86 protein-coding genes, 1 tRNA gene and 1 pseudogene are annotated in these 104,408 nt (G+C 49.5%); 56 read left to right on the plus strand and 32 right to left on the minus strand.

Annotated elements, in window-relative coordinates:
* Positions 1-222: 222 nt before the first annotated feature.
* Entirely contained in the window at positions 223-498 is a 276-nt protein-coding gene (locus ACQ76X_RS23100; RefSeq protein WP_438496103.1) for a hypothetical protein, read from the plus strand.
* A gap of 186 nt (positions 499-684) precedes the next feature.
* On the opposite strand, the gene ACQ76X_RS23105 is transcribed toward ACQ76X_RS23100, so the two are convergent.
* Complete coding sequence (locus tag ACQ76X_RS23105; protein WP_438496104.1) at positions 685-3,129, minus strand: TOTE conflict system archaeo-eukaryotic primase domain-containing protein; 2,445 nt, start codon at positions 3,127-3,129, stop codon at positions 685-687.
* Positions 3,130-3,220: 91 nt separating this feature from the next.
* Between ACQ76X_RS23105 and ACQ76X_RS23110 the strand changes: the two genes are divergently transcribed.
* The 13 genes from ACQ76X_RS23110 to ACQ76X_RS23170 all read left to right on the plus strand — a co-directional run bounded on the left by ACQ76X_RS23110 (position 3,221) and on the right by ACQ76X_RS23170 (position 11,137).
* On the plus strand, positions 3,221-3,766 hold the full coding sequence (locus tag ACQ76X_RS23110; RefSeq protein WP_438496105.1) for a DUF6155 family protein: 546 nt from the start codon (positions 3,221-3,223) through the stop codon (positions 3,764-3,766).
* 83 nt (positions 3,767-3,849) lie between these two features.
* A complete protein-coding gene (locus ACQ76X_RS23115) occupies positions 3,850-4,047 on the plus strand; it encodes a hypothetical protein (RefSeq protein ID WP_076114558.1) in 198 nt (65 codons plus the stop codon).
* Positions 4,040-4,615, plus strand: coding sequence for a zeta toxin family protein (locus tag ACQ76X_RS23120; RefSeq protein ID WP_438496106.1), 576 nt, complete (start codon positions 4,040-4,042; stop codon positions 4,613-4,615). Before ACQ76X_RS23115 ends, ACQ76X_RS23120 begins: the two co-directional genes overlap by 8 nt.
* Before the next feature lie 266 nt (positions 4,616-4,881).
* On the plus strand, positions 4,882-5,139 hold the full coding sequence (locus tag ACQ76X_RS23125; protein WP_438496107.1) for a hypothetical protein: 258 nt from the start codon (positions 4,882-4,884) through the stop codon (positions 5,137-5,139).
* Complete coding sequence (locus ACQ76X_RS23130; protein WP_438496108.1) at positions 5,136-5,522, plus strand: retropepsin-like aspartic protease; 387 nt, start codon at positions 5,136-5,138, stop codon at positions 5,520-5,522. The genes ACQ76X_RS23125 and ACQ76X_RS23130 overlap by 4 nt, the downstream gene beginning before the upstream one ends.
* A gap of 228 nt (positions 5,523-5,750) precedes the next feature.
* Positions 5,751-6,170, plus strand: a complete 420-nt coding sequence (locus tag ACQ76X_RS23135; protein WP_438496109.1) for an AlbA family DNA-binding domain-containing protein — start codon at positions 5,751-5,753, stop codon at positions 6,168-6,170.
* Positions 6,171-6,206: 36 nt separating this feature from the next.
* Positions 6,207-6,938, plus strand: a complete 732-nt coding sequence (locus ACQ76X_RS23140; protein WP_438496110.1) for a hypothetical protein — start codon at positions 6,207-6,209, stop codon at positions 6,936-6,938.
* Between the two features lie 256 nt (positions 6,939-7,194).
* Complete coding sequence (locus ACQ76X_RS23145) at positions 7,195-8,493, plus strand: helix-turn-helix domain-containing protein (RefSeq protein WP_438496111.1); 1,299 nt, start codon at positions 7,195-7,197, stop codon at positions 8,491-8,493.
* A 31-nt stretch (positions 8,494-8,524) separates the two neighbouring features.
* On the plus strand, positions 8,525-8,965 hold the full coding sequence (locus ACQ76X_RS23150) for a hypothetical protein (RefSeq protein ID WP_438496112.1): 441 nt from the start codon (positions 8,525-8,527) through the stop codon (positions 8,963-8,965).
* Between the two features lie 65 nt (positions 8,966-9,030).
* Entirely contained in the window at positions 9,031-9,390 is a 360-nt protein-coding gene (locus tag ACQ76X_RS23155; protein ID WP_438496113.1) for a hypothetical protein, read from the plus strand.
* Between the two features lie 291 nt (positions 9,391-9,681).
* A complete protein-coding gene (locus ACQ76X_RS23160; protein WP_438496114.1) occupies positions 9,682-9,873 on the plus strand; it encodes a hypothetical protein in 192 nt (63 codons plus the stop codon).
* A 626-nt stretch (positions 9,874-10,499) separates the two neighbouring features.
* Positions 10,500-10,736 (plus strand): hypothetical protein, encoded by a 237-nt coding sequence (locus ACQ76X_RS23165; RefSeq protein ID WP_438496115.1) that lies wholly within the window; start codon positions 10,500-10,502, stop codon positions 10,734-10,736.
* An 86-nt stretch (positions 10,737-10,822) separates the two neighbouring features.
* On the plus strand, positions 10,823-11,137 hold the full coding sequence (locus ACQ76X_RS23170; protein ID WP_438496116.1) for a PD-(D/E)XK nuclease family transposase: 315 nt from the start codon (positions 10,823-10,825) through the stop codon (positions 11,135-11,137).
* A gap of 69 nt (positions 11,138-11,206) precedes the next feature.
* Here the strand turns inward: ACQ76X_RS23170 and ACQ76X_RS23175 are convergent, their stop codons facing one another.
* A complete protein-coding gene (locus tag ACQ76X_RS23175; protein WP_438496117.1) occupies positions 11,207-11,431 on the minus strand; it encodes a helix-turn-helix domain-containing protein in 225 nt (74 codons plus the stop codon).
* Between the two features lie 287 nt (positions 11,432-11,718).
* Between ACQ76X_RS23175 and ACQ76X_RS23180 the strand changes: the two genes are divergently transcribed.
* Positions 11,719-11,988 (plus strand): DUF6809 family protein, encoded by a 270-nt coding sequence (locus ACQ76X_RS23180; RefSeq protein WP_038584714.1) that lies wholly within the window; start codon positions 11,719-11,721, stop codon positions 11,986-11,988.
* A 508-nt stretch (positions 11,989-12,496) separates the two neighbouring features.
* Here ACQ76X_RS23180 and ACQ76X_RS23185 read toward each other — a convergent pair.
* Together ACQ76X_RS23185 and ACQ76X_RS23190 are read right to left on the minus strand one after the other, a co-directional pair.
* Positions 12,497-13,291 carry an SDR family NAD(P)-dependent oxidoreductase gene (locus ACQ76X_RS23185; protein ID WP_438496118.1) on the minus strand — a complete coding sequence of 265 codons (795 nt, stop codon included), beginning with the start codon at positions 13,289-13,291 and terminating at the stop codon, positions 12,497-12,499.
* Between the two features lie 143 nt (positions 13,292-13,434).
* Positions 13,435-14,451 (minus strand): helix-turn-helix domain-containing protein, encoded by a 1,017-nt coding sequence (locus tag ACQ76X_RS23190; RefSeq protein WP_438496119.1) that lies wholly within the window; start codon positions 14,449-14,451, stop codon positions 13,435-13,437.
* A gap of 210 nt (positions 14,452-14,661) precedes the next feature.
* Here ACQ76X_RS23190 and ACQ76X_RS23195 point away from each other — a divergent pair, with 210 nt between their 5' ends.
* The gene (locus ACQ76X_RS23195; protein WP_340895526.1) at positions 14,662-15,156 is read left to right on the plus strand and encodes a MerR family transcriptional regulator; all 495 of its coding nucleotides are present in this window, start codon (positions 14,662-14,664) and stop codon (positions 15,154-15,156) included.
* Between the two features lie 28 nt (positions 15,157-15,184).
* Positions 15,185-16,156 (plus strand): aldo/keto reductase, encoded by a 972-nt coding sequence (locus ACQ76X_RS23200; protein ID WP_438496120.1) that lies wholly within the window; start codon positions 15,185-15,187, stop codon positions 16,154-16,156.
* A gap of 117 nt (positions 16,157-16,273) precedes the next feature.
* Here ACQ76X_RS23200 and ACQ76X_RS23205 read toward each other — a convergent pair whose 3' ends face one another.
* Positions 16,274-18,655, minus strand: coding sequence for a GH36-type glycosyl hydrolase domain-containing protein (locus ACQ76X_RS23205; RefSeq protein ID WP_438496121.1), 2,382 nt, complete (start codon positions 18,653-18,655; stop codon positions 16,274-16,276).
* Between the two features lie 455 nt (positions 18,656-19,110).
* Between ACQ76X_RS23205 and ACQ76X_RS23210 the strand changes: the two genes are divergently transcribed.
* The 14 genes and pseudogenes from ACQ76X_RS23210 to ACQ76X_RS23275 all read left to right on the plus strand — a co-directional run bounded on the left by ACQ76X_RS23210 (position 19,111) and on the right by ACQ76X_RS23275 (position 33,211).
* Positions 19,111-19,440: a hypothetical protein gene (locus ACQ76X_RS23210; protein WP_438496122.1), complete on the plus strand. Its 330-nt coding sequence runs from the start codon at positions 19,111-19,113 to the stop codon at positions 19,438-19,440.
* Positions 19,441-19,464: 24 nt separating this feature from the next.
* Positions 19,465-20,646, plus strand: coding sequence for a hypothetical protein (locus ACQ76X_RS23215; protein ID WP_341377019.1), 1,182 nt, complete (start codon positions 19,465-19,467; stop codon positions 20,644-20,646).
* Between the two features lie 9 nt (positions 20,647-20,655).
* Positions 20,656-21,429 (plus strand): hypothetical protein, encoded by a 774-nt coding sequence (locus tag ACQ76X_RS23220; RefSeq protein WP_438496123.1) that lies wholly within the window; start codon positions 20,656-20,658, stop codon positions 21,427-21,429.
* Positions 21,426-21,875, plus strand: coding sequence for a DUF5085 family protein (locus ACQ76X_RS23225; protein WP_438496124.1), 450 nt, complete (start codon positions 21,426-21,428; stop codon positions 21,873-21,875). The genes ACQ76X_RS23220 and ACQ76X_RS23225 overlap by 4 nt, the downstream gene beginning before the upstream one ends.
* A gap of 1 nt (position 21,876) precedes the next feature.
* A complete protein-coding gene (locus ACQ76X_RS23230; protein ID WP_438496125.1) occupies positions 21,877-22,341 on the plus strand; it encodes a DUF5085 family protein in 465 nt (154 codons plus the stop codon).
* Positions 22,342-22,399: 58 nt separating this feature from the next.
* Positions 22,400-24,298, plus strand: a complete 1,899-nt coding sequence (locus ACQ76X_RS23235; protein WP_438496126.1) for a hypothetical protein — start codon at positions 22,400-22,402, stop codon at positions 24,296-24,298.
* A 38-nt stretch (positions 24,299-24,336) separates the two neighbouring features.
* Positions 24,337-25,083, plus strand: a complete 747-nt coding sequence (locus ACQ76X_RS23240; protein WP_438496127.1) for a hypothetical protein — start codon at positions 24,337-24,339, stop codon at positions 25,081-25,083.
* Positions 25,084-25,144: 61 nt separating this feature from the next.
* Positions 25,145-29,770 carry a type VII secretion protein EssC gene (gene essC / locus ACQ76X_RS23245; protein ID WP_438496128.1) on the plus strand — a complete coding sequence of 1,542 codons (4,626 nt, stop codon included), beginning with the start codon at positions 25,145-25,147 and terminating at the stop codon, positions 29,768-29,770.
* Positions 29,763-30,014 carry a methyltransferase gene (locus tag ACQ76X_RS23250; protein ID WP_438496129.1) on the plus strand — a complete coding sequence of 84 codons (252 nt, stop codon included), beginning with the start codon at positions 29,763-29,765 and terminating at the stop codon, positions 30,012-30,014. The genes essC and ACQ76X_RS23250 overlap by 8 nt, the downstream gene beginning before the upstream one ends.
* A gap of 36 nt (positions 30,015-30,050) precedes the next feature.
* Positions 30,051-30,350, plus strand: coding sequence for a WXG100 family type VII secretion target (locus tag ACQ76X_RS23255; RefSeq protein ID WP_038584741.1), 300 nt, complete (start codon positions 30,051-30,053; stop codon positions 30,348-30,350).
* A gap of 17 nt (positions 30,351-30,367) precedes the next feature.
* Positions 30,368-30,670 (plus strand): pore-forming ESAT-6 family protein, encoded by a 303-nt coding sequence (locus ACQ76X_RS23260; RefSeq protein WP_038584744.1) that lies wholly within the window; start codon positions 30,368-30,370, stop codon positions 30,668-30,670.
* Positions 30,671-30,744: 74 nt separating this feature from the next.
* A pseudogene (locus ACQ76X_RS23265) lies at positions 30,745-31,491 on the plus strand (serine/threonine protein kinase); the annotation flags it as partial.
* Positions 31,492-31,599: 108 nt separating this feature from the next.
* Positions 31,600-32,388: a vWA domain-containing protein gene (locus ACQ76X_RS23270; protein WP_438496169.1), complete on the plus strand. Its 789-nt coding sequence runs from the start codon at positions 31,600-31,602 to the stop codon at positions 32,386-32,388.
* Positions 32,389-32,404: 16 nt separating this feature from the next.
* Positions 32,405-33,211: a hypothetical protein gene (locus ACQ76X_RS23275; protein ID WP_438496130.1), complete on the plus strand. Its 807-nt coding sequence runs from the start codon at positions 32,405-32,407 to the stop codon at positions 33,209-33,211.
* 114 nt (positions 33,212-33,325) lie between these two features.
* Here ACQ76X_RS23275 and ACQ76X_RS23280 read toward each other — a convergent pair whose 3' ends face one another.
* The 3 genes from ACQ76X_RS23280 to ACQ76X_RS23290 all read right to left on the minus strand — a co-directional run bounded on the left by ACQ76X_RS23280 (position 33,326) and on the right by ACQ76X_RS23290 (position 36,016).
* The gene (locus ACQ76X_RS23280; protein ID WP_438496170.1) at positions 33,326-33,727 is read right to left on the minus strand and encodes a CHRD domain-containing protein; all 402 of its coding nucleotides are present in this window, start codon (positions 33,725-33,727) and stop codon (positions 33,326-33,328) included.
* Between the two features lie 148 nt (positions 33,728-33,875).
* Entirely contained in the window at positions 33,876-34,706 is an 831-nt protein-coding gene (locus ACQ76X_RS23285) for a TIGR03915 family putative DNA repair protein (RefSeq protein ID WP_438496131.1), read from the minus strand.
* Positions 34,706-36,016, minus strand: a complete 1,311-nt coding sequence (locus ACQ76X_RS23290) for a putative DNA modification/repair radical SAM protein (protein WP_438496171.1) — start codon at positions 36,014-36,016, stop codon at positions 34,706-34,708. Before ACQ76X_RS23290 ends, ACQ76X_RS23285 begins: the two co-directional genes overlap by 1 nt.
* 229 nt (positions 36,017-36,245) lie before the next feature.
* Between ACQ76X_RS23290 and ACQ76X_RS23295 the strand changes: the two genes are divergently transcribed.
* The 5 genes from ACQ76X_RS23295 (at position 36,246) to ACQ76X_RS23315 (ending at position 40,609) form a co-directional block, all read left to right on the plus strand.
* On the plus strand, positions 36,246-36,695 hold the full coding sequence (locus ACQ76X_RS23295; protein ID WP_438496132.1) for a LytTR family DNA-binding domain-containing protein: 450 nt from the start codon (positions 36,246-36,248) through the stop codon (positions 36,693-36,695).
* A complete protein-coding gene (locus ACQ76X_RS23300) occupies positions 36,688-37,098 on the plus strand; it encodes a hypothetical protein (RefSeq protein WP_379145861.1) in 411 nt (136 codons plus the stop codon). The genes ACQ76X_RS23295 and ACQ76X_RS23300 overlap by 8 nt, the downstream gene beginning before the upstream one ends.
* A 187-nt stretch (positions 37,099-37,285) precedes the next feature.
* Positions 37,286-37,477, plus strand: coding sequence for a hypothetical protein (locus ACQ76X_RS23305; protein WP_341089187.1), 192 nt, complete (start codon positions 37,286-37,288; stop codon positions 37,475-37,477).
* A 205-nt stretch (positions 37,478-37,682) separates the two neighbouring features.
* Positions 37,683-40,469 carry a glycoside hydrolase family 3 C-terminal domain-containing protein gene (locus ACQ76X_RS23310; RefSeq protein WP_438496133.1) on the plus strand — a complete coding sequence of 929 codons (2,787 nt, stop codon included), beginning with the start codon at positions 37,683-37,685 and terminating at the stop codon, positions 40,467-40,469.
* 11 nt (positions 40,470-40,480) lie between these two features.
* On the plus strand, positions 40,481-40,609 hold the full coding sequence (locus ACQ76X_RS23315; protein ID WP_438496134.1) for a hypothetical protein: 129 nt from the start codon (positions 40,481-40,483) through the stop codon (positions 40,607-40,609).
* 239 nt (positions 40,610-40,848) lie between these two features.
* Here ACQ76X_RS23315 and ACQ76X_RS23320 read toward each other — a convergent pair whose 3' ends face one another.
* From ACQ76X_RS23320 to ACQ76X_RS23335, 4 genes are all read right to left on the minus strand, one after another.
* Positions 40,849-43,530: an ABC transporter permease gene (locus ACQ76X_RS23320; RefSeq protein WP_438496135.1), complete on the minus strand. Its 2,682-nt coding sequence runs from the start codon at positions 43,528-43,530 to the stop codon at positions 40,849-40,851.
* Entirely contained in the window at positions 43,527-44,210 is a 684-nt protein-coding gene (locus ACQ76X_RS23325) for an ABC transporter ATP-binding protein (protein WP_438496136.1), read from the minus strand. The genes ACQ76X_RS23320 and ACQ76X_RS23325 overlap by 4 nt, the downstream gene beginning before the upstream one ends.
* A gap of 66 nt (positions 44,211-44,276) precedes the next feature.
* The gene (locus tag ACQ76X_RS23330; protein WP_438496137.1) at positions 44,277-45,467 is read right to left on the minus strand and encodes a sensor histidine kinase; all 1,191 of its coding nucleotides are present in this window, start codon (positions 45,465-45,467) and stop codon (positions 44,277-44,279) included.
* On the minus strand, positions 45,460-46,143 hold the full coding sequence (locus tag ACQ76X_RS23335; protein ID WP_438496138.1) for a response regulator transcription factor: 684 nt from the start codon (positions 46,141-46,143) through the stop codon (positions 45,460-45,462). Before ACQ76X_RS23335 ends, ACQ76X_RS23330 begins: the two co-directional genes overlap by 8 nt.
* A gap of 166 nt (positions 46,144-46,309) precedes the next feature.
* Here ACQ76X_RS23335 and ACQ76X_RS23340 point away from each other — a divergent pair, with 166 nt between their 5' ends.
* The gene (locus tag ACQ76X_RS23340; protein WP_438496139.1) at positions 46,310-46,906 is read left to right on the plus strand and encodes a lysozyme inhibitor LprI family protein; all 597 of its coding nucleotides are present in this window, start codon (positions 46,310-46,312) and stop codon (positions 46,904-46,906) included.
* Between the two features lie 160 nt (positions 46,907-47,066).
* Here the strand turns inward: ACQ76X_RS23340 and ACQ76X_RS23345 are convergent, their stop codons facing one another.
* Positions 47,067-47,492, minus strand: coding sequence for an LSm family protein (locus ACQ76X_RS23345; RefSeq protein ID WP_342437948.1), 426 nt, complete (start codon positions 47,490-47,492; stop codon positions 47,067-47,069).
* A gap of 189 nt (positions 47,493-47,681) precedes the next feature.
* On the opposite strand from ACQ76X_RS23345, the gene ACQ76X_RS23350 reads away from it, so the two are divergent.
* Positions 47,682-51,422 carry an alpha-L-arabinofuranosidase C-terminal domain-containing protein gene (locus tag ACQ76X_RS23350; protein ID WP_438496140.1) on the plus strand — a complete coding sequence of 1,247 codons (3,741 nt, stop codon included), beginning with the start codon at positions 47,682-47,684 and terminating at the stop codon, positions 51,420-51,422.
* Positions 51,423-51,575: 153 nt separating this feature from the next.
* On the opposite strand, the gene ACQ76X_RS23355 is transcribed toward ACQ76X_RS23350, so the two are convergent.
* The 3 genes from ACQ76X_RS23355 to ACQ76X_RS23365 form a co-directional block, all read right to left on the minus strand.
* Positions 51,576-53,375, minus strand: a complete 1,800-nt coding sequence (locus ACQ76X_RS23355) for a helix-turn-helix transcriptional regulator (protein WP_438496141.1) — start codon at positions 53,373-53,375, stop codon at positions 51,576-51,578.
* A gap of 123 nt (positions 53,376-53,498) precedes the next feature.
* Positions 53,499-54,488 (minus strand): hypothetical protein, encoded by a 990-nt coding sequence (locus ACQ76X_RS23360; protein ID WP_438496142.1) that lies wholly within the window; start codon positions 54,486-54,488, stop codon positions 53,499-53,501.
* Between the two features lie 4 nt (positions 54,489-54,492).
* A complete protein-coding gene (locus tag ACQ76X_RS23365; RefSeq protein ID WP_438496143.1) occupies positions 54,493-54,930 on the minus strand; it encodes a DUF3788 domain-containing protein in 438 nt (145 codons plus the stop codon).
* Positions 54,931-55,152: 222 nt separating this feature from the next.
* On the opposite strand from ACQ76X_RS23365, the gene ACQ76X_RS23370 reads away from it, so the two are divergent.
* Positions 55,153-55,236: transfer RNA gene (locus ACQ76X_RS23370), tRNA-Leu, on the plus strand.
* A 91-nt stretch (positions 55,237-55,327) separates the two neighbouring features.
* Here ACQ76X_RS23370 and ACQ76X_RS23375 read toward each other — a convergent pair.
* Positions 55,328-55,696: a helix-turn-helix transcriptional regulator gene (locus ACQ76X_RS23375; protein ID WP_438496172.1), complete on the minus strand. Its 369-nt coding sequence runs from the start codon at positions 55,694-55,696 to the stop codon at positions 55,328-55,330.
* Positions 55,697-55,864: 168 nt separating this feature from the next.
* Between ACQ76X_RS23375 and ACQ76X_RS23380 the strand changes: the two genes are divergently transcribed.
* Positions 55,865-57,256: an MATE family efflux transporter gene (locus tag ACQ76X_RS23380; protein ID WP_438496144.1), complete on the plus strand. Its 1,392-nt coding sequence runs from the start codon at positions 55,865-55,867 to the stop codon at positions 57,254-57,256.
* 106 nt (positions 57,257-57,362) lie between these two features.
* Here ACQ76X_RS23380 and ACQ76X_RS23385 read toward each other — a convergent pair whose 3' ends face one another.
* The 7 genes from ACQ76X_RS23385 to udk form a co-directional block, all read right to left on the minus strand.
* Positions 57,363-58,697 (minus strand): 6-phospho-beta-glucosidase, encoded by a 1,335-nt coding sequence (locus ACQ76X_RS23385; RefSeq protein WP_438496145.1) that lies wholly within the window; start codon positions 58,695-58,697, stop codon positions 57,363-57,365.
* Between the two features lie 6 nt (positions 58,698-58,703).
* A complete protein-coding gene (locus tag ACQ76X_RS23390; protein WP_438496146.1) occupies positions 58,704-59,699 on the minus strand; it encodes an N-acetylglucosamine kinase in 996 nt (331 codons plus the stop codon).
* Between the two features lie 163 nt (positions 59,700-59,862).
* Positions 59,863-60,852: a LacI family DNA-binding transcriptional regulator gene (locus tag ACQ76X_RS23395; RefSeq protein WP_438496147.1), complete on the minus strand. Its 990-nt coding sequence runs from the start codon at positions 60,850-60,852 to the stop codon at positions 59,863-59,865.
* 82 nt (positions 60,853-60,934) lie between these two features.
* Positions 60,935-62,323, minus strand: a complete 1,389-nt coding sequence (locus ACQ76X_RS23400) for an ABC transporter substrate-binding protein (RefSeq protein WP_438496148.1) — start codon at positions 62,321-62,323, stop codon at positions 60,935-60,937.
* Between the two features lie 55 nt (positions 62,324-62,378).
* On the minus strand, positions 62,379-63,257 hold the full coding sequence (locus ACQ76X_RS23405; protein ID WP_038584816.1) for a carbohydrate ABC transporter permease: 879 nt from the start codon (positions 63,255-63,257) through the stop codon (positions 62,379-62,381).
* Entirely contained in the window at positions 63,254-64,111 is an 858-nt protein-coding gene (locus ACQ76X_RS23410; protein WP_340895418.1) for a carbohydrate ABC transporter permease, read from the minus strand. The genes ACQ76X_RS23405 and ACQ76X_RS23410 overlap by 4 nt, the downstream gene beginning before the upstream one ends.
* 546 nt (positions 64,112-64,657) lie before the next feature.
* Entirely contained in the window at positions 64,658-65,299 is a 642-nt protein-coding gene (udk, locus tag ACQ76X_RS23415; RefSeq protein WP_038584819.1) for a uridine kinase, read from the minus strand.
* Positions 65,300-65,491: 192 nt separating this feature from the next.
* Here udk and ACQ76X_RS23420 point away from each other — a divergent pair, with 192 nt between their 5' ends.
* Complete coding sequence (locus ACQ76X_RS23420; RefSeq protein WP_438496149.1) at positions 65,492-66,583, plus strand: threonine aldolase family protein; 1,092 nt, start codon at positions 65,492-65,494, stop codon at positions 66,581-66,583.
* A gap of 151 nt (positions 66,584-66,734) precedes the next feature.
* Here ACQ76X_RS23420 and ACQ76X_RS23425 read toward each other — a convergent pair whose 3' ends face one another.
* The 6 genes from ACQ76X_RS23425 to ACQ76X_RS23450 form a co-directional block, all read right to left on the minus strand.
* A complete protein-coding gene (locus tag ACQ76X_RS23425; protein WP_438496150.1) occupies positions 66,735-68,051 on the minus strand; it encodes a glycosyltransferase family 2 protein in 1,317 nt (438 codons plus the stop codon).
* A gap of 424 nt (positions 68,052-68,475) precedes the next feature.
* Positions 68,476-70,011, minus strand: coding sequence for a lipopolysaccharide biosynthesis protein (locus ACQ76X_RS23430; protein ID WP_076114265.1), 1,536 nt, complete (start codon positions 70,009-70,011; stop codon positions 68,476-68,478).
* Positions 70,001-71,143, minus strand: a complete 1,143-nt coding sequence (locus tag ACQ76X_RS23435) for a polysaccharide pyruvyl transferase family protein (protein WP_438496151.1) — start codon at positions 71,141-71,143, stop codon at positions 70,001-70,003. The genes ACQ76X_RS23430 and ACQ76X_RS23435 overlap by 11 nt, the downstream gene beginning before the upstream one ends.
* Positions 71,140-72,195, minus strand: coding sequence for a glycosyltransferase family 2 protein (locus tag ACQ76X_RS23440; RefSeq protein ID WP_438496152.1), 1,056 nt, complete (start codon positions 72,193-72,195; stop codon positions 71,140-71,142). Before ACQ76X_RS23440 ends, ACQ76X_RS23435 begins: the two co-directional genes overlap by 4 nt.
* Before the next feature lie 30 nt (positions 72,196-72,225).
* Entirely contained in the window at positions 72,226-73,131 is a 906-nt protein-coding gene (locus ACQ76X_RS23445; RefSeq protein WP_038584833.1) for a glycosyltransferase family A protein, read from the minus strand.
* Between the two features lie 549 nt (positions 73,132-73,680).
* Complete coding sequence (locus ACQ76X_RS23450; protein WP_438496153.1) at positions 73,681-74,556, minus strand: aldose 1-epimerase family protein; 876 nt, start codon at positions 74,554-74,556, stop codon at positions 73,681-73,683.
* A gap of 215 nt (positions 74,557-74,771) precedes the next feature.
* Here ACQ76X_RS23450 and ACQ76X_RS23455 point away from each other — a divergent pair, with 215 nt between their 5' ends.
* The 4 genes from ACQ76X_RS23455 (at position 74,772) to ACQ76X_RS23470 (ending at position 79,794) form a co-directional block, all read left to right on the plus strand.
* Positions 74,772-75,998 (plus strand): Zn-dependent hydrolase, encoded by a 1,227-nt coding sequence (locus tag ACQ76X_RS23455; RefSeq protein WP_438496154.1) that lies wholly within the window; start codon positions 74,772-74,774, stop codon positions 75,996-75,998.
* Between the two features lie 315 nt (positions 75,999-76,313).
* Positions 76,314-77,447, plus strand: coding sequence for an alanine dehydrogenase (gene ald / locus ACQ76X_RS23460; protein WP_438496155.1), 1,134 nt, complete (start codon positions 76,314-76,316; stop codon positions 77,445-77,447).
* Between the two features lie 246 nt (positions 77,448-77,693).
* Positions 77,694-78,962 carry a PucR family transcriptional regulator gene (locus ACQ76X_RS23465; protein ID WP_438496156.1) on the plus strand — a complete coding sequence of 423 codons (1,269 nt, stop codon included), beginning with the start codon at positions 77,694-77,696 and terminating at the stop codon, positions 78,960-78,962.
* Positions 78,963-79,071: 109 nt separating this feature from the next.
* Positions 79,072-79,794 (plus strand): protein-glutamine gamma-glutamyltransferase, encoded by a 723-nt coding sequence (locus ACQ76X_RS23470; protein ID WP_438496157.1) that lies wholly within the window; start codon positions 79,072-79,074, stop codon positions 79,792-79,794.
* A 5-nt stretch (positions 79,795-79,799) separates the two neighbouring features.
* Here the strand turns inward: ACQ76X_RS23470 and ACQ76X_RS23475 are convergent, their stop codons facing one another.
* Positions 79,800-81,425 (minus strand): response regulator, encoded by a 1,626-nt coding sequence (locus ACQ76X_RS23475; protein ID WP_438496158.1) that lies wholly within the window; start codon positions 81,423-81,425, stop codon positions 79,800-79,802.
* Entirely contained in the window at positions 81,400-83,253 is a 1,854-nt protein-coding gene (locus tag ACQ76X_RS23480) for a cache domain-containing sensor histidine kinase (RefSeq protein WP_438496159.1), read from the minus strand. Before ACQ76X_RS23480 ends, ACQ76X_RS23475 begins: the two co-directional genes overlap by 26 nt.
* A gap of 148 nt (positions 83,254-83,401) precedes the next feature.
* Here ACQ76X_RS23480 and ACQ76X_RS23485 point away from each other — a divergent pair, with 148 nt between their 5' ends.
* From ACQ76X_RS23485 to ACQ76X_RS23535, 11 genes are all read left to right on the plus strand, one after another.
* Positions 83,402-84,868, plus strand: a complete 1,467-nt coding sequence (locus ACQ76X_RS23485; protein ID WP_438496160.1) for an ABC transporter substrate-binding protein — start codon at positions 83,402-83,404, stop codon at positions 84,866-84,868.
* A 401-nt stretch (positions 84,869-85,269) separates the two neighbouring features.
* Positions 85,270-88,125, plus strand: a complete 2,856-nt coding sequence (locus ACQ76X_RS23490) for a beta strand repeat-containing protein (protein ID WP_438496161.1) — start codon at positions 85,270-85,272, stop codon at positions 88,123-88,125.
* Between the two features lie 222 nt (positions 88,126-88,347).
* Complete coding sequence (locus ACQ76X_RS23495; RefSeq protein WP_342480942.1) at positions 88,348-89,334, plus strand: ABC transporter permease; 987 nt, start codon at positions 88,348-88,350, stop codon at positions 89,332-89,334.
* A gap of 23 nt (positions 89,335-89,357) precedes the next feature.
* Positions 89,358-90,251, plus strand: a complete 894-nt coding sequence (locus ACQ76X_RS23500; protein WP_038584856.1) for a carbohydrate ABC transporter permease — start codon at positions 89,358-89,360, stop codon at positions 90,249-90,251.
* 55 nt (positions 90,252-90,306) lie between these two features.
* Entirely contained in the window at positions 90,307-91,857 is a 1,551-nt protein-coding gene (locus tag ACQ76X_RS23505) for an ABC transporter substrate-binding protein (protein WP_438496162.1), read from the plus strand.
* Positions 91,858-91,997: 140 nt separating this feature from the next.
* Positions 91,998-95,528: a carbohydrate-binding domain-containing protein gene (locus ACQ76X_RS23510; RefSeq protein WP_438496163.1), complete on the plus strand. Its 3,531-nt coding sequence runs from the start codon at positions 91,998-92,000 to the stop codon at positions 95,526-95,528.
* A 186-nt stretch (positions 95,529-95,714) separates the two neighbouring features.
* On the plus strand, positions 95,715-97,442 hold the full coding sequence (locus tag ACQ76X_RS23515) for a glycoside hydrolase family 3 protein (protein WP_438496164.1): 1,728 nt from the start codon (positions 95,715-95,717) through the stop codon (positions 97,440-97,442).
* Positions 97,429-98,499 carry a glycoside hydrolase family 88/105 protein gene (locus tag ACQ76X_RS23520; RefSeq protein ID WP_438496165.1) on the plus strand — a complete coding sequence of 357 codons (1,071 nt, stop codon included), beginning with the start codon at positions 97,429-97,431 and terminating at the stop codon, positions 98,497-98,499. Before ACQ76X_RS23515 ends, ACQ76X_RS23520 begins: the two co-directional genes overlap by 14 nt.
* A gap of 60 nt (positions 98,500-98,559) precedes the next feature.
* On the plus strand, positions 98,560-100,275 hold the full coding sequence (locus tag ACQ76X_RS23525; protein WP_438496166.1) for a hypothetical protein: 1,716 nt from the start codon (positions 98,560-98,562) through the stop codon (positions 100,273-100,275).
* A gap of 40 nt (positions 100,276-100,315) precedes the next feature.
* Positions 100,316-103,108 carry a glycoside hydrolase family 38 C-terminal domain-containing protein gene (locus tag ACQ76X_RS23530; protein WP_438496167.1) on the plus strand — a complete coding sequence of 931 codons (2,793 nt, stop codon included), beginning with the start codon at positions 100,316-100,318 and terminating at the stop codon, positions 103,106-103,108.
* Entirely contained in the window at positions 103,105-104,121 is a 1,017-nt protein-coding gene (locus ACQ76X_RS23535) for an HAD family hydrolase (RefSeq protein WP_438496168.1), read from the plus strand. Before ACQ76X_RS23530 ends, ACQ76X_RS23535 begins: the two co-directional genes overlap by 4 nt.
* The last annotated feature ends 287 nt before the right edge of the window (positions 104,122-104,408 follow it).

Raw genomic sequence — 104,408 nt, forward strand, 5'->3', positions numbered from 1 at the left:
TCAAGTGGAACGACACTATTCCACTCACTATGTAAAGCTGCCAAATCCCGAGCAGCCCAATTAAAAGTCGCTTTTAGTGGGGCTTAATCAGCCGCAAAGATGTGATGAAGAGGGGGCGTAATTATGTGTCGGGTGGATTCTTGTGAAGGAGCAAGAATGTTTGCGGCTCTTGGCATATGTCAAGAAGCAGCCTTCTCGAATGGAACTGGGGGGGTGTCCAAGGTGCGATGGGATGAAGTTCAGGAGCGTTTTCCTAATGAATGGGTCGTTTTTGAGGCGAATAAGGCCTATTCCAAGGAAGGCCAGTGTTTTATTGAAGAGATGTCGGTGATTGACTCCTATGTGGACTCTACCAAAGCATTGAAACGGTACAGTGAGTTACACCAGGAAGCTCCACATCGCGAGTATTGTTTTTTCACACTTCCCGTCCTGAGGTTGTGGCGCGAGAACGATATGTGGGGATCAGAGGGCCAAGATGAATATAACAGAAATCTTTGATACTGGAGAAATGCAACTGAAACTAATATTCGCTAAACGGCTATCTTCATACAGTTTCAGCAACAATCCCCGCCGAATTGAGGCTCTGCACGTCCACCCCTCAGTTTATAGAACCCCTTTCCCAGCAAGGCTTTAAGGCCTCTTTGGTGAAAGGGGTTCTACACGTCATTCCATTGTATTAAAACGTTACAGCTCCGCCCCCTTATATCCCATCTTCCGATACCCTTTCACTCTTTTCTTGAACATCGCCATTAACATAGGGACCTGAAGGTCGATATAATCATATATTTTTACTTCTTCTTTATTCACATGACTTCGGTGCAAGCGGCCCGCATATTGCTGCAAGGTGCCTGACCAAGAGATAGGATGGACAAGGAACAAGGTATCCAGTCTGGCATCATCGAAGCCTTCGCCTATCAGCTTTCCGGTAGCGATAACCAGACGTTCTTGATCATCTGGAATAGAGGAGATTTGGGCGCGTAAAGCCTCTCTCTGTTTTTTCCCCATTCTGCCTCTAAGCACAATTACGTTTTTGGCAAAAGACTGCAATCTCTCTGCAAAATATTCAGCATGAGCGGTTCGTTCAACCAGCAGCAGCGGAGAGCGGCCTTCATCCAGGCAGGTAAGCAAATCGTCAAAAATAAGAGTATTACGTTCTTCGTTGTCTACAAGCTGCTGATAGATGTCCTGAATACCGGAAACTTTTTCTCCTGGCTTGATCTGAAAATGGGTATACCGAGGAACAACTCTTAAAGAAAATCCTCTGGAGCTGCTTAAGGCTATCGCATCCACCTTTAATAGTACTGGTCCAAGCTGGAATCGTACGATTGCTTCTTGTCCGTCTTGGCGTTTAGGTGTGGCAGTTAAGCCGAATACATACTTAGCTTTGACTTCACGAAGAACCTGTTCGAAGCTGTAGGCTGATACGTGATGGCATTCATCCACAATGACTTGGCCGTATTCACTTACAAAAGGTTTAACAATCCCTTTATAGTTGAGGCTCTGAATGACAGCAATATCGATGATGCCGGTTCGTTTGTTTTTGCCGCCGCCGATCATACCGATCGCTTGTTTTGGAACTTCGAGAAAAGTTTGCAATCGCTCCTGCCATTGTTCCATGAGCTCCCGGCGATGCACCATAATAAGGGTGTTTGTCTTTCTTGAAGCGATGATGCTGGCCGCTACGACAGTTTTACCGAATGCGGTTGCCGCCGAGAGGACGCCTATATCTCTGTTTAGAATCGCTCTCGCCGCTGTATCCTGAAGAATGGTCAACGTACCGGTGAACTCTGCTTCTATTGAAGTTCCAGACGAACGTTGATCGTCAAGTGATACTTTGACCTGATTTTGCTCAAAAAAGGATAACAGATCCTGCAAGCATCCCCGTGGAAGAACTACGTAACTCTCCAAATCCTCTGCACATGAGATAACCCGGGGTTTACCGTAGGTGGAGAGTCGCATAGCTTGTGATTTATAAAAATCGGGATTGGAGAACGACGCCAATTTAATCAGAGCATGAACGGCACTTGAAGGGAGTCCAGACTTAGGAATATAAAGACGATCTGAATGTAGGACCTTTATTTCAGCAGGTAAAGGTTCCATCAGAACCTCTTCTATCTGAGTCTGGTTCTCTTGTAACAAGGTCAATCCGTCCGTTTCATGGTCTGATACCGCTGTAAGAGTGTCATTGTTAAAAAGCCCACGCTTCCCATGCTTATATATAAACTGCTTTACCTCGTCTTCGGTCATCTTGCCAAGTCCGGATAAAACACTCCATTGGTCAGCATAGGGCTCGAAGTGTTCATCAATAAAGCTGCTGTTTCCCTGTTTACGTGGTCCACCCTGAAGCGGCAGAGCAATTAGGTTGCCAAATCCGCCTTTGGGCAGTGTATCCTGATTGGGAAACAGGCGGTCGTAGGATTCCATGCCGATCTGATATCTCTTGTTCATGGTTAGACTCAGTACAGTCATTCCAAATCTTCTGGCAATAGCAGCTTCAATATTTTGACTGAAGAAAATCCAGATGTGACCCCCATTACCGGAGCGTGAGCGCTCTAACAGTGCAGGTATTTCATGGCTTCTACATAGCTGCATTACGGCAGTAACGTCCTGCTTCCAATCATGTTTGTCGAAATCCATTGCCAAAAACCAGCAGGTTTCATCCGGCAGCATTGGATATATGCCAATCGTTCTGTCTTGCCTTGCATCTAAATGGGATGACAGTACTTCGTTTGTAAGGGGCATGAAGCTCTGGTGTTTGCAAACGGAGCATTTTACTCTGGGTTTCTCGCACACCGAAGTCCACTCATTGGCGCAGACGGGTGAGTAACCGGACTTACCTTGCTTGTTGCTCCAGCGAATCGGGTATACATCGTCTCTGCCGCGAAAATAACTTTGATATAGGGCGAGCTTGTCTTCTACCGTTGAGTACTGGTGAACATTCGATTCTACAACAGTTGTTTCTTTGCTTACTTTTGCCGGAGAGGTGGAATTAGGCACTATTTGTTTATCCGTACTTGATCTATTCTCGTCATCCGCAAGCCCCAGGAGACTTCTTAATCGAGCGATCTCTAGCTTAAGTTTTTCAATATGCGCTAGAGCTGCGTTATATTTATCCTCCATATTGTCCATTGATTGGTCCTCACGTTTTATTTATATTATACCTTGTAAGCAGCAGAGTAATAATGCTGGGAATTATAACCTGATTAAGGAGATCATCATAATGCTGAAATTAAGAAACTCAACCATTAAAAAGCATTTGAACAATCTTACGAGGGAAGAACTTGAAGCTGAAGTCTTAAATTTGACCAAGAAATATCCGATCATTCAGGAGCATTATTTCTCAGTCTTATTTCCTGACAACGGGGAGATCTTAAGCAAGTATAAGAATATTATTGAGAAGGAATTCAGCCATCATAAGGGGGAGATCTTGCGATACCCGATTATGAAGAAAGCAATAAAGGACTTTAGTAATGTTTCAAACAACAAGGAGCAAATTGCTGAAATCATGGTTTTTACAGTGGAATGTGGAGTGGACTTCACGCTTTCATTTGGAGACATTGATCAAAAATTTTACCATACTATAGCAAGCATATATGAACAAGCCTTAAAGCACATTGTAGACAATCAATTAGAAGACAAGTTTGTAGGTCGATGCAACCGATTAATGCTGAGCAGTCAGGATATTGGCTGGGGTTTTGGATTTGATATGATGGATTTGTATAATGACTATTTAGGACAAATGGATGAAGAAGAAGACCTTGAGTAGCTTATACGGACGAATTATTAATCGTAAGGATTGTGTTATAATATTATAAATAAAAATCGAAATCCGAGCGAGGTGCTATCCTAATGCTGCCCCAAAGGGAAGAATTACAACGGTTATTGAAAAAGGCCAATCAGCATGCAATCGCAGAGGCCAAAAAGGCTGGAGCCTCCATTTATTATATAAAGGACGGTAAGCGGATACGTGAAGATGCCAAAGGGCAGAAATTCGAGATTACTTACGATGTAGCCGGAAATCGCACTGAGCTTGTTAGTCATGACTGAACCAGAGTTTGTAATGACGGTTTTTGCTGGCACTAATGGGGCCGGAAAAAGCACAATTAGCTTTCAAATGAGGGATTATGTTGGAACCATTATTGATCCTGACCAGATTGCTAAAAGGATTAACCCGGAGGATCCCAGAAGTGCAGACCTGTCTGCCGGACGAGAGGCTGTAAAGCAAATAAGGGAATTAATCGGGCGAAAAGAAAATTTTGCTATAGAGACTACTCTGTCGGGAAGTTTTGTTTTACGTCATATGATGACAGCCAAGAAACAAGGTTATAAAGTCGTCATGTATTATATTGGTTTGCAGGATGTGCAAATGCATATTGATCGGGTAGCTTCAAGAGTGGAACAAGGAGGGCATTGGATTGCGGAAGAAGACATCCGGTGGCGATATGGTCAATCTTTAAGTAACCTGAAGCCGGCTTTGGAGATTTCGGACGAAGTCACCATTATCGACAACACCAGTGAACCTGAGGTTGTGGCGGAGATTAAACGTTCACAGATCAGCTTTTGCAGAGAGGAGATTCCTACGTGGGCTAGGGGAGCTTTGGAATTGTACTTGTAACAAGTTGCTCCAGGTTAGGCTTATTAAGCCAGAGCAAGGGACATGGAGCGTCTTTGCTAAACGGCTATCTCGTACAATTCCAGCAGCAACCCCCGCCGTGAGCATAGAACAGGGTCTTGAAGAAGAGGAAGCTTTTGTAGTTGGATTTCTGGAGGGATACCGCTTTATAAAAGAGCTCCAAAGATCGGGTGGAGGTCTGACTCTGGTTTAGAAGATATCACCGATATGCTATAATAATAGTAATTATTTAACCGGGGGTGTCCAAGATGCGATGGGATGAAGTTCAGGAGCGTTTTCCTAATGAATGGGTCGTTCTTGAGGCGACTAAGGCCTATTCTAAGGAAGGCCAGCGTTTTATTGAAGAGATGTCCGTGATCGACTCCTATGAGGACTCTACCAAAGCATTGAAGCGGTATAGTGAACTGCACCAGGATGACCCTCACAGAGAGTATTGTTTCTTTCACACCTCCCGTTCTGAAGTTGTGGCACGAGAACGATATGTGGGGATCAGAGGACCAAGATGAATATAACAGAAATTTATGGGCTTCCCTTCGTAAGCATGACAGTTATGTTTAGGGGGAGAGAGTTAAAGCTTGAGAAGGTGCTGCTTGATACAGGTTCTTCCAGCACACTTTTGAACGCGGACATCGTACAGGAGATTGGTATGGTTCCTGAAGGAAATGATATCGTTGATATTATACGGGGTGTAGGTGGTGTGGAGTATGTGTACACCAAATACCTGGACTCGATTATAGTCGATGAAGCAATACTTAAGGATTTTCAAGTGGAAATCGGGAACATGGATTATGGCATGGAGATCGACGGAATCCTTGGTTTTAACTTCTTGAAACAAGCAGGGGCTGTGATTGACACAGGAGAGATGCAACTGAAAACTAACGTTCGCTAAACGGCTATCTCGTACAATTCCAGCAGCAACCCCCGCCGAATTGTGGCTCTGCATGTCCACGCCTCAGTTACTTGAACCCTTATCCATGCAAAACCACAACGGTTAATGCAGGACAAGGGTTTATTTTTTATCAGAACTCTTTCTTTATATTCCCTGTATTTGACAAGCCTGCTGCTAGTGATTTAGAATAAGGTCAACTAAGGTCAAAGATGGATTGGAGTGATTCTTATGTCATTGATGCAAATTCCGATTTCGCAGATTACCGAAGCTGATCTCCAAAATCTAATCACTAATTCGGTTTCGGAGAGTAGATTTCTCGATTATAAAGAGCAGTTACATATCCAGCAACAATCTGAAAAGAAGGAGTTTTTATCAGACATATCGGCATTTGCAAATTCTGGTGGCGGTGAATTGGTTTTTGGGGTGTCAGAAACTGGAGGGCAAGCTGTTTCCATTAATGGAATTCCCTTCACTGATCCAGATGGCCTAAAGCTACAAGTTGAGGGTATTATTCGTACAGGAATCGACCCACGCATCTATGGCTTGCAGACTGAGGTTATAAGATTAGCTAATGGAAATAATGCAGTGGTCATACGTGTTCCACAAAGTCTTAATGGCCCTCATATGGTAACCTTAAGTGGATCGTAAATATTTACAATTAGAAATTCTGCAGGCAAACATCCAATGAGTGTTTCGGAAATAAGGTCTGCATTCATCGCAAACAATGCTGTCCGTGAGCAGATTAGAAACTTCCGCATAGAACGTCTTGCAGCCATTAAGCTTAATGAGGGCGCAATACCCCTTTTGGATTCAGGAGTTCAACTAGTTTTACACGTGATCCCAGTAAGTTCATTTGGAGACCACATATTGAGTACAGATGTCCTAGATAGCCAAAAGTTTAATCTCCGGAATTTTAATGCTACTAATGGTGATTGCCGTTTCAATTTAGACGGAGTGTATAGATTTGCACAATGGCAGACATTTGAGCTTCCTATTGCGTATACCCAGTTGTTTCGTAATGGACGGATCGAATCTGTGAATGCAGCTATGATGCGTCTTAATACTGATTCTGACATTGCGATATCTGTAGTGGAGTCAGAACTATGTAAACGAGCGTTCAATTTCATTGCTGTCTTGCGTAACTGTGGAATTGCACCACCCATAATTTTAGCCCCTGCATTATTGGGGGTGAAAGGAAGGGTTGTGATCGAAGCTGCACATGGTATGAGATTTGGACCAATCCAGAAAAACGATTTAGTCCTTCCCGAAACCCTACTTGAGACCTATCCTACCAATGTCGCGGATGTTGCTAAGATCATGCGTTCGGCGCTTGATGCAATGTGGAATGCAGCTGGACATATTGGATCTAAACATTTTAATACAACTGGTGATTGGATAGATCCAGTTCCACGATAAGATCAATTAAAGTTGGACTAGGCCACCTCGCCAGCATCCTGATCATCAGGCGGCGGCGAATTGTGGTTTTGAACACCCACGGTTCGATTTCCAGAACCCTTGCTCGTGTAAACACACAACTTGAAGGAGTTAGGAAAAAGACGTACCCATTCATGGATACGTCTTTTTTCTGTTACTATCAGTTTATGATTTTTTAGAAATTATTTAATGGATATTTGTGTAATGGTATAATTAACTAAATATAGATGATTACGAAATGCTGGTTTCAGTAAATGTTGCGGGAGGAGTTGGAGTAGTGATCGGTTACGTAATTCGAGGGGAAGTCGAAGCGAAAAGATGGTATAACGGCTCCATGTCTATGAAAGAAGCAGCCACATATTTAAAAAAATCGACGTCGACTCTACGGAAGATGGTCAAAGAAAATAAGATACCGTACACCCGGCAGGGGCACAGGAATAGTGGGACCCTTTTTCATCAGACCATCTTAGAGGCATGGGTGAAGGGGGATTTTCCACCTGGGTGCGTTAAGTTGATTCTGGATGGGGAACATATTGATTTAGAGCATGAAGAAGCGCTCCGAGAACACAACGAACGGCTTCTCGGATTAGCGCCAAAGTTGATGACCGTAAAGGAAACAGCGGCTGATAACTATAAGAAATCTATAAGACTTAGTTTGATTCCAATGCAAAGGAAGTTGGAGATTGAAGGATATTGCTTTGGGTTATCTGTGTCTGAAAAGTTAACAAGTCCACATCCATTAGTTCTTGATACAATGCAATATAAAAAAGCGAGAAAGGAAACTACACGATCTGCTTCGACAAATTATCTCAATGTAAACACTTCAAATGAACAGTTTGAAAGAGCTCTAAATATTCTGGATTCCGTACTCAAGGCTTTTGAAAGATTAGGTGGAGTTATTAAAAATAAGCATATGGAAACGAGAGTCTGTGTAGGAAGTGAAGAAGTTAAGATAGGTATAAAAGAGAAAAGAAAGCAAATACGGCATGAGAAGACTAAAGATGAATTAAATAGTGAAGCAAGGACGGGTTATTCATGGGCCCCGTCATTCGACTATGTTCAGACCGGTAATTTGCATTTTTTTATTGACGAGTGGCATGCGCCTCGGAAAAACTGGAATGATACTGCAAATAAGAAAATTGAAGATAGTATCAGTGATATTATAATGGCCATCTTTGAGACTGCCGAGTGTTTAAGGCTTATTCGGAAAGAGCGAGAAGAAGATGAATATAGAAGACGTGAGGTGGAGCTAGAGAGAAGAAAACTTCAAAAGCTTAGAGAAGATGAGCATCTCAGAATTATTGATTTAGAGGATCAAGCGAAGGATTATCAAATGGCAAAATCTATAAGGGAGTATGTTGACGCTTTAATCATAAGAAAAGAGAGTACAATTTATTCACGCGAGAGTGAAGAATTAGAATGTTATATTAACTGGGCTCAGCAGAAAGCGGATTGGTTTGATCCTTTAGTCAATAGAGAAGATCCACTATTAGGTAGAAGGCGTGATAATAGGGAAAGAAAGATGGAACTTAATTAAGCTGTCTCTCCATACAAGTAGGAGGAATGTTATGGATAAATCAGTGTTTGACCGATTTAAATATTTTATGGAGCGTGAAACACCTGTTTTCAGATCCTATGTAATGAGGAAGGTAAACGGCGAGATATTGGACATCGAAACTCTACCTCCAGATGATTTGCAAGAAATGTTTATAGAAGAAGTAATAACTGATGGTGTGATTGCTGATCTCTTTGATGTAGAACAGAAAGTTGTAACAAGGAAGAGGTATAAGCATGGGATTAAACTCGGACAAACTATATCTCGCAAGTCAATTGAACTAATTGAAAATATATCAAAATTAGTTGAGACTAGAGATTTATCTGAAGATATTGAACTTGTGCTGATTCCTATTAAGATAATTATTCATCCGGACGAAGATCTTATTTTCGCACCTTATCGTGTTTTTAAAATGATGGAAGGCAGTATCCATCTTACGACTATGAAGGTTTGAAAGAAGTTGATACTGAAGCCTTTTGTGTAAGGATTAGTCGGGTAAAGCGAGAGATCGAAAGCCTATTGGATGAGATTATTGAATTTTTATGGGAATATGAATGGGAAAACGAAGTGTATTTTGAACGAGAAAATGATAACAAGGTAAGCGTATCAGCAATCCTTTACGCGGATGAGGATTCCACTGCTGCTAAAATTAGTTTGGCAGTATCACTTCAGATTTCTGGTCAGCATAAGTCTGGAGATCTTATTTTTGATACGGAGTACGATTTGAGTACAGGCAGTCTTAGCTTTCAGACGGAAGGATGCGATTTTAATTTAGATGTTGCTGATATTGAAGATTTATTCTTGGAATGCTGGAGCAGTGCTGACCATTACGTTCAAATCCAAGATGAAATTGAATCGGAATTAGAAAATGAGAATTAGGTTAAGCCACAACTCCAAACATCCTCAGCATCACACTCCGCCGAATTGTGGCTCTGCATGTCCACACCTCGGCTCCATTGCTAAAAACCCTGTATGTGATTTCAGCGTCAAAGCGATTGATATCTTTGGACGGCTGAATAACTACTCGGTCAACGTATTCTTGAAGAACTTGTCTTTTTTCACCTTCATCGGCGGAGAGAAGCAGGTTCTTTTTCGTTTTCAATACTTTTTTTAAAATGGCCCTTACTAGTAAAGGGGATTAATAAATGAACAGTAAATGGAGTAATTATAGTGGTGGGTATCTTTGACGGCAGCCGTGCTGCTGGGCGTACAGACTGTTGGTGCGATATTCGGGTTCAATTGACCCCAGAAAAATCCGATGAGGGTACAGCGGCCGTGAATGCGGTTCTGGGTATCTTGGTAGTGCTGGGGATTGTAAGTAATCCGGAAGCAGGTAAAGGATATTTCAACAAAAATAATTAATTACAGATGATAAGTAAAGCCCCGCCATTAAAGGAGGAGCTTTACTTACAAGGTAGTATAGTTTTGATTAATACTTAATATCTTCGTCTTGGTAATCGTTCTGTACTGACTTTAAATAGCCTCCTATCGCAAATGTAGTTATAAGTCCACCGCTGATACCCATAAAGTTGAAAAGAGCGTAAACCCAAAAATCGCGCCAACTCCAAGCGTAGATAGAAGCACAAGAATGATACCAAACCATTTCATAGCAAGTAACTCCTTTAATATATGTATTAAAATGGCAATTTGGTAGTAATACGTATTATTTACCTATCAGTTTCACTTGTATTTCAAGTACATACAGCCGAAGCTATCACGGACGCAAGCAACTCTGATAAGCAGTAAATTCCCAAGTGTTTTTGCGGACAATCTCTTTCAAACAAGGATGGAGATCTTCTACTATTGGCTTCCTGTTATGTACATTGGGCCTTACTATGCATCTCGACAAGTGAAGGAAAATTATGGTATGTTTTTCATGTAATTACTGTAGTAATGAGTTATATGTTAAAGAAATCCTTTCTCGGAAAATTATAAATAATAATTATGATCATTGTTTTGTATTAATAATAAAAAGGGGGGGAGTCTTAATGGGGAAAAATGTGAAGTTAGTTTATTGCATTTTGGGTAGTCTTGTACTTACTTTATTAAATCATCCACTACTTAGTTACGCAAAACTTGGTATGTTTAAAAGTGGTTATGGTGAAAATATATTTGGTGTGTTGTTAGTTTCAATTACTGACATATTGTCATTAGTTGGATTTTCTTTATTGATTTTATTTTCTGTTATATTAATAATAAAAAACATGGATTTTAAGGATAAGTAGATTTCTTACATTATAATATTAAGATAAAAGGATACGATTAATGAATATCCGAAATAGCATGAAGTCAGATTCGAGCTATAAATTAAGTGCAGCTACTTTTTCACTTGGAAAATACAATAAAACAAGCCTTTTCACCTGAGAGGGAGGTACTGAAGATGAATGAGCCGGGTTTGGAGAAGGCGATGGACACCCTGCAATATTTGAGTCAGGATTCAGACGCCAGACGGTTGTATGAGGCCAGACAGAAGTATCTGCATGATGAGGCATCTATGCTCGGAAGTGCAAAAATGGCAGGTATAAAGAAGGTAGCAAAGAACATGCTGACCTTGAATCTGGACATAGCGACCATTGCAAAAGCTACTGGATTAACGGAGCAGGAAATTAATAGTTTGAGGAAGTAAATAATTAGGGAGCATCCAATTGAGCGGATGCTCCTTTCTTATTGAAGAAATATCAAGCGTTGCTATGTCTCAATCTATTTCAGTATCAACCAAGTCAATAATCTCACGAATATCCTCGATATTTAAAGCCTCTGCAATTTTAACTATATGACTGAAGCTAATACTTTCTCTCTTCCCGTTAGCTAACTCACTCAATGCTGCATGTCGAACATCGGATATTCTGGACAATTGCCGCAGCGAAATCTTATGCTTATTGGTCAATTCAGATATTTTTATTACAACTCTTTTCCCCACCTTAATCCCCTCACTTGTTCCGAGTTTTACCTTGACTATACGTATAAGCGTACCGTATAATGATTTTGTGCTTGGTACGTATATGCGTACCGAATTGAAGTTTATTATTCTTTTTTTCACAACATGGAGTAGAGAATGCCTCTAAATTTGCACTAAAATGAGCAGGTAAATCTATTTCTCCAAAAATGTATTATATTCATTGGGTAAGTTGTCTTAAATATCAAAACGTAACTGTTGACAGTAATGTATAAATGAAACTGATTAAGTGCCCCAAAAAGGAGGCCCCCATGCCAAGCATTCTCGAATCCCTATACCACGGTAGTTTGTTCCCTAACGAACACGTTATCCCCAAAGATTCTAATTATCGCCCGTTAAACAAACAAATCATCGAGTCTATAGAAACTTGGAAAAGCAAGCTGTCCGAAGGAGATTTTGAGGAACTGGAGTCTTTATTGGAGCTGTATTCGCAAGTGCAGGGGATGGATATGACGGCTGCGTTTGTGTGCGGACTCAAGACCGGAGCGGCGATGATGATTGAAATTCTAGTCGATGATTAAGAATGGCGAAAGCCCTGTTCTTTAGGGAGTTCCGCACCAATCAAGGTGTCTTTTTCAGCGTTTTCCTAATGAATGGGTCGTTCTTGACGCGACTAAGGCTTATTCTAAAGAAGGCCAGCGTTTTATTGAAGAGATGTCCGTGATCGATTCCTACGAGGACTCAACCAAAGCATTGAAGCGGTACAGTGAGTTGCACCTGGAAGACCCTCACAGAGAGTATTGTTTTTTTCACACCTCCCGTCCTGAGGTTGTGGCACTGGAACGATATGTGGGGATTAGAGAACCAAGATGAATATAACGGAAACTTATGGGCTTGCCATCGTAAGCATGACAGTTGTGTTTAGGGGGAGAGAGCTAAAGCTAGAGAAGGTGCTGATTGATACAGTTTCTGCCAACATACTTTTGAACACGGATATCGTACGACTATGAACTCTTATATCAATTCTGTTTAATTTACAGCGAGCAGCAGATCGATTTGGCCAGCTGCCCGTTGTAACACAGTGATCCTTTAATAAATCGTCGGCACCATTCCCCCGTCCATACGGATTGGAGAACCTTTAAATGCTGAAGCATAAGGGCTGCATATAAAAGCTGCTAGTCTTCCGATTTCGACCGGTCTGATAAATCGTTGAATCTCAGACTGAGGCAGGTTTGCAGCCATAAATTTTTTCTCTTTTTCGGGGAACGTTATATTGTCATCGGCGTAGACTCCCTCAATGATCTGATGCACATTTTCAGAAAGTGTTGGCCCAGGCATTATCGTATTGACGGTCACTTCCGTTCCTATAGTTAATTTTGATAAGCTTTTTGAAAGTGAGAGCAGCATTGATTTGGTTATGCAGTATTGCGGCATTTGACCTGAAGGCATTACGGCTTCTTCGCTGGCGATAAAAATCATGCGTCCATAATTGTTTTCCAGCATTTTAGGCAGATAAAATTTACATAATCCGTTTGCAGCAAGCACATTCGTACGGAAGTATTTATCCCATATTTCATCGGTTACGTCATCGTAACTCATAATTTCATATATGCCCATATTGTTAACCAAAATGTCCACATGAGGATATTTTTCAAACAAGGCTTCTCTCTGCATAACATCCACAATATCTGCAGTGGCATTTTGAGGAGAAGTAGCCGGAAATTTCGAACGAATTTCGTTTACCGTTTGTTCTACCTCTTCGTAATTTCTTCCATTAATCAGTACATTCACGCCTTCTTTGGCCAGTTCAATAGCAATGGCTTTACCGATACCCTTCGTTGAACCTGTAACTAAAGCTGTTTTATTGTGTAATCCCATATCCATGATACATTTCCCCTAAATGAAGTTATATAGAACCTCAAGAATAATCTTGCGTTCCGATAGGGATTATAATACCTTGTTTGGGCGGCTCAGTAACTAGCTCACAGCGCCAATCTTCTTGCATCACGCGCCAATTTATTTAAATTTTACTTATTGTGAGAGCCTACATTCTCCGAACGCCAATGAGAGGGCGTATCGCCTTCCCATATACGGAATGCGCGGTAAAACGAATTCTGGTTCTCGTATCCCACTAGGCAAGCTACTTCTTTAATATCCAGTGACGGGTCGGCCAAATATGCCCTTGCCTGCTCATGCCTGGCCTGCGTTAACAGATGCTTGAAGCTCGTGGCTTCTTCAGTTAGCCGGCGCTGCAGCGTCCGATCGCTCATATTAAGCTCCTTTGCGACAGACTGTATGTCAAGAAGCCCTCCCATAAGGCTCCGCTTGATGATCCATTTTACTGTCTCAGTAATAGAAGTAGTGTTTTGCTTTTCATTCAGCGTCCGGTCTAAGACAGGTGTCAAAATTTCCAGCAGTTCTTCGTTATACGTTGCAAAAGGAATGTCCAAGTCTTGGCGCCGCAGTGTGAGCCGGTTCCCGCTGGTACCGATTTGGATTGGACAGCCGAAATAAACCTCCAGCGTCTGCATATCGCCCATGGGACGTGAAAATTCGACCCTTCGTGCATTCAATACTTTGCCTGTTCCCCGGCGCCCAAGTTCCAGAAGATACGCCAGTGTGATCCCGAGCAATACCTCCGGACCGGACTCTTCCGTATGCTGCCACTCCAGCTCGATGGTGCATTCCTCACCCTCCTCCATGATAAGCAGCCTTTCAGGGGGACACATTTGTTTATACCTGGCCATGCGGCAAAGAGCATCCCGATAATCACGGGCGTGGTAAGTGGCCAAGACGTCAGGCGGGAATTGTGCCGTTTCAAAGACAGATACAAGTCCAATGATCGCTTTGGCAATATCCCCTATGAGATCCGAAAAAGCCTGCCAGACCGCAAAATACTCTGCGGCAGTGACTTTAGGTTCAGTAATTACGGTAAGCGGCAGCCCGGCTTGCCGAGCTACATCCCTTGGAGCAATCCCTAACTGCTGTAATCCGGACCAAAAGCCAGAAGGAAATTTAATATATTTCGTGGTATGTAACTTCATATACAGGTCTCCTTTGCTGATTACACGGATGTGCCGCTGAATAAAAAATAAATAAAAACGCAATAGCCTTATGCTAACATATGAACACCAAGCATACTCTCTAGTCTGTTCAAAAGTCTACTCTGCCGATTCCTTGTGTATTGCTGTCATTACGTCCGGATCATGGGATTAAAATTTTATCGGTTCTCTATAAATTGGGGGGTTGCCTTAATGTACACATTAACCCTTAAGCTGAAAAAGACCCGGTCGATTACATCCAAATACGAGCATGAAAGGAGTGTCACCATCATGTCTTTTTCCATAAAAGAGGCTTCGGAGCGGCTAGGTTGCCCTGCACATAAAATTCGTTATTACGAGAAGGAGGGGCTGCTCCCTTATATTCAAAGAGATGAGCATGGGAACCGTCAGTTTGAGCAAGAACACCTGGATTGGATGAGGCTGATGTCCTGCTTCCGGGCAACAGGAATGAAGATATCTACATTGAAGCATATGGTCCGCCTTGCTTTAGACGGCGATTCAACCATTCCGCAGAGAAAAGCGATTCTGAGCGAATATAAAGAGGATTTGCAGCGGCGTCAGTACGAGCTTGCTGAAGCACTTGAAGCAGTGGACAACAAGCTTGTCATCTACGAGGAGATAGAAAAAGGGAGACTTCCTTCTGAAAGTAAACTGCTGAGCCAAATGGATAGTGCCAGCAAACAATAATATTGAATAGATGGAGAGGTATCAAGATATGAAGCAAAGAACACTAGGAAACAGCGATATAGTCGTTTCTATGATTGGACTGGGAGTTATGGGCATGTCTCCTGGCATGTATGGAGAAACCAATGATGAGGAGTCCATCAAGACGATTCACCGCTCGCTAGAAATCGGAGTTAATCTGCTTGATACGGCCGATGTGTACGGAAATGGGCACAACGAGGAGCTTCTTGGGAAAGCTATCAAAGGCCGCCGGGATCAGGCAATTATTGCAACCAAATTCGCATATACCCCTAACTATGAAAGTTTGAACGGTCATCCCGCTTACGTAAAAAAGGCCGTAGAAGAAAGTCTCCGCCGGTTAGGCACAGACTATATTGATCTCTACTACCAGCACAGGGTAGACCCCAATATTCCCATCGAGGAAACCGTTGGCGCTATGGCTGACTTGGTTAAAGAAGGCAAGGTACGCAGTCTCGGCCTGTCTGAAGCATCTGCTTCTACGCTTCGCCGTGCGCATGCAGTGCATCCCATTTCTGCACTGCAAAGTGAATATTCTCTATGGAGCCGGGACATTGAAGATGACGTTCTCCCCACTGCCAGAGAGCTCGGCATTACGCATATCGCTTACAGTCCGTTAAGCAGAGGTTTTATATCCGGTGAAATTCGGAAATTCGAGGATTTGGATGCAAATGATCTGCGCAGATATATGCCCCGATTCCAAGGCGATAATTTCCAGAAGAATATAGAAATTGTAGATAAAATCAAGGAAATCGCCATCGAGAAAAATTGCACGCCTTCACAACTGGCTATCGCATGGACGATCGCTAATCACGCACTGCCGATCCCGGGAACGAAACGAATCAAATATTTGGAGGAGAATGCAAATTCCGCAACTATTGAGCTGACCCCTGAGGACTTAGCGCGGATTGAAAATGTAAACCCCAAAAACGAAGTCCATGGAACCCGTTATATGAAAGAACTGATGTCGCAACTGAATGGCTAACAATCATCTCATATTTCACTAGGGGCCAAAGAAAGCAACCTCTGTCCGAAGCGGATAGAGGTTGCTGCTGGTGTATATGATGAGCAAAAAGCTGGCTGATCAAATGGAAGGAGGGCCTTACCCCATAATGACTAGCACGTTGTTTTCGGCTTTCATTTTGGCGATCGGGATCAGGTCGCCTTGAATTTCTTCACCGTTAATGACGATATGGGTAACCCCTTTTTGGACGCCGTTCTTGTTCTCCACCTGAATGTTCAGCTTCTTACCGCGGAATTCCCGTACCATGGAGAAATCATTCCAGCTGGAAGGAACACATGGGTTGATGCGAAGGCCATCCATCTGCGGTTGAATCCCCATGATGCCCTCCACCAGAGAGACCATCACGGTCGAGGCGGTGCCTGTGAGCCAGTGGACATGCGCCCGGCCTTGATACGGGCTGTCTTTGGACTCGACGAATTGACCATGCACGTAAGGCTCAAGTTTACGGATTTCGGCCTTATCGTTCATGCTTGCCGGACTACAATTCAGGAAGTATTCGAACGCGCGTTCACCGTTGCCAATCATGGTTTCCGCTAAGATGAGCCATCCCTGCGGCTGGCTGAAGATGCCGGCGTTTTCCTTGGTGGAGGCGTTGAAAAGGGCCATCAGAGCCACAGGCAGGCCGTATTCCCGGAACGGCGGGTAGAATAACATAGTGCCGTAATCGGTCCGTAGATTGTCGTACACTTTATCCATGGAGACCTTTGCCTGTTCCGGGCGAGCGGCGCCGCTTAATACGGCCCAGCTTTGCGGATTCAGCCAGATTTTTGCTTCATCATTCTCCCAGGAGCCAATTGTATAGTTATCTTCGGTGAATCCGCGGACGAACTGATCGTTCTCCCAAGCATGCTTCTGAATGTTCCTGTCGAGCTCATCGAGCAGGCCCTGTGCCCACTTTACGTCGTCCGGCTTGTTCTTGTTTTGCGCGATTTCCATGAACACTTTGAAGGCCATGTACAGCTGGAAGGCGACGAATAGCGACTCACCTTTGGCTCCGAGACGCAGACAATCGTTCCAGTCCGCATGAAGCCCGACTGGCATGCCATGTGCACCCATACGATCCAGGCTGAATTGAAGGGCCTGGCGCAGATGCTCGTACACCGTGCCCTCGCCTTTATCCGAATAAGGTATCACTTCATCTGTAAAGCCCCAGTTGCCACTTTCATTTAAGTATTTAATGACGGTTGGGAACAGCCACAAGGCGTCATCGGCGCGATAGTGGGGATGACCGGTTTCCCGCACGTATTCCGGGTCGTCTGGTGTGCCCTCATGACCAGGGTTATGATCAAACTTCACGAGTGGAAGTCCACCGCCGTTGGAGACCTGGGCGGAAATCATCAATCTCAGACGTTCGAGGGCCATCTCATGATCCAGATGAATGATACCTTGAATATCCTGTACGGTATCCCGATAGCCGAGTCCGTTACGAAGACCGGAGTATTGGAAGGAGGCTGCACGAGACCAGATGAAAGTGATGAAGCATTGATATGCGTTCCAGGTGTTGATCATGTTGTTCAGATTATCGCTTGGTGTCTGGACTTGGAAGCGGTTAAGTTTGCTGTGCCAGAATGCCTTCAGTTCTTCGAGTTCCTTGTCCACGACAGACAAATCTTTGTAGTGGCTAAGAATTTCGGACGCGCCTTTCTCGTCATATTGTCCCAGAAGGAATGCGATTTCTTTCTCTTCTCCCGGCTGCAGCTCCACGTTGATCTGCAGAGCGCCGCAGGAGTTGGTGTTGTAGTTTAATGAATTGCTACATTGGCCGTTTGCAACGGAGGCCGGATTGCCGTAGCTGCGGTAATCGCCGAGGAACGTATCCCGGTCGCCGTCGTAAGCGGTTACCTCTGCGCCTGCAGCACCGAAGAATCTCCAGCTCCGATCTTCGGGAACGTTTTCATTGATGGATTGAAGGATCATATTATTTTTGTAGTAGGTCCGTGAGATAAACAGCGTGTACTGAAGGTTGACAGTATCCTGCTCGTAATTGTTATTGTTGGTTAATTCGACAAATCCGAAGAGAGCCAGCTTCCGCGCTTTGGAGTCATTATTGCGGACCTTCATGCGCCATACCTCGTAGGTTTTGTTCAGCGGTACATAATACAATGATTCTGTATGGATATTGTCGTAGTCCGAGACGATGTTCGTGTATCCGGTTCCATGATGGCATACCGACTTGTACTGATCCAGATCTTTACCCACGGGCTGCCAAGAACCGGACCAATAATCCCCGTTCTCCAAATCTCTCACGTAAATGTAGCGCCCAGGCTCGTCCTTTGAATTAAAATGGTAGCGGACATGCCGCCCGTTGGCTCCAGACTTTACAAAACTGTAGCCCCCTGCGTTTCCTGAGATAATGGCGCCGTATTCCGGCGAGCCCAGGTAGTTCGCCCAAGGGGCAGGCGTATTCGGTTTCGTAATGAGATACTCTTTGTTTTTTTCGTCAAAGTGACCGTATTGCATAACCATTCCTCCTATAAAGTGGATGATGGGCAGGGCAATAAACGCGCGTTCACAAACGGGTGAAGTTTCCCGGCCCAATTTCATTATAAGATAGTTTTAATCAACCTATAACCCCATATTTGTGAAAAATCAACAAAGAATATCAAACTAAGTATTTTTCAAGTTCTTCTAATAAAGGCGGGAAAACGGAAGGGCTTTATCGGCCTTATTGTTGCGTCTAAGGACTTTTTTTTCGTAATATGCAAAATTCAGTTTAACAAGTCGTTTTTGATGGTAATGTAAGTAATGTATGTATTGTGTGGGTATATAATGAACCAACCAAGTTTTTTTATGTACTCAGTTTACTTGAGAAATTTGATACAGCATATGCATTAGGACCACGGAAGCTTGTACATAGATCACATTTAGTGTTTATTTGGGTTGGGAGTTAATCTACCCTGCGAAAGGATGATTTTATGAAAATTGATGTCCAAAGGGAGAGCGGAATTGCCCGGGAGATCGGCCAGCATGAAGTTTCTCTGGGCGCAATCAAAGAAAATCTCGAGTTGTACAAGGAAAGTTTGAGAAAAAGCTGGGATGCAGATGAAACTATACATATGACACATGCTATGGAACTGATTCAAACGAGTATTGGAAGGGTCGCATCAAGTCTTAGAGCGATTGAGTCGGATATTATATCTACGGCAAATGCGATAAGACAAGAAGAAGATGCGAAGGAGGCAGCAGAAATCGCAGCTAGAGAGGCAGCATTGAAGCAGCTCAAGAATAGTCCGCATATTAAATAAAGTCTGTGCCGGGAGGACACTGTATTGAATACCATTTTCCTAGATGAGAATCTTATTCAAATTGCATCAACCCATCTTTCTAAGTACACCTCTGATTTATCTGACGCAGTGAGCAGACTTTCCCGGTTGCTTGGTCAAATTGACAATAGAGTTCTGTCGCGAAGTGATGTAGGCAGCCGGTTAGGGAACCTGTGTAAAGAGCTGGGGGATTTACAGGAAAAGCTGGGGAATTTCAAGAAGTTTGTGGAGAATGAAAGTGGAAAATATTTTGATATTGAAGATTATTTGGTTAAAGTTGGATTGTCATTCAGCTCAAACCCCATAGACCAGTATGAATCTCAATTGGCTGGCGATCCTTTCTTTCTGCTGGCCTTCCGCAATGCCGTGAATGATGTATTCTCTGGCATTACGAACTCGGATACATTACTCCGGTATAAAGATTTGCAGTTTAAAACCGTTAAAAAAGACGGGAAGATTCTCATTCAGCTCGTCAATGCGGAAATGGTTACGGGCAGACACTATATGGAGTATCGAGACGGGTTGGTCCGGCTCTTAGGCGGAGAAAGTGGAACCTTCAAGAAGCGATACGTGAACCGGTTAATTAACGGGGATGGAATACCTCTGTATGTTGATGGCCATGGAGTTATCCAAGATAATATGGACCGTTTTAATAGACTGGCTCCTGTAGAACAATTCATCAATGGAAGAAGCAACAGATTACAAAATATGAAGGATGTATTCAAATCTTCTTATAAAGACGGGATGACGCTCTGGGATGATTTTAACTGGAAAAATACGACGGTCTTGTCTAAGGGCGGGAAGTTTCTAGGTGCGGCCGGGACGGTTCTGGCGGTAGGAGATAACTTTGTGGAGACCTTCAGAGACGGCGGGAAGTGGGATTTTAACTTGAAGAACACCGGTACTTTTGCTGTGAACACCACGGTGGATGTTGCCGCCGGAGCGGGTGCAGCAGCAACTGGTGCCGTTATCGGCTCGTTTGTGGTGCCACCCTTGGGAACTGTAGTGGGGCTCGCCACAGGCGTAGCTATAAACTTTGCCCTCAATGCCAAGTTCGGAGGTCCGCCGCCAAAAAGTGTAGTCGATCATACGAAAGATGTGGTTAACGATGCAGTGGATGCTACTTGCGACGCTATCAGTGGTGCTGTATCAAACATCGGAAAGGGCTTGAACAAATTGATATGGTAGGAGGCTCACATGTTAAAGCAATATAACGAGGAGTACTTCGCTAAAATAAAGGAAGCCGCGCGTGAACGCTTGCGTCCTGATGGTGTATCTGTATTTATTATAGCTACCTTAGTGTTCAGTGCTGTAATGATCGCGGTTTCGCTTAATGCGGTCCTCTATGGTGATAACACCGATTCGAGATGGATGATTTATTTAATTGTAGACATAGTCCTCTGGGCATTCCATTTGCTGGCTGCGCTTTTATTTTATAATGAGAAATTGGCCTACAAATATCAAAAAATTCAGGCCTATATACTATGTTTCATTTCCCTGAAATTTTCGCTTGAGATCTATTTGGTTTATTTTCTTATGTGTGAAGACAGGGGAGCGGAGCCGTTCATGACATCACTCGGTCTGCTGATGTTGTTAGGCGGAATTCTTTTTCTGATCCTCTCCACCTGGCGGGCAGTACATCGGGTAAAACAGGGTCATTTACGAAGAGGCGAAAAAGGATTATATAATTTTGGAGGGTCCAAGTCGTACATAAGTTTCCCTGTTATTTATCTCGGAGCCGTTATTGCCGGATTTGTGCCTAGGATGTTCGCGGATAACAGCAGTTATACATCCTTTGAGCCTGTAATTGCCTTGGTGCTTTGTGTAGTTCTTCAGTATGCCATTGCCATGGCCTGGCCTGAATTCATCCTGCTGGCATACTGCAAAGGGCGGTTCCAATCTTTTCATATCCAACCACCCAAGCAGCGTAAATCGAAGCAGCAGAAGCCACGGGGGGGACACAAGGCATGAAAATAAAGCGGACTCCGATTATATTCCATAACGTCATCAGTTGTACCAAAACCTGCAAAATAGAGGAATGGCATCAGCTGGCCAGAGAGCTTCGTAATTCCGTTGTAAGTAGCGGCTTATATGGTACAGGTCCGATAATTTATCAAGTTTCCAATCTGAATTTGGACGTAGGGGAGGCTGACTATTCCTTCTACATTCCTGTTAATGCACCTGTAGAGATGGAGGGGAATGAGGATTATCACTTTACGGAAACTTTGAACTTTACAGACGGGCTGCTGCTCAGACACGCTGATCTCGACGAGGATATCGAAGAGTCATACGCTGTTCTGCGGTCATGCGCCGAATCCTACCAGTTAAAGCTTAAGGAACCCTTTTACAATATCTATCTGGATGTCTACGGGGATGGAATTATTGATATCTTTGCTCCGGTCATTAAGGAGGGATAGTGTGGTAAATCCAAAGGATTCGATAAAGTACACCAGTGTTATCTCCAGAAAGTATCATTTCTACTATAAGGATCTGGAGCAGCATCTATCCGATTTTATGAGTGATGTATTCAAGCTTAAGGCTACGATTAAAGGTCCCTTATTCTATTCTATAAACAATATTCCACTGGATGAATTGATGCATGCTGAATTTTTTATTCCTATCCAAGAGGATTATCTGGACGTGACAGAAGATATGCATTTCCACAGTTATTTCTGCATCGACCGGATGATTTCTACTTGTGATCTTGCCGATTATGAAGCAAGTACGGAGACCGCTTATGGAGAGCTGCTCCACTATATGGAGAGCAATTATTTGCGCCAGACGACTCCCATTTTTCATATCGTTTCCGGGGACCGGACATTACCCTATGTATTTATCAAAATCGGAGTTAGCGCTCAAAGTGCTGAGGAAATTTGGCTGTGAACGGCGGTACAGGACGGTTATCAGCGAATTGAACCGCATGTAGAAAGGATGCAAGGAGATGGCATTCAATCCAGAAACCAATGAAGAATTAGTGATTGATGGGAAGGTTTATGTTATTCAGGGGCATCCGCTCATGAGTGAGATCCCATATGGCCAAGAGGGCAGGCAAGGTACGGTGTATAAACTCACCAGCATTCAAGACGGCATTTCCAAAGCGCTGAAAGTATTCAAACCCGTCTTCCGGCAGCCTTCTAATGTATATTTGTCAGAGCAGCTTGCGGCCTTTTCAAAGATTGATGGACTTCAGGTCTGTGAACGGGATGTATTGATTCCTCAGCGGGACGTACAACTGTTGGGAAGTCACCCGGAGCTGCTGTATGCTGTTCTTATGCCATGGATCAATGGTCCGACCTGGATGGATCTCATACTGGAAAAGAAAGATATTTCCCAAGAAACGGCGCTTCATACCGCCAGGTCCTTGGCTGAAGTGTTATCTTTCATGGAGCAGCGCGGGCTGGCGCATGGGGATTTATCAGGCTCTAACGTTATGATTCCCGGACTCCTGCATGAGATTATCCCCTTAGTCAAATCATGCATTCAGCTGATCGACATAGAGCACATGTATGCAGTCCATCTCGACAGACCCGAATATATGACGATGGGATCACCCGGATACTCTTCCGGGAGAAGTGATTATCAGCATCTTTGGAACAAGTATGCAGATCGTTATTCCGGCAGCATCCTGCTCGCGGAGATGCTGGCATGGTTCCATCCGGAGATTCGGGAAGCGGCATGGGGTGAAAGTTATTTTGACCCCGGGTTGATGGAGAATGATCAGGATAGAGTAGCTTTAATTAATAGAGTGTTGACTGAAAATTACGGCGGCGAGGTTGCGGGTCTTTTCCGTAAAGCATGGGAAAGTGACGCGCTATATCAATGTCCAGCATTCGGAGAATGGTATATTGCCTTATCATCGGTCAGCCTTGGCTACACGGACTCCTCCGAAGAGGTCCGGGCGGAAGGAACAATGACTTCAACGGCCCTCCCATCCGTTCTTCGTCCGACTCCAATGGAAGAGTTGTCAGAATGGGATGAAGCGCCGCTGCGTAGAGCAAGAATGCTGGAAAGTTCAGGGGATTTACAAGGAGCCTTGGCGGCTTACACAGCATTGCTTGCCGGTCCCGTTGCTGATTCCTCTGTCCGCCATGAAATCGAAGTTTCCATACAGGTGATTCAGTCTCTGCTGGCTGAACAGCATTCGAAAGAAACTGCGCCGGAACAGGAAGAACTGCGCCCGCCGGCAGGCAAGAAATGGCGGCTCGGAATGCTGATTGCATTGGCGGCAGCTATTGTGCTCGGCGGCAGTCTGACTGTAAGGGGAATGATGGGCGAATCGGAGCCCTCTAATGAGGCTGCTGACGTTGCCGCTCAAGTAACGGTGCAGCCAACGGCAACAGCCCAGCCAACGGTTGCCGCCAGTCCGTCGGCGGCTGCTCTGGCGCCCGTAACCACGGAAAAGCCGACGCCAAAGCCGACAGCTAAGCCGACGGTTGAACCAACGCCGAAGCCGACAGCTAAGCCAACGGTTAAACCAACGCCAAAGCCGACAGCCCAGCCGACGGCTAAACCAACGCCGAAGCCGACAGCCCAGCCGACGGTTAAACCAACACCGAAGCCGACAGCTAAACCAACGCCAAAGCCGACAGCTAAACCATCGCCAAAGCCGACAGCTAAACCAACAGCCAAACCAACACCGAAGCCGACAACTAAACCGGCGGCAACCGCCAAATCAGTAGCGAAGAAGCAAAAAATCAAAGCGCTGGAGGATAACATTCTTTATGCCTACAACGTTGAAGATGATACGGAAAAGGTTATCCGTCTAGCTAAACAACTAAAAGCACTGGATAGCAATAACAAGCTGGCACGAAGCATGCTAAAAGAGCTTACAGGAGAGTAGTTATACAAAAGTACATATAACATTTAGGAGGAATAGATATGAAGAAGTTTATCTCAGGCTTTATCTGCGGTGGATTATTATTCGGAGGTGTTACCGTATTTGCGGCAGATTTAAAGGGAGCCCTATTCAATATTAATAGTGTTGAGGTGGATGGCGCGAAGATTACGGTGAATAGTAAAAATAAACCTTTTACATTCCAAGGCTACGCTTATTTTCCCAGCTATATGCTGCCTGAGCTGGGTTATGAACCTTCGCGTTCCCGTGACGGGAAGACTGTAATCTTAAATTCAACGGGCAAGAAGGTTTACGCAACCACCGGCACGATTGAGGCAGGCAACGATTTCCTGATCGGAGCTCCTGAAGTGGTTAATACGAACGCAGAGAGCAGTATTATGTACGACGGCAGCACTGTGATTAAAGAGCAGAACGGGACCACCCATTTGAATTATATCTATACGATGCTTGGAGACTATACTCCGGATAGCAAGGGACAAGCAAAGATTACCTATCAACTGGATGAAAAGTACAGACAGTTTAATGCGAAAGCGGCTCTAATTCAGCATAAGCTAGGAAGCGTCAGCACGCAGCCGGTCACGGTAGATGTTTATCTTACAGATAAAGGCGGGCAAACGACCTTATACGGATCGTATACATACTCGTCCACTCAAGAACCGCAAAATTTAATTGTGCCGCTTCGTTATGTGGATAAGATTACATTTGCAATAAGCAGTCTCGGCGCTTCTAAAGTGGAATTTGCCATGTTTGATCCAGTGTTCATTAAATAGTATTCCTGCAGGAAGTTAGTGCCGGCTATTTGGTGGGTTTGAATAGGGGGTGAAGATACGTATGCAGCTATCACTGCTTAAAGACACGGTCATCTATACTTGTGTTCTTCCCGAGAAACAGAAGGGACAATACTGGATCACCCAGAGAAATGAACAGAATTATGAGGAGAACGTTATCAGCATTGAAGGCATTGAGGGGAAATGGATTCTAAAGTCCAATAAACAGGCCGTTATTCTGGACAGCAACAAGTCCACCATTAAGGAAATTGCCATAGAACCCATGAACATGTACTCTATTCATCTCATCCGAACGAATGAGTATGTAGTGCTCTTCTCCGAGCCTGTCTCCCGTGACAGGAACACCTTTAAGAAGCTGAAGTTTCAGGCAAACAGCAGAATAACGATTGGACGGGCAGAGAATTGTAATCTGCATTATGCCAATAAGTATACCTCATCCCTTCATGCTGAACTATTGATCAACGGCTCTACCCTGACGATTCAAGACCAGAGCAGCGCAAACGGAACGTTTGTGAACGGGAAACGGGTCACTAACAAGGTGCTGAAGCTAGGAGATGTCGTCTATATTATCGGTCTCAAAATTATTATTGGCCCCGATTTTATCGCCGTGAACAATCCGGACGGTCAGCTTAAAATCAAAGGAGCTGCGTTTCAGCCGTATGTTAAGCAGGTAGCAGCTGTGGTTGAGGAGGAGGAGCTGGAGGAGATCGCTGTCTCCCCTGAATTCTTCTACCGTTCTCCACGGTTTAAGCGGGATATTCAGCAGGCGGAATTTGTAATTGATCCTCCACCTTCACTCGGCAATATGGAACAATTGCCACTTATGCTGATGCTGGGTCCGTCCATCACCATGGGGATGGCCTCACTTTTCACAGGGTTGTTTGCCCTCCAGAATGCACTGAGTTCCGGGGGCAATGTCAGAACCGCAATGCCTACTCTTGTAATGTCTATGAGCATGCTGCTGGGTACAATATTATGGCCTATCTTGGCCAGAAGACATGAGAGCAAGCGGAGAAGCCGGCGCAATCAGGAGAGAAATGTGAAATACAAGGCATATTTGGAAGAGCTCCGGCAAAAAATTGCGGATGAGTGTGCCTATCAAAGCGATATTTTACATGAGAATCTAGTGACTGTAGAAGATTGTGTTGGCCGCATAGAACAAAAGAAGCGTAATTTATGGGAGCGAACCCGCAGACATAATGACTTTTTATCGCTTAGACTGGGACTGGGAACCGTTAACCTGCAGGCAGAAATTAAGCATCCTGAAATAAGATTCAGCTTGGATGAAGATGAATTGCGGAAGGAATTAGAAGAGTTCATCAAAGAACCGAAGCTCCTGAAAAATGTGCCGTTGCCGCTGTTATTGACAGAGGATTGGATAGCGGGAATTATCGGCACCAGGGAAGCCGCCGTTATGCTTACGAAACAGCTGATCCTGCAGCTTACCGCACTTCACAGCTATGATGAACTAAAGCTCGTCTTTCTCTATGATACAAAAGAACAAGATACTTGGGGATTTGTGAAATGGCTGCCGCATGTATGGAATGAAGAGGGCAGTTTGCGATTTGTCGCAACGGAGCTAAATGAAGTGAAGGAACTGTCTACCTATTTGGAAAAAGAGCTGTCCGCCCGGGAAATGCTCTCATCTGATGAAGAAATACGGGAGTTGTCGCCGTATTACGTCATTATAGCTGCGGACAAGCAACTGGCGGGCAAAGCTGAAATAATCAACGGAATATTAAAGCAGAAAAAGAACCTTGGATTCAGTATTTTGCATCTTTATGATCAGCTCATGCATCTTCCCAAAGAGTGCTCCATGGTGATTGAGTGCGATGGTGAAGATTCTAATATTTTTGACAAAGATAATCTTTCCGGCAAAGCTGTATCTTTCCGCCCTGATCCTTATGAGATCCGTAACGAGCTTGCGCTTGCTGTCCGTCTGGCTAACATCAAGCTAGACACATCAGGATCTAAATATAATTTGCCTGATATGTTAACCTTCCTTGATATGTTTGGCGTCGGAAAGATAGAGCATCTTAACGCCTTAACCCGTTGGAAGGATAACGATCCGGTATTGTCACTGGGAACTCCCATTGGTGTGGATACCACAGGAGCCTTATTTCAACTGGATCTGCATGAAAAATTCCATGGTCCACATGGATTGATTGCCGGAATGACAGGCTCGGGTAAAAGTGAATTCATCATGACCTTTATATTATCACTGGCAGTGAATTATCATCCTCATGAAGTAGCCTTTATCCTTATCGATTATAAGGGTGGCGGGATGGCAAGCGCATTCTCTAGCCTTCCTCATCTTGCAGGAACGATTACCAATTTGGACGGTGCTGCGGTAAAGCGTTCGCTGATTTCAATCCAAAGCGAGCTGAAACGGCGCCAGTCCATATTTCAGGATATTCATAGCCGGCTTGGTCTTAGCAACATTGATATCTATAAATACCAAAGGCTTTACCGGGAAGGGCAGGTATCCGAACCGCTTCAGCATTTGTTTATCATTTCTGACGAATTTGCCGAACTTAAAACCCAGCAGCCGGAGTTTATGGACCAGCTGGTAAGTGCTGCGCGGATCGGGCGAAGTCTGGGCATCCATTTGATTCTAGCCACACAGAAGCCTGCGGGAGTCGTAGACGACCAAATTTGGAGCAATAGCAAATTCCGAATTTCATTGAAGGTCCAGGAGCGGGCCGACAGTATGGATGTAATCAAAAGACCGGATGCCGCCGAATTGTCCGTTACTGGCAGATTTTATGTGCAGGTAGGCTTTAACGAGCTGTTTGAACTAGGGCAATCTGCATGGGCCGGCGCACCGTATGAGCCATCGGACCGGATGGAACGTACACCGGATCAGAACCTCACGATAATTGATACGCTGGGCCGTATTGTAAAGCAAACAGCTGTGAATAAACGAAAAATCAGACAGGCCAATCCGGAGAAGCAGATTAGCAAGATTAATGAGTATCTCTCCAACATTGCTATTGAAGAAGGCATCAAGATCCGGCCGCTGTGGCTGGAGCCGATTCCTGCTGTGATTTATCTGCATGAATTGAAGAAGAAGTACCCTAACTCTCCTTCATTTTATGGTGAGATTAATCCTGTAATCGGCGAGGTCGATGATCCGGTGAACCAGAGGCAGCTGCCCATGACCTTTCCGCTCTCCCGGGACGGCAATGCAATCGTGTATGGTACGGCCGGAAGTGGCAAAACAGTCTTTCTGACGACACTCATCTTCTCCTTGATAGAGCAGTATACACCCGAAGAAATCAATATATATATTCTGGACTTCGGTTCGGAAACGCTGGGAGCCTTCTCAGAAGCACCGCATGTGGGTGATGTAGTCTTCTCTCACGACAGTGAAAGGGTTAATAAACTCTTCCAGATGCTTCAGCAAAAAATAGAACAAAGAAAGAAAATATTCTCACCGTATGGGGGTGACTTCGGTTCTTATAATCGCGTATCTGCGGAACAGGAGCCTTCTATATTAGTCATCATTCATAACTATTCTGTATTTACTGAGCTTTTTGAAGGCAAGGAAGAGATGATCTCGCTGCTTAGCAGAGAAGGCCTGAAGTATGGGATTTATTTTATGCTGACTGCACTTAATACGGGAGCTGTACGGTACAAAACCTTGCAGAATTTCAAGCAGCTCTACGTGCTCCAGCTGAATGATCCATCCGATTATTCCGGTGTGCTCGGCAATGTGGGGGGCGTGTACCCTTCCAAATTGAAGGGCAGGGGCATCTTCAAGAAAGATAACGTCTATGAATTTCAGCTGGCCCATATTCAGGCAAATGGCAATAATCTGCTGAATGAATTGCGAAGCAGCTGCAGCAGCTATGCGAAGCAATGGACGGGAACTCCTGCTGAACAGATCCCGATATTGCCGGACAAGGTGGATCTTGCCTTCCTCAAGAAAGATATTCATCGCTGGAAGGACGGATTGATTCCTGTAGGGGTGGAGAAAGACAGCCTAAAGGTCTCCTATATGGAACTCAGCCAAAGCTATATTCAGTTGGTAGCTTCCCGCGATCATGATATGACTACTTTCATGCAGGGCCTGGTCGAGGTGCTCTCCGAGCAAGGCTCTTCTGATTCGGAGCTGTTGGTGCTAGATGCCAATAGACAGTTTACGGAAGACTTTCAGAGGAAGTACCGCTATATCAATGACCATAGCGATGCTGCCGAGGGGGCAGTTATTGAATTGTTCAATATGCTGGTGCTGCGGAATAACGCCTTTAAGGATGCACTTGCTGCAGGCCAGCCGGTTCCTGTATTCAATAAACTGACGGTAATTGTGCTGTCGGTATCGGCCTTGCTGTCCAGGCTCTCCGTAGATGCCAAGGATAAGTGGAAAGTTCTGCTTGAGAAAGGGAGCGCCGCCTATCAGGTTCATTTTATATTGGCTGAACGGGCTGCTAATATCGCGACATTCTCCTATGAAGCTTGGTTTAAAGAGCATGTGGCTGGAGGTGAGGGTATATGGATTGGAGACGGTTTTACCGATCAGTACCACATGAAGCCGGCCAGATTCAGCCAAGAGATGTACCGCGAGATTGGGGACGACTTCGGGTACGTGGTACATCGCGGGAAGGCTGTTCTGGTGAAACTTCTGTCTGCCAGTGCGCTCGTGGAGGAGGAGGTCCCCGTTGGATAAGATCATTATTGAGCTCTATATTCCGGCAATCAGCCAGATACACGATGTAATCATTCCTTTGGATCTTCGTCTGCACGAGATCGAAGGCTTGCTGGCAGCTGCAATCATGGAGCTGTCGGGAGGGGTCTATATCAGATCAGAAGATACCGTCATTTGCGATAAAGAGACCGCTACAGTGCTTGATATTAACCTATCGGCAAGGGAGCTGGGATTAAGTAACGGCTCCATGCTGATGTTAATATAAATTTTATGTTTTTTTAATCAGAAAGGAGTAGAAATAATGTCGAAAATTACTGTGGATCCTGCACGGCTGGAATCAGCAGCACAGAAGATGGATGGTCAAGCGTCTGAGTACGCCACGCAATACAAGAAGTTATTCACAGAGGTAAACGCGATGGGTGCCGCTTGGAAAGGGGCCGACAATACGGCATATGTTACCCAGATTCAAGGCTTTGAGGAGGATTTTAAGAACATGTATGATCTGCTCCTTAAATACTCCGAATTTCTAAAACTGAGCGCCAAGATGTACCGGGATACACAAAGTGAAATTATCAATTCTGCTAAGAAATTAACCAATTAAAGAAGGGGGCTGCATGTATGTCAACGGAAGGAATTCAAATTTCTCTACCTGAGGTAGCGAATACTGCCGGAACGATCCGATCCATTAATGAAAATCTCAGCGCCAGACTGGACGAAATTAAAATGGAGATGAACGCACTTGCCTCCACCTGGCAAAGTGATGCAAGCAATACCATTCGTGAGAAATTTAAAGGAATGGAACCCCGCTTTGAGGAGTATAAGAACGTCATTATTTCCTATGCTACTTTCTTGGATACAACAGTAAAAGGATATGAAGATACGGAAAACGCGATAAAAAACAATGCGAGCCAATTCAAATAACAGCTTCTGAAGGAAGGGTAATGGACTATGTCCGTTGCCCTTATTAGCACTGAACCAGGGATAGGAGAAGGAATATGTTGACATACGGAGAGATTCTTGGTGGGAGATATCTGGTAGAAGAGCTTATTGCCAGAGGTGGCATGGGTGCTGTATACCGGGTACGGGATACCAGATTGAATCGTAAGGTTTGGGCGGTTAAGGAAATCAATATCGATTCTGAAACCGATGGCAGCAGCTTTTTGGAAGAAATACGGATTCTCAGCAATCTGTCCCACCCGTACATTCTGAAGATAGCGGATTATTTTGAGCCGGATGCTGAAGGAAGAAGTTATCTGGTGATGGAATATGTGAACGGGCACACGATTGAAGAGATGTATGGGGATAACAAGACGCCGATAACAGTGCAGCGCGCGCTTAAATATGCCGTGCAGCTGTGCGAGATTCTGAATTACTTACATGAACAGCCTAAACCGGTGATTTTTCGTGACCTAAAGCCTTCAAATATTATGGTGGATGAATACGACAATTTGAAGCTGATCGACTTCGGAATTGCAAGGACCTTCAAGAAGGGGCAGTTAAAGGATACGGTAGCATTAGGTACAATGGTGTTTGCAGCCCCGGAGCAATTGGAAAATGGGCAGACGGATTTCCGGACCGACTTGTATTCACTGGGTGCCACGCTTTACTTCCTGCTCACGGGTGGAAAATATTATTCTTCCGTTCACGCTACCTTTGCACTCATTTCTCCTGAGGTTCCATTGGAATATGTGAAGCTGATTAAAAAATTACTTGTAACGCACCCGGATCAAAGGATTCAAAGTGCGCGCGAAGTGAAAAAACAATTAGAAAACATCTCTAAATTAATGATCGATAAAACACCGATCGTTGAACCGACGGTTATGATCAATAATCAGGATGGAGCTTCACCAATGACTGGAGATTTAACCGGGGGATTAGCCCCCAGGGAAAAATATTCAGTTCAGGCTACGCAAAGCACTCCGGCATTGATTATTTATCTAATTGATGTTAGTGCTTCAATGGGGTTGGAAATGAATAATGTCAGAAGAATAGATTTAGTGAAAAAAGCATTGGTTTCTACCATAAAGCAAATGGTCTACCGCTCCACTAAGGGGAGCCGGATTGCAGCACGTTATCGGATCGCTATTCTTCCTTACAGTGACGAGGTGGACGACTTGCTGGGAGGCATCAAGGCGATCGATCAAATTGCCAGGACGGCGACGCTGCCAGAGCTTACACCCATGCGATTTACGGATACAGCACTTGCGTTTCAAAGAGCTGAGGAATTGCTTCTGGAACAGTTGCCCCTTATGCAGAAGTGTCCGGCTCCATTGATTTGCCACATGACTGACGGCGTGCATACCGGAGAGGATCCCGAACCGGTGGCCAAACGGATCATGGAGATGAGTGTGCCTGATGGGAATGTGCTTATTGAGAACATTTTTATAAATGATCATTTTCTCGAAGAGCCTGTTAACGACCCACGGAACTGGAAGGGGATTCTGCCCGGAATGAATCTGAAGGATGACTATGCGCTTAAACTCAGAAACATGTCTTCTGCACTTCCGGAAAGCTACCGTAAGATGATGACTGAATTCTCTTATACTCTGCAGAGCGGAGCTCTGATGATGCTGCCTGGCAGCAGTCCCGAAATGGTGTCTTTAGGCTTCCAGATATCTGCGTCTACTCCGATACGATAGGACAGTGATGCTAGAGATGAGATTATTTCAGATTGACCAACGATTGGAATATCCTCTGTCGTCACTGCAAGAAGGACCGTTTTCCATACGCTGCACCTATGCCCGTTCCAGAGAGACACGGCAGGGAGATGATATGGGACAGGACTATATAACCTATAAAATAACGGATGACAGCATCCTGTTCTGTGTATGTGATGGGGTCAGCCAGTCCTTTTACGGAAATTTAGCGGCAAAATACCTAGGGGATTCTCTGCTGCAATTCATGTCTGAATCCGATTGTTTTAATTCTGCGGATAGCGAAGTTGTAAAGTACAAGTTATCTTCAGGCTTGCAGCAGATGACCGCCCCGGCTACAAATATGATCAACCATTATGAACTCCCTTCGCATATTGGCGGCCTCTTCCGTGAAGTACTGGAGGAGAAACGCTTGAAGGGCAGCGAGACTACATTTGTATGCGGGAAGATTAGCTACACGGCTGACAGCAACAAGGGTCAGATCACCGCAGCCTGGCTGGGAGATACAGCTATTCGTCTTTTCGATCATGGCACTGAGATTCCAGGCTTAGTAAGCGGGTTTTCCCAATGGAACCGTTGGTCGACTTGTCATGGTGTTATGGGAGAGGGACCTTCTATTCTGACTATGGATCTTGCAAAAGGTTCCGTTGGACCGAATTGTATACAAATATTCACGGACGGACTAATAGGGTACAGGAATTGGAAAAGGTATCCGGAAAACGCGGAACTTCGACAGATGATTGAAACGTCGTATAACCATGTTGCCAGTGATGATGTTTCTTTTTTGGAAATTCGCTGGGATGGATAATTCGTTATCTTAACCATGCTCTCTATACATACAGCAAAAGGGGATGCCTTAAGCAGCCATTTTATGGCTTTTAGGACATCCCCTGTTTGCATGTGGAAAGCGAGCCGGTTCGATTTACGAAATAACTTGGCCGCGGATTTCCCCATTTGGATTTTGTATCGTGTGTACATTGACATAAGCATTGCCTCTTTCAAATTCACGGACTAGATCGCGGATCTTCTTTCCATTAAGAGGACCGACTAAATCATTGGGAGTCAGAGTCCCTCGAATAACTCCCCGCTGTACTGAAATTCCAAATTTCGAAGGGCCGAATAGAAAGGCCACTACAGGACCGTTTTCACCTCTTCGCCCAAGATGAATATGAGCTTGTGTTACCCGGTTTATATTTCGGATGACAAGTCTAAATAATAATTTATCGCCGGCACGGTTAAGCCGAAAAACAGCATTTCCTGTAGAGATTGTCCTTACAGGAGGCACCTCGTTTCTTCCTTTTAAGATAGCCCTAAACGTTTGGATATTCCTCACCCCTCTTCAGTTGATACGGTATTTTATTCCTTGTGGAAGAAGGGGATTGTTCATCCGTCCAGGGTTGGATGGATATTCCGGCATTAAATAGGGGTTTTCTAGGGGTACATCAAAATGTCTGCTCAATTACCAATCCAGATCATGGGTTCAGTAGCTCTCCATTCTTTATTCGCTGTGGAGCCTTCTCCCGTAACGCTCGGGTGGCCGGTACAGCCGCATTGCCCCCGTCCATTTCCGTAAGATGCTTCCAGTAGCGCTTGGGCATCAGGGAGGAACGCAGCCGGTCGTTGCGGCGCTCCTGAATACCGATGGCAGTATAGAATTTCTTCCACAGGCGGCGATAGGCTTCTTCAGCCGTATCCGGCTCCGGGGGTATCCATTCCTGCAGTGGAATAATGGCTTCTTGCCCGGGCTGATGGATCAGCGCCATCCTATGGGTCTTGTCATAGATCATGAAGCTTTCGCCCTGAAACCGGTCGCAGAAATGCTCCTGAATGACAGGGAGCACGTAGTTGCGGGGTTCAATCACCGCCGCCATGACCGGACCGTAAACAGAAAACCGTACAAAACCGAGAAAAAGATGCCCTTCCCGCCGCAGATGCTGTACCGCCTTCTGCAAGGCGTTCACGGTATCATCGGCAAGCATGTCCATAACCTTGCGGCCATGCGTGAAGCCGAGATACAGAAAATTCAGCAGCAGCAGTTCCTTGTCTGGCGTACATGTCCAGAATCCTAAACGGACAAGTTCTTCGGCCTCAGGACAGATGCGCAGAGGTATGGAGCGCAGCACGCGGTCTGCTTTGGCGTTGTCGGTCTCAATCCATTTGGATTCCAGCAGCAGGCCTTGCCCTTCACCCTCCGAATGTATGGTAAGCGGGGTTTCTTTCCATTGGTAGCTCTCGAACACGCAGCATAGCAGGCCCTCAAAGCTGCCGTCATAGGTATAGGCCAGAGCGGCCGTCTTGAACATCAGGAGGATTCTCCTTTCCTCAGTCCTGCCGCTCCCGCTGCAGGCAAGGCTGCCAAATACGTGTCATCGAACAGGGAAAGCTGCTCGTACTGCGGCTGTAGAAACGGGGACAGCTCTTGGCCGGACATGAGTGAACGAAGCAGGGTATGCTCGCCGACTTTTAACCCCTCCAGCATTTTCCCCCTACAGGTAATGAAAAATTGAGCGCGCTTCAGCACGACACCGAGCTTCTTCAGCGCGTAAAAGTCCAATGTTCCCACCCGGCGGGCTTTTACAATCCGCTGAGCACTTCTTACGCCGATGCCCGGTACACGCAACAGCGTTTCGTACGGCACACGGTTGATTTCGACCGGGAACTGCTCACGGTGATTGATGGCCCAGCTGCATTTAGGATCAAGCAGCGGATTGAAATTGGGCGACGCTTCATCCAGCAGCTCCTTGGCCTGAAAGCCATAGAAGCGCAGCAGCCAGTCAGCCTGATAGAGCCGGTGTTCCCGCAGCAGCGGCGGTTTGGTGTCCAGGGAAGGCAGCAGCGAATGCTCTACCACGGGGGTGTAGGCAGAGTAAAAGATACGCTTCAGTCCATACTTCCGGTACAATCCTTCCGTGAGGTTCAGAATCTGGTAATCGGTATCCGGCGTTGCGCCCACAATCATCTGCGTACTCTGCCCGGCAGGCGAGAAGCGGGGAGCATGATTATATTTGACAATATCCGAGCTGTTCTCGGTAATCTTCTCTTTAATGAGACCCATCGGCTTCAGAATGGACTGTTTACTCTTATCCGGAGCAAGCCGGCCGAGACTTTCCTTGGAGGGCAGCTCAATATTGACGCTCATCCGGTCGGCAAGCAGGCCAAGCCTGGACAGCAGCACCTCATCTGTACCGGGAATCGCCTTCACATGAATATAGCCCCCGAATTTATGGACGTTCCGCAGCAGGTGGAGGGCTGCAATCAGTTGTTCGGTAGTATAATCGGGGTTACGCATAATACCGGAGCTGAGAAACAGGCCTTCAATGTAATTGCGGCGGTAGAACTGCATGGTGAGGTCCGCAATTTCCTCCGGCGTAAATGCAGCCCGGCGCGTCTGATTCGATTTGCGGTTGACACAATACGCGCAATCATAAACACAGCTGTTCGTCATGAGCACCTTTAGCAGCGAAATGCAGCGGCCGTCCGCCGCAAAGCTGTGGCAGATGCCCATACTGACGGCATTGCCCATGCCTCCGGCCTGACTTTTGCGGTCCGATCCACTTGAGGTACAGGCCACATCGTATTTGGCCGAAGCCGTTAAAATTTCGAGTTTCTCCATGATATCCACGGTCATATCCCCCTCACTTGGAAAAGTATAACCCGAACAAATGTTCTTGTCAAAATCAAATAATACATAAAAATACATACATAAGGGTGTCCTTACGTATCGGTGCATATGCGCCGCAGCGCGCCGTGCAACAAAGCCGCAGGATTTTGCAAGAAAACGCAATACTATAGTTTTAGCAAGGTTTTGCTTATAAGATTAGTTGTGAAAGGAGGGCGCAGCATTGAACATTATATTTGAAGCTGATTCAGCATTAGACCGGGGTGTCGCCAAAGTAAGTACCCATCCTGCGGAAAAGGAACATTGGGGGAATATCAAAGAGGCTATTCATAACGCAGAGAAAAAGCTTGTAGTGATCAACGCGAAAAATGACCGCCATGTTCAAATCGGGTGGAGTACGGTTGCTGTAATTGAAGCGGAAGACCGCATGTGCAGCGTACGTGTAATTACCGGAGAAAGGTATTTGCTCAATAAACGGTTGAAGGTTGTCGACGAAAGTCTGGATTCAGCCCTTTTTATGAAAATCAATAATCAAACCATCATCAATACGGGCTATATTAAAGAGTTTTCATCCACAGACAACGCAAGGATTCAAGTGGTGCTCACGGATCATTCCAGTTATTTTGTCAGCCGCTATTACATTAAACAATTCAGGGGGAGATATCATGATTAGCCAGTTCAAGCATTCTTTTTTTCAAGTATTTACGGTGACATCCTTATGGGTAACGTTACTGTTAACGTTGTTTTATAGGGATCAACCGATCAGTATGGTATACCTGTGGCATGTTGCGGGGATTGCTGCAATATCGGCCGTATTATTTGGAATTATGTACGATGCCCTATGGAATCATTTCACCTTAAAGCCGTTCTGGAATATTCTGATTTCCTCCATTATTACGATAGCCGGCGGAATGCTGATTGTCTGGTTATTTTCACAAGATATGTTTCACGTTATTCTGCCCTGGTGGCCCGGAATGCTGTTATTGTCGGTTGTAATGCACACCATAGCTTTTTATTTCTACGCTAGAATAGACAGCCGAAAAAGAGTGGAAGAGCTGAACAAGATACTTAAGTAGGCTGCAGCGGGGCGAGGGGCTAAAAGTGTTATTCCCAAGGAATCAGTTACTCCTGGCTCTGCAATCTGGCCAAAATGTATGCGCATTCCTACTTATGCTATAATAGCATCTAATAGTAGATTAGATTGTTGGTTTAGGCTGCGTGGGTTTGCCGATTTGTGAAAATTAGGTCAGGGGTGTTGCAGGGATGAGAGGATATAACATTTGGCGTCCGTTGATGCTGATATTGGTTGCGCTGCTTACGAGAAGTGTGGTTACGAACCTATGCCTTTTGTTTGGCATGGACAATGATTCAGCAACTAGCGTCGGCATGATCGGCGCGATTATAGCTGCGTTTGTGATGTATAACCGGATGACGAAACAACGGCGTAAAAAATAAAAATCAGGCCGCCAGGGACTGCGTCCCTTCGTGCTTTTCCTAAACACCCGCTCCAGGAGTGGGTGTTTAGGAATGTCTGGGTGGATGAACAAGCCGAATATTCACAATATTAACAGATGAAACTTTGCTTTTATAGAAGCTGAGCTTGTATATTAATATTAAGTTGTTGAAATAAGTATAGAGATGATAATAGGGAGAGAATACATTGAGCACACAAAGTTTTGGAGTTCCATTAGAAGGGTTTGCTGAATTCAGCAGAGTCGTCGCCGCAGAAGGTGCAGTGCTGTTAAAGAATGAAGGACAAGTTCTTCCGCTTCAGGCAAGTGACAACGTTGCCATTTTCGGCAGAACCCAGGTGAATTATTATCGCAGCGGAACCGGTTCAGGTGGCAGTGTCCATGTTTCGCATACAACCAATCTGCTGGATGGTCTTCGAAGTAAACAGAACATTTCCATTAACCAGCCATTGGCAGCTGCATATGAAACGTGGATTGAGAGCAACCCGTTTGATAATGGCGGCGGGGGCTGGGCTGCAGAGCCGTGGCACCAGAAAGAAATGCCTTTAACCGATGAACTGGTGTCAGAGGCAAGAGCTAAGTCCAATAAAGCAATCGTAGTGATCGGACGTACGGCCGGTGAAGACCAGGATAATGCCGACGAACCGGGAAGCTACAAGTTAAATGATGAAGAAAAAGCGATGTTGAAGCAGGTGACGGCCTATTTTGAGCAAACCGTCGTTGTGCTGAATGTCTCCAATATTATCGATATGAGCTGGTTGAACGATGAAGGTTATGCGCACCCCATCCCTTGTGTGATTTATGCTTGGCAGGGCGGTATGGAGGGCGGCAATGCGATTGCCGACGTGCTGGCCGGAGAAGTGACACCCAGCGGTAAATTAACCGATACGATTGCTTATTCCATCGAGGATTATCCCTCGACCCGCAATTACGGCAATGAATTCAAGAACTTTTATCAGGAAGATATTTATGTGGGCTATCGTTATTTTGAGACGTTTTGCCCGGAGCGGGTTCAATTTGAATTTGGATACGGTCTATCGTATACCCAGTTTGAAGTGAAGCCGGAAGAAGCCAAAGTGATCACCAAGGATGGAGAAGCCTACATTGCTATTGAACTAACTGTATCCAATACGGGAACTGCCTTTGCGGGAAAAGAGGTCGTTCAGGTCTATTATGAAGCGCCGCAAGGCAAGCTGGGCCAGCCGGCCAAAGCTTTGGCTGCCTTCGAGAAGACCCAACTTCTCCAGCCGGGTGAATCGCAGCGTCTGACTGTAAGCTTTCCTGTTCATTTGATGGCTTCCTATGATGACGCCGGAGTGACCGGCCATGCTTCTGCTTATGTGCTGGAAGCCGGGACATACCGCCTTTACGTGGGAACCAGTGTTAAAGCGCTGGCCGAAGTGGGCGTGGAAGGACAGAACGGTTACAGCGTGGAAGCTCTTCAGGTTGTGGAGCAGCTGCAAGAGGCGCTGGCGCCGACGGAGAGCTTTACAAGAATACACCCGGGAGTCCGCAAAGCAGATGGCTCTTATGAACTTACCTATGTAGAGGTGCCGAAACAAAAGGTTTCGATGGCCGATCGCATTCAGAGCAATCTCCCTGAAACCTTGGCGCAAACCGGCAATCAAGGATATAAATTAAGAGATGTCCATGAAGGCAAAGTCAGCATGGAGGCTTTCATCGCCCAGCTTAGCGACCAGGATCTGGCGGCGATTGTCAGAGGCGAAGGCATGAGCAGTCCGCTCGTTACACCGGGTACGGCTTCGGCTTTCGGTGGGGTAAGCGATCAGCTGTTCAGTTATGGAATTCCGGTTGGCTGTACCGCAGACGGCCCGTCGGGCATTCGCATGGACAGCGGGCAGAAGGCGACACAGGTTGCCATTGGAACCTTGCTGGCTGCAACCTGGAATGCTGAATTGGTTGAAGAGCTGTATGTCATGGAAGGCCGGGAGCTGTTAAGCAACAGTGTAGATGCCTTGCTGGGACCGGGCCTGAATATCCGCCGCAGTCCATTGAACGGACGCAATTTTGAGTATTTTTCGGAAGATCCGCTGATTTCGGGGATTTTTGCAGCAGCCTGCACCCGCGGGATTATGAAAGGCGGCTCCAACGCCACACTGAAGCACTTCGCCTGCAACAATCAGGAGAAATACCGCAGTAAGGTGGATGCGATTGTGTCCGAACGGGCGCTCCGCGAGATTTATCTGAAAGGTTTTGAAATCGCGGTAAAACAGGGTGGAGCCAATTCGATTATGACCTCCTATAATCCGGTGAACGGGCATTGGGCGGCATCCAACTATGATTTGAATACTACGGTTCTTCGCGGAGAATGGGGCTTCAAGGGCATCGTGATGACCGACTGGTGGGCGATCATGAACGATGTCGTGGATGGAGGTCCTGCGGACCGGAGGAACACGAACTGGATGGTCCGTGCACAAAATGACTTGTATATGGTTGTCAGCAACTATGGTGCAGAAACCAATGTATGGGGAGACAACACGATTGAATCCCTGAACAATGGCACCCTGACCCGTGGAGAGCTGCAGCGCAGCGCTATCAATATTTGTGAATTCCTGATGCAGGCACCGGTGTTCTCCAGAGAACAAGTGATTGCAGAAACGGTTGATGCCTTCAAGGCGAATCCGGCTCTTGCCGCTGGGCAAGCCCAAACCGTAGCTGACAATGCAGTGGTCCAAACGGCTGCAACCGGATCGACCTTCATAAAAGTTGATCAAGCAGGCGTATACCGGATCTTTGCAAGCGTCATGTCTCCGGATACAGAGCTGGCCCAGAGTGCAACCAATATGACTCTAAACGATCAAGTGGTGACGACTATTCAAACCAATGGAACGGACGGCAGATGGATCACGCTGAAGCTCGTGAAGATTGAGCTGGAAGCAGGCCTCTATGAAATGAAGTTTGATTTTGTCAAACCAGGTATGCAGATTAACGCGATCGAATTCAAACAAGTGTAATGAAGACGGCCTTGGAGTTTGGCAACACCTGGAAGCGGATCGATCATGCTAAATCTGTCGGTGACTGGAGCGCCTATTCCAGTGACAAAGATATCTACGTTGTGAAGAAGGATGGCGCCGGACTTAAGAAGCTAAATTAGAAGCACTCTATGAACTGAATAACCGCAAACTAGTAAAAGACACCTCCAGGGGTGTCTTTTTACTTACTCCATATTCTCGGCAAGGCTTTTAGGCAGACTGACACCAAGGCTATTCCCCATCCGGCCTATCTTTCGGGAGTAACGTTTTGTTGCATCTTTCTCCTGATTTATCTTGATCGCCCCATTCATTCAGATAAAGAACACAACATAAAAGGTCTCAAATAGGGTGTGTTTTCCGATTACAAGTTCTCATCTTTGATGGCATCAATCACATTCTCCTGCCGTATCTTTGCGCCGGTGATTTGGTAGGCCAGTCCTACACTGCCTGCGGCAAGGATAAAGCAGCCTGCTAATTGAAGCCAAGGGATCCCTGCCAGAAAGTCCTTCCACGTAGCGGCAATTGCGTTATGAAGCATAATACCGCAGACGCCTGCCAATATCGGTATAGACAGCAGGGAGGGTAACAATCCAAAGTATAGTCCTTCCAGTCGCAGCATACGTTTCATACCCCGGGGAGACAAACCCATACTGCGAAGGATCGCGAACTCGCGTCTTCGGGCTGAAAGGTTGCCGGATACGGTGGAAAAAGCGCCTGTGATGCCTATACAGCCGAGCAGGATGGCAAAGCCGCCGACCAGCAGCTCGATGGAACGGATGGCGTCCCGGTTGCTTTCCTCCCGGCTGAGCAGGGTGGTAATGCTCCAATCCTCCGGTGGCAGGTACTGGTTCAGGATCTCACCGGCCTGCTGCCGGGCTACAGCCAGCTGTTCCCGGGGAATGTTCATTTTGTAGGTAATGCTCTGGTAATCCAGCGCCCGCTCCATGCTGAGTTTCTGAACAATAGCCTCATAAGTGTCCATCGGCACGATCACCACCAGATCCAAGGGATAGTAATGCTGGTCGAGCGCCGGATATTGGCCGGTGACGGCACCGATTGCAAGCTTATACTGCCCACCCGTATGCGGCTGGTCAGAGAAATGATCTTCTTCTATAATCATTGAATCGCCGGCGGCAAGCTGAAGATACTCCGTTTCCGGGATGTTGTACTTTTCGATAAAAGAGGGAATATTGCCACTGGTCCGGTTAACTACGATAGCCTTGGACTGAGCCTGATCAGCAAACAGGGCTGCGTCTACCCCAATCTGGGCGCAGTAAGCGGCAAAGGAGGCGCTATCCAGTCCTTTCAGCTCCAGAAAAATTTGCGGCTGCCCATCCTCTTGCAGCAGATCGGTAGGGAAGCTGCCGCCGGAATCACCGAGATAGTAGCTGTCCTGAAATCCACCGGCAGTAGCAAAGGCCGGATGGATTCGCTGCTTATCCCATTTAAGGGAGTGTTCAGCCTCCCGGTACACCACCTGCTGCTGAACACCGGACAAGCCGGACAGCTGCTTCATCATAGCCGGATCGGGCTGCTCCACGGTGGTCATGGACAGTTCCAAAGTGTATTGTTTCTGGGCCAGCGCCAGCTTCTGGTCGGCCATCCAGATGACCGCGAAGCTTTGAAAGCCTACGAGCAGCGTAATGAACAGCGTGAGCGAGATTATCGTCGTGCGATAGGCTTTTTTGTTGGCTGCAAATGCGCTGAATGCAAGCCCTCCCTCAGCACTTAGTCTGTTATGTATCCAGCGGTATTCCCGTAGCTTCCCCGCCTTCCTTGTAGCCGGGACATTTCGGATGGCTTCTATCGGCAGCAGCTTGGCCAGCTTCCGGGCAGGCGTCCATGCGGACAATAATACGGTGGCAAAGCTTGCTGCCCCTGCTATGCATACGATGGGCCAAGAGAATGCAATGCGCAAATGGTTGTTTGCAGAATCGGCTAACAGGGCGTCGATCGCTTTGATAATAACGGCCATTCCGGCATAACCAAGCAGCAGTCCCAGGGGGATGGCGATGAAGGCCGGTCCCAAGGCTTCATATAATACAATGCGGCGAATTTGCTTCGGTGTTGCACCAACGCTTTTGAGAATACCCAGTTGCCTGATTTGGCTTGCTGTTGTAGCTGTAAAGGCATTGTAGATCAATATGGTGAAGAGGAGCATCACCAGCCCCATCGTTAGGAGGGCGGAGAGTGCATAGCCGGAAGAAAGAGTGATTCCGCTATGCCCGCCTGGTCCCTTGAGTCCGTATAAGGCGAGAAGTGGTGTATTGTAAGTAATGGCGTAGTTTCCGGAAGCATTCGGCTTCTGGCCAATGTTCCCGGCCAGCTGCGGAGCCGTTTTATAAGCATCAGAGATGTTACGTAGCCGCACGGAGACGTTAAACAGCTCTTTCGGTGAAGCCGTCTGCATATCCGCGAAGCCATAGGCAGAGTAGCAGGGATAAGAAGATACGGAGGATTCATTGATCGTTCCCGTAATGATGAAGGCTTGTTCACCAGCAGGCTGAAAGGTTTCACCTTGGAGCCGTGGGGCATAGTCCGCCACCTGCCTTCCATCCAGCATACGTTGCCCTATGGGAAGCTGAAGGCTGTCTCCTATTTGGTATTGGGGATTCTCGGCAAAAAATAATTTGGATACGATGATCTCGCCCTTATTCTTTGGGATCCTGCCTTCCAGTAGTCTTCCTGTACGCGGGCTGTTCTCCCAAGCGGCATCGCTCAGCTGTACCAGATTCAGATAAGGCCGCTTTGTCCCCTCCAGCTGTAGCGACTGGTGCTGCGATTCCAGATAGACCTCATCCACCTGCGGATGGAGCTGAATATATTTCAGCTGTTCTGCCGGAACCGGTTCTCCTAAACGGGCATGCCAATTACCGCGGTCCTTGACGGTCGTATCCACCTCGTTAAGCCACTGGGAATAAAGTAGAAAACCAGAGGCGCAGAGTAAGGTGGCAGCGATCAGAATGGCCGTGAAGATGAACATTGTGCTGCGCTTGTTCGCCTTGAGATGGGAGCGGACGTAGTCTCCGATGATAGTATTCATTGCCGGATCACCTCGTCGGAAACAATGCGGCCGTCTTCCAGGGTGATAATGCGGTCTGCTTCCAGCGCAATCTTCTCGTTATGGGTAATGAGCAGAACGGTCTGATTGAATTGCCGATGGGACAATTTCAGCAGCCCGACCGTTTCCTCTGTATTTTTCCTGTCGAGATTCCCGGTCGGTTCGTCCGCCAGTAGAAGAGCAGGTCTGTAAATCAAGGAACGGGCGATAGCCACACGCTGCTGCTGCCCGCCGGACAGCTGGCCCGGCAGGTGGTCGAGCCGTGATTCCAATCCCAGGCTGCGGATAATGTCCTGCAACCGCTGTTCATCCGGCGGTCTTCCATCCAGAAGCATCGGCAGTACAATATTTTTCCGGACACTTAAGGCAGGGATAAGATTATAGAACTGGTAGATCAGCCCGACCTTCCTTCTGCGGAATACCGCTAATTCTTCTTCGTTAAGCTGTGCAATGTTACGGTCCTCAATCATGATCGTACCGCTGGTCGGGCGGTCTACGCCGCCCAGCAGATGCAGCAGAGTGGACTTGCCGGAACCGGAAGCGCCGATAATGGCGACGAATTCGCCTTTTTGTACCGACAGCTGAACCGAGTCAAGGGCCGTAACGAGCGATTGTCCTGAACCGTAGGCTTTCGTCAAGTTCTCACAACGTAATATTTCCATAGGTGGAGCCTCCTTTGTACGGTCCACTCTACCAGCCCACGGTGACATTCCGGTGACGGTGGAAGATTAATGAGTATACCACTTGATGACAAAACGGGCCCCGCCCTCCGGCCGGTTCTCCGCATGGATGCTGCCGTTCTGCCGCTGAATGATGGAATGGGCCAGCGCAAGTCCGATGCCAACGCTATCCTTGCGGGCATTGCTCCCTCTGTAAAAACGTTGGAAGATATGCGGAAGTTCCGCTGCAGGAAATCCCGTCCCGGAATCCTCCACTATAATTTGTGTGTACACGGGATTCTGTGCGTAAGATACAGTGATGCCCCCGCCAGTGGGGGTATGCTCCGAACAGTTCATCAGTACATTAAGTAGTGCCTCCGAGCTCCAATGGTAATCTCCGCAGTAGCTGATGGCGGGGCTGGATTGAAGGGTCAAGGTTTGCCGTCTGCCGTAGAGGATATTCTCCAGAGGTTCAGCGGCGCTCGTCAGCATCGTGTACACATCTACCGGAAGCTGCTGCAGCTCCAGCGTTCCCGCATCCAGCCTGGACAACGTCAGCAAGGAGGATACCAGACGCTCCAGGCGGGTTAGCTGGCTTTGGATTTTCTCCACATACAGGGCGTCTGCGCTGTTCTGCCTGCTGTCAGCCAGTAATTCAGCCATCAAAGAGACAGAAGTCAGCGGTGTCTTGATCTGATGGGCAATATCGGATAGATTGTCGGCGAGCGATTGCCTTTCCAGCACAGCTGTCTCACGGGTATGCCGCAGCTCTACAACAGTCTTATATAATTCGTCTTCCAGGAAAGAGTATTCATCCTCACCAGTCCGGGGCAGAATTTGGTGCTGTCCCTGATTAATGGAGTAGAGATAGGCTGTCAATCCGGCGATTCTTTCCTTTCTTTTGATTTGTAATCGATACTGAACTGCTGCAAACAGCAGAAACAGGAGCATCCACAGGCCCACACTTCCCGCGATGATCAGCAGGCGGTTCTTGTTATTAAAAGTGTGGAGGGTATACCCATAGCGGTGCAGAAGTTCAGTGCCGGTCTGCAAATCGGCGGCATTCCCGTCATGCAGTCCCTGTACTAACGTCTGTTCCAGCTCCGGGTGACGGCTGTAGGATGTCCCGGTGAGCCGCGCCGTTTGGGTGTATTCAGCCTGCGAGACGAGCCGGGATATGCCAATCCCCATAACCAGTCCGGCAAACAAGGTAGCGGCGAAGGCCAGAAGGAGAAACCGGCTGTACCTGCGTCTATTCATCATCCGGCTCCAGGCGGTAGCCGATGCCGCGAATCGTCTTGATGCTGGAGGAAGGGCCTAATTTCTCCCGCAGCCGTTTTATCATCACGGTCAAAGTGTTGTCGTTGACAAAATCCCCGTCCGCATCCCATAATTTCTCAAGCAGCACTCTGCGGGTCAGCGTCTGATTCTTGTTCTGCAGTAGAAGCAGTAGCAGGCGGTATTCACCGGCGGTCACCGGCACCTCTGTTCCGCCGCAGAATACCTGCGTTTTGACCGGATCGAGCAGAAGTGCTCCGCAGGTGAGACGGGCTGAAGCAGGGGCGGCGCTTCCTGTCCGGCGCAGTACGGCCTGGATGCGGGAAAGTACCACACTAAGCTGAAACGGCTTAACGATATAATCATCAGCCCCTATATCCAGACCCTGCACGATATCATGCTCGTCATCCCGTACAGTCAGGAAGATAACCGGAATATCAGACATCTGTTTGACGTAAGAGCAGAACTCATAGCCGTTGCCGTCAGGAAGATTCCAGTCCAGCAGGATCAGATCATGGGGGCTGGCGGTCAGCATAGCTTTGGCGGTACTGACCCGATCGGCATGTTGAATACCAAAACCCTTTTGCAGCAGGAACACTTTAAGTCCAAAGGCAATAGTCTCGTCATCTTCAACGATCAGAATTTGTTGTTGTCTCATGTTTCTAGTATATCTATTTTAGTTTTTGGAAGGAAAGTATATCTTTAACTATACCTGCGATGATTACAATGCTGCCGATGCAGTTAATATATAGAAAGAAGCTCCTGTTAAAAGGTAAGCCAAACCACACGATATATACTATAAACCGATGATAGGGTGAGGACGAATGAGAAAAACAATGATATTGACTCTATTGACCTGCAGTTTAGTATTTGCCGGTTGCAGCAATAATGCAGACAGCAAGGTGAATTCGGCAGAGCCGGATCAGACTGCGCAGCAAACAGCAACAGCGTCAGCACCGACAACAACGCCAGAAGCAACCCCGGCAACAACCCCGGAAGCCACACCGGAGGAAACGTCGCCGGAAACGTCGCCTGCAATCGGGCAGGAGCCTGCCGCCGGATCGATGAAGCAGGACTACTTGCAGAAGCTGGATAAGATTGAAGAGGGGCTTACGGATTTGCAGGCTTTATCTGATGAAGGGACAACGGCGTCGATGATCGAGGCTGCGGACAAGGAGTACGGACGGTGGGATGCGGCTCTAAATGAGATTTACCAGGTGCTCAAGCAGCAGCTCCCGAAAGATGAAATGGCCAAATTAAAAGAAAAACAATTAAACTGGATCACAGAAAGAGATGAAACGGCAGCAAAGGCAGCGGCAGAATTTGAAGGCGGAACGATGGAGCCGCTGGAATATGCGGCGACCCAGTCAGAGGTCACGAAGGAAAGATGCTATGAGCTGGTTGAGCTATATATGAAGTGAACAGGATACATCGCAAAAAAGACACCTTCGAGGTGTCTTTTTAAAATATAGAATTTATATGCTTCACGCTATAAATCATCCTTCTATTTCTCGCAGAAACGGATGTCGTTCTTTGTTGAAGAAGGCAAAGCTGGTTCTTCTTTGTTCAGCCCCTAAGCTGCTAAACCCCACTGCCGCCCCCCATTAATCCCTTAAGCCCACTCATAAACGGTCTGATTGTCTTAATCATGCCGTAGCCCATCTTCATCACCGGCATAGCTTTCTGAATCATTCCGAAGAAGCGGAGTCCGCCGCCCATCAGTCCGCCCAGTCCCCCAAGCCCCCCGCCCAGTCCGGCAGCGCCGGCACCCGAGCCTCCGAGCAAGGATCCGAGCATCGGCAGAAATGCTGAGGTTGTGGCCTTTTGCGAACGGGAGGTGGAAGCTCTACGTGGTTTATGGTTGCTGCGCTGTTTGGAGAGGATCAGCGCCCCCTGATCGAGTCCGGTTATCCATCCTACATAGGTACGCCCGTCATGCAGCGTAATGCAGACCTTTCGGCCTTTCAATCGTTTTGCCTGCTTGCGCACTCTTGCTGAATTGCCCATTTGCAGATCACCTCATTGTTCTATTTACTCCTATAGTACACAGAGGATTGGATACGGCTTGTGCTAGTTCCACGAGTATGGCAAAAAAAGTTGAGAAATAACCGCCTAATGAGGTAGTATAGCTATATGATATTTATTTTTATAAACTGATTCATATTTATATTAAATAAAAGGTTGGGAGAGACCCTAATGACTAATTTCCGCGATCAAATCATTGCACATTACAAATTCGAGGATGCAGGCCATATCGCTAAAGACAGCTCTGGACAAGGGCGGAACGGAGAGGCCTTCGGCAAGGTAGCACCGGTAATCTCCGAGGTGAGCGGCAGAGTGGCTGCAACATTTGCGGGTGGCGATGCAGGAACCTCGTATGTCCGGCTTCCGGCGGACTTGCTTCAAGATGTAAGCGACAACACGGGGATAACCGTTGCTGCATGGGTGAACTTTGCCAAGGGCTCTAACGTATGGGAGCGGATCTTTGACTTCGGCAAAGGAGAGAAAGGGCCTTATCTGTTCCTGACACGTAATTTGCGCGGTACCCTGTCTGCCCACGGTGATTTGGCCGTTGATCCTGGCAGAGGATTTGCCGTGGGCGAATGGATGCATATTGCCATGTCCGTAGCAGGTACACAAGGCGGAACTTTAAGCAGTGCGGGTCCGGTGGTGTATGTGAACGGTGAAGCCGTGGCCGACGGCTCGATCAGCCAGACCTCCAGCGGCAACTATGCCCAGCTGCGCAGATGGTTCGCGACCTTTACGGATTCGGACAACTACAGCAGCAACTTTATCGGCCGTTCGCAGTTTGCTGCAGATGCAGATTTTGCCGGCTCGCTCTCGGATATGCGGATTTATAAAGCGGGCTTGTCGATGGACGAGGTCATTGAGGTGATGTGCGATTCTTTGAGTGATGAAGAGATCGTAAGGCTGGCCAGAGACAAGTATCTTGCCTTCCCCACGACCATAATCACTAAGGACTTGTCACTGCCGGCTTCGCTGATGGGCGGAAAAGTTGAAGTGAGCTGGAAATCTAGCCAGCCTGCGGCGCTTCTGGATAATGGACAGGTTCAGGAAATAAGATCTGCTCAAGCGGCAACCCTTACCGCAGTTCTGACCCGGGGGCCTGTCTCTATGGAAAAAAGCTTCGACGTCTCAGTGCTGCCGCAGGACCTGCCTCCATATACACTGACCATCCATGGGAATAAGGAAATCCTCGATGTCAGCGAGGTGATGTACGGCTTGTTCTATGAAGACATTAACAACGCAGCGGACGGCGGAATTTATGCTGAGCTGGTGCAGAACCGCTCGTTCGAATCTTTTGCTTTTGATACCTATTCCCATACTTCCGGGGAATGCGGCTGCTCCACCGGCCGGAACCGCGAGCCCTTATTCGCGTGGTCCGGAGATACCGGCAAGATGCTCCCGCAGCACAGCGGCGGACTAAATGAACATTTTGGCGTAAAGGACCCGGAAGTAAATGCTTATTATGTGACGGTGGCGGATGGCGCCGTGATTCAAAACAAAGGGTTTGCCGATTCCAACGGAAATTGTGCCATGTCCATAATAGCGGGCGCCAAGTACGATTTCACAATCTGGGCGAAGGCAGAGTCAGCCGGTATAATTACGCTGCAGCTTCAGGGAGCGGACGGGTCAGCGATCAGTGATTCCGTAATCGTGAAAGTGGAGGGCGGTAACACCTGGAAGAAGTATGGAGTGGATGCCAAGCTTGTGCTGACGGGTTCGGCTACGGCTCTTGGCCAGCTGGCGCTTGCTTTTGCGGGTGAAATTTCGATCGACATGGTGTCCCTGGTTCCGCAGGATGTATGGGGGGCAGGCGAGGAAGAGCACTCCCGGTCGGCTCACGCCAACTATACGGGCAACCCGAACTACCGGCTGAGAAAAGATCTGGTGAACGCGCTTGTTGGCATGCATCCGAAATTCCTGCGTTTCCCCGGCGGCTGCATCTCTGAAGGCTCCTTTATTTGGGAGAATGTGTATGACTGGAAGGATTCCATCGGAGCGGTTGAGCTGCGCAAAGAAAATTACAACGTATGGGGCTACATGATGACTATGGGCCTTGGCTATATGGAATATTTCCAGCTGGCAGAAGACCTTAATGCAACTCCGCTTCCGGTGATGGCTTGCGGCGTGCTGTGCCAGGCGCGTTCGGACTACGCCCATCCGGCCGGAGGCGAATTACGGGAGTATTACATCAAGAACTTTACCGACCTGATCGACTTCGCCATCAGCATGGACTTCGAGAATAACGAATGGGCGGCCATGCGCAGCAAGATGGGCCATGAAGCTCCGTTTGATCTGCGCTATCTGGGCGTAGGCAACGAGAACTGGGGTACAGAGTTCTTCGCCAACTTTGAAGTGTTCAAGACTTCGATTGATGCCTATATGGAGCAGAACTATCCGGGGCATGAGTTGCATATTATCTCCACGGTTGGCGCGCAAGCGGACGATGATGCGTATCAACAGGGCTGGAAGTTCCTGAGCGGCAATCTCAGCGGATCGGCTGAGGTGGCTTTTGCCGACGGGCATAAAGTAATTGAAGAAACGGTAACCTGGTACGGGCAGCAGAGCAACTACATGGACACGATTGCCGATGAGCATTACTACCGTTCCAATGACTATCTGCTTGCGAATGCCGACCGGTATAATTACTACTATAGAGCATATAACGCAGACGGCAGCATCGACTGGAAGGAAACCTCCAAGGTATTTGTCGGGGAATATGCTTCTACGGACAAAAATACACTGGCTGGTGCAGTAGCAGAGGCAGCGGTTATGACCGGATTCGAAAACAATGCGGATGTCGTTCTGCTCGCCGCCTATGCGCCGCTGTTCAACAAGGTGCTGACGGACGGGACCTACCGCTGGACACCGGACTGCATCTGGTTCGACGATGAGACGGTCTGGTTCACCCCGAACTATTATGTGCAGCAGCTGTATGCCAAATATTTGGGCAATAAAGTACTGGCAACCTCCTTCTCTACGTATAGAAACGGCAAACCGGCAGCGCTCCTCCCTCATGGCGGAATTGAAGTGGCGGCAGGCAATGCTGATATTCTGGTGAAGCGCGTGACCGTAACGTCGAATAAGGATGGCTGTGTGCTGCTTGATCAGGACTTTACACAGGCGCTGGATCCGGCTTGGCAGACCATCCCCGGCTCCGCAGGGTATACCGTTCAGGCGGATAAAGGGCTTGTACTTAAAGCTCAGACCAGCGGGCTGAACGGCCTTTACATCCTGAATGACAGCTGGACCGATTACAAGGTGGAGGTTGTTGCTTCACGAATCGCGGGGGAGGACGGTTTCTACGTGGGCGCAGGGCTGACTGACATTTCACCGGAGAACAAGGATGTCCTCGAATATGCCATCAGCTATGGCGGCAACGCTACCGGTGTGAAGGTGTACAAGCAAGGCGTGGAAGCCTATACCTTGGGCGACTACTCTTCCAGCACGGCGGCCGGCAATCTTAGAGCAGCCAGCTATGAAGAGATTTCCGACAACACGGAATACACGATTACAGTGAATTACGGCGGTGAAACCGGAGAGAGCCTGATCTGTTCGTATACGGATGGCAGAGCAGCCAGCAAGGTGCTGGACTACAAGTTGGAGGCCTACAACAGAGAGATCTTCAACTCGGTTACAAAAGACGCGAAGCATGTGTATGTAAAGCTTGTGAATGCCGATGATGTAGACAAAATAACGCAGCTGCAGCTTGAAGATTTGAAGGTCGAGGCAGCCGCGAAGCTGATCACCTTGACTGGCGAAGCCCAGCTTGTACATGTGCCTAATGTAAACCAGAAAAACAATGAGCAAATCGTGCCTGACGAGCGGGAGATTACACTGAACAGCAGCAATATTGTTCTTAATCTGCCTGCTAACTCGGTGAATGTGCTGGTGCTGAATCTTAAGGCATAAAGAAGCGTCTGCTCTGTACTATGCAGGCCTTCGCCAGGAATTGCCCGCGTGATCCCTCCAAATAAGCTGAACAAAAGAACCTGTCACCCAGTTCAAGGGCCACAGGTTCTTTTATCATTTGTTCCTGTACTTCTATCTATGAAGAAAAAGTCTTTAAGCCTCTGCATGGCGCTGGCTGTTCTCCAGTATCTCTTTAGCCAGCTCATCTCCACGGTGTTCAAGCATGCTTACGGTTTGCAGTAGCTCCGCCTGCCGGCTTCGGTGCTCATTCGTCCAGAATGGGTGGGGGGAAACGCCCGGCTCTATAGAAGCTGGATCGGTCATTCCCTTGTAAAAACCTTCAAGTAAGGCGTCGATCTGTTCATACACCCCGGCCATCTCAGCCAGCGCGCCGGCTTCGGCAGGATGCTGCAGCAGCGGCAGCGATGCTTTTAAGTAAGCTGCGGCGCTTCTACGGGCATCGGTTAGTGCCATCATGCAAAAGTGGTTTACGCTGAACCTGCGTTCAAAATCAGAGGTTTCTGCATCTTGGTACCACCGGCTGCTGAGCAGACCTTCGCACCAGGTATCCAAAGCCTTATAGCCGAGCCGGTAGCCTCTATTGTCATCGGCCCTCATGGAGTCCAGCTTGACCCTGAGTGAAGCATAGAAGTTGTCCAGAGCTGACGGTACATGAGCCTGGCTGTCAAAGCGCATTAGCATATAGGGCCAGTGGTCCACATATAAATAGCCCTTGCTGACCTTCATATCGCTCTGGAATTCTGGGTCGTCGTGCAGACTCTCGAAGGTTTCCCCGTCAAAATAGCTGCGGCACAGCAGGGTATCCCCATTGTCCAAGTACCCTGTAATTACGCCCCACTCGGGGGCAATTCTGAGGTTGATCGCTATCGGCAGCTGATGCTTCCGGATGCTGTCCATTAGTTTTTGCTTCTCCTGTTTGCGTTCTTCCGGTGTAAGCCGGTTCGCCCGGCTGGCTGTAAGACCATAGGCTTTATGGGCAGCAGCTGAATAATCGTAGGCTACGAGCGCATCGGCTGAGCTATAATCCCACACAGGTGTAAAAGAAATTCTCCAGCATGCCCCGGACACCCCCATTACCTGCTCATAGGTAGTCTCAATCCCCCTTGTGCTCAAAGATAGATAGAAGGCTCCTGCCCATGAGCAGTCCATTCCTTGGCCGAAGCCAAGTCGGCCTACATTCTCAACAATATAATGCTGCCGGGACGGTTGGATGGCGAAGAGGCGGGTCCGGTCCGGGCTGTAGTGAATCTGCTCACCTTCGGCACAGCTTACCGCATGAATACCCTCGGCATTCAAGTAGAGGAGCAGCAGATAATCGTTGCCATCATTGTCGATAAGGCTTGGGAAAAGCTCGTGGCTGACCGTAAAATGCTCCCACTGAAAGAACTCATAATGCTGCATCTTCTTTAAAACATTCCGGTGGATCAGCTCATTGCCATAGGAGGCGTACACAAATTCCAGTCCGCTTTTGCCGGAGAGATACCCTTTGGAATGGACATCAATCGTCAGAAGCTGTTCTTTCAGCGCATAGGCTGAATAGATTCCCGCAGGTGTCTCATATCTGACAATCAGCACCTTGGAGCGGTCGCCGGACAGACAGCCGGGGAAGGTATGGTCGCTTACGGTGAAGGACAGTCTGTTACCGGCCACGAACTGGTTCACAAAATGGGTGACATCATGGGAATCCCGTCCATCTGTGTATACGGCGGAAAGTACGACTAATTCCTGGGGCAGCAAAATGCCGTCAATGGGGTGGTCCAGTACACTGGACAGCAAAGGCAGGGTGGCGGTTTCGGGCAGGGACTTCCCCGTTTCCCATTTGGAGACGGCTTGAGCCGTGACATTGAGCTGTTCGGCCAATTGTTCTTGAGACAGCTGTTTTTCTTTACGGAGCATGGCGATGCGTTTGCCGACTTTTTCGCTACTGATCATAGTTACCTCTCCCGAAATTGAATTCGACGTCGTAATTTCATTATAATCCCGGACTATGGAATAACCATGGATTCAAGGAGGGGAGAGGGGCGGTGTTTTCCAACCGGCAGTTGAGCCGGACCGTCATGGACATTTTTCCAGAACAATCAGCTCCCCGTCCCATTCAGGAACAAACAGCTGGCCGTCATAATAATCGAGGCTGCATATTCTCGGCAGCTGAAGGCTGAAGGGATCGGACGTATCCAGAGCATGCTCCGCTGGAGAAGCGATGTGCGGGGTTCCGGCAATAGTGGTGATGATCCCGGAGCTATGGTCAACTCTGCGGACGACATGATTTTGTGTGTCCCCGATATACAGATTGGAGGCTTCGTCGAGAGATAGTGACCATGGCCCGTCAAAATGTTCTCCGCTGCTTGAACCGAAGGTAGCCTGGAGCGCAGATCCCCCATCTCCGGTGTAACCGCCGCTGCCCGTTCCCGCAATCACCGTGACTTCTTCATTAACGGGGTCAATTTTGCGTACACAGTAGTTTTTACTGTCCAGCACATACAGGTTTCCATCCGCCCCTCGTCTTAAGTCATAAATCCAGTTAAACTGCACCTGTTCAAAAGATACCTTATCCGCTTGAAACCCCGCTTCTCCATTACCGAGCGTAGCGATTAAGGTTCCATGCAGATCGAATTTACGGACCCGGCAGCCAGTGACTTCGTTAATCCACAAGAACCCGGAAGGATCGTACTCACAATTCCCCAAGTCTTTTAGACCCCACGCCGCTCCGTCAATCAACAGTTGAACCTGTCCCGAAGTAGGGGTAATTGCGAACACTTTGTTATTTCCGCTGCTGGCGACGATAACGGTCTCCTTATCCGGAAAGGTAATATAAGTAGGGTTGAGGATATCCGCATAGATATGCCTAACATGCTCTCTGACGATCTGATTACCGGCCGTCCAGTTCAGAGTATTCGTATCCGTCGCGATTTCCCCAACCCAGTGTGTATCATGGTCTAGAATATACCGGGTACCCTGTGGATTATGAAAGCCAAAGTGGCAGTAGCCGTCGATAAGCTTCCGTTCTTTTCCGAATTGCAGCCGCTCTTTAATTCTCCAGTTCATCCAATCACCCCCGCTTCTTGGGTTTTTTCTTGATCAGGATCATTTGCTCAATATCCTTAAGTTCATCTATAGAATGCACTTTAATCCATAGCCATCGGCCATCGTGGAATTGAGCAGCAGCTTCATACACCGACTTGAAATATGCCCCGAACTCTTCCATCTTGCCCGTATACGCTTCGATCTCCTTTTTCCCGAGTACAAGCAGAACGGTAAAGCCCTCTTTCTCCGGAAACATAGTAAAAAGTGTCTTCCCGCTCCTGCGGTATCTCACATTCCAGCCATAATTTTTTCCGCCAAAATTGAGTTCTGGCTGGTGATCGTAATTTTGTTCGGCAAAGCGGCTGAGTTCGATCCATGCTTGCTTGGCCTCTGCGCCAATAAACGAATAGATCTGTTCTTCCGTAGGAACAACCTCTTTATCACATAATCGCTGGCTATTCACTTGGACACCTCCTTCATTCTGCTATCCAGTCCGCGAGGAATAAATGAAGACCGGATGGGAAACCGTTAGTAATAATATATAGCTATGAAAGCGGTATACCTATGATATTAGTCTTAAACGGCAGGCCTTTCATTGGAGAATTTAAATGCTAAATAAAAATTAACTTGCCCTCCTGTTAAATTCATGATATATTAATTCCTGCACTGCAATAAACATTACTTTGCGGTCATGGCGGAATTGGCAGACGCGCTGGCTTCAGGTGCCAGTGGTAGCAATATCGTGGAGGTTCGAGTCCTCTTGACCGCATACCGAGAAAGAAAGCTTCTGAATTGTCCCTACGGACAGCTCAGGAGCTTTTTTTCATTGAGTTCAGCGGCTAAAATGAGCTTCACTCATCTTAGTAGGACAACAGGGTTGAGCTTGGACTGGACGAGGCCTGATGCTTACGGAACGCAGACGGAGACATGCCGCTAAGCTTATTGAATACACGGTTGAACTGGGAAAAGCTATTGAATCCGCACTGCTCGGCGATGTCGGAAATCTTCTGCCGGGTGATGATCAGCAATTGCTGGGCATTGCGGACCCGGGTCATCTGGATATATTCGGTCAGTGTAAAACCGGTGACCAATTTGAACTGGTGCGATAAATAATAGGGACTGATATAGAACTCCCTGGAGATGAACTCCAGAGACAGCTCGCTATTGTAGTGACTGTGGACATACGCGGTGATTGAATATATTTTTTGCTGTCCTTCATTTTTGGACAGGAAGGAAAATTCACTTCAGGATGACCCCGTTCGATAAGACGTTCACCCTTACTCTCTCTCCTTCTATGATAAGAGGATAACAGTTGCAAGAATCGACAGCTTTCTTGACTTCTGCCCTTCATATGTTAGAATTACGAGGCCCAAATTCTAATATAAAGAAGTGAAGTTATGCTAGAGCCAAAGGTAAAGGTGAAACAGGGCCGCCTGTTTCTCGACAAGCATTTTTCCGGAGAATCCATTGACTATCGCCAGATAATCTCGCTATTTATTCCTCTTCTGGTCGATCAGGCATTTGTAGTTGGTCTGAATCTAGTGAATACAGCGATGATCAGCTCGTCCGGTGTGGCGGCGATCAGCGCTGTGAATATGATAGACTCGCTTAATATTTTTCTGATCAGTGTATTTATCGCAGTCTCAACAGGGGGGACGGTTGTTGTCGCCCAGTATAAGGGGAGCGGTAACGAGCTTATGGTCTCCAAGGCCACTGCAGGTGCGGTATCCTCCGTATCTATGATGGCCTTTTTCATCGGTCTGTTCGGGATTGTATTTCACGGTCCGCTGCTGAATGTACTGTTCGGTGCAGCTTCGCCGGAGGTTATGGACAATGCGAGAACGTACCTGATCGGGAGCAGCTTGTCCTATTTGGGCATTGCTGTTGTAGAAGCCGTATGCGGCGCCCTGCGCGGAATCGGAAGGACGAGGGCGTCGCTGGTACTTTCACTGATTATGAACCTGGTCTATGTGCTGCTGAACTTTGTATTTATCAACGGACTGCATATGGGTGTATTCGGCATGACCGTTGCGATTAATATATCCAGATATTTGGCGGCCGTCTGCGCGCTGGTCTATCTGTTCCGGCTGGACAGCAGCCTGCATGTGAAGATCCGCGATCTGCTGGCCTTGAACTGGACGATGCTCAAAAGAATCCTGTCGATCGGCCTGCCGTTTGCCGCAGAGCAGATGTTTTTTAACGGGGGTAAGATTCTGACCCAGATTTTCATTGTCAGCCTGGGCACCTATGCGATTGCTACGAATGCCATCTCATCTACCCTGGCCGGGGTCATGCAGATTCCCGCCAATGCCTTGTCTCTGACGCTCATTACGGTGGTAGGTCAATGTATGGGCAGCAGGAATGTAAAAGACGCCCGGAAATTCGTCAAATCGTTTCTCTGGTTGTCTTCGGCATCCTTTGTCCTGATGGCCTTGCTTATTTTTCCGTTTTTCCATCCGCTGGTGTCGCTGTTTCATCCACCCGCCGAGATTGTCGGGGATATCTTCCTTGTCTTTCTGATTAATTCGCTGGCTCAGATCCCGCTGTGGTCGGTCAGCTTCATTACGCCTTCGGCGCTTAGAGCGGCAGGAGACTCGAAATTCACCTCCATGGTGTCGATGCTGTCCATGTGGCTGTTCCGCGTAGTGTTGGGATATGTTCTGGGTATCGTACTTAATATGGGCATAGTCGGGGTATGGCTGGCGATGAACTGTGAGTGGGGCGTGCGGGGCTTCATCTTCCTGCGGCGTTTCCTTGGAGAGAAGTGGGTGAAGCACCGGGTCATCTAGATAGACATTGAAACCCTGCTTCCATCCTGAAAAAAATGAGAGACTGCCTCATCCGCTGCATCATACGCGGGCGGAGCAGTCTCTTCTGAGTTAGGGGAGTAGTTGCTTATTGCGCCGGAGCGGGAACCGCTGCGGATGGGAAGAAGTTGGGCAGATACTCCTTATTCGCTTCCAGCATTTCATCAAGCATAGCGATAGCTACCTCGACCGAAGGGACCAGCGGATGGTGAGCCATCGCTTGAATAGCCAGGCTGCGGTCACCGCTTACGGCGGCATCAATTGCAAGCTGCTCGTAGGTTTTGACGGCATGGATGAGCCCTTTGGCCATCTGCGGAATTCTGGTCAGCGGCAGCGGCAGCGGTCCGGTCTTGGTCACGACACAGTTGACCTCGATACTGGCATCCTCCGGAAGAAAGTCAAAGATACCGCGGTTAGCGACATTAAGGGTCTGGATGTCATTGGTGCCGTTGTGCAGCGAACGCATCAGGTTCACCGCCGCCTCGGAATAAAAGGATCCGCCGCGCTGCTCCAGCTGCTTCGGCTTCTCCTTCAGCTCCAGATTGCTGTAGATCTCAAACAGCTCTTCTTCCACACGCTTTACCACTTCGGCGCGGTTTCCGCCTTCCTTGAACGATTTCTGCTGCTCTTCAAGCATCGCATCGGTCATATAGAAATATTTCAGATAATATGAGGGCACGGCGCGCAGCGATTGCAGGAACTCGGGATTCCACTCCCGTGCGGGCACATTCTTTGCACTGTAGCCGGCAGTGTCGGCCAGCATGTCATCCAGCTTGTCTTCGCCTTCGACATCAATGCGGGTGATCCAGTGCAGATGATTCAGGCCGACAAATTCGGCATAGATCCGGTCAGGTGCGGCGTTATATTTGGCCGATACCTCCTTGATCAGCCCGATGGGGGCATTGCAGAGGCCGATGCTCTTCACGTTCGAATATCTCAGTACGGCTTCGGTCACCATTCCTGCCGGGTTGGTAAAATTCAGCAGCCAGGCGTCAGGCGCTAGCTCTTCGATATCCCGGCAGATGTCCAGGATGACGGGGATCGTGCGCAGCGCTTTCAGCATTCCGCCGGGGCCGGTCGTTTCCTGGCCGATGACGCCGTATTTCAGCGGGATGGATTCGTCGCGTCCCCGGGCATCCAGCATACCGACGCGGATTTGTGTACTGACGAAGTCCGCGCCTTCTATGGCTTTGCGACGGTCGGTGGTGAGGTGGACTTCAATCGGCAGGCCGGACTTTTCGACCATGCGTTTAGCCAGACTGCCGACAATGTTCAGCTTGCGTTGTCCTTGTTCAATATCCACGAGCCAGAGCTCGCGGACCGGGAGCTCCTTGTAATGCAGAATGAATCCTTCTACCAGTTCCGGCGTATACGAAGAGCCTCCGCCGATAACGGCAATTTTCAGTCCTTGCTTAGCTGTCAAGATAAATCACTCCTGTCCTGTTGTGATGGGGATAAGTTCGAAATCCTGAAACACACGCATCTTCTCATAAATATCGCTGGTAATGGTGAGGCCGTCCCTTTCCAGGGCTGACCAGACAGCACCGACCACAGGCTCGGTGGATAAGGTGACCACAGCGGCAAGTGGAGCCGCTTCTTGTACGGCCTGGCTGATAGGTCCACGGATCCAGCCGCGGTCGCCCCGGGTGAGCAGGCTTCCGACAAGCACTACGTCGAAGATGTCATTCTCCATGCCCAGCTTGTGAATGACTGCTGCGGCAGCTTTGCCCAGCTCCATGCCTTGGTGCTGCAGAATCGCTAGCGCCGCAGCATCTCCTTCGGCAGCCGCCGGGAACAACAGGCGGGCAGCGTCAAGTGGCACATGCTTGCCGTGATCAAGAAAGTCATTGTACATATCATCCACCCGCTGATAGCCGAGCAGCTTCAGCAGCGGCGCAGTCAGAAGGGTGGGGGATTCCCGGCCGTCCCAGGCGCGGATAACGGTGCGGAACACTTCGATATTCAGCGAGCCGCCGCCGCCGAAGTCGCCGTACATGTAATCGAAGCCGCCGCATTGATAATGCTGGCCCTGCGGATTGCGTCCGGCGGCGTTGGTGCCTGTGCCGCAGATCAGGGCGACCCCGTAAGGCCGGCCTGTACCCGCCCTTAGTCCAATCATCGGGTCGCCGCTGAGTGTATAATTTGTAAATCCGATCCCGCGTATCATCGGGTGGAGGATATCATAATCCGTCTTCCGGTCGGCGCCGGCAAGCCCGAGATAAGCATGCTTGATATCGCCTAACTGCAGCCCGGCTTCCGCCAGTGCGGCGAAGGAGGCTTCGCGAATGCTCGCAGCGGCTTCCGTAGCGCTAATCTGGTGATTGCCGTTGCCGCTCCTGCCCTTGCCAAGCACATTGCCGTGCTCATCGCAGAGCAGGGCATAGGTTTTGCTTCCTCCCCCATCGATCCCCAAGTAGTAAGTCAATGGTCGTCACTCCTAAAGTTTTGTGAGCATCACTTCTCTGAATCTCTTCATACAAAACTGGCTTCGAAAGCATTTGCTTAGTTTCGTGAGCATCACTTCTCTGAATCTCTTCGTACAAAACTGGCTTCGAAAGTCCGCAGGTGGAAAGATTGCAGGTGCGGTTCTACCTGGAAGTGGTGGAGTCACGTACAATCAGCTCCGGATCAATCCGGATGTTAGCACCGCGTTTCATATTTCCGTTGATGCGTCTGAGCAGCATATCGGCGGCGGCAAGCCCGATTTTATCTGCCGGCTGGCGCAAAGTTGTCAGATGCGGGCGCAGCTGTGAGGCGATATAGTGGTCGTCATATCCGACGATGGCCACCTCTTCCGGCACAGAGATGCCGGCCTCCATCAGCGCGTTGATCAACCCCAGCGCGATATTGTCATCCCCGGCAAATACAGCCGTGGGCAGCTTGCCCGCCTGCAGCCAGCGTTTGCCGGTGTCATAGCCCATGCCGATATCGAAATCGCCATGGACAATCTCAAACGGCTCCAGCCCTTTCTCCTGCAGGGCCTGCAGGAAGCCGCCGCGCCGCTCCCGTGTGCTGCGGAACATCTCATGGCCGCAGAGATGGGCGATGGAGGTATGGCCAAGCCCGAGCAGATGGCTGCCCGCCGCATAGCCGCCCTTGAAGTTATCAATGGTGATGGAATAGGCGTCATTCCCCTCCTGCTGATTATCAATCAGCACATAGGGGATTCCCCGCCGTTTCAATTCCACAATATAATTGTCTTCTTCCATCGGGGAGAGCAGAATCAGGCCATCTACCCGGTCCTCCTGAATCAGATAGTGGTTTTCATTGAAGTCGATGCCTGTCGAGATGGAGATGGCCAGGTAGTAGCCGTGCAGGGCAAGCACGTCATTCAGCTCCTTGACCACGGCATCAAAGAAGGAATCCTGCAGTGTCGTTACGATAAGGCCGATAATCCCGGTCTTGCCGCTGGCAAGGCTGCGCGCAGCCGCATTGGGCCGATAATCCAGCTCCTTGATTGCATCCAGCACCTTCTGGCGGTTATTCTCCCGCACCGTCCCGGCGCCATTCAGCACCCGGGAGACGGTGACAACGGACAATCCCGATTTTTTGGCTACATCAAAAATACTTACTTTCATCGCTAGCGCTCCTTGCGGCGGATTTTCCGAAGCTATATTCTATCTCCAGTATACAAGGCTTACGGACTATCCGCTAAACGTCTTATCTCTTAATAATTTCGGTAACTTTCTTCTGAATGACCGGCATCACCTCTTCAAGGGTTTTGTGTCCGGTCTCGACAGGCTGCAGCTCATTGATGAACATATCATTGATCTGCGAATATTTAGTGATGAGGTGGTTGTAGGATTCATAGCCATATTTAACAGCGCCTTCGTATACCTTCTTCACATCCGCGGGATCAATGCCGTCAAAATGTTTGTAGTAGGCTTCTGCTGCTTCGGTGTTCACAGGCGGGTTGCCGCCGCTCAGCTCAATCGATTTCTCCTGAACTTCAGTCGTCAGCAGGAATTTAATCCATTCAAAAGCTTCCTTCGGATGTTTGGAGTCCTTCAGAATCATCAGCGGGTCGACGAACAGGGTGCTGCGCACCTTGTCATTGCCGCCCCATGGCACTGCGGCCACGCCGATGTTGAACGGGAAATCATTGGCTCCCGCGAGGTTCCACGAGCCGCCGATCGACATGCCGATTTTGCCTGCGACGAATGGATCGCCGTTCTGGCCGGCTACGCTTTTGCTCCACTCGGAGTTCGGCGAGACTTTATCCTTGAAGATCAGATCGAACAGCTTTTGGTATGCGGCAATAACCTCCGGAGAATCGAAATGAGTTTCGGAAGGAACGCCGCCATTGGTCCAGGTGTCCTCGGAGTAAGGCTCCGCCCCAAAATACAGCGGCCGCATATCCCGCTCGGCCCAGGTAAAGTCGACACCGTATTGTGTTTTAGCGATATCGTCGGAGACGAGCGTCATTTTTTTTGCTTCCTCAACCATCTTTTCAAACGTCCAGCTCTTATCTTCATAGTCGCTTGGCGGATAGGACAGCTTCGCAGCATCGAACATATCTTTGTTATAGAGCATCAGGGTGACATACATATTGACCGGGATGCCGTAGGTACGGTTGTTTACGGTGTAGATCTTCATCAGGTTATCCGGTATGTGGTAATCTCCGGCTTTGAAGCCTTCCTCCGCGATCAGGTCGGTCAGATCAAGCAGCATGTCTTTGTTGTAATATTCCGCGAACCCGCCGTAGCCGTAGTGGCTGGTGACATCGGGAGATTTGCCTCCGGCAATCAGCGTCTGGAGCTTGCTGTCAAACTGCTCATACGGCGCTTTCTCTACCTTGACCTTGATGTTCGGGTGCTCCTTCTCGAAATCGGGAATCAGCTTCTCGATAAAGGTGCGGTCTTCCGAATCAATCGTGTAATGGGTAATGGTCACTTGTTTCTCTGAACCGCCGGAGTCTCCGGTGTTTTTGTTTCCCGGGGCCACATTGCCTGCCGACTTGCCTCCTCCGCAGCCTGACAGCATCACCATCAAGGCCATGGACGCTGCAAGCAGCAGGGCGAATGACTTCCTTGTACTGTTCCTTTTCATGAGCGAATCCCTCCATCATTTCAAGTATATTTGGCCGCCAAGAGTACAGCGGAGATTACTTGATGCCTGTCAGTACTATGCCTTCCACGAACTGCTTCTGGGCCACCGCGAACAGGGTGACGATTGGAACCATAGCCAGCACGGAGGCGACCATCAGCAGATGCCAAGGCGGGATGCGGAACCGCGACGAGGTGAGCGAGGCCATGCCGACCGGCAGTGTGAATTTGTCCGAGGAGCTTAAGTAGAGTACCGGTGTGAGCAGATCATTCCAGCTGTAAATAAAAGCGAAGATGGCGACGGTCGCCAGTGCCGGTGCGGACAGCGGCAGCGCAATGGTACGCCACATCTTCAGTTCGCCGCAGCCGTCGATCCGTCCGGCGTCGAACAGCTCCTCGGGCAGCGTAGAGAAGAATTGCCGCAAGAGGAAGATGTTGTAGGCGGAACCGAAGAATGCAGGCACGACCAGCGGCAGGAAGGTGTCGATCCAGTTCATTTTGGAGAAGAGCACGAACTGCGGGATCATGATCGCCGGGTAGGGCAGCATCATCGTGCTCAGCAGCAGGGCGAACCAGAGCTGGTTGCCCCGGCCTCTGTATCTGGCGAAGCCGTAGGCCACCAGTGCCGAGGAGAGCAGGGTGCCAATGACGGTGAGTCCGGCGATGATCAAGCTGTTCTTATACAGTGTGCCGAACTGCAGCGTATCAAAAATCTCCGTGTAATTGCTCCAGGCCCAGCTCTCCGGGAGAAAGGTCGGCGGAAATTTCAGCATTTCCCGCTTCGATTTCAGGGAGGTCGAGACCATGAAGAAGAGCGGAAGCAGCATAAGGAAGGTTGTAATCAGCAAGGTAATGAAGCTGGCGATCTTTACGGGATCCGCCTTCCGCCGGGAATGGGAAGTTGGCACCCGGGGGCTGGTAGCCTTGACGGTACTCATCGGCGTTCCCCTCCTTCGTAATGAACATAACGGTTTGACAGCTTCATAATGATGGCCGTGAACACCAGAACGACGATCAGTAGCACCCAAGCCAGAGCTGACGAGTACCCTGCCCGGTATTCCTTAAAGGCGGTGTTGTACAGATTGTAAACATAGAACCACGTGGAATAATTGGGACCGCCTTGCGTCATGACGAACGCTTGGGTAAAGACCTGGAAGGAGTCGATCAGGCCCATAATCAGCTGGAAAAGCAGTACGGGAGAGATCATCGGCAGCGTAATGTTCTTGAAAATTCTAAAGCGTCCCGCACCGTCCAGTCTGGCGGCTTCAATTAGGCTGGACGGCACGCCCTGCAGCCCCGCAAGGAAGAGAATCATACCGGATCCGGCTGTCCAGAAGGACATGATGATCAGGGCATACAGTGCGGTGTCCGGACTCATCAGCCAGGCCGGGCCGTGAATGCCAAACCAGGAGAGCATGTAGTTGAAGAGGCCGATCTGTGGATTGAAGATCCAGTACCAGAGTAGAGACATCGCGACGCCTGATACCATGCTGGGAAAATACATTGCTGTCCGGAAGAAGCCCCGCAGGGGAATCGTCTGGTGCAGCAGCAGCGCAAAGCCGAGAGCCAGCAGCATCTGTACCGGAACACTGATAAAGGTGTATCTAAGCGTGACCGTTACCGACTTCCAGAACAGATCATTGTGAAACATTTCAGTGTAGTTGGCCAGGCCGATGAACCTGGGAGGGTGAATAATGTCGTAATCGGTGAAGCTGTAGTAAAGCGATGACATGATGGGGTACAGCGCGAAGACCAGGAAACCGATAAGCCAGGGCGAAATAAACAGATACATGTAGAACGTCCGACGCCTGCTCTCACTCTTAATCACGGACACACCAACCTTTCGATCCTAAAAGTATAAGCGCTTTAACTTTTGCCGTAAATAAATGTCGTAAAAAGGCAATATAACTGTATTTATTATTTATAAAGTTTAACCGCTTTAACTTTTAAATCCACCTGATGACATTATCATAGTGGATGAACCGGAAATAATCAACCCTTATTTTATTGAATAAAGCGCTACCAGTTAAATAAAATAACATTCGGTATAGTTTTTTATATTTTATTGCTGAAAAAAACATGAATATTTCATACAAGTGTAAGGTTATATAACTCAGTAGTGTGAATTGGGCGGGGTTTGTTTGATGCCGATTTGCTTTCCTGACTAGAATCCACTGCCAAAGTGGAGCTTTTATTCCATGGATTACTGATATTACTTCAAAAAAACAGGTACCCTCCTTATAAAAAGGACGGTACCTGTTACGTATCATTTCAAAATTCTATTTCTCGCCGAAACGGATACCGTCCTGTTGAGGACGGCGAAGCCGTTTCCACTTGTTTACCGCGTGTTTCCGTTCCACTGCTCATCGCCCGAAAGATATTTCTCGGTCAATACGGACAACAACTCGATGCCAACCTGATTCTGTCCACCTTCAGGGATGATGAGGTCGGCGTATTTCTTGGAGGGCTCGATAAACGCCTCATGCATTGGCTTTACCGTCGTCAGATATTGCGTGTGGATGGAACGGATGGTCCGGCCGCGTTCTTCAATATCCCGCAGCACCCGGCGGAGAATACGCACATCCGGGTCTGTATCCACAAATACCTTGATGTTCAGCTGTTCCCGCAGCTTCTCATCGGAAAGCACATGCAGCCCTTCGAGAATAACAATGTTGTTGGGCGCAAGCTCAACCGTCTTGTCAGTGGAGCGGGCATGAACTGTGAAGTCATACACAGGAGCGTACGCAGCTTGTCCGGCTTTCAGACAATCCAGATGCTCAATCAGCAGTTCCGTATCGAAGGCCAGCGGATGATCGTAATTGATTGCTCCGCGCTCAGCCATGCTGAGGTAAGAATGGTCTTTATAGTAGTTATCCTGAGATATGAACGTCACTTTGTCTGTTCCCAGACGGTCAATGACGGAGCGAGCTACTGTCGTTTTGCCGGAACCGGTCCCGCCGGCGATACCAATAATAAGCATGGTGTTTTAATAAACCTCCCTAAGCGATTGCCTTTGCAATTTCAATATTGTAGCACAGCGGTCAATTTATTTCACCTCGGTACGGGGAATAAAACGTGAACATTCAAAAAATTCAGGAGTTTTGGCCTGAAATGATATAATTTAAGATATTTGATGCAGATGCTGGCATAAATGAAGGGAGAATTTACCGGGATGAGTGAGACAAAATCACTGCTTGAAGCCTTTAACGCCACGGCTGTGAAGTTGGCCGGACACGGGAAACGCGACATTGAAGTATTGAAAGAGGCCTTTGCCGGAGTGGATGGACAGACGGACAGCGATATTTACGGAGGGGGCAGGCTGATCGAGGATTTCCAGGCCGAAATGGCGGAAGTTCTCGGGAAGGAGACGGCGGTCTTTTTCCCCAGCGGAACCATGGCCCAGCAAATTGCGCTTAGAATCTGGTGCGACCGCAAAGGGATGAAGACGGTAGCGTATCATCCTTTATGCCATCTGGAGATTCATGAGCAGGACGGGCTTAAAGAGCTGCATCATATCGAGCCGCTGCTTCTTGCGGATAAGGACAGCTTAATTACACTGGATGATGTGAAGAACATCGGAAGAGATATTGCTTGTCTGCTGCTGGAGCTGCCGCAGCGCGAAATCGGCGGCCAGCTGCCCGAGTATGCCGAGCTTGAAGCCATTTCCGCCTATTGCCGCGGGCAGGGCATTATCCTGCATCTCGATGGCGCGAGATTGTTTGAGGTGCTGCCGTATTACGGGAAGACGGCGGCTGAGGTATGCAGTCTGTTTGACAGCGTATATATCTCCTTCTATAAAGGGATTGGCGGCATCGCCGGTGCCATTCTCGCGGGCAGCAGGGAGTTTACAGAGGAATCGAAGATCTGGAAACGGCGGCATGGCGGCGACTTGGTCAGCCTCTACCCGTACATTGTCCCGGCCCGCTATTATTACCGGCAGAGAGCCGGCAAGATGGGACAATACTATGAGGAGGCCAAGGAGCTTGCTGCTTTGTTGGGCGGCTGCCATAAGGTGTCCACGCTTCCGCAGCAGCCGGTCTCGAACATGTTCCATGTCCATTTTGCCATGGCCAAGGAGCAGCTTGAGCCGATACTGGTTACAGTGTATGAGCAAACCGGAGTGGGGCTGACTGCATCGCTGAGGGAAACAGGGGAAACCTCCTGTTTTTTTGAGATGCATATCGGTGACCGCTATGGCAGTATCCCCAAAACAGAGCTTGGCGCAGCGGTTAAGCTGCTAGATCAACTGATAAAGCAAGCGTAACAAGGTTCAAATGGCATCCTCCCGATGAAGGAGGGTGCTGTTTTTTGTCTTGCAATAGTTTGCTTTTGTCATTATACAGGGTATTGGTTACACGAAAAAAAGACACCCTGTGAGGTGTCTGGTTACTACATTAGTATGGGCGCAGTCGAAGTTACCGGTTGAGCAGCGAGCGAACGAAGGATACCCGCAACAGCTGCTTTTTCATCAGCTTGGTGCGGAACTGGCGCTTCAGCTGGCTGTAAGCCTTTGGGGAATGGCTGCTGGCCCAGCTATACATGAACTTAAAGTCGGTATGACTTTTGGCCGAATTCATCAGGTAGTAAGAGATCGTGTCATACACATTGTGGTTGAACCACTCGTTCATTTCCTGCTTGTTGTAGCCGTAGCGTTCAATCGCCATATTGCGGATAAGCCGCTTCTCCTCCAGGTTCTCGATCAGGAACGACTGGCTGAGATGAAAGGTGATGTTATTGCCATGAATCCGGTACACCCCGGCCAAACAATCGATGAACCCGGCATCGCCGATCAGCAGGGCACGCAGGTAAATCGAGGCATCGTTGACCATGTTCATGTTCAGGATGTCCATGCTCATCAGCGCTTCGCGTTTGAAGACTGTGGTTAGTGTAGAGGCAGGTTTGGGATAACCCTTCTGCTCGAAATTCATGAAATAATCTTTTTTGCCGGTAATGCTGGCCAGCTGCAGGCTGGAGATCGTGAGCTTCCGGCTTTTGGAGTATTCCAGAAATACGTTTGCGGCCACAAATGATACCTCAGGATGCGTCAGGTGAAAATTCACAGCTCTGCTTAAATAACTGGAATCAATCAGATAGTCGTCATCATCGAGGAACAGAATATATTCACCGTCTCCATGAGCGGCAAAAGCCTTACGCCGGTTATTCCCCGGCCCGCTGTTGGTTTCATTCTGCATGAGGATGACACGCGGGTCACCGCCAAAATTCGTGTGCATCATCTCGCCCGTGCCATCGCTGGAACAGTCGTCAATGACGGTAATTTCTTTATGGGGATAATCCTGCCGCAGAATGCTCTGAATCGCCTGATGCAGGAAGTCTTTTCTATTATAAGTAGTGATAATGACGCTGACCTTCGGATAAACAGCAGGATCGGCGGATTCAGGCAGCAGGTTCTCTGTTTCCCCGGTTCCGCTGCTGAGTCTGGCAAGCTGCGTAAGCAGTCCCTCAATCGTATTCAATTCAATATGAAATTGGCGCAATAAATAGTACTCCAGCGCATCCTCAGCCGCTCTCCCCGCCAAATAAGCCTCGATCACTTCAGTCAAGGTTGCCAGATGTTCCTGGATCGCGGGTGCGCTTTCCTTGCTGCTAATCTCCCGACCCCGGCGTACAATGGCTTCGCGTGACAGCTCTTCGGCGGAGAAATGCTGAATATCGTCATGGAGCTGATGGAGTAATCGGTAGCCGGCCTGTTGCAATTCCTCGCTGTGATCCATATTCAGCCCTCCTCAAAGTTTTGTTAGCACTCTGCTTCATTGATGTACTTCGTGCAAAACTTGCTACGGAAGCATATGCTTATGTTTTGTCATAAATATCGAACCGGAAGATAATCCTGCAGCGCCGCCGCCGTCTGTATAAGTGTATTTAGTGCAACTATAGGGTGCTCACACAGGGACTTTTGAGTAATAACTGCATTTTGTGCAGTTAAAACTAGCGATGCGGTTCGTTTTACCCGAAGTCAGTCTATTTAAGTGTACGGAATACAACTACTTCTCTTTTCGCCCCAAAATACCCGATTTTAGTTGTATAAAGTGCAATTAAAGCGTGGCATTCAGTAAATTAGCGCTCATCTTACGCAACTCCCGCATCCTGCGCGCCCCCACACATCAAACATCACACATCTCATACATTCCACTCCGCTTAAGCCTGCCCAGCCGTAACTTTACGCTTCAGCTTGAGCTTCGTACGGAAGCCTTTGAGATAACCCCAAGTATAGAGGAATACCTCGCGTTCCATCAGCGATCCGACCAGGAAATAGATGGGCAGGATGATGATGCCGAGCAGCACAGCCCACAGAATCACGCCGGTGTATGAGGTGATGCTGAGGTCGAGCTTGGTGGTGACAAAAACGATGGCAGCGAAGACCGCAACATTGGTCAGCCATCTGCGGAAAGTGATCCATGGACTGCGCTCCAGCAATACCCGGCTGGCATACACGACAATATCAATGGAACGGTACAGCAGCGCGGCGATGGTGCCCATCAGCACGCCATAAATTCCGAAGAAGATGACGAAAATGATTGAAGCCCCCAGATTGATCGCCGACTCCATAATGGAGCGGAACTGGGTGTTTCTGAAATGTCCGGCAATCGTAATGATATTGTTGGAGGTGGTGCGGGCATTGGTCAACAATTTAATCACCACGAATAGAACCGGCAGCCAGGCATTAATATAGTTCACATCGTTGACGCCGGCCGTGTACAGTTTCATGAACGGCAGGATGATGATATAGACAACGGTCAGAATGGCAAAGATGAGACCCATGAAATAGACCTCGTAAGCATCATAGAACTTCACGAAAGCCTCTTTGCCCTCATGGTAGCTCTGGCCCAAGGCGGCCTTTATGCTTCCGTTGACCGTCTGAACGATGTTGTCGACAATGGTGAAGATCATGTTGTACATCACGTAGATGCTGACGATCTTCAGGTTCGTAAATATAGTCAGAATCAACACGTCTGTATTGCGGAAGATGAGATAGGAAATCTCATGCACCATAACCGAATTCTTCTGGCCAATGGCTGCAAAATCCGGCTTGTGGCTGAGGTCGATCCACTTATAATATTTCTTCGAATAGAAATAGAAAGCGACGATCTGCAGCAGGGTGAGCACGAAGAACGAAGCCTGCACGGCAATGATATTCACACCCTGCAGCAGCAGGATGATCCGCACGACATTGTTCAGAATATTTGCGATGGTGACGATGGACGTCTCCACATAGCTTTTGCCCTCGGCGATCAGCAAAATTCTGAATTTGCCCTGAAAGTAATAGTTGATGGCTCCGCCCAGACCCGAGAATAAAATAATCGCCATGATGCTCACTTTGTTGATCTCCGAGTGGATGACCAGCGGATAAATGACTGCAAGCAATACGACGGAGATAAAATAGTACATTCCCGTTTTTTTATAATAGCTGGAGGTTGCCGCGAGAATCGAATTGATATGACCCCGGTCATTGTTGGCTATCGGCTTATACAGAGCCTGCAGCGAAGCTGCACCGACCCCGGCTTCAAGCAGGGCGAAGTAACTGATGATCTGCACGATGGATGCAATGAGACCATTGGCTTCCGAGCCGTAGTTGACCATAATCAGTCTTGGAATGAAGAAGCCGAGAATAATTGTGATCACCTGGCTGGTAAGGCCAAAGCCGAGGTTCAGCAGGCTCCGTTTAGCTTTCATAGCTTCTTCTCCCTTCCATAAACGGTGCCGGTGACAGATAAGCGTCCAATTGTTCAAAATGCTTCTCTGCCTGATTTGCCTGCAACGTCACGTCAAGCCGGTTAGTGGCCATGCTGTCATACACCTCTTCCGGCGTAAGCTCGGCCAAATGGGCGAAATCGGTGTATTTTCCGGTAAAATAGGCATCCTGCATGACATTGACCATCTTGCTGCTGTAGGCCACCGGGAAGACAGGCTTGTCAAACACCCAGCCGAGAATCATCGCATGGAACCTGGAAGCGACAATACAGCTGGCACCTGCCAGCGCGGCGAGGATGTCATCTATGTTTGTTTTATAGAGGTGAACATGGGTCTGCTCCTGAAATTCTGCCGGAATCAGACCGAGAATTTGCCCAATGGCTTCCTGGTCGCCTTCATGCTGGCAAAATGACATGAAATGCACGGCATAACCCTGCTTGATGAAATAGATTGCAACATCTTTCATTTTTTCATAATAGAGGTTGTCAAAACCGCTTAAGTTCTTGGACGACGGCTTAATCACCGAAATCGCAATCGTTTGGCCCGCTGGAGGTTTTTGTCCGGATGAGGTTTTGTTTGCGTTATATTTCAGCTGGAAGATAATATCCGGAGCCATTCGGACATTGCCCAAATCCTTAAATAAATCATAGGAGTATTGCTCTCTGAAAGAGACGTCGGTATATTCCGGGAAAATCCGCCGGTGCACCTGGTAATACTCATCATCCGTAAAGGGACCAAAATTGGCGCCCATCAAATAATACGGCTTGCTCTTGTTGCGCATGGCTTCCGCGTTCGCCACATATTCCGCCCAGTGTTCTCCCTGCATAAAAATAGACCCGCCGATATGTACGGTTCCATCTGACTGATCACCCAGAAATCTCTGCAGAAAGTTGTTATGCAGCTTTAATTTTCTGAAGACATAATTAATTCCCCGGAACAGGACGGAGTCCGAAGCATAGACCTTGAGGTTCTTGATATCCTTGAATACCAGCTTATATAAACGGGGAGCAATGATCATAAACCGGGTATCCGGATACCTTTCGCAGAGTACCTTGATAAACAAATCATCGCCCAAATTGAATTCTGTATATGCGCTTACCATCATCTTCTTCATATCTTAATTTCCTTTCTGGTGATCATGGTTTTGAGCTTATGTTTGAACTGGAGCCAGCTTCTGTCCATGTGGATCAACCGCGCATATAAAGGCGGGGAAATTAAGAAGGCTTTGATTCTAAAAGCGAGCTGTCTGTCATCCCCGCTGTAGCGTTTCATAATGAGCAGCATCTCGTGGTTCAAATGAGGGTAGGTCTTCTCAATGTCATGAAGCAGGTCACGCATGCGGATTCCCGAAGTGCCGTTCAGGCAGGTCTTGAGATTGTAAAAGTAGTTCTCCGTCATCTCCCGGGTCAGGAGGAGCTCCGAGATGGTGCCGGCCTCATTGAAGGGATGGGCTTTGAAGTATTCATCCACCCGCTTGAAGGCATCGACGACATCGAATTTGTTCACATTATACGTGCCTGTAATGGATGACGTCCTTTGCACATAATAGGATAATACGTCGGGGATCGAGATCACCCGTGACGCTCTGGATAAGGCTTTATAGATAAATTCCTGATCCTCTCCGTTCACACAGCGCTCCGTGTAGCGGATGCCGTTCTTCAGGAGAAAGCTCCGCTTGAAGGCAATGCTTCCGGTCCAGATTCTCAGGCTTTTGTGTACAAAAATATTTTGCAGCGCCTCGCTTCCCGTAGTGTCGGACTGACCGGAAGTGAAGCTTACAATTGTCGACTGATCCTCCCGGACGAGGTTATAGCCCCAGCAGACCACATCCGGATCCGTGGTCCGCGTGGCGCCCTCGATACTCAGCACCAGGCTGCCGTCGGCGTAATCGTCTCCGTCCAGGAACAGCACATAATCTCCTGTAGCTGAAGCCAAACCGGTGTTTCTTGCGGCGCTCACTCCGGAATTGGGAGTGCGGATCAGCTTCGAGCGCAGATCAGGATGCTTCTCCAGGAAGTCGGCGGCCACCTCATACGTCCGGTCTATTGAGCCGTCATCGACCATAATCAGCTCGAACCTCTTTCCGCTCTGTTCCAGGAGTGAGAGCAGCAGAGGTGTTAAATAACGTTCTAAATTGTACATGGGCACTACAATACTCACACTCATGCGGCCACTCCCTTCCTGAGGTTTGATGGATTAACCGGCGGTTTGCCTGGAAAATATTTCTCTCAGCCCTTTTTTGTAGCCGCTGATGGCAGCTGTATTCTTCTTAGGCTGTTCCCGCAAAATCAGATAGAGCGTCGTCCAGACCAGGGCGAGATAACCGACAGGTCCCGAACGTTTATCCTTGAGCAAATGCACATGGTTCAGCACTCTCATATAAGCTACATTCTCAAGATTGTCTCTGGAGGCCGGGGACTCATGATGCAGGAGTTTAAGTTCGGGATTGATATAAAGGGGGCCGGAACCTTGCGCGATACGGGACATAAGAATGTCTTCACCGACGCTGTAGCTTTGGAGCCAGGGGACGGGTTTGAGGTCTTGAATGGCCTCTTTCTTGAAGGACATGTTGCAGCCGTGCTGGAACTCTGTCTTGAAGATCTTCCGTGCCTTATGCCAATTGTACATGGAGCCGGCCTGGCCGCTTAAGGAAAGCTTGCCGCTCGATAGAGATTGCTGGAAGGAGAGCAGACAGCGGATCGTGCCGAGGAAGCTGTTGCGCATCCCGATGGCGACCCCGCCGACACCTGCGCAGTTCGGATGGTCGAGGTAGGTTTGGATTAAAGTGGCCAGGTAATGATCGGGGATTTCGACGTCGTCATCAAGGAAGAGGATCTTGTCCATGGTAGACAGCTCCACCGCCTTGATTCGGGACAGCCATAATCCCCGTTCAGTTTTGCTGTGGTACAAAAGGGGGTAACCGCAACCGGCCAATAAGGCTTCGAACCCCTTGAGGGTTCCTTCGGGAATCTCTCCGTCATCAATGATAATGACCTCTATAGGATACGTCCGGCCTATGCTTTGTTTAGTTATAGAATGAATGCACCGTGTCAGGTCCTGTACCCGGTTCCTCGTGCAGATAGCCACTGACAATCCTTGCATATACTCCACTCCCTTATCCGATTCTCCCATCTATATTAATCATAATAATCTTGGGATTATAAGCTAACTTAAGCTTACTATTGGCAGAGAAAGGTTGTATATACTACTTTAGTTTACTTATTGACCACCATGGAGCAGTTTGTCGAAGGCGTAAAATGTCCTGACTAAATGGTTTGGGGACCTGGCGGAAGTTTCTCCGATATATTAGATTATAACTGGCATCCTCAACGGCTATGAAGGACGGGTACGTACCGTCCAACCGGTAGCCTGACACGCGCTGAAGCCGTAAAGGTTGTCAATCGTCTGTTCGGACGCGGACCGTTATACGGTGTCACCACACCAAGCTGGCCTGACGTATCAACGACACACTGGGCTTATACTGAAATTGAGGAAGCTTCCAATAACCACACGTTCACTGTGCGGATTGAAGGTGGAGAAACGCTTAGTCAATAAAATCATATAAGTACGAAGAAGGCCGTAGCCCATCAGTGGGCTAACGGCCTTCTTTTTTACTGAAAATACGGAAAGGTGTTATGAAGCATGCAGCTATTAATTAATTTCTATCGTCAGGGAGCTGGCGAAATGTTCTCCTGGCGGCAGGGTGACAATGCCTTCTTTTTCCGAAAGCTCGCCTTCGAAGACATCACTGTCTGCGAATCCCTGCCAAGGTTCGATGCAGACAAAAGGTGCATTCAGCGGCTGCCAGATGCCGAGATCCGGGAAGCCTTCGAAGGATACGGCAACGCTTTTTCCGGTAAGTCTGCTTTTCAGCGTGATCTGCCGGGAGGTTACATTCTGGAAAATGAGCGCGCCGTCCTTGAACATTTCATGGGATAATGGAAGGCTGCGCTCTTCCCTCAGCACAGGCTCCGATTTACGGCTGATCCGAAGTCCGGCGTCATTCAGGAACTCCCGGTCGAGGTTTTCGGTCTCGGAGAACTCGAGCGCATAGTCGCTGAAGCTTCCGTTCTCATCCAGCGGGCAGTTAAATGCAGGATGTGTGCCGAGCTGGAAGGAGATGTTCCCTCCATCAATGTTCTCCACCCGGTAATCCAGCTTAAGAGTGCTATCGTTCAGCGTGTATGTAATATACAGGTTGAACTGAAACGGATAGCTGGACAGGGTATGCTCGCTGCTGGTGAGAAGGAAGACCGCACGGGACTCGTCCGCTTCAACGACTCTAAATTCGCTGCGTCTGGCAAAGCCGTGATTGGCAAGCTTATACGCATGTCCACCAACCTTGATCTCTCCGTTCCGGACAGCCCCGATAATCGGGAACAGCACCGGAGAACGGCCTGTCCAATAGGCGGCATCGCCGCTCCATATATATTCAGTGCCTGTGTCTTTTCTGGTGAAGCTGACAAGCTCCGCTCCGAGGGTACTGATCTCAGCCTGTGCTGAGCCGCTGCGCAAAATGGTGTTCATAAGATTACTCCCCTTTCACAATGGTTGGCCAGCCCGTCTTCCTTGCTGACAGCTCATATTCTAACAGACTTCCTTAGCGGCGTTGTAACACATCGTGAACAATTCAGAAAAATAATTATTACAGTGTGTAAAATGACAATCTGACGCAATGGTATAACATATATAGAAAGCAATGAATCTGTATAAGTATGCGTTCAAAATGGAGGGATAGGCCCATGCAGCTTAAGCAAATATTCGTGAACGGTGAGAGATTGAAGGATACGATTGAGGCCTTTGCCGATTTTGGACGTACGGACAATAACGGAGTTACCCGGTTGTCGTTGTCGGAGCAGGATGTGAAGGTGCGGAATTACTTCGTTGCGTGTTGTGAAGAGCTGGGTATGTCGGTCAAAGTGGATGATATGGGCAACATGTACGCCACGCTCGCAGGAACGGAAGCAGGGCCGCCTGTGGTGATTGGCTCGCATCTGGACACGGTCAAGAAGGGCGGCCGCTTCGATGGTGTACTTGGCGTCATAGCTGGCCTGGAAGTAGTACGCACTCTGGTTGACCATGGCATCAAGCCCCGGCTACCGGTGACGGTGATGAATTTCACCAATGAGGAGGGTGCACGCTTCGAGCCTTCGATGATGGCCTCCGGCGTATTGTCCGGGAAGTTCGGCAAGGCGGAAATGCTGAAGAAAAAGGACCCGGCAGGGGTGACCTTCGGAGAGGCATTGGAAGCGAGCGGCTATGCAGGAGAGGCTGCGAACCGGATCAAGCAAGCTGCTGCATATCTGGAGCTGCATATCGAGCAGGGACCTGTGCTGGAGAGAGAAAATCTCGCCATTGGCCTGGTCGACTGTGTCGTAGGCATGGCCTGCTATGAGATTGAAGTGACGGGTGAATCGGATCACGCCGGAACTACGCCGATGGATATGCGCAAGGATGCCTTGTTTGCCGCCACCGACCTGATTGCGGAGCTGCGGAGCAAGCTGGGTGTGCTGGATTCGGAGCTGGTTTATACAATGGGCAGAATGAACGTGTTGCCTAATATTCATACGGTCATTCCTAATAAGGTGATTTTTACCGTCGAGGCTAGACATAAGGATATGGATATTGTTCGTGAGGTTGAGCATATTATAGGCGGCCTACCCGAAGGGCTGCTGGAGTGTTCGGTGTCCAAGACCAAGCTATGGGGACGCGATACCGTGTGGTTCGATCCGGAGATCTGCGCTTTGACTCAGCAGGCAGCATCGAGGCTGGGTTACAGCAGTAAAAAGATGGCCAGCGGAGCAGGGCATGACGCGCAGTTTGTGGCCGGATTTCTGCCATCGGCAATGATTTTTGTGCCCAGCGTGAACGGGAAAAGCCACTGTGAAGAAGAACTTACCTCCTATGAAGAATGCGAAAAAGGGGTAAATGTTGTACTGGAAACGGTACTGGCTGTATTATCTAAGTAACTCATGTTATTAAACATAACATTAAATTTGAATTTCTCTTAAATCCTTCCTATGACCGGCACGTTGCCCAACTTCTTAACAAAATAATTCAGTACGAAAGACACCTGGGCTGGTGTCTTTTTTTGTGACCGGGATTCACCGGTTTGCTATATACACCAATGCTTTGGTAAAATGATCAACGGGTGTCCATCACCTCCATTGTGTAAAAACACAATCATGGCAGATAAAGTTTTTATTTTTCACCAAATTGTCTTGAGAAATCACATGTTATAATTCTTTACATAAGAGAAACACATAAGACGGGAGCGATTAACGATGATTATTGGTGTACCCAAAGAGATTAAAAACAATGAGAACCGCGTAGCCATTACCCCTGCCGGAGTAGTCAGCCTGGTAGCCGAAGGACATAAAGTGCTGGTAGAAGCCGGAGCTGGAGCAGGCAGCGGATTTCTGAATGAAGAATATGCTTCCGCCGGAGCGGAGCTAATCACCGAAGCTTCTGCCGTATGGGCAGCCGCCGAAATGGTGATGAAGGTGAAAGAACCGCTGGAAAGCGAATATGGCTACTTCCGCCCGGGCCTCATCCTTTTCACTTATTTGCACCTTGCCCCGGAACCGTCCCTCGCCGCCGCATTGAAAGATAGAGGCGTCTTCGCCATCGGCTATGAAACAGTAGTCCATGAGCGTACCCTGCCGCTACTTACGCCAATGAGCGAAGTGGCCGGACGGATGTCCGTGCAGCTCGGGGCACAATTTCTGCAAAAGAACTACGGCGGACAAGGCATTCTGCTCTCTGGTGTTCCCGGCGTCAGCAGAGGCAAGGTCAGCATTATCGGCGGTGGGGTAGTCGGCACAAACGCAGCCAAAATGGCGATTGGCCTGGGCGCGGAAGTGACGATTGTTGACCTCAGCGCGGACAGACTCCGCCAGCTGGACGATATCTTCGGCGCACAGATTAATACGCTAATCTCCAACCCGTACAACATTGCCAAAGCGGTTGCTGAAGCGGATCTGCTGGTCGGCGCAGTGCTGATCCCGGGTGCGAAAGCTCCGAAGCTGGTCACTGAAGAAATGGTTAAGTCGATGAAGCCGGGCTCGGTCATTGTTGACGTGGCGATTGACCAAGGCGGTATCGTTGAAACCATCGACCGGGTCACCACACATGATAATCCGGTATTTGAGAAATATGGCGTACTGCACTATTCGGTAGCAAATATGCCGGGCGCTGTAGCCAAAACCTCAACGATTGCATTAACCAATGTTACAGTTCCTTATGCGCTGCAAATTGCCAATAAAGGGGTATTCCAGGCGATTGAGGACGATGCCGGCTTGAAGAGCGGTGTCAACGTGGCCAATGGAAAGATCACCTGCCAGGCCGTAGCGGAAGCTCTCGGGGAAGAGTACTTCACGGTAGAGAAAGCGTTAGAACAAAAGTTCACTCTGATCTAATTTATAGAACCGAAAAAAGAGCAGAAGGTTAATCTTAAGCAGTCCGGTGAAATTGCCGGGCTGTTTTTGTTGCCGGGTTTGGGTAGGAAATCGAAAATTTGAGGGGAGTTAGCGATACACTCATCATTTACTTCAGGACATGTTAGGTTTTCTTTCATCACCCTATAGTCAGCCGCTGCTCGGAGTACTATAATGTAATCACTCTATAGCGCAAGATTCGGCTATTCTTCAGGTTGGGGTGGGAATATGACAAATTCAGAGCCAATATTTGACCGTTTTTTTGACAGCATGGAATCCTTGGCGGATACCCTCAGCGAATCCCTTCAGTCCCAGGTAACGATTGAAGACAGCAACCACCATGTCATCGGCTACAGCTCCCATGAGTTTGAAAGCGACCCGGCCCGCATCTCCACCATTATCGGCAAACGTGTTCCGAACACAGTCATTATTGGCCTCCGAAAAAAAGGTGTGATGCATCAGCTGGAGAACGCCGCACATCCGATCCGTATTCCGGCGGTTATGGAGGTTGGGCTGGGGCCCCGGCTTGCCATGTGCATCAAACACCAGCAGGAAATCCTCGGCTATATCTGGGTTGTGGACCGGGGAAATCTGGCCTCAGGTCATGCGGAGAGCATTGTGGAGAAGGCCGCCGGCATCGCCGGGCGTTATCTGCTGAAGCAGCGCGGGTGGAAGATAAAGCAGGACAAGACACATGAAGATTTCTTCTGGAAGCTGCTGACCTCGCACTATGAAAATGAGCCGCGCATCCGTCAGGAAGCGGAGAGCGGGTCGATCCTGTTACCGGAAAGCTACTATATCGGTGTGCTGGAGAGCAACCGGGTGATCGACGAGCGTTTTCTGCTGAGGTTTCGCCAGATGATGGACACCTATGCCGGGCAGCGCCTGCTGTTTTTGACGGCGGAGCAGAACCGGCTGATTATTTTGTTTTCGTTTCTTTTTCCGGTAGAAGGGACAGAGAGGCTGGCTTCATTCGTGCACAAGCTGATCCGCGATATGGGCAAAAGTGAAAGCTGTACGCTAGCGGCAGGCTGCAGCCCGGGATACCGGGAATATACCTCGGCAGCTGTCGCCTACCGGGAGGCCCTGTCCATTCTGGAGCTTAAAAAGCTGCTGCCCTATCATGCCCGCGAGCTGCTGCTGTATGAGGAAGTCGGCTTCTGGGCGTATATTCCGGCCATTATGGAGCAGAAACGCAGCATGACCCGCCGAAGCGCACTGCTGTATCCGCTGAAGGAGCATGACCGTGAACACAAAAGCGATTTACTGAAAACGATCGCCGTCTACTTGTCGTTGAACGGCAATCTGAAGGCGTCCGCCGCATTTCTGCATATCCATACCAACACATTAATGTACCGGCTGAACCGGATCGCCGAGATTACGGGCAAAAGCCTCAAAGAGACCGACTACCGGACCTCCATCTATTTGGACATCCTGACCGAAGAGACCGCACGGGTGAACCGCTGGTTTCTGGAGGAAGCCGGCAGCTCCGAATAAAGTGCCTGAAGTTTATCTCGATAAATTTCAGCTCCCCCGCACCAACCGAAGTCCCGACACGTACAATAACCTATATTTTGTGAACTTAAGATGAAAGGGGCAGTGCAGAATGGGGATTGGATATGGACCCGGAGATCCGTCGTTTGAACGGAGCATGCGGGCGGGAATTATCGCGGCGGCGGAATCCATGAATGCCGGCGGAACTGACTTTTCCAACTTTAAGAACTCCCGCTGCAATCCAAGGTATTGGACCCGTACGGACAACGGCGGATTTCAGTTGAAGGAAGGTGTCGCACCCTCGGCGGCAATCAATGATATTTTTGAGAACGGATCTCTCTATGCATTCGAATGCGCGATGGCTATGGTGATGATTCTTTATAAAGCGACGATCGGGGCGATCGGGGACGCCGCCTTTGACCGGCATTTCGGAGACATCTTCCTGTGGGACTGGAATTATGACAGCAATCTGCAGATGATTACTACCTTCGAGAAGTCTGATATGCTGCCAGGAGATGTGGTCTATTTCAAGAATCCCGACCATAACCCGGATAAGCCGGAATGGCAGGGGGAGAATGCGATCATGCTTGGGGATGACCGCTACTATGGGCATGGGCTGGGCATCAAAAGCTCGGCGCAAATGATTGCCGCACTCAACCGGCACAGAGTGCCGGGAAGCCGGATTTCTGCTTATTTTACCGACGAGGCGCTGCATCCCAACTTTGCCTATATTAGTGGATTAGCGATGAGGGCGGCTGTCCCTACGCCGGAGAACAAGGGTGCCAGAAACACCATTTTCTCCAGGATAGGTGTGAAATCCTATATTTATAAATAGCAGGCTTACGGCGTCTCTTCCTGGTCGGACCGGTATTTGAGCGGGTGGACGCCCACGGTTTTCTTGAACACGGTGCTGAAATAATGGGGGTTCTCATAGCCCACCCTTTCGGAAATTTCCATCACTTTCAGATCTGTAGTCTGCAGCAGCTCTTTGGCTTTGCCCATGCGGATTTTGGTGATATAGTCCGTGATCGTTTCACCAGTTTCTTTTTTGAAGATCAGGCTGATATAGTTGGGGGTCAGAAAGACCTCCTCTGCAATCCTGGAGATGGACAGCTCCTGGGCATACCCTTCCTGCACGATACTCCTGATTTTGTTGATGGCTCTGCTGTTCTTTGAGGTGTTTTTGCCTGCCACATACGCGCTTAAATCATGAAAAAGAGAGAGTATGTAGCTTTTGAGTCCGGAAATATTTTTCTGGATATAGAGTGTATCCATGATGGTAATCCGGTCATTCAGCACCCGTTCGATTTCCTCATCAATTTCATACAGGGCTCTTGCAGAAGTGAAGATGATCTCCGCACAGATGCTCTGTACATAACCGATTTGCAGCTTGGGCCCTTCAAGCATGGTGAACAGGGCTTCCAGCAGCTCCATTACTTTGTCCGTATGGCCTGCCTTGAGCTCATTCATCAGCTGGGCATGGAATTTATAAAAAAAAGTGCTCTGCAGCGTTTCCGTATCCGGCTGAATATCCTTGATATGGAGAATGGAAGCATGGCCGGTATAAAATTTGTAAGCCAGCGCGGCCAGCGCATCCTTATAGGAGTTCTCGATTTGTCCGGCGAGCATACAGGTTCTGCCGATGCCAATCGAGGCGTCAAGACGCAGATACTCTTTGATACTGGCGATAATCTGCTCGCAAAGGCTTGAGATGGAGTCTGATGCAGGCTCCTCCCCCGGACAAAAGATCATAATAAACTCATTTTCGCTGGCTACAAAGCCGATTCCGCAGGGGTGGCTGTTCAGACACTCGCTCATAATATTCTGGATGGAGAAATAGAGCAGCTGCTTATACTCCTCCGTGAATTTGTCTACTGCCGCCCCGTAATCGTCAAGCTGAAATACGCCTACCGTCAGTGGGTCATTTCGTTTAAAAGGAAGGGCGAAATAGTCGATCTTCTCCCAAATCTCCCCTTCATTGCGGTATAGTCCGGCGATCAGGTTCTGCAGGAATTTCTCGCGGATCAGCGGCATATTGTCGTGCAGCTGCTTCTTCAACTGATTCAAATTCAGCTGGTTATCTCTTTCGTGGTGAATCCGGGCAATGACTTTATGAAAGATGTCTTTGACTTCACCCAGTTTAACCGGCTTTAGAATATAGCCTTCGGCATTAACCTTCATCGCACTTTGGGCATAGGAGAAATCCTGCGCGCCGCTGATGATGATGATTTTGGTTGGACAACCGGCGGCCTTCAGCTTCTCGGCGACCTGAAGGCCGTTCAGAAAGGGCATCATAATATCGGTGAACAGAATATCCGGTGTATGCTTTATACATAATTCATAGGCCTCCTCGCCGTCTGCCGCCTCACCGATGACCTCAAGGCCGAACTCCTCCTGCCACTTGAACCCGTGGATCAGACTACGGCGGATAAACGGCTCATCATCCGCTATGATCATCGTCAACATCTTCAATCACCTCATCCCAAGTAGTAACGACCGGAAACCGGATCATAGCCAGTAGGCCTGCCTGATCTTCGGTGTTGGCATAATAACGGATGCCGTAGGACTCGCCAAAAAACTGCTGGATTCTCATATGCACATTGCGGATGCCATAAGACTGGTTACCTTGCTGATCGGTAAGCAGCTGGTTCAGCCTCTCCGGGTCTGCCCCTACCCCGTCGTCAAAAACCGATATGCAAAGGACATCATAAGAAGAGGTCACCCTTATGCGGATTGTACCTTTCCCCCGCCGCTGCTGGATCCCGTGAATAATCGCATTTTCCACGAGCGGCTGGATACTCAGCTTCACTACGAGGCATTCCTCCAGCAGCCGGGGGTCGGCTTCCTCCAGCTCATAGGCGAGCTTATCCTGAAAGCGGAATTGCTGGATTTCCAGATAGCTCTCCACCTGCTTCAGTTCATCCCGCAGCGGGATGATGTTCCTCCCCTTGCTGAGGCTGTACCTGAAGAAGTCGGATAAGGAGGTCACCATATGGCTGATCTCGGGGACATCATGATTGATGGCCAGCCAGTTGATCGAATCCAGGGTGTTATAGAGAAAATGGGGATTGATCTGGGCCTGCAATGTTTTTAGTTCGGCTTCTTTCTTGCGCAGCTCAGTGACATAGAGCTTGTCGATCAGTGCTTTGATCTGCTGCAGCAGCTTGTTATAACGGTTGAACAGATAGGAAAATTCGTCCTTGCGCCGGTAGCGGATAATGATGTTGAAATTCCCGCTTTCGGCATGTGACATCGACTGGATGAATTTGCGTATAGGAGCAGAGATGTTCTCCGACAGCAGCAGGGCCATCATGAGGGATACCAGCATGCATATGCCGATAACGACATACATCACCCGCCGGAACGAGGCTAATTCTCCATTCAGTTCGCTTATGGGCGAGATGGAAAGAATGGTCCAGCCGGTGGCTTTTATTTTTTTGTAGCTCACGAGCATATTTTCGCCCTGTATCACATGATGGAAGGAATGAAAGATGCCGGGGTCTGCGGGTTCGGCAGCCATTTTGCCGTAATAATCCTGTGTGCTGATGTTCTGCCCGATCAGGGTCTCCTCGGGGCTGATGGCAATGGTTCCAGTCTGGTCTGCAATATAAATCCTGCTGCCCGTCGTTGGCTTATAGTGCTCCAGCAGCGTACCGAATTCCGTCACGGGAATATCGATGGTGAGCAGCCCGACATAAGGCAGCTGGGCATGCCGTATGCCAAACAGACGCTTGGCGAATTTAAGCGTAAACCGGGAGTCCAGCGAGCTTAGACCGACGACGGTGAAATCGGATCTGGCCGGTATGCCGAGATACCATGGCTTCAGTGAGATCTGGTCGATATTAAAGACCCGTCTGGAGAAGTTGTATTGGGTATATTCCGGGCGGTTCAGCATATACAGCATAGGGACAAAGCTGCTTCCCGGGGTCCCGTTTGCAGGGAAGTTCTCCAGCATTTTGTTCAGGGCAGCCAACTCATTGATAATGCCGGTGCTGTCGGTAGGCCGGTTGGAAGAGATCAAATCTGCGAATTCGGTATTGAGGTAAAGGGAGACCATGGAATTGTTGGCGCTCTCGAAGCGCTGTGCCAGATTATCCTGTACAAGATTAAGATTGTTCTCAATTGATGTATTGACATTACGGGTGATGATATCCGTCGATTTATTGTAAACGGTAATGGAGATGATCGTGGTCGGGAGAAGGACAAGGAAGAGAAAGTAGAGGATGAGCCGGCTGCGGATGCTGAAATTGTACAGGAAGAGGGTTTTGGAAAGAGTATCAAATAGTTTTTTCATTTGAATCCTCCTCTGGCCCTGTGAATATTCTTCGCTTGCCATTTAACGGATATTATTGGAATATATTAAATACTGAACGAGTTTAACCCAATAGTTGGTATCCATTGTAAAACGCGATAAGTCTTGATGTCAACGCAGGAGGTGCACGGTGAAACGAATCCTCTTCCTTGGAATTGCCTTGGTCCTTTGCGGGCTTGTGGCCTATGCCATCGCTTATGACCGTCCGCTGCTGGTTGATTTCGCTTCCGAGCCTGCGCCTGAGGCAGTCCCGGTTACCCAGATCAGAATTGCACTATATGACTGGACGGAGAACCTGGAAGTGAAGAATGCGATCCATCAATACAATAAGAGTAATCCGGACCATATTGAGATTATAATCATGAATCTTTCAACGGATGTCTATGGGGATACACTGAACATGCTGATGACATCAGGTCAAGGGCCGGATGTGTTCAGCGTCGATAATGGCTGGCTGGCAACGTATGTGGAGAAGGGGTATCTGGCCGAATTATCTTCTTTTCTGAATCCCGGCGATTTAGACAGGTTCCCGGTTTGGGCGAGAGACTTTGCGGACAGTTCGCTGTATAAGGGCGGTATTTATTTTATGCCCTCCAGTATTGAGACGGTACGGTTGATTTACAATAAGCAGCTGTTCCGCAATGCCGGTCTTGATCCGGAGCAGCCACCCGTTACGTTTGCGGATATGGAGCGGTTCGCCGGGAAGATCAGCCAGGCCGGGGTCGGTGTAAATAAATACGGATTTGGCCTCCCGGCGGGAGACAGCCAGTATAGTCTGCAGACGGGACTTGAGATGTCGAGTACCTACAGCGGGACTTATCTTTATAATTACCGCACCGGCCGCTATGATCTGAGCGGTTATGCCCCATGGCTGCAGATGCTGCTGGATATGAAGGCACAGGGCAGCCTGTATCCGGGAGAAACCCTGCTGAAGCGCAACAGCGCCTTGCGGCAGTTCGCCGATGGCAATATCGGGATGATGTATGTAACGAGCAAAGATTATGTGAAATTGCAGGAATATATGCCAAAAGATGACTGGGCAGTGGCTTTGCCGCCGGTAACATCAGCAGCCCAAAAGGGGGCCGGAGCTTTGATGATGATTCCACATTCTCCGCTCGTTGTGAACAGTGCCGCTTCTAACCGTGAGGCGGCGGTGAAGGTCTGGGGATTTTTGCAATCGAAGGAGTTTTTGACGATTTTGTTCAAGCAGGCACTGGCGCTGCCGGTGGTTGACGGCATTCTGGAGCTCCCCAACATGGCTCCGGGGCTGGGGCATTTCTCGGAATTTTATCCTACCGCAGAAGATTCAATATATCCGCTCTCCCCGCAAATCATGGACCAATATGATCCCAATACGGTTTCGATCGAGCCGCGCGACTCGGGCGACCGTCCGCGGATGCAGTTGTACCTGCAGATCCTCTCCGGGGAGAAGGATCTGAAAGAGGCGCTGCGCAGCGAGACGCAGCGGCTGAACCGGATGCTGGATATCGCGGCTACCGGGTATTCTTTTAAGCATGAGGAGTATATTTATCCCCAGTTCAACCCTAAAGATCCGCTGAAGGGTAACAGTCTGGAGAATCTGTTAAGTGAGGATTAGGATGGATAGAGTAAGCTGCTGACGGGAGGACGCAGCAGGCCGGGATGTATGTGAACTGAAAATGTGCTGTATTGCGATAAGAGACTGTGCTGAAGCCGAATGGGGCTGCGGAACAGTCTCTTTGTGGTTTCAACCGGCAGCGCCGGAAGTCCTTGTGGGCGGCTTTGGACGGACACCTGTTTCGGCGGAATGCCAAGCCCTGTTTATGAAGAGTGCAGCTTACGTCTACACCGTCAGGAGAGAGCCGGAATATTAGTATATAAATCACTCAGTATGCGCTGGATTGAATAGTCCAAGCCATAAAATTATTGGGCTGCGAGACCGGCGCATGTCTGGGAGAAGGGGGAAACAGCAGCAGGTAGTCAGGGTGGGAAACTTATTTTAAAAGGAGTGGTAGAGTAATGGTTTTATTGTCAACAGGACCGATAGAAAATAACTTGGTTGGCGGTGTGAGACCGACTCAGCGGCTTACCGTCAGAATTGATAACCGCAGCGATGTCCAGGCTTCCACAGTGTCTGTTCAAGGTTATTACATGCTTGGCGGAGTGCGGAATCTGTATGTTAGCGAATCTATCAACGTTGCTGCAAACCAAGTGATAACTACTAGCTACTATGCTGATTTGGATGCTTTTGAATTCATTTTCATTACCCCAAGTGAAAACCCGGCGGATGATCCGATCCAGGTTTCGTTGTGGGGGAAAAACAGTGCCGGCCAATTAGTAACCGCGCACCGGCTGGTATTCGCTGAGCTGTCAGGAGGATTTGCAGGTATAACCGGAGCGACCGGACCTGCCGGTGCGACAGGAGCTACTGGTGCCCCTGGTGCAACAGGAGCAACGGGCGCTGGCGATACCGGGGCGACTGGAGCAACGGGTGCGACAGGACTACCAGGAGCAACCGGAGCTACCGGTCTAACGGGAGCAACGGGTGCTGGCGAGACTGGGGCGGCTGGAGCAACGGGTGCGACAGGACTACCAGGAGCAACTGGAGCTACCGGTCTAACGGGAGCAACGGGTGCGGGTGAGACTGGAGCGACTGGTGCAACGGGTGAGGCTGGAGCTACTGGCGTAACAGGACCGACAGGGGTAACTGGTGCCACAGGTGCTGGTGAGACCGGGGCGACTGGAGCAACGGGAGCGACAGGACTACCAGGAGCAACCGGAGCTACCGGCGCAACGGGAGCCACGGGCGCGGGTGAGACTGGAGCGACTGGTGCAACGGGTGAGGCTGGAGCTACTGGCGTAACAGGACCGACAGGGGTAACTGGTGCCACAGGTGCTGGTGAGACCGGGGCGACTGGAGCAACGGGAGCAACCGGAGTAACAGGAGCAACTGGTGAGGCTGGAGCTACTGGGGTAACGGGAGCTGCCGGAGTTACAGGAGCAACGGGAGAGGCTGGAGCTGCTGGGGTAACGGGAGCTACCGGAGTTACAGGAGCAACTGGTGAGGCTGGAGCTACTGGGGTAACGGGAGCTACTGGAGTAACAGGAGCAACTGGTGAGGCTGGAGCTACTGGGGTAACGGGAGCTACTGGAGTTACAGGAGCAACTGGTGAGGCTGGAGCTACTGGGGTAACGGGAGCTACTGGAGTTACAGGAGCAACTGGTGAAGCTGGAGCTACTGGAGTAACGGGAGCAACCGGAGTAACAGGAGCAACGGGTGAAGCTGGAGCTACTGGAGTAACGGGAGCTACCGGAGTAACAGGAGCAACGGGTGAAGCTGGAGCTACCGGAGTAACAGGAGCAACTGGTGAGGCTGGAGCTACTGGGGTAACGGGAGCTACCGGAGTTACAGGAGCAACGGGAGAGGCTGGAGCTGCTGGGGTAACGGGAGCTACCGGAGTTACAGGAGCAACTGGTGAGGCTGGAGCTGCTGGGGTAACGGGAGCTACCGGAGTTACAGGAGCAACTGGTGAGGCTGGAGCTACTGGGGTAACGGGAGCTACTGGAGTAACAGGAGCAACTGGTGAGGCTGGAGCTACTGGGGTAACGGGAGCTACTGGAGTTACAGGAGCAACTGGTGAGGCTGGAGCTACTGGGGTAACGGGAGCTACTGGAGTTACAGGAGCAACTGGTGAAGCTGGAGCTACTGGAGTAACGGGAGCAACCGGAGTAACAGGAGCAACGGGTGAAGCTGGAGCTACCGGAGTAACGGGAGCAACCGGAGTAACAGGAGCAACTGGTGAGGCTGGAGCTGCTGGGGTAACGGGAGCAACCGGAGTCACAGGAGCAACTGGTGAAGCTGGAGCTGCTGGGGTAACGGGAGCAACTGGAGTCACAGGAGCAACTGGTGAAGCTGGAGCTACTGGAGTAACGGGAGCTACCGGAGTAACGGGAGCTACCGGAGTTACAGGAGCAACTGGTGAGGCTGGAGCTGCTGGGGTAACGGGAGCAACCGGAGTCACAGGAGCAACGGGTGAGGCTGGAGCTACTGGAGTAACGGGAGCTACCGGAGTTACAGGAGCAACTGGTGAGGCTGGAGCAACCGGAGCAACGGGAGCAACCGGAGTCACAGGAGCAACGGGTGAGGCTGGAGCTACTGGAGTAACGGGGGCGACCGGAGTCACAGGATCAACGGGAGCAACTGGAGCAACCGGAGTAACAGGAGCAACTGGAGTCACAGGTGAGTCTGGAGCGACAGGGGTAACGGGAGCAACTGGAGCAACTGGAGCAACTGGGGTAACGGGAGCCACTGGAGTAACCGGAGCGACAGGAGCAACTGGGGTCACAGGGGAGACCGGAGCCACAGGTGTAACAGGAGCAACGGGAGCGGGTGTTGCAACTGAAGGCTTCTCGGCGTTTCTGTCAGCACTTTCAGTTACGACAAGTACCCAGCTCACAGGCTGGACTGTGGCGTCGCCATATTATGATAGTCCAACGTTCAATGAAACTACAGGGAACTACACCGTACCGGCAACAGGCAGATATTCCATTGAAGCGACTGTCAATTATTCTACAACTGCCGCGATTTCGGTAGCTTTGGGCGCAGGAGTCGATCCGGCCTTTGTGGTACGGAGAACCACACCTGTAGCAACAGATTTGGTAAGCGGGTTATTTCCGCTGCTGAATGTAAACATTGCACTTGTGTTGTCGCTCCGCACGATATTAGGTAACGGTACAGTAACCTTGGCAGGAGAATTCGAGTTGACGGCAGGCGATGTGATCGGCCTGTTCTATGAATCCGATGGGTTGACAGTTCCTTTGGATCTGGGCAGCACATCTTCAGGTATTGTGTGGTCTGTTCACAGACTCACTTAAGAATATCTATTTTGCAGTATTCACAAAAGAGTGGCCCACAGCAGGATTGTGGGCTGCTTTTTTTTGCACGCGTGTTTTTTTCAAGCCCTCTCTTTTTCTACACAAAAGACTGTAGGATTTCGAACTTTTATTATAGATCACCTTATTTAGAAGCCGCCGCTCTCCGGATAAACTTAAGTCATGGAAGAGAGAGACTGCTTAAGGAATCAGGAGGCGGAAGTGATGATTACTCATGAGAAGAGGAGCGCGATCAACACTGGACAAAGCTCACCGGTCCGGCCGGGAGCCAAAAAAGGGTCCATATTTAAGCATTTGCTGAAACATAAGGTGCTGCTGCTGATGCTGCTGCCCGGTTTGATTTTTCTGCTCATCAACAATTATTTGCCGATGTTCGGAATCATCATTGCATTCAAAAATATCAACTATGTTGATGGGATCCTGAGAAGCCCGTGGGTGGGGATGGATAATTTCAAATTTCTGTTCGCGACCTCGGACGCATGGATTATTACCCGAAACACGGTGCTGTACAATTTCGTGTTTATTATTCTCAATCTGGTCATTGCGGTTTCGATTGCGATTGCCCTGAACGAGCTGAGAAATAAGCTGGCCGCGAAATTTTATCAGAGTATAATGTTTTTTCCTTATTTTTTATCTATGGTCGTTGTAAGTTATCTGGTGTTCGCCTTTCTGAATGTTGAATACGGTTTCATTAATAAAGGTGTCTTGTCCCTGTTTGGATTGAATGAAATCAACTGGTATTCGGAGCCGAAATACTGGCCGTTTATTCTGCCATTGATTAACCTCTGGAAGGGTGTGGGCTACGGCTGTGTCATTTATCTTGCGGCCATCATCGGCATTGATTCCGAATACTATGAGGCGGCTCTGATCGATGGCGCCAGCAAGTGGAAGCAGATTCTTCATATCACAATTCCGCTCATCCGGCCGGTCATTATCATCACGACCATCCTGGCGATCGGCGGCATCTTCCGCTCTGACTTCGGGCTGTTCTACCAGACCACGCTAAACTCCGGGGCGCTGTATCCGACAACGCTGGTCATTGATACCTATGTATACAACGCGCTTATCAATATGGGCAATCTGGGCATGTCCGCAGCGGCAGGCTTATACCAATCGGTGGTCGGCTTCTTCCTGGTCCTGGGCTCGAACTGGATCGTGCGCAAGGTCGACAAAGACCAGGCCGTTTTCTAAATTTGTGAGAGGAGGGAGAAGCTGTGACCAATAACGAAATATCCAAAGTAACGAATATGATACTCCATATTATTTTTATCATCCTGACGATAGCCTGTCTCTTGCCGATTGTGCTGGTCTTTATGATCTCGATTACCGACTATGATTATATTGTGCTCAACGGTTATCAATTTTTCCCGGAGAAGCTTAGTCTGGAGGCTTATGCCTATATCTTTAAGGATTACACCATCATTGCAAAAGCCTACGGCGTATCCATCTTTGTGACGGTAGTCGGTACACTGCTCAGCGTATTTATCTCTTCACTCTATGCGTACCCGATCTCACGGACGGATTTCAAATATCGCGGCTTCTTCGCCTTTCTGATCTTCTTCACGATGCTGTTTGGCGGGGGGCTGGTGCCGTGGTACATGGTGTACACCCAGGTACTGGATCTGAAAAACTCCATATGGTCCTTGATCATCCCGATGCTGCTGTCTCCTTTTAACGTGCTGATTATGAAAACCTACTTCCAGATGTCTGTGCCGCCTGCGCTGATTGAAGCCTCCAAAATTGACGGTGCCGGGGAACTAAGAACCTTCTTTCGGATTGTGTTCCCGCTATCCCTGCCGGTCTTTGCCACCATTGGATTGTTCAACACCCTGCATTACTGGAATGACTGGTTTAACAGCATGATTTTTATTACCGACACCAAGCTCTATTCCCTGCAATACCTGATGTATAAAATGATCTCGCAGGCGGATTATCTGAGCCGCAACAGCGCCTTGATTCAAGGCTCGGCCACAGAACTGGCCAAATTGCCGGGAGAAACCATCCGCATGGCGATGGCGCTGATCGGAATCGGTCCGATTGTGCTGGCGTATCCGTTTTTCCAGCGCTATTTCATCAAGGGCTTAACGCTCGGGTCCATTAAAGGCTAACCTCGGAATCCACCGATTTAGCATATATTTTCAAGTCAAAGGGAGGAAAAGAGTAATGACAGGTAAAAGAGGCACGGGTCTACTGCTTTCGCTTGTACTTATGATTGGAATGACACTCAGCGGGTGCTCGGGGAATAATAATAACAATAAAACCGCCGCCCCCGAGAAAACCGCGGAAAGCACAGCAGCCCCAGCCGCCACTGAAACTGCCAAAGCAACAGAAGCAACCGAAACAACAAATGAGCTGGAGCAGGTGGAGCTGTCCCTGTATCTCCCGGGCGGTCCGGATAAGGATGTAGCGTCTGTTGAGCAGGCCATCAATGCTTATTTGAAGGATAAAATTAATGCCACGATCAAGATTAACCAGCTGAGCTGGGATAAACCGGCGGATAAAGTGAATCTGATGATCCAATCCGGTGAAGTGTTCGACATGGTCTTTACCTGGAACTTCATGACCAATGCTGCCAAAGGCGCGTATCTGCCGCTGGAAGAGCTGCTGGATACCTACGCCAAAGAAACCAAGGCACAAATCAACCCCGCTTATCTGCAAGCGGCTACTGTAAACGGACATTTGTATGCGGTTCCAACGGAAAAAGAGCTGGGCCAATCCGTAGGGTTCGCCTTTGACAAAGCGATTGTCGACAAGTACGGCTTCGATGTGAACAGCATCACCAAGCTGGAGGATATCGAGCCGATGCTGAAGACCATTAAAGAGAAGGAGCCGACCATGTCGCCGCTGTTCATGAACCATACAGACAGCCTGAACTGGTTCACAGTGTATCCGGAAAGTGAAGATCTGGACGGAAGCAATGAAATTCCAACGCTGCTCGATTATAAAACCATGAAGGTGTTCAACGAATACGACACTCCCGAAATCGTGGAAAGACTTAAGCTGATCCGCAAGTGGTACCAGGCCGGATACATCAACAAGAACGGGGCCACTGACAAGACTGAGCTTAAGGATGCGGTGAAAAGCGGCAAAGCCTGGTTCGTGTACGGCAATATGAATCCTACATCCACCAACGACTGGACCCGGCTCGCGGAGAGACCGATGATCATCAAAACGCTGCTTCCGGTTCAAGTAAGCACCAAAAGCTTGCAGGGCTCGATGCTCGCCATTTCCAGAACATCAAAGAATCCGGAACGCGCTATGATGTTTATAAACCTGATTCATACAGATCCTGTCCTCTACAACTTGCTTACCTTCGGTATTGAAGGCAAACACTACAATAAGGTGGGCGAGAATACTGTCGATTTCATTCCGGACAGCGGCTACAACTCCGTATCCTCTTGGATGATCGGGAACGTGCTGCTTAACTATTTGAACAAGAATGAAGACCCGAAACGCGTACAGCTCTACACGGACTGGAACAAGAACTCCAAAGTTTCGCCGGTTATCGGATTTGTATTTGATTCGACGAAGGTGCAATCGCAGATTGGGGCACTGATCAATATTACGAAGCAGTATAAGAATACCTTGTACTCCGGGGAGCAGGATCCGGAACCTATCCTCAAGGAAATGAACAGCAAGCTGAAGGCTGCAGGACTGGAAGCAGTGATTAACGAGATTCAATCGCAAATGGATGCATTTTTGGCCACCAAATAAGGAGCCGCAGCAGTAGCAGACCCGATATCCGGCAAGCAGCCTGGCCATAATGGTTGCTTGCCCGGACTTCGGGTATTCATATTCGCCTAGCCAGCACTTGGGGTGCCCCGAATCTACCTTATTAGAAGAGGGTGTTTATTGTGCGAATTCAAAAAAACATTGCTTTACTGCTTATTCTGGCGTTGATGCTGATGACCTTTTGGATACCGGATGGATCCATGGGTGAGGCATCGGCCGCTGCTGAAGATGCAATTGTTACAAGTCCAAGGATCGAACATCAGGCCGATTCACAAGAAGCAGCGGCCACGGATTCCGTACACAATAGCACGGTTACTGCATCAACCTATGAACCTCCGGTGACCTTGTTATGGCAGGTGGGCAATTCGGATAATAGTTCTGCTGAATTTACCGTCTCTAACAATGTCTACAGCAAGACTCTCCAAGTTCCAGTACCTCCGGGCCACTGGGACAACATCCCCAAGGGTATGAAGACCGACGCCAACGGATTCATGAATCTTTCCTTCCATTTGAGCCGGGTTCCTGAATATGGAGTCCAGTTTAGCCTCAAAGTTATCGATGCAAGCACAGCTATTCCCCAGCTTGCTGTATTTACAAACGGTCTGATGAGCGGGCTTATTCAGATCACCGGCCTGAATGACGGTGAGAAGACGCTGGAGAATACCTGGAAACAAACCTACAGGCTATACATTCCCAAGGAACAGCTGAAGACCGGGCGAAATGCAGTCCGGCTAACCGTGGATCGCGGGTTGTACGCGGATCCGCAGGCTCCCGGTTATAACGGAGACAAATATTTATGGTTCGAGTGGGATTACTTCAAGCTGGAGTCGCTGAATGCACCGGCTGTCGAGCCGATCCATGGACGGTATGTCCATCTGGGAAGTACAATTGCCGCGGAAACCTTCAAATACGACGAGAATGCGATCCGCCATTTGGGGCCTATGGCCAAGTGGCTGGGCATTGCCTACAGCGGCAACTGGATGCGGGCCTCTTTCTGGTCCGATACGAGCGCAGGCTGGGATCCGCAGGGGCGAAACTACCTGGCAACGCTACGTGATCTGAACCTCGAGCCGATGGTCAACATCATCGGAGGCAACTGGAGGAATAACAGCGAGCTAAGCGGCGGCACAGTCCCGGCAGCACTCCGGAGTTACTACGCTAACTTTGTCAGCAAGTTCGGTGATTTGTACCAGTATGCCGAAACCGGAAATGAACCGGGGCTGTTCGGCTGGGCCCAGAAAGCCGTAGTAGCCACGCATGAGCTGATGGATGAAGAACGGGCAACGAACAGCCAGCCCTATCTCAAGATTGTTGCCCCGGGTTGGGCGTATTGGCCTTATAACGGCACCCCTGACGGCTGGGAGCGGGACGCGGAGCAGCGCAGGGAGATCGAGGAGCTGTCCGATGTGACGAATGGGCACAGCTATGGCGGAACGGGAGTGCAGCCGCTGCCGGGCGGCAGCCTGTATGAGAATCTGCGGGTCTATGGCGACGCGGATGACGGCTTCGGCAAAAAGATGGCGATGAGCGAAACGGGCACCAATGACAACCATTCCGACAACACGAAGTATGGGACCTATGCCTACAGGTTCGCCGCTGCTTTTGACCGGGAGATGCGCGGAAACATTGGATATGTGGACCATATTATGCAGCATGCGGCGTTCTTTAACGACGGCACTGAGTTTGGGTTGTTTGCTTCCGGCATCAATTGGAATACGCACCGTTATGAAGATACTGTTGCGGTACCGGCCAACAGCAGTGAGGCGGGAGAGACCCGGCTGAAGACATTCCGCAGGCTGGCTGCCGCGTACGCTACCCATGGCCGTCCGCTGAGCTACGAAGTGCTGAATACATGCGGATGCACCTCGAACTTGAACATGAAAAAGGTATACTTCCGCGCGGTGGATACATCGGCACTGGGTACCACGGCTATCGGGGCGGAATCGGATAAAATCCTGCTGAACTTCGTCAATTTCGAGAAAAAGCCGATGACGATGAAGGTTCGGGTAAAGATGCCCAGCAGCGGGCTATATGCCGGAGAAGTGTTCGGAGCGGGCAATTCCTACGCTGCTGCTCATTCGACCGTGCAGCTAACGGCAACGCCGGATATTACGCTTACGGTTACCCTGGGAGCCGGCGAAACGGTTCAGTATATTCTGGATAAGCTGGAGACAGAAGCACCGACTGTACCCGGCAGTCCTGCAGCGGTGGCGGTCAGCCATGAGCAGATCAAGGTGACCTGGAATGGCTCGACCGACAATGACGCGGTGGTCCGCTACAACGTGTACCGTGATGGCGGGGTTACTCCGGTAATGACGGTTCCAGGCCGGATAACCTTTTTCAGCGACTATAGTGTGGCCCCGGAAACGGAGTACAGCTACAGGGTTCAAGCCGTGGATGACTTCGGCAATATTTCGGCATTAAGCCCAGCCGTATCGGCAACTACACCGGCCATGCCGATCACGCCGCATGTCCCGGGAGATCCCACCAAGTTTGAAGCGGAAGCTGCCTCATTTGCCCTGCCTCTGCGAATCGGCAATAACAGCAGAGCATCCGGAGGAAAGGTTGTGGAGCAGACCCATGGCGGCGGCATTTCCATCCAGGGGCTGTATTCGGAATTGGGCGGAAGCTATACCTTGACTATTGCATACGCTTCCAATCAGGACTCGAAGAAAAATATCGTCGTGAACGGGCAAAGGCTGTCCACGGTTAGCTTACCTTCAACGGGCAGCTGGAACAGCAACATTACTGCCAGACAGTTCGGTGTTACGCTTCAGCCGGGCTATAACACGATCAGCTTCACTTCCGCAGGCAACGGTGCCAATCTCGATTATTTCAAGCTGGAGGAAGGCCTTTATGTTCCGGTGTCCGCCTGGTACACGGTAGAGCATGACCATGCCTATATTGACTATACCGGGTTTGAAACGGCGCCGAACGGGGTATCCCATGTAACCTACTCGCCGGATTCGTCGGCGGTGTTTAACTTTAACGGAATCGGTGTCCGCTGGAGATCGGATATTAAGAGCAATATGGGCAGCGCGGATGTGTATGTTGATGGGCAATATAAGGAGACCGTTGTCATTCCCCAGGCCGGGCTGGAGGGCGACAACAAGATCGTCTATGAGCTGACGGGTCTGGATTATGGGCTGCACCGGATCGAGGTCGTCCATAACACCGGAACGATAATGGTCCACGGCTTCGAGTTCGAGGGCTATGAGTCTACACTCCCGGCTCCGATGGCGGATCTAACCGTCACGGAGGTCGGCTGGAATATCGTAAACAGCGACGGCACACCTTCCAGTCATGTGACCCCCGAGTTGGGTGATTCCTTAATCTTCTGGGCCAAGGTTAAAAATATCGGCGTGCGTCCTACCCCGCTGAACACTTCCACCGGGCTGGGGCAGATTACAGGCGGTGCCTTCTCCGTCAATGGCGGGGTCGTATCCTGGTCGGACACGAATAACACGGTCATCCAGCCGGGCGAGGAGATTACCCTTACGGCCAACAGTAGTGCCCAGGGAACGCCAAGGTGGACAGTGCCGACCATCGGAGACTTCACTATCAGCTTTTTTGTCAACGATATCTGGCGATATGAGGAGATGAACAAGGAGAATAACAAGTTAAACAAGACCCTTCAAATCAGCCTGAATTGATCGAAGGATCGGCCAGCCTCCCCCCCGCAGCTTTGGATCACGAAGCTGCGGGGTTTTTCAGTTTGCTAATTGTAGAAGATTCTAGATGTTTATAGAATTTTGAACTTATTTTGTAGTTGCCTTTATTTAGAGTGGCGCCGGGTTTCGTTACACTGGGGTTAGAAACTACCGGGAGGAATCGTGACCATGCGAAAGGCATTAGCTAAGGAAGAGCAGGACTGGGTAGAGCGCACCTTACGATCCATGAGCTTGCGTGAAAAGATCGGGCAGACGATGCAGGATCATGCGGGCAGGCTGCCATTCCAAGGGATGGACGAAGGGACTATAAGGGCGTATTTGGAGAAATATCCGGTGGGCAGCTTCTTTATCGGCGGAGAGGTGATTCAGAAGGCTGCCGGAAAAGCGGAGGAATACCGCGAGTGGGTGGAGCTGCTTCAGAAGGTCAGCAAAACTCCGCTGCTGTTCTCGGGCGACCTGGAGTTCGGGGCTGGCTCTGCAGTCAAAAGCTTAACCGCTTTTCCTCCGCTGCTTGCGCTTGCCGCAGCAGATGATGAAGCGCTGGCCTACGAGTACGGCAAGTATACAGCAATCGAAGGACGTGCGGCCGGGTTTACCTGGGCGCTGGCGCCGGGTACGGATCTTTTGCTGAACTGGATGAATCCGGTGATTACGACCCGCTGTTTGGGTGATGATGCGGAGCGGGCACTGCGCCTGTCCAGCGCCGTGATGCGGGGAATGCAGGATTACGGTATTGCCGCTTGTGCCAAACATTTTCCGGGAGACGGGGTGGATTACAGGGATCAGCATATCATTACCACCATCAACGGTTTGTCCGAAGAGGAGTGGTTCGCCACTTATGGCCGGGTGTCCCAGCAGATGATTGATCAGGGCGTGATGTCGTATATGACAGGACATATCGCCCTTCCCTGGCTGGAGGCGAATGCGCAGGGGAATAAGCCTGTTCCCGCTACGGTCTCGGCACGCATTACAACGGAGCTTCTGCGGAACCGCATGGGGTTTGAGGGAGTTGTCCTGTCGGATGCGCTGGATATGGGCGGATTTCTGGCCTGGGGCGATTATGAGACGCGGATTGTAGATTGTTTCAACTGCGGGACCGATGTGCTGCTGTGGCCGGGTGTGAACTATTTTGAATTCATGGAACGGGCAGTCGCCAGCGGCAAGGTAACGATGGAACGGCTGGACGCGAGTGTCCGGCGGGTTCTGGAGATGAAGGCAGAGCTGGGTATGCAGCATCTGGATGCCGAGGGCCGGGATCACTCCGCTGCTCCGCTGCTGAATGACAAATTGCATCCTGAGCTGGACCGGGAGGCCAGAAAACTAAGCACGACACTTGCCGGGCGGTGTATTACGCTGGTCCGCAACCGGAGAAATCTCCTGCCCCTGAATCCGCAGACGACCCGCAGAGTTCTCGTCATTATGCTGAACAAAGTGACAGAGGGACGCAAATATGACCGCATGGAGCTGTTTGTCGGGCACTTGAAGGCCAGAGGGCTGCAGGTGGATATTCTGGATGAATTCGAACCGCTGAATACGCTGCAGAAGTGGGAACAATCCGGGATTCACTGGGATGCTGCGTTTACGCCTTATTTTATGCCGCTCCATGGCATGATGAACACGGCCCGTCCGGTGGGGGAAGCCGCCAAGGCGATCTGGGCGATGCAGCATGCGGAGACGGTCCACCCGATCGGGATCTCTTTTGCCACACCGTACCTGCTCCGGGATATGCCTTTTCTCGACACGCTGGTAAATGCGTATTCACTGCATGAAGATACGGTGGCATTGACGGTTAAGGCGCTGTTCGGGGAGATTCCGTTTCAAGGGGTATCACCGGTGCAGGCAGATCCTGAGGGAATGAACACCATTCCAAGGGGGCTTCAGCATGCCCGATACTAAGCAGTTATTGGAGGAAAAGCTGGACCTGCTGTTCGAATGTATGATTTCCCCCCGGCATCAAGGGAATTGGGGAATGGACATGGATCACTGGGACTGGGTCCCCGGGGTCGGGCTGATTTCCATACTGGATTATGGAACGGCTGGCGGACAGGACAAGGTTATGAATTACCTGCTGCAGTGGGTTGAGCGGAATAAGCAGAAGGCAGAAGGTGTGAAAGTCATTAATTCCATGGCTCCTTATGCCGTGTTCCCTGAATTGTTCCGGCGGACAGGGGATAAATGGTTTCTGCACAAAGCGCAGGAAACCGCCGCCTGGATGCTGGAAGATGCACCGAGGACCCGGGAAGGCGCGCTGGAGCATACCGTCACTGAAGCGGCCCTGTTCCCTGAGCAGGTATGGGCAGATACGGTATACATGGCTGTGCTGTTTCTGGCGCGGCTCGCCAACCTGACCGGAGACCGCGGCATGGCCGAGGCTGCGCTGCAGCAGACTCTGCTTCATCTGCGGCTGCTGCAGGACCCGAAGACGGGCCTGCTGTTCCACGGCTGGAACTGCCTGGAGGGCAGCCATATGTCGGCTGTCCGCTGGGCGCGGGCCAACGCCTGGATTACCCTTGCCATTCCGCAAATTGTGGCCGGGATCAAGGGGCTTGTACCGGTCCCCGAAGAGCTGTACAGCCGCTATTCGGAGCTTGCTTCAGCGCTGAGGTCCTGCCAGGGCACAGGCGGACTCTGGCATACGGTGCTCGACAGGCCGGACTATTACCAGGAAACATCGGGAAGTGCGGGCATCGCCTGCGGCTTCATTCAGGGAGTCAGGCACGGTATGCTCGAACCTTCTTATCTCGGCATCGCCCGGGTCACCCTTGAAGGCATCCTCCCGCTTATCCAGGATAACGGTGAAGTCCAGGGTGTGTCGGGAGGCACCCCCGTCATGCCGTCGGAGGAGGCGTATAACGAAATTTCGCTGTATCCGTCGCTGTACGGGCAGGGGCTGGTCATGCAATTGCTGGCACAGGCACTGAATTTGGATCTGAATTTGGATCTGGATCGGTGATCCGGCCTTGACCCAGTAGGATCAGCCAAACCGTCTTACCAGAGAAAGGCAGGGAGATAGATGAACAAGATGACCGGCAATACCAATCCAGTGATAGACCAGCAGCAAATGCTGATCCGTAAAATGCGCATGCTGGAGTCCCGTTATGATCCGGAAATTTGCATGCTGCGCTCGCCGTTCAGCAGCCCGGGTTATCATACAACTCTGAAGCAGGCGGAGTTTATCCATTCCACCAGAGATTCGCTTTCGTATGCACTCGGGCTGCTGGATACCGAACTGGCTGAGATGGAGCAGCGGGCCTTTGATATTATCAGGCAGGTGATTTCCCTGCAGGATACGGACCGAAGCCATGCTACCTTCGGAATCTGGTCATGGTTCTATGAAGAGCCGCTTGCGCAAATGTCGCCTCCGGACTGGAACTGGGCCGATTTCTGCGGCAGCCGGCTGATTCAGGCGTTGTCGCGCCATGGCTGGCGCTTTCCGGAGGCTCTGCGTGAAGACGTCATACGCTCCATTGATTATGCCTGCGAGGCGATTATGAAGCGGAATGTCGGTCCGGATTACACCAATATTGCCATTATTGGAGCCTTCGTTACGAGAATTGCCGGGGAGCAATTGGGCCGTGAGGATTATGCCGAGTACGGCCTGAAGCGCCTGGAAAAATTGTATGCGTATACACAGCAGCGCGGGGCCTTTCAGGAGTACAACAGCCCGGTCTATACCTATATCGCTATTCTGGAGCTGTCCAAGCTGCGTTCCGAGACTACAGACAGCACGGTAAAAAGGCTCAGCGATGAGCTGATCGAGCTGACCTGGCAGACGGTCGCCGGGTATTATCATCCTGCGACCGCCCAGTGGTCCGGGCCGCATTCGCGCTCCTATCAGACGCTTCTGAATGATCAGAGCAAGGCTTTTCTGCAGGTCGCAACCCAAGGGGAGGTTATGTTTTTTCCTTGGGAGGAGCTGCCTTATGAAGAGGAGTGGTACAAGAGCGGATTCTATTGCCCGGCCGCTTATCTGGATGCATTTACGGTTAGGGGGACAAAAGAAGTGCGGCAGATCTACGAAGGGAATGCGGGCGATGGCAGCGGCAAATGGGCAGTCACCTTTATGACCCCGCAGGTTAGCATCGGTTCCTTTACAGATAGTGACCTATGGAATCAGAGAAGACCGCTGGTGGCTTATGTGGATAATAACGGTTCACCCTCCTATATTCAGCTCCGCTGTCTGCATGACGGCTATGATTATTGTTCCGCCCGTTTCAAAGCCAGACAGGATCAGGGGCATCTCCTGTTTGGTGTGGATTTTCTGACCAATGGCGGAGATACCCACCCCAATCTGGACCGCATCGACGGTGAGATTGAGGCCGGAGATTTCCGGCTGAGACTGGAGATCGGGGGTAGCCTGAACGGCATCTCCACCGAAACTGTGGAAGACGGGGCTGTGATCAGGATAGGAGAGACCGTCTTGCGCCTAACCACATGGTTCGCGGCATTCACGGGACATTCAGGAGCCAAGCGGAGCTGGGGCTGGGAGATTCACACAGACGAGGATGCCATCCTGGTGGATATGGTGCTGTACTCCGGCCTGCGTAAAAGCATTAATTTCACCCATCTGCGGCAAGCGGCGTTTGTATTCTCTCTGGATATTCAGGAGGGCGGGGACATTCCAAGGCCGCTGGTGGAGATGACCAGCAGCGGCAGGCTGCGGATCAGCGGGAGCACAGAGGAGCCTGAAGCTTTCTCTCTGACCCTGCGCCCGGGTCCCGCAGAATGAAGTTTCCCGAGACTGGAATGACAAAGGAGATAGGAAGCTCATGAAACCAGACACCTCCCATATCAAACAAATCAAGGTTGTCTCTAATACACACTGGGACCGGGAGTTCCGGCGGTCGTTTGAGCGGACCCGCCGGAATCTGCTGACCATGCTGGATACGACACTGGACATTCTCGCTGCTGATCCGGGCTATGCGTCCTTTACGCTGGACGGCCATTCCATCCTGCTGGAGGATTATGTGGAAATGCGGCCGGAGCGCAAGGGACAGATTGAACAGCTGATGCAGGAAGGGCGGCTGATCGCCGGCCCGTACTATACGCTGGCCGAGGAGTTCAGCATCTCGCATGAGGCGCTGGTCCGTAATCTGATCCTGGGCCGGAGCGTGGTGGAGAAATTCGGCGGTAAGACAGGAACGGTCGCCTACACCCCGTCCTCCTGGGGGCAGACCGGGCAGCTGCCGCAGATTCTCCAGGACTTCGGACTTGATAAAATGATGTTCTACCGCGGCATCTCCCATCACGAGGCCGATGCAGAATGGATCTGGAGCGCGCCTGACGGAACGCAGGTGCTTGCCAGCCGTTTTGGCCTGTATGCTCGTTATAACTGGTATTACCAGGTTCACCGCGCAGTGACCCGCGGTATGGTTTTTGACAAGACCTATCAGTGGGGCAAGGAGAATGACCTGCCTTTCCGGCTGTCGGATGCCTTGTCCGGAGAAGATCAGGCTTACGAGATTAAATCTCCGGTTGTCCAATACAACAAGGAGAAGTTGAAGCAGGCGGTTGAGGACATGATTGAGCGTGAAGGCCGCCACTTCACGACCGAAGTGTTCCTGGCGATGCATGGGCACGATATTTCGGTAGCCCATCCTCTGGAATCGCAGATTATTGCCGATGCCCAGGAACTGCTGGGGGATAAATATAACATCGAGCAGACAGATCTGGAGGGCTTCTGGAAGGAGGCACAAAAACATCTGGACCGGGAGCAGCTTCCCGTCCTCACGGGGGAGCGCCGGTCTTACCTTAAGGAAGGCATGTGGACATTCCTGTTCCCGGGAACGATCAGTGCGAGAACCTACCTGAAGCAAATGGACTTCTCGGCCAGCAATGCGCTGGTGTATTATGCAGAGCCGCTCGCCTCTTTGGCCTCGGCGCTGGGGTCTGCCTATCCGGCTGGATACATGGAGCGGGGATGGCGGTATTTACTGTCCAACCACACCCATGATGCCAACGGCGGCTGTGCGCCGGACAACGTCTGCGCCGATATGGAGTACAGATACCGGAAAGCCGGTGACATCGGGGATATCGTAACGGAGGATGCGATGGCGTACATCGCCTCACAGCTGTCACCCGAAGGAATGGAGCAGGATGAGATGCAGCTGGTAGTCTATAATCCATTGCCGATGGAACGGAATGCAGTCGTGCTGCTCGATTTAGAGGTACCGAGAGTCGACGGGGCCCTTTCCGTCAGCCTAAGCTCGGCGCTGGATCCGCTGGTAGAACGCCAGGCCATAGCCAGTGCCAATTCCAGCGTGTTCGTGGACAGTATCTGGGATGTGCCCACGATCCTGGAGAGCCGCCGCATCCGGTTATTGGCCCGCTTAACCCGCCTGCCCGGACTCGGCTACCGGACGTACCGGATTGTGCCGGAGGCGCGCGAGCTGCGCAGCAGCGGCACACTGATTACAGGACCCGACACAATGGAGAATGAATTTCTGAAAGTGAAGGTGAATCCTGACGGGACGCTGGGTCTGCACAATAAAACGACCGGCAGAAGCTACAACAGCCTCAACTATTTGAGCGATCAGGGAGAGAACGGAAACGCCTGGAAGCATGTGTCTCCTCTGCATGACCGCAAATACAGCAGCCTTGGTGTGCCGAGCCAGGTAGCGGTAACGGTAAGCGGTACCCTGAGCAGTACGATCGAAGCGGAGTATGAATTTGCGGCTCCGGCAGATTACGGGGACGGAGAGTCGCGCAGCGGGGTAATGGCAAAGCTTCCGGTGAAGGTAGCCTATACGCTGGAAAAAGGCGCCAAGCATGTACTTGTGAAGCTGACGGTAGATAATAGTGCCAAGGATCACTGGCTGCGCGCCAATTTCCCTACAGGGCTGCGTACCGGGGTCACTTGGGCCGACAGCCATTATGATGTGTTGTCACGGCCCATCCCGCTGCCGGATTCCACGGATTGGGCGGAACGGGCCGAAGGTACACATCCGCTGCGCACCTTTGTCGACATGACGGATGGAAGAGATGGACTCGCGGTTCTGCCCAAAGGGATCTACGAGTATGAAGCCTTTGAGGATGAGCATAGCACCTTGGCGCTAACCTTAATCCGGGCCTGCCGGATCAAGCTGGCAGTGAGCGAAGAGAAGCTGACGGAGCTGCCCGATCAGGGCATTCAGTGCCCTGGCCTGCAAAGCTTTGAATATGCCATTCACATTCATGAAGGAGATTGGCAGGCGGCGGATCTGCTTGCACAGGCGGCGCAGCTGTACACTCCTGTGCGGATCGCAACCTCCGGCCGTGGGCAGGGCGCGCTTCCGGCAGAGGCCAGCTTCTTTACGCTGAATAACCCTGCCCTTCATGTCAGCTGTGTGAAGCAGGCGGAGGATGGCAGCGGAACTATTCTCCGGTTCTTCAACGGTTCGGATACGGAACAGAAGGCGGACATCACCTTCGGCATCGCCCCGGAGCATGTGCAGTGCTGCCGGATGGACGAAACGCTTCTGGATGAGCCGGAGTTGCAGCTGGCTGCCAATCTTTTGGAAGTGACGATACCGGCCAAAAAGATCGCCAGCTATAAGATTTCTATGGGGGCGTGGGCGAGATGACGGAGAAGAAATTGCCCGGATTTGGTCTTGGAATGTCACAGCTGGCCGCCGGCTTCTTTGAGCAGGAGAGCGGAGGAGATGGGTTATTCCGCAGGGGAGTTGGCGGCGTTGCCGCTATTCTGACACCGAAGGACCGTAAGACTGAGTTTATCGTATACGAAGACAAAACACTTTGTTATGTAAAATCTTCGATGGGTTCCCCAGCACTGTATCCTTTTCACGATGCAGCTTTCGAGGGTCCGGCAGAAGCGGTGCTGATGGATCTGGACGGAACCAGTGTCCACAGCGAAGGCTTCTGGATGTGGATTATTGAGCAGGCGGTAGCCCGGCTGCTGGGAAATCCCCGCTTCGCGCTGCGCCCCGAAGATGAGCCGCATGTCTCCGGGCATTCCGTGTCGGAGCATCTGCAGTACTGCATAGCCAAATATTGTCCGCAGCGCAGTGTAGAGGAGGCCCGGCAGCTTTACTTTGACATTACCCATTATGAAATGAATGAGATTATGCAGGGCCGGGGAAAGCCGGGGGCGTTTGTTCCTGCGCCAGGTCTGGGAGAGTTCCTCCAGACCCTGAAATCTAAGGGCGTAAAGATTGGACTTGTAACCTCGGGACTGTACGAGAAGGCTTGGCCGGAAATTCTGTCAGCCTTCCGGACGCTGGATCTAGGTGATCCGTTCGGCATGTACGACGCGGTCATTACGGCCGGGCAGACATTTCATCCCGGCCAGGCGGGCACGCTGGGTGAATTGTCGCCGAAGCCGCATCCCTGGCTGTATGCCGAGGCGGCAAGGATCGGCCTGGGCCTGGGTACGGAGAAGCGTCGCCGGGTGGTCGGCATTGAGGACTCGGCGGCGGGTGTCATCTCAATCCGTCTGGCCGGATTTGCGGCGTTCGGCGTGACCGGCGGCAATATCCGCAGCAGCGGTGTTCTGCCCTTGCTGCAGCAGGAATTTGGCAGCCTGATGGAGATGCTTCCGCTGCTGCTTGGCGAGGCCGGTCCGGCAGCGGCCTTTTGAGGATAGGGAGTGCATGCTGCGGGCGAAGAAGAGGGAGAGGAGGAAGAGGAAGAAGAACAAGTAGAAGAATAAGTAGAAGTAGAAGTAGAAGTAGAAGAAGAGGAAGAGGAAGAGGAAGAAGCAGCAGAAGAAGGAGAGGGTGAGGGAGAGTACATCTGATCTCCAGGGAAGGCAGCCTCAACGAAGATACTGGCATCTATGAGGAAAGCGGCAAATGATGATTGCACCGGGAAAAATGCCCGCTATATTTGTGCAGACAGCCCTTTTGAGGGATATACAGGGCATAC

The organism is Paenibacillus sp. IHBB 3054 (genome assembly GCF_051594305.1).
Taxonomy (GTDB): Bacteria; Bacillota; Bacilli; order Paenibacillales; family Paenibacillaceae; genus Paenibacillus_AQ.

Coding starts and splice junctions, on each gene's coding strand:
- ACQ76X_RS23105 (WP_438496104.1), bottom strand. CDS start 3,129: ATGGACAATATGGAGGATAAATATAACGCAGCTCTAGCGCATATTGAA.
- ACQ76X_RS23110 (WP_438496105.1), top strand. CDS start 3,221: ATGCTGAAATTAAGAAACTCAACCATTAAAAAGCATTTGAACAATCTT.
- ACQ76X_RS23115 (WP_076114558.1), top strand. CDS start 3,850: ATGCTGCCCCAAAGGGAAGAATTACAACGGTTATTGAAAAAGGCCAAT.
- ACQ76X_RS23120 (WP_438496106.1), top strand. CDS start 4,040: ATGACTGAACCAGAGTTTGTAATGACGGTTTTTGCTGGCACTAATGGG.
- ACQ76X_RS23125 (WP_438496107.1), top strand. CDS start 4,882: ATGCGATGGGATGAAGTTCAGGAGCGTTTTCCTAATGAATGGGTCGTT.
- ACQ76X_RS23130 (WP_438496108.1), top strand. CDS start 5,136: ATGAATATAACAGAAATTTATGGGCTTCCCTTCGTAAGCATGACAGTT.
- ACQ76X_RS23135 (WP_438496109.1), top strand. CDS start 5,751: ATGTCATTGATGCAAATTCCGATTTCGCAGATTACCGAAGCTGATCTC.
- ACQ76X_RS23140 (WP_438496110.1), top strand. CDS start 6,207: ATGAGTGTTTCGGAAATAAGGTCTGCATTCATCGCAAACAATGCTGTC.
- ACQ76X_RS23145 (WP_438496111.1), top strand. CDS start 7,195: ATGCTGGTTTCAGTAAATGTTGCGGGAGGAGTTGGAGTAGTGATCGGT.
- ACQ76X_RS23150 (WP_438496112.1), top strand. CDS start 8,525: ATGGATAAATCAGTGTTTGACCGATTTAAATATTTTATGGAGCGTGAA.
- ACQ76X_RS23165 (WP_438496115.1), top strand. CDS start 10,500: ATGGGGAAAAATGTGAAGTTAGTTTATTGCATTTTGGGTAGTCTTGTA.
- ACQ76X_RS23180 (WP_038584714.1), top strand. CDS start 11,719: ATGCCAAGCATTCTCGAATCCCTATACCACGGTAGTTTGTTCCCTAAC.
- ACQ76X_RS23185 (WP_438496118.1), bottom strand. CDS start 13,291: ATGGATATGGGATTACACAATAAAACAGCTTTAGTTACAGGTTCAACG.
- ACQ76X_RS23190 (WP_438496119.1), bottom strand. CDS start 14,451: ATGAAGTTACATACCACGAAATATATTAAATTTCCTTCTGGCTTTTGG.
- ACQ76X_RS23195 (WP_340895526.1), top strand. CDS start 14,662: ATGTACACATTAACCCTTAAGCTGAAAAAGACCCGGTCGATTACATCC.
- ACQ76X_RS23200 (WP_438496120.1), top strand. CDS start 15,185: ATGAAGCAAAGAACACTAGGAAACAGCGATATAGTCGTTTCTATGATT.
- ACQ76X_RS23205 (WP_438496121.1), bottom strand. CDS start 18,655: ATGCAATACGGTCACTTTGACGAAAAAAACAAAGAGTATCTCATTACG.
- ACQ76X_RS23210 (WP_438496122.1), top strand. CDS start 19,111: ATGAAAATTGATGTCCAAAGGGAGAGCGGAATTGCCCGGGAGATCGGC.
- ACQ76X_RS23220 (WP_438496123.1), top strand. CDS start 20,656: ATGTTAAAGCAATATAACGAGGAGTACTTCGCTAAAATAAAGGAAGCC.
- ACQ76X_RS23225 (WP_438496124.1), top strand. CDS start 21,426: ATGAAAATAAAGCGGACTCCGATTATATTCCATAACGTCATCAGTTGT.
- ACQ76X_RS23235 (WP_438496126.1), top strand. CDS start 22,400: ATGGCATTCAATCCAGAAACCAATGAAGAATTAGTGATTGATGGGAAG.
- ACQ76X_RS23240 (WP_438496127.1), top strand. CDS start 24,337: ATGAAGAAGTTTATCTCAGGCTTTATCTGCGGTGGATTATTATTCGGA.
- essC (WP_438496128.1), top strand. CDS start 25,145: ATGCAGCTATCACTGCTTAAAGACACGGTCATCTATACTTGTGTTCTT.
- ACQ76X_RS23255 (WP_038584741.1), top strand. CDS start 30,051: ATGTCGAAAATTACTGTGGATCCTGCACGGCTGGAATCAGCAGCACAG.
- ACQ76X_RS23260 (WP_038584744.1), top strand. CDS start 30,368: ATGTCAACGGAAGGAATTCAAATTTCTCTACCTGAGGTAGCGAATACT.
- ACQ76X_RS23270 (WP_438496169.1), top strand. CDS start 31,600: ATGACTGGAGATTTAACCGGGGGATTAGCCCCCAGGGAAAAATATTCA.
- ACQ76X_RS23275 (WP_438496130.1), top strand. CDS start 32,405: ATGAGATTATTTCAGATTGACCAACGATTGGAATATCCTCTGTCGTCA.
- ACQ76X_RS23285 (WP_438496131.1), bottom strand. CDS start 34,706: ATGTTCAAGACGGCCGCTCTGGCCTATACCTATGACGGCAGCTTTGAG.
- ACQ76X_RS23290 (WP_438496171.1), bottom strand. CDS start 36,016: ATGGAGAAACTCGAAATTTTAACGGCTTCGGCCAAATACGATGTGGCC.
- ACQ76X_RS23300 (WP_379145861.1), top strand. CDS start 36,688: ATGATTAGCCAGTTCAAGCATTCTTTTTTTCAAGTATTTACGGTGACA.
- ACQ76X_RS23305 (WP_341089187.1), top strand. CDS start 37,286: ATGAGAGGATATAACATTTGGCGTCCGTTGATGCTGATATTGGTTGCG.
- ACQ76X_RS23320 (WP_438496135.1), bottom strand. CDS start 43,530: ATGAATACTATCATCGGAGACTACGTCCGCTCCCATCTCAAGGCGAAC.
- ACQ76X_RS23325 (WP_438496136.1), bottom strand. CDS start 44,210: ATGGAAATATTACGTTGTGAGAACTTGACGAAAGCCTACGGTTCAGGA.
- ACQ76X_RS23330 (WP_438496137.1), bottom strand. CDS start 45,467: ATGAATAGACGCAGGTACAGCCGGTTTCTCCTTCTGGCCTTCGCCGCT.
- ACQ76X_RS23335 (WP_438496138.1), bottom strand. CDS start 46,143: ATGAGACAACAACAAATTCTGATCGTTGAAGATGACGAGACTATTGCC.
- ACQ76X_RS23340 (WP_438496139.1), top strand. CDS start 46,310: ATGAGAAAAACAATGATATTGACTCTATTGACCTGCAGTTTAGTATTT.
- ACQ76X_RS23345 (WP_342437948.1), bottom strand. CDS start 47,492: ATGGGCAATTCAGCAAGAGTGCGCAAGCAGGCAAAACGATTGAAAGGC.
- ACQ76X_RS23350 (WP_438496140.1), top strand. CDS start 47,682: ATGACTAATTTCCGCGATCAAATCATTGCACATTACAAATTCGAGGAT.
- ACQ76X_RS23355 (WP_438496141.1), bottom strand. CDS start 53,375: ATGATCAGTAGCGAAAAAGTCGGCAAACGCATCGCCATGCTCCGTAAA.
- ACQ76X_RS23360 (WP_438496142.1), bottom strand. CDS start 54,488: ATGAACTGGAGAATTAAAGAGCGGCTGCAATTCGGAAAAGAACGGAAG.
- ACQ76X_RS23380 (WP_438496144.1), top strand. CDS start 55,865: ATGCTAGAGCCAAAGGTAAAGGTGAAACAGGGCCGCCTGTTTCTCGAC.
- ACQ76X_RS23395 (WP_438496147.1), bottom strand. CDS start 60,852: ATGAAAGTAAGTATTTTTGATGTAGCCAAAAAATCGGGATTGTCCGTT.
- ACQ76X_RS23400 (WP_438496148.1), bottom strand. CDS start 62,323: ATGAAAAGGAACAGTACAAGGAAGTCATTCGCCCTGCTGCTTGCAGCG.
- ACQ76X_RS23405 (WP_038584816.1), bottom strand. CDS start 63,257: ATGAGTACCGTCAAGGCTACCAGCCCCCGGGTGCCAACTTCCCATTCC.
- ACQ76X_RS23410 (WP_340895418.1), bottom strand. CDS start 64,111: ATGTATCTGTTTATTTCGCCCTGGCTTATCGGTTTCCTGGTCTTCGCG.
- udk (WP_038584819.1), bottom strand. CDS start 65,299: ATGCTTATTATTGGTATCGCCGGCGGGACCGGTTCCGGCAAAACGACA.
- ACQ76X_RS23420 (WP_438496149.1), top strand. CDS start 65,492: ATGAGTGAGACAAAATCACTGCTTGAAGCCTTTAACGCCACGGCTGTG.
- ACQ76X_RS23425 (WP_438496150.1), bottom strand. CDS start 68,051: ATGGATCACAGCGAGGAATTGCAACAGGCCGGCTACCGATTACTCCAT.
- ACQ76X_RS23430 (WP_076114265.1), bottom strand. CDS start 70,011: ATGAAAGCTAAACGGAGCCTGCTGAACCTCGGCTTTGGCCTTACCAGC.
- ACQ76X_RS23435 (WP_438496151.1), bottom strand. CDS start 71,143: ATGAAGAAGATGATGGTAAGCGCATATACAGAATTCAATTTGGGCGAT.
- ACQ76X_RS23440 (WP_438496152.1), bottom strand. CDS start 72,195: ATGAGTGTGAGTATTGTAGTGCCCATGTACAATTTAGAACGTTATTTA.
- ACQ76X_RS23445 (WP_038584833.1), bottom strand. CDS start 73,131: ATGCAAGGATTGTCAGTGGCTATCTGCACGAGGAACCGGGTACAGGAC.
- ACQ76X_RS23450 (WP_438496153.1), bottom strand. CDS start 74,556: ATGAACACCATTTTGCGCAGCGGCTCAGCACAGGCTGAGATCAGTACC.
- ACQ76X_RS23455 (WP_438496154.1), top strand. CDS start 74,772: ATGCAGCTTAAGCAAATATTCGTGAACGGTGAGAGATTGAAGGATACG.
- ald (WP_438496155.1), top strand. CDS start 76,314: ATGATTATTGGTGTACCCAAAGAGATTAAAAACAATGAGAACCGCGTA.
- ACQ76X_RS23465 (WP_438496156.1), top strand. CDS start 77,694: ATGACAAATTCAGAGCCAATATTTGACCGTTTTTTTGACAGCATGGAA.
- ACQ76X_RS23470 (WP_438496157.1), top strand. CDS start 79,072: ATGGGGATTGGATATGGACCCGGAGATCCGTCGTTTGAACGGAGCATG.
- ACQ76X_RS23475 (WP_438496158.1), bottom strand. CDS start 81,425: ATGTTGACGATGATCATAGCGGATGATGAGCCGTTTATCCGCCGTAGT.
- ACQ76X_RS23480 (WP_438496159.1), bottom strand. CDS start 83,253: ATGAAAAAACTATTTGATACTCTTTCCAAAACCCTCTTCCTGTACAAT.
- ACQ76X_RS23490 (WP_438496161.1), top strand. CDS start 85,270: ATGGTTTTATTGTCAACAGGACCGATAGAAAATAACTTGGTTGGCGGT.
- ACQ76X_RS23495 (WP_342480942.1), top strand. CDS start 88,348: ATGATTACTCATGAGAAGAGGAGCGCGATCAACACTGGACAAAGCTCA.
- ACQ76X_RS23505 (WP_438496162.1), top strand. CDS start 90,307: ATGACAGGTAAAAGAGGCACGGGTCTACTGCTTTCGCTTGTACTTATG.
- ACQ76X_RS23515 (WP_438496164.1), top strand. CDS start 95,715: ATGCGAAAGGCATTAGCTAAGGAAGAGCAGGACTGGGTAGAGCGCACC.
- ACQ76X_RS23520 (WP_438496165.1), top strand. CDS start 97,429: ATGCCCGATACTAAGCAGTTATTGGAGGAAAAGCTGGACCTGCTGTTC.
- ACQ76X_RS23525 (WP_438496166.1), top strand. CDS start 98,560: ATGAACAAGATGACCGGCAATACCAATCCAGTGATAGACCAGCAGCAA.
- ACQ76X_RS23530 (WP_438496167.1), top strand. CDS start 100,316: ATGAAACCAGACACCTCCCATATCAAACAAATCAAGGTTGTCTCTAAT.
- ACQ76X_RS23535 (WP_438496168.1), top strand. CDS start 103,105: ATGACGGAGAAGAAATTGCCCGGATTTGGTCTTGGAATGTCACAGCTG.